The following is a 111,286-nucleotide window of genomic DNA, read 5'->3' as shown; positions in this document are numbered from 1 at the left end:
AGCGGGGCATGGGACTGCGGCGGGCGCTGCGCGATCAGCTGGCCCACCTGGCGCAGGGGCCGCATCGCGGCACGCAAGGCCAGCCAGACCACCAGCGCCAGCACCGGAAACAGCAGCAACAGCGCGATCAGCAGGGTCCGCACGCTGGCGATGGCAATTTCATTGCGCACCTCGGCGTCTTCGGCCACCATCACGCGCACCTTGTCCTCGCCTTCCGCGGTGTAGACGCGCCAGGCACGCTGGCCCGTCCTGGTATCCGAATAGCCCAGCTCACCACTGCCCAGCGGCTGGCGCGGCGCGTGCGTGGACTGGGCAAGCAGTGTCCCCTCCTTCCAGACCTGGTAAACCGTATGGACGTGGTACTTGCGTTCGCCGCGTCCACGGCCGCGACGCGGACGCAGGTCGCGCTCCTCCAGTTCGTCGGGGTCGATCTCGTCCAGCGGCTGGGCGGCCAGCATCAGCGCTGTCTGCTCCAGATGGGCATCGAGCAATTCGTTGACTTCGTGCCGCGTGAGGTACCAGGTGGTTCCGATCACCAGCATCCAGACCATGGCCAGGGTCGCCAGGATGATGGTCAGCAGTCGCAGGTAGATAGAGTAGCTGCGCGCGGGCGCTGCTGCGCCGGCCGCCGGGGATGAACTGCTTCCCTGCCCTGCCAGACCCATGATCACTCTCCGCTGTGCACCACTTCAGGCAGCAGATAGCCCACGCCGCGCACGGTTTCGATCAGCTGGCTGCCGAGCTTGCGGCGCAGGTGGTAAATGTGCACCTCGACGGCATTGCTGGCTACCTCGGTGCCCCAGGCGTAGATTTTTTCCTCCAGTTGCTCGCGGCTCATGACGCGGCCGGCATTGCGCATCAGGGCGTGCAGCAGGTCGTATTCGCGCTGGGCAAGGTCGACCGGCACACCGGCCAGCGTCACCTTGTGCGCCATGGGATCGAGCACCACATCGCCCGCGCGCAACACGTTGTGTGCCTGTCCGCTCGAGCGGCGCACCAGCGCACGCAGGCGCGCGGCGAGTTCATGCAGGTCGACCGGCTTGACGACATAGTCATCGGCGCCGGTGTCCAGGCCCTGGATGCGCGACTGCACGGCATCGCGCGCCGTCAGCACCAGCACGGGTGTGGAGCGCCCCTGCTGGCGCAGGGCCTGCAGCACGTCCATGCCATCCATGCGCGGCAGGCCGAGGTCGAGTACGGCAGCTTCGTAGTCCACCGCCTGCAGCTCGCGCAGGGCAGCGCTGCCGTCGCGGACCCAGTCCACATGAAAGCCCTGCTGCTGCAGCCCGGCGCGCAGCGCAGTGCCCAGCAAATCGTCGTCTTCAGCCAGCAGGATGCGCATGATGTTTCCTTGCTCCTCGCTCAATCAGTCGTCGTGGTCGCCATTGTGCAGGGCACCGGCCTGCAGGGTTGCCGTCGTGCCGCCCTCGTTGCCGAGCGTGCTGCGGGCATCCTGCCAGTACCATCCGGCAAAGGCTACCATAGCTGCGCTGAACAGCAGCGCCAGCCAGGCCCGATTGTGCGGCACCAGATCCGGGCCGGCGCCACTCTGGCGGCCACCGATCATGGGGCGCGCCAGGTTCTGGCTGCGCAGCAGGCTGGCGGCCAGCAGCACGCCCAGATGCAGCAGGACGGCGAACAGCGCGAGGTTGCCGAGCAGTTCGTGCAGCTCACCCATCCATTCGCCTGTCAGTTCCTGATAGGTAATATAGCCACTCAGGCCGAGCCAAGGCAAGGCGGCAATCAACAGCACGATGGACAGGCTGATGCCCTGCGTCATGGCCTGGCGCAGTTGCGCGCCGGGTTGCGAGGTCCAGCCCTGCAGGCCGCGGGCCGAGAATTGCTCGCGCAGCCAGCGCAGCGAGGCGCCCATGCGGCGGCCCCAGATGGACAGGCCGACCGACTTCGGACCGAGCAGACCCCAGACGATGCGGAAACCCAGCGCCAGCAGCATGCTGTAGCCGGCGATGACGTGCCAGAGGCGCCAGCTTTCGCTGTCACCGGTGATGTAGGCCACGAGAAAGCTGCCTGCGATCCACCAGTGGGCGGCGCGCGTGGGGGCATCCTTGACGCGACGCGAGGGCGTGGCCGTCGCAGCCCCGGCGGGAAGTGTGGAAGCGGTTTGGGTCATGATGTTCTCCGGAATCAGCGCGGAATGCGCACGCTGTCTTCGTCATAGTTGCCCTTGTCGGCGCCGGTATGGCAGGCCATGCAGTTGGCCGCGCTGCCGATCTTGGGTCGCTTGAAGGTGGATGCAGGAATTTCGTCGTGCTCGTGCAAGAACCAGCGGGTGCGCGTAATGCGGTCTTCCGGCGGCGTGCTGCCGAGGCGGTTGCTGCTGCCGGCATTGGCCTGCAACCAGGTGGAAATGGTTTTTGCGGTGGCAGCGTCGATCGAGGCATCGGTGCCGTAATGCTTGTCGAGCGTGTTCATCATGCGTTGCCACGAAGCTGCCGGCAGAAAGCGCGGCTCGTAGGCCATGTGGCAGGAAGCGCATTCTGACTGGTAGGCCTTGGGCATGCCGACGCGTACGCTATTGGCAATGGGACGACGCTCGGATTCGCGGCGCTCGCTGCGCGGCGTTTCGCGCTCTTCGTGATCGTCGTCAGCCAGCACCTGGCTGCTGAACAGGGGCAAGGTAATGGCAGCACCCAGTGCGGCGATGCCGGCAATCCACCAGCGTTTGCGGCTGGACGATGATTGGGAAGTCGGTTTCATGGCGGTCTCCTTGAGGGGATGGATCAGCGACGCAGGCTGATGAGGTAGGCCATGACGTCAGCCTTTTCCTGCGCCGAGCATTCGCGCTTGAAGACGTCGTTGCAGTTGCGCTTGAACCACTTGTCGACCTTGGCGGTTTCGGTGAAACGGTCCGGCTGCACGGCGGGGGCCAGCGGAGCGATGTTCTTGCCGGTACTGGCATGGCGGCCGGCGGTGGTGGGCGGCGCGTTGTGGCAGGAGGCGCAACTCCACTCGCCACCATGCTTGCTGTTGAACAGCTGCTGGCCGCGTGCGGCCTGGCCGGGGCCGGACTGCGACTGCCAGCGCTGCAGTTGCTGCTGGGCCGTGGTGTCACCGGCGTGCACGGGGGCAGCCAGGATCAGGCCGCACAGGCCCGCCAGGGGCAGCAGGCGTTGCAGAAAGGATGATCGGGACATGGGAGGGCTCCAGGGTGTGTGCTTGAATGGTTCCCATGGTGCCTGCGGCATCTGAAAGCCGGCTTAAGAGACGATCAGGAAGGGCTAAGCCTCTCGCCGCGGCGAAAAAAATGCACCCGGCTTGCGGCTCGGGTGCATCGGACAGGCGTACTGCCAGGGGCTTACTTGCGCAGCAGCACCTTCAGCGCCTGTTGCAGGCGGCGCGCGCGGCCCGCATCGTGGCTGTCGGCCAGCACCTGGGCCACATCGCCGATCCAGGTCTCGGCGGGAGCCGGATCGTGGCGGCGCGTCAGCAGCTGCAGTTGCAGCGCGCGGCGGGCCGTGAGCTGGTCAGCCGGGGTGGGCACTTCGGCAGCCATTTCCAGGCGCAGCAGTGCCGTGTCGGAAGCGCCAGCCTTGGCAGGGGCACCCAGTGCAGCCACCCAGGTATTGCGCTGCGCGCCCGGCACGGCCTTGCCCAGTTCACTGGCGCTGGGCACGGCATCGGGCTGGCGTTTTTCCCAGGCACCCAGCAGCTGGGTGATGGTTTCGCCGTGGGCCTGTTCGGCCAGTTTGCGCAGGGCCATCTGGGCGTGGTCCAGCGCATCGCGCTGGGCACGGAAGGCGGCATCGCCCAGGCGCGGCGCGCGCGGGCCACGCTCGAAACGGTCGTCGAAGCGGCCACGCGGGCCATCACGGCGGTCGCCCGGACGGCCATCGCGACGGTCACGGCCGTCACGGCGATCTTCCTGGGGCTTGCCTTGGGCGCCGATGCGGGCCTGCGGACGGTCATCGCCACGCACGGCAATGGCCGGGCGGTGTTGCATGGCGCTGGCGGCGGGCGGGCGCGGTGCACCCTCTTCCGCCGGAGCGGCGTCGGTCGGAGCTTCCGCTGCCGGGGCGGGGGCTTCTTCCGCCTGTGCAGCCATTTCGGCAGCGGCTTCGCGCTGGCCCTTGATGGCTTCTTCCAGCGCGCGCATGGCTGCGTGGATGGCTTGAGCATCGCCCTTGGCGTTGGCGGCTTCCAGGGCCTTGGCGGCCTGCACCACGACCTGGTCGCGTTCGCTCAGGGCGGCCTGGGCATGCTCGCGCTGCTGGTGCTTGCGCTGGAAGGCCTCGTCCAGCGGCTTGCGGAAGGCATCCCACAACTTCTGTTCGTGCTTGCGCTCCAGCGGCACGCTCTGGGCTTCCTGCTGCCAACGCTGTTGCAGCGCCTTGATGGCATCGATGCGCAGGCTGGCGGCAGCGCCGAGTTCGCGTGCCTCGTCGATCATGGCCTGGCGCACCTGCGCGCTGGCTTTCTGCGCCGCATACAGATGGGCGCCAGCTTCGGCCATGGCGGCCTTCCAGCGCGGCTGCAGCTCGGCAAACACCTTTTCGCTCAGGTGGCCGGCCTCTCGCCAGCGGCGGGAGAAGCCGAGCAGGTCGCGATGGGCGGCCTTCCAGTCGGCCACGCCCTGCTGCACCTGCTGGGCATGCTGCTCGCCCCAGGTTTTGAGTTCGTCCATCAGGTGCAGGCGTGCTGCCTTCTGTTCGGCGGCATGCTCCTTCATGGAGGCCAGCCAGGCCTCAACGATGCGGTAGGCCTCGTTGCAGGCGGCATCAAAGCGCTTCCAGAGCACGTGGTTGGGCACCCCGCCCTGGTCGGTCTGCTTCCACTGCTCGCGCAGGTGGCGCAGGGTTTCCTGCAGCTTGCGCGGGCTGAGCTTGCTGGTCGGCATGGGACGCGGACCGGCGGGCTGGGCCTTGGCTGCGGATTTGGCTTTCAGTGTCCTTGCGGGGACAGCAGATTCAGGCTTGGTGGTTTCTGCCTGTTCTGTCTGGCCATCGGCTTCAGCGGCCGGCTCGACTGCATCCGTCGCTTCGGCAGCGGGAGCAGCCGGCGCGCCGGCAGCCTCGGTGCTCTCGGCAGACGCTGCAGGTGCTTCGCCTTCTGCCTCCTGAACGGGAGCCTGTTCGCCGGTTGCGACTGCTTCTGCAGCGTCAACAGTTTCTGCAGACACCACAGCTGCCTCGGGGGCAGCCTCTGCCGATTCTTCAGTCACAGGTGCTTCGATGGCTTCTGCTTGTGCCGCTGCGGGCACTTCTGCAGGCGCTGCCGGCTCCACAGGCGCGGCACTCGCTTCCGGCTTGCCGGTTTCTTCCTGCTTCGGAGCTTCCGCAGCCTTGTCTGCAGCCGCCTTCTCCACCGTCACCGTGCGTTCCGGGCGGTCGATCAGCGCCTCGGCCTGCTGTACCAGCTCTTGGCGGATCTGGTCGGCGCGCCAGCGCTGCCAGCCTTCCAGTTCGCCGGCAGAAGCCAGCACTGCATGTGCCTTTCCTTCCAGCTCGGCGCCAACCTGCTTGCGATGCTCCTTGAGGGCATTGCGCAACGCCTGCGCCGCAGCGACGCTGGCCTTGCTGTGGCCGCTCACCAACTCCTGCTCCAGAGCGGCGACAGCGGCCTGTACGGCAGCTTCGGCATCGGCACGGCGCTGGGCCTGGGCCGGGTCCTTGAGTGCTGCCGGTTCGCCCGCCGGCTCCGCAGCCTCGGCAGGCGCCACGTCCTCGCCACGCAGCACGCGCAGTTCGTCGGCCCATACAGGTACCGGAGGCAGCGGACGGGAAGCATCCTCGACAGCGGCACGGGTCTGGCCCAGCGCATCCTCGAAGGCACGCACCACCAGCTGCAATTGTTCAATTGCGCTTTCCAGTTGCGTCACATGCTTGGGATCGACGCTCTGCCAGGCGGCATCCTGCTGCAGCGCCTGCGCCTGCTCGCGCCAGTGCGCCACATCGGCATTCAGGCTGGCTTCGGCGGCATCGGCCTCCTTCCAGCTCTTGGTGGACAGCACCTCGATGCGCTGCGCCAGCAACACGGCGGCTTCGCGGTGCACCTGCACGCGGGTCTGCAGGTCCTCGATGGTCTTGATGCGCTCAGCCAGCTGCAGCTTGAGACTGGCCAGCGGCTCCTTGCTCAGCGGTGCGCCGGCCTTGGCAGCATCCCGCTGCCACGCCATGGCATCGGCAATATTGAGCTTGGCCGTCTGCAACAGTTGCTCGGCCTTGGTGCCCCACTCGGCTGCCAGCAGTTCCTGGCCCTTGCTGCGCTTGATTTCGTCCAGCTTCTCGCGCAGCGCCTTGGCCGCGCCCTTGTCGCGCGCGCTCAGTTCCTTGAAGACTTCCTGCATGTTGGCCAGCTCGGGCTCGGTGGCGAGCCAGGCACGCACGCGGGCGGCGCGCTCGCCCGACGTGGCGGCGGAGAACACGCCCCCGGTCAGGGCATCGAGCGGATGCGCGGACTGGCGGCCGGAAGTGGAGGAGGAAGCGCTGGCTTCCGGGCCCCCTGCGGGGGTGGAATCATTGGATTCGGCTTCGGGGCCGGCTCCAAATAGTGGAAAGCGGATCATGTCAGTAGTCGTTTGTGTCGTTCCGGAAATGGAAAATGCCGCGCACGACGGCATCGGGACTATTTTGCCCGGTTTTTCATGGTGTTGTCATCCGCCAACGCTCCGGAGCCGAAAGACAGACGCAGAAACCGGCACCCCGGAACACGTTGCGCGATACCAAACATTACATTTCTTGCAAGTTTTGCCTGCGGAACGTCTCACCAGAGGCAAACCGCATGGAAACAGGGCCCGACAACTCCCGCAACTGCGGCCCGAAACATGGGGAAAACCCGGCCAATCATGGCCATCCAGAGCGCCAAATCATTCCTGAAAGTAATAATGTTTGTGTTGTTAATGCTTGACCGGTAATTAGCGGCCTTTCTAGAATTCGCTGATTCTGCGCATTGCCTATTTTTTCATCGGCTTGCGCCCGTGCAGGCGGACACCTTGCACTGAAGAACCCATGTGCCGCTGGCCAGCCACTTGAGATAGTGAAGCCCCGCAGCCCTGCTGCAGAACCGGCACCGCAGTCCGCCCGCAACCCGATCAGCATCCGCGTCCGTGGGTTGGACGATGGATTACCGAGGATCCGCGCTTGACCGCCGTCTCCACAACCCCTGATTCCACCCTGGCCTCCCGCTCGGATGCCGGTGACATGACTTCCTGGAAGCACCCGCTGCGCAAGCTGGGGCGCGCATTCTTCACGGTCACCCACAGCAGCATGGCTCTGGTGGGCATTGGCGCCGTGCTGTCTGCCGGCGTGCTGGCTGCCCAACCCGAGTTGCGCGACGACGCTGCCGCCCATGTGCTGGGCTGGCTGCAACCGGCCGAGAACGGACAGGCTTCCATCGACAGCCTGCCGGAGGATGCGGCCGCCACATTTGCCAGCGCAGCATCTGCGGTCGAATCCACGCCGGTGATGCAGGCCAATGCAGCCGAGGGCCGCTTCCCGGCGACCGATCCCGGCGACCTGCCACGCCAGCAGGCTGCCGTCACCTACTGGATCAGCAAGAAATACCGCGTGGCTCCCGAGCCGGTGGGCCTGCTGGTAAAGGAAGCCTTTGCCGTCGGCAGCCAGGAAAAGATCGACCCCTCGCTGATTCTGGCGATCATGGCGATCGAATCCAGCTTCAACCCCTTTGCCCAGAGCACCGTGGGCGCCCAGGGCCTGATGCAGGTGATGACCAAGATCCATTCGGACAAGTATGCCCATCTGGGCGGCAACCTGGCCGCGTTTGATCCGGTGAGCAACCTGCGCGTAGGCGTGAAGGTACTCAAGGAAACCATTGCGCGCGCCGGTTCGCTGCGCGGTGGCCTCAAATACTATGTGGGCGCGGCCAATCTGCCGTCCGACCAGGGGTATGGCGACAAGGTGCTGGCCGAATACGCACGCATCCAGGCTGTGGCCCAGGGCCGCACCGTGGCCGCCAACGCGCAGGTTCCGGTGAAAGAACCGCAGACGCCCGCAGCCAGCAGCGTGAAGACCGCAGCCGCCAAGCCCCAGGCCGACAATGCCGATGGCCGCAAGCGCGTGCAGATCGCCGCTGCGCCGATGCAGGCCAGCTTCAGCAAGCGCAGCACGCCGTCCGTGGATGGCAGCGCACCGCTGGTACAGCGTGCCCTGGCCTCCAGCAACCTGAAGGGCGAAGGCGCCCGTCGCCTGGAACTGGCGCGCAATGACAGCCGCGCCGACACCACCACGCAGGAACTGCAGGCGCAGTAAGAGCCCCTGGAGGGTCCTTTCACGGGCCGCCGGCACGCCACGCAATTGAAATAAATTCGTTGCAGACCGGCTTCGCATCCGGCCCTTCAGGGTTCAAGCGCAGGCCGGATTCCGCTACACTTGAGCCCGTGCACGACTGGCGATAGGCATCAGGCCCTGTCCTGATGCCGACGTGGATCCGGCCGCCATGCCACCCGCATGCGCAGCGCCATCACCACGGGGGAGTGCGCCATTGCCTGCAGCCGCGCTTGCGCCTGCACCGATGCTTTTGCCGTTCGCCTGGGCAGCCCTGACGCCGCATCCCGCGCAGGGGTCAATCTCCTTTTGACGAAAGACTGCCAATGTATCAGCGCAACATCCTGATTGAACAAACCGATCCCGAACTGTGGGCTGCCATCCAGGCCGAGAACCAGCGCCAGGAAGACCACATCGAGCTGATCGCCAGCGAGAACTACGCCTCCCCGGCCGTGATGGCCGCGCAGGGCACCCAGCTCACCAACAAGTACGCCGAAGGCTACCCGGGCAAGCGCTACTACGGTGGCTGCGAATATGTGGACGTGGCCGAGCAACTGGCCATCGACCGCGTGAAGCAACTGTTTGGCGCCGAAGCCGCCAACGTGCAGCCGCACTGCGGCGCCTCCGCCAACGAGGCCGTGTTCCTGGCCTTCCTCAAGCCCGGCGATACCATCATGGGCATGAGCCTGGCCGAAGGCGGCCACCTGACGCACGGCATGGCGCTGAACATGTCCGGCAAGTGGTTCAACGTGGTGAGCTACGGCCTGAACGACAAGGAAGAAATCGACTACGACGCCATGGAGCGCAAGGCCCATGAGTGCAAGCCCAAGCTGATCATCGCCGGTGCCTCCGCCTACAGCCTGCGCATCGACTTCGAGCGCTTCGCCAAGGTTGCCAAGGACGTCGGCGCCATCTTCATGGTGGACATGGCCCACTACGCCGGTCTGATCGCCGCAGGCGTGTACCCCAACCCGGTGCCGCACGCCGACGTGGTCACCTCCACCACGCACAAGAGCCTGCGCGGCCCGCGTGGCGGCATCATCCTGATGAAGGCCGAGCACGAGAAGGCGATCAACAGCGCCATCTTCCCGGGCCTGCAGGGTGGCCCGCTGATGCACGTCATCGCCGCCAAGGCCGTGGCCTTCAAGGAAGCGCTGAGCCCCGAGTTCAAGGCCTACCAGGAACAGGTCGCGAAAAACGCCGTGGTGATGGCCGAGACGCTGACCCAGCGCGGCCTGCGCATCATCAGCGGCCGTACCGAAAGCCACGTGATGCTGGTCGACCTGCGCAGCAAGGGCATTACCGGCAAGGAAGCCGAAGCCGTGCTGGGCGCCGCCCACATGACGATCAACAAGAACGCCATCCCGAACGACCCCGAAAAGCCGTTTGTGACCAGCGGCGTGCGTATCGGCACCCCGGCCCTGACCACGCGTGGCTTCAAGGAAGAAGAAACCCGCATCACGGCCAATCTGATCGCCGACGTGCTGGACAACCCGCGTGACGAAGCCAACCTGGAAGCCGTGCGCGCCAAGGTGGCCGAGCTGACCCGCCGCTTCCCGGTTTACGGCTAAGCTGGCGCATGCCAGGGCGCTTCGGCGCCGCCTGCTTCCTGTGGGGAGATGGCGGCACGAGGCGCTTTTTCTTTTCGGGAGACTGCCATGAAATGCCCTTTCTGCGGCCACAACGACACCCAGGTGGTGGAAACGCGCCTGTCCGAGGAAGGCGATACCATTCGCCGTCGCCGCAAGTGCGGCCAGTGCGAAAAGCGCTTCACCACCTATGAACGGGCCGAAGTGACCATGCCGGTGGTGGTGAAGAAGGACAGCCGTCGCGTGGAGTACGACAAGCGCAAGCTGCAGGCCTCGTTCGCGCTGGCGCTGCGCAAGCGCAGCGTGAGCACCGAGCAGGTCGATGGCGCCATCAGCCGCATCGAGGAAAAGCTGCGCACCCTGGGCGAGCGCGAAATCGCCAGCCACCAGCTGGGCGAGCTGGTGATGCGCGAACTGAAGAAGCTGGACAAGGTGGCCTATATCCGCTTTGCCAGCGTGTACCGCAGCTTCCAGGATATCGACGAGTTCACCGCGCTGGTGGATGAAGTCAGGAAATAAGGCGTACGGGCACCCGACGTGCGGTAGCCGGCGTGAGCCCTGTTCAAGGAAGAAACGCGCGGTTCCAGCAGGAAATCGGGCCCATTCAGAACACCAGCGTACGCCAGCGCAGATTGGCCGCACGCGCCATGAACTGCACCGCCCCGCCGTGCCCAGTGCATTCGGGGATCAGGCCATGCGGATCGATGGCGTGGGCACGCAGCGCGTCGGTGCATGCCAGGATGCGCGCACCCAGGGCCACTGCCTCGCGCATGGCGCTGGCGATATTCTTCTGGTGCATGGGCGCCTGCAGCGCTTCCGCCACGCCGGGCACCAGCAGGCGCACGCTGCCGGCCGTGCAGTAGATTTCTACCGGAACGTCCATGGCTGCGGCCGCAGCGGCAAAGAAGAATGGCGTGTGCAGCAGTTCCGGCTGCTCCGGACTGGCGGCCCAGAGCAGGATGGCGATGCCGTCGGCAGCATGATCCACATAGCCCATGTCAGAACTCCAGGCGGTGCAGCCAGGCATGGTGGCGCATGGCGGGCAACACGGCTTGGCCATGCAGCAGGTGCTGCTGGTCGTGCTCCCAATCCGTCAATCGCATGCGCACCAACCAACCATCGCCATAGGGCTGCCGGTGCACCAGTTCGGGCTGTTCTTCCAGCAGCGGATTGACTTCGATCACCTCACCCGTCACGGGCGAACGCACGGCAACGATGGATTTCGCCAGTTCGACCACGGCGATCGAATCCCCCTGCTTCACGAGGGAACCGGCGCGCTTGGGCCGGCACATGTAGATATCGCCGGCCAGGGCGATGCCGAGCGAGGTGATGCCGATCGTGGCCACGCCGCCGTCCGCAATACGCGCCCAGACCTGCTGCTCGATCAGATAGTGCAACTCCTCCGGGCAGTGCGCCATGGCTGCGACGGCTGCTGAGGGAAGCCCGGCCGCATCAGTCATCCCTGCGCCTCGGTTCGTCGTCATCGCCCGTGGCGCCGATGTTGCCCTGGGAGGTGGTGGCCTGCACCGTGGCCGATGCACCGTCGCCGACCGTAGCCTGAACCGTGGCATTGGCCTGTCCCGCGTTGCGCGAGAACCGGCCTGCCAGGGAGCCACCCTGCGCGGAAGGCAGTGTTTGCAGCGGCTGCGGTGCCACCTGCACCTGGGGTGCGACCGGTTGCACCGGCGTGGCCGAAGATCCGTGCGGCGGCACACCGCCTGCCAGATTGGCACCGGTTCCGGCAGCTGCAAAACTCAGCTCCATCGCCCGCCCGCCCTTGGCCTGCAGGCGTGCGGAGCGCCGTCCCACGGCCTCCAGCGTCCAGCCATCGGCAACCTCCTGCCCGGCGCGGAACGGCCGCCCGGGCTGGCCATCCACGGCAATCACGGCAATGCCGGTGCCGAACTGGTTGGCGACGGCGCCCTGCAGCACGAAGCGGCCGCTGCCGCCATCGGGGGTGGCTGCAGCTTCGGCAGATTCCGCAGGCGGGGGGGCATCCGAATATCCCAGCAGCCGTGCCAGCAAATGGTCATCCGCATGCAGCGCGGTATCTGCTACCAGGGCGCTCACCCCGCCGCCCTGACCACGCGAGCCGAGCAGCCAGAATGCCAGCGCACCCGCCACCAGCAACCAGACCAGCAGTGACAACAGGCGGACACCCCAGCGCTCGCGCAGGGACAGCCCTTGCAGCGCGGCGACAGGAAAGGAAGGCAGGGTCAAGGCAGACATTGCCGCATTATGCGGCAAGGTGATACGGCGACCTGTGCAGAAAAGCCACGTGTCACTGTTTTGCCCCAAAGTGCCGCTAGCATTGTCCGGTTGCGATCCCGATTGACTGAAAACACTTCCCATGTCTGACCGAATCTCCCGCTCCAGCCGCCAGCACCGCGCCCAACGCGGCTTTACCCTGATCGAACTGATGGTGGTGCTCGTCATCATCGGCGTGCTGGCCGCGCTGGTGGTGCCCAACGTGCTGGGCCGCGCCGACGATGCGCGCGTAACGGCCGCCAAGACCGATGTCAACAACCTGATGCAGGCGCTCAAGCTTTACAAGCTCGACAACCAGCGCTATCCCAGCGCCGAGCAGGGCCTGCAGGCGCTGGTGACCAAACCTGCTGCCGCCCCCGTGCCCGCCAACTGGAAGCCCTACCTGGACAAGCTGCCCACCGACCCCTGGGGCAAGGACTACCAGTACGCCAACCCCGGCATCAAGGGCGAAGTGGATGTGATGTCCTTCGGCGCTGACGGCCAGCCGGGCGGGGAAGGCAGCAACGCGGATATCGGCAGCTGGCAGTAAGCGACTGATGGCCGGCTGCTGCGCAGCGGCGCTCTTTCCGATGTCGCGTGCATTGAGCCCCATGCCTCGCAGGCGTTTATTGTCCGTATCGGCACAAGCTGCGCCGCGTAGGCGGCTGCGCGGCTTCACCCTGATCGAATTGCTGGTGGTGCTGGTCATCATGGCGATTGCCACGGCCGGAGCCACGCTGACATTGCGTGATTCCGACCACACCCGCATCGAACGCGAGGCAGACCGGCTGGCAGCGCTGCTGGAAGCGGCGCGGGCGCAATCGCGCGCGAGCGGCATTCCGGTGCGATGGCAACCGGCGGGGGATGGTTTTGTCTTTGCCGGACTGCCCGAAACCAGCACTCAGCCCCGCGAGTGGCTGGCTCCGACGCTGGTGCTATCCGGCGGCACGGCGCAGACGCTGCGCTCGGAAAACATCGAATTGGTGCTGGGCCCGGAGCCGGTATTGCCGGCGCAGACGCTCACCATCGCCATCGCCGGCAAGCCGCAGATGCGGCGCACGGTGGCCACCGATGGCATCCGGCCCTTCCGGCCGGTGGTGGAAGGGCCGGCACCATGAGTCCTTGCCGCATGCCTCCGTCGTCCCATCACAGCCGCCAAGGCGGGCCCACTGCTGCCAGTTCGGCGCAAGGCGGCTTTACGCTGATCGAGGTGCTGGTCGCGCTGGCCATCGTGGCGATTGCGCTGGTTGCCGGCGGCCAGGCCACGCAAGCGCTGGTGAGCCATGGCCAGCGCCAGAGCGACATGCTGCTGGCGCAGATCTGTGCCGAGAACCAGTTGGTGGCCATGCGGCTGTCGAGGGTGTTTCCGCCGGTGGGCGACAGCGAAGTGGCCTGTCCCCAAGCCGGCGAGGAGCTTACCGTGAAGATCACCGTGATGCCCACGCCCAACCCCAACTTCCGCCGCGTGGATGCGCATACGCACAAGGGTGCGCTGCCGCTGTACCGGCTGTCGACCATCATGGGGCGTTTGTGATGGTTGTTGATCGTCCGGCGCGTCTGCGGCACGTGCGGCCGGCCTTGCATCACTACCGGAGCCGAGCGGTATTGCGGACCAGCCCGGCCCGGCAGAGCGGTTTCACCCTGATCGAGCTGATGGTGGCCATCGGCATTCTGGCGCTAGTGGCCCTGCTGAGCTGGCGCGGGCTGGACGCCATGGTGCGGGCGCAGCAAGGCACGCAAAGCCGCAGCGACCAGATCGCGGTAGTGCAGACGGCGCTGGCGCAGTGGCGCGTGGATCTGGATGCCATGTTGCCCAGCGCCGGCAGCAGGCAACCGGTGCTGGACTGGGACGGGCAGACCCTGCGCGTCTTGCGGCTGGCCAGCCCCGAGACGCAGACGGCAGCAGAAACCGGCGCAGGACAGGCGCAACAATCCTTGTGGACGCCGGCGACCATCGTGGTGGCCTGGACGCTGCGCAGCGCTTGCCCGCGCAGCCCGGCGGAGACCTCCTCCGGGGAAGCTGCCAATGGTGCCGTTCCCGGCTCCTGCTGGATGCGCTGGCAATCTCCCCAGTTGCGCACCCATGGCGAACAGCAGCAGGCCTGGCAGCAGGCTGCCAGCTGGGGATCAGGCGCGCAAGGCGAGGCTGCAGGCTCGCAGGTGATGCTGCCCCTGCAGGCCTGGGAGGTGCTGGGCTATCGCGATGATGCCTGGGGGCCAGTCAAAGGCCTGCCCGTGGGCAGCGCACCAGCCGGTGGTGCTGACGGTGCTGACGGTGCTGACGGTGCTGACGGTGCTGACGGTGCTGACGGTGCTGGCGGTGCTGGCGGTGCTGGCGGTGCTGGCGGTGCTGGCGGTACTGGCGGTACTGGCGGTACTGGCGGTACTGGCGGCATTGGAGGCGCCGGTGGTGCGGGCAGCGGAACGCCGGGTGCTGCACCCAACCCTGTTCCGGACGGCCTGCGCCTGCAACTGACGCTGCCCGGCCAGGGCACCGGAATCGCCGGCAGCCTGACGGTGGACTGGCTGCAGCCTACCCTGACGCGGGAGCGCAGCTGACATGCGCAAACGCCTCCTTATCCGCCAGATCATGCGTCGCTCAGCGCGAGGCCCGCAGCGCCAGCGCGGCGCCGCCCTGCTGCTGGCCATGCTCACCGTCACGCTGGTTGCCGCCTTTGCCGCCGCGGCCGTCTGGCAGCAATGGCGCAGCACCGAAATCGAGACTGCCGAGCGCGCCCGCCTGCAGTCCGGCTGGATTCTGGCCGGCGCACTGGACTGGTCGCGCCTGATCCTGCAGGAAGACGCGCGCCAGGGCGGTCCCGATCACCTCTCGGAGCCCTGGGCTGTGCCGCTGATGGAAGCACGCCTGTCCACCTTCCTGGCCGCCGAACGCAACATCACGGTGGATGCCAGCAACCTGCCCGATGATGCCTTCCTCTCCGGCCAGATCGAGGACGCGCAGGGACGCTTCAACCTGCGCAACCTGCTGCGCAACGGCCAGCCGTCCGAGGTTGACAGGCAAACGCTGCAACGCCTGTTCGTGAACCTGCGGCTGCCGGGCACGCAGGCCGAGGCTCTGGCCACCCAGTGGCTGCGCGCCGCCCGGGCAGAACAGCAAGGCCCCGGCAGCGAGCCCGGTGCACCGCTGCTGCCGGCCCGGCTGCAGCAACTGGCCTGGCTGGGGGTGGCACCCGAACTGATCCGCCAGCTGGCACCACACGTCACCATCCTGCCCGAACGCACCAGCATCAATGCCAATACCGCCAGCGTTGAAGTGCTGAGCGCGGCGGCACCCAATGTGGCCCCGGGAGATGTCGCCCGCGCCGTGGCGCAGCGCGCCAGCAAGCCCTTCCTGGATACCGCCGCCCTGCAGGCCGCGATTCCGGCAGGCGAGGGGCAGGCCGAACTGGGTGTGAACAGCAAGTATTTCGTAATCCGCGGCAGTCTGCGCCTGGGCAGCATCCGCATCGACGAGCAAGCGCTGGTCGAGCGGCAGGGGCTGCAAAGCGTGATGCTGTGGCGTGAAAAAGGGAGTGTGTTCAGCCCCGAACAGTAAGACGCTTTTTCTCATCCACTTCCGCCATCCAGTTGGCAGGACGATCGTCCGCAGATGTCATCTGGGTTGTCGTTTTATGACATTTCGGTGTCATACTGCCCCACTAAAATCGCGCGGTCCATGGCCCAACTCCTTGTTCGCCTTCGCCTTCCCGGTGCTCCTGAAGCATCGTTTTCGCATGTCCTGAGTCCCGACGGCCAGGCGGTGGACAGGCACGCCCGCAGCGAGGCGGCGCTGCTGCCCTGGCAGGACGCGCACGAGGTCGTGGCACTGGTGCCGGCCCAGGCGCTGTCCTGGCACCGGGTGCAGTTACCCAAGGGCAGCACGGCCAATCCGGCCCGCCTGCGCACGGTGCTCGAAGGCCTGCTGGAAGAGCATGTGCTGGATGACATGGCCGAGTTGCACTGCGCGCTCCAACCGGATGCGGCCAAGGCGACCGGGCCTGTGTGGGTGGCGGTCTGTCATGCCGGCTGGCTGCGCGAGCAGCTGGATGAACTGGAAGCGGCGGGCTGTGTGGCCAGCCGCATCGTGCCCGAGTTTGCGCCGCAACCGTTCGGTGCGGCACCAGCCGCGTTCAGCGAACCCGGCCTGGATGCCCCCGCCCTGCCCGAGGACGCCCGCGTGCACGCCATTGCCGAGGACGACGGCAGTGCCTGGTGGGTACGCACCGGCAGCGACCTGGAAGCCGGCGACGATGCCCCCGGCGTGCTGCTCTGGCCCCTGCCCGATCCGGCCGAGGCCGATCTGGCACAGGCCGAGCCGCCCGAATCCGTCCGTCGACTGGCGCAACAGCATCCGAATGCGGTTCTGGCCGACGCCGGCATTGCGCAGTGGGCCGAACAGTCCTTGCGCCAGCCCGTCACCGTGCAGCATGCCGCGCAGCGCTGGCTGCAGGCCTCCGCCACCCCCTGGAACCTGGCGCAGCTGGCCTTCGCCAACCGCCAGTCCGACCGCATGCGCAAGCAGGCCGGCCAGCTCTGGCAGCGCTTTCTCCAGGCGCCGCAGTGGCAGGCGGTGCGCTGGGGCCTGGTTGCCCTGGTGCTGGTACAGCTGATCGGCCTGAACTGGGCCGCGCTGCAGGAGCGCCGCCTGCTGGCCGACAACAAGCAGGCCATTGCCAAAACGCTGACTGACACCTTTCCGCACGTGAAGCTGGTGGTGGATCCGCCCACGCAGATGCAGCGCGAGCTGGCCGTGCTGCGCCAGCGCAGCGGCGCACTCGCGCCCACCGAGATGGAAGGCATGCTCACGCTGATCAGCCGCGCCCTGCCCGACGCCCAGTTGCAGGCCCTGCAATGGGATGGCGCGCAGCTGCGCATCAAGGGCCTGGCTCTCTCGACCGAACAACAGGCCAGCCTGCAAGGCACGCTGCACCCTTCCCGACTCAAGCTGTCGCAGGACGGCAATGACTGGCTGATCCGACCTGCCCCATGAGTGCCAATGCCCCCGCTTCTTCGCGCCTGCAGGCCCTGCAACAGCGGTTGCAGCCGCTGCGCACCGCCTGGAAAGGACTTTCCGCACGCGAGCGCCGCATGGTGCTGGCTGCCAGCCTGGCGTTGCTGATTGCCGCAAGCTGGCTGATCGCCATCGCCCCCGCGCTGCGCACGCTGCGCGATGCACCCGCACAGCGCGCCATGCAAGAACAGCAACTCGCCCAGATGCGCCAGTGGCAGAGCGAGGCCCGCACGCTCAAGCAGCAGCCGCGCATCAGCCCCGAGGAAAGCCAGCGTGTACTGCAGGAACTGGGCGACCGTCTGCTCGGCCCGGGCAGCGTGACGCTGCAGGGCGCCCAGGTGCAGGCGCAGTTCAAGGGCGTCTCGCCCGAAGCCGTGGTGCAATGGCTGCAACAGGCACGCACACTGGGACGTGCGCTGCCGCAGCAGATGCAGCTGGAACGGACATCCGATGGCTGGCACGGCACCATGGTGCTGCGCCTGCCGTCCTGAGGAGCACCGGCCAGCATGGCGTTTCGTATGGCTCCTCCCGCGCGCCGCTGGCAGGCGCCCTCGCGCAAACGCGCGCCGACGCGCACGCCGATGGGTGCTCGCCGCCTGCATCCGTGGCGCTGGGCTGCCGCCGGCATGGTGCTGGGCCTGCTGCTGGTCAGCCTGGTCTGGGCACCGGCACGCTGGCTGGCCGGCGCCGTAGCTTGGGCGACACAGGACAAGGTGCAGCTCAGCGCGGTCGAGGGTACGGTCTGGAAGGGGTCGGCCTGGCTGGTTCTCTCCGGCGGCCGCCAGAGCCGCGACGCCACCACGCTGCCCAGCCGCCTGCACTGGAAGCTGCAACCGCGCTGGTTGGGTGCCGACATGGAACTCAACAGCAGCTGTTGCACCCCCAAACCCGTGCAGGCACGCCTGCGCTGGCAGCCCGGCGGCACGCGCGTGCATGTGGCTGACAGCACACTGCAACTGCCCAGCAGCCTGCTGGTCGGCCTCGGCACGCCCTGGAACACCCTGCAGCTCGACGGTACGCTCAGTGCCAGCACGCAGCAGGTGCAGATCTGGCTCGGCCAGCAGCGCGTGGACTATGCCGGCACCGTCACGGCCACGCTGCAGCAGGCATCCACCCGCCTCTCCACCATTCGCCCCATCGGCAGCTACCGCGTGCAGCTGCGCGGCGGCAAGCCGCCGGGCAGCGGCGAAACGCCGGCACAGGCCACACCGGCCGAACTCAGTCTGGAAACCCTGCCCGGCAGCAGCCTGCAACTCGAAGGCAGCGGCCAGTGGGTGGGGGGGCGCCTGCGTTTTTCCGGCCAAGCCTATGCCGCACCCGACAAGGCGGCGGCCCTCAACAATCTGCTGAACATCATCGGTCAGCGCAGCGGCGAGCGCTCGCTGATCACCCTGGGATAAGTCCATGTCTCTGTCTTCCTTTCCGCCCCGTCGCCTGCGCCAGCCGCTCGCCCGCCTGACGCTGGCTGCGCTGATGGCGCCCCCCCTGGCCGCCCCCGCCGTGCTGGCACAGGGCCTGGTCACGCTGAATTTCTCCAACGCCGAGATCGAATCGGTGGCGCGCACCATCTCCGCCATCACCGGCCGCAACGTGGTGCTCGATTCGCGCGCCAAGGGCACCATCAGCATCCAGTCCGAGCGTCCGGTAACGGCGGCGCAGGCGGTCAACCAGTTCGCAGCGGCGTTGCGCCTGCAGGGCTTTGCGCTGGTGGAAACCGGCGGCATCTACAAGGTGGTGCCCGAGGCCGATGCCAAGCTGCAGGCCCGCGTGGTGCCGCGCGGCAGTGCCGTCATGGGCAACCAGGTAGTAACGCGCGTGTTCAAGCTGCGCTACGAGAACGCCAACAACCTGGTGCCGGCGCTGCGCCCGTTGATCAGCCCCAACAACACCATCAACGCCAGCAATGCGCATACGCTGGTGGTGACGGATTACGCCGACAACATGCAGCGCATCGAGCGCATGATCGCCGGCATGGACCAACCCGTGGGCAGCGATGTGGAAGTGATTCCGCTGCGCTACGGCATCGCCACCGACATGGCGCCGCTGGTGCAGAAGCTGCTCGATGGCAGTGGCGCCGGGGCTGCCGCTGCGCCCGGCGGCGTGGGCGGCGGACGCACCACGGTGCTGCCCGAGGCACGCAGCAACGCGCTGATCGTGCGTGCGCCCACGCAGGCGCAGGCCACGCAGGCGCGCAGCCTGATCCTGCGGCTGGACCAGCCGGCCCTGAGCAACCACAGCACCAATGGCGAGGCCGGCAACATCTGGGTGGTGCACCTGAAGAACGCCGATGCCACCCGCATCGCCGCCACGCTGCGCGCGGCCATGGCAGCGAACCAGGTCAACAGCGGCTCCGGGTCGCCGGGCATGTCGGTCTCGGTCGGCGGCACGCAGCCGGGCGCCGCGCCTCAGGTGCAGGTCACGGCCACCTCGGCACTGCAGGGCAGCGGCTCGCCCTCCACCGGCGGTCCGATCCAGGCCGATCCGGCCACCAACTCGCTGATCATCACCGCCAGCGAGCCCGAATATCGCCAGCTGCGCGCCGTGATCGAGCGGCTGGATACGCGCCGCGCCCAGATCTATGTGGAAAGCCTGATCGCCGAAGTCAGCGCCGAGAAGGCGGCCGAGCTGGGCGTGCAGTGGCAGAGCCCGTTCTCGCAGGGCGGACGCGTGGGCATCCTCGGCTCCAACTTCGGCAAGGCGGGCAATATTCTGGACATGTCGGCCGAGCTGGCCAACAACAACCTGCCCAGCGCCAAGCCGGGCATCAACCTGGCGACGCTGGCCACGTTCCGCGGCACGCCCATCCTCGGGGTGGTGGCCAACTTCCTGCAGACCACGGGCGACGCCAACATTCTGTCCACGCCCAACCTGATCACGCTGGACAACGAGGAAGCGCGCATCATGATCGGCCAGAACGTGCCCTTCGTGACCGGCCAGTATACGAACAACAACAGCGCCAACGGCGCCGTCAACCCGTTCCAGACCATCGAGCGCAAGGACGTCGGCCTGACGCTGCGCGTGAAGCCGCAGATCAGCGAGAACGGCTCGGTAAAAATGCAGATCTACCACGAAACCAGCAACGTCGATCTGGCCACCATCGACTCGCCGCGCGGGCCGACCACACACAAGCGCTCCATCGAATCCAACGTCATCGCCGATGACGGGCAGATCATCGTGCTGGGCGGCCTGTTGTCGGACGAATATGCCAACCGCCAGGAAAAGGTGCCGGTACTGGGCGATATTCCGGTGCTGGGCCAGTTGTTCAAGAACGAAAACCGCAGCCGCGCCAAACGCAACCTGATGGTGTTCCTGCGCCCGGTGATCGTGCGCGATGCACGCGACAGCGAGAGCCTGACACTGGACCGATACGACATGATGCGCGTAAGCCAGCTCAACACACAGCCCGCTGGCAATATCGTCAAGCCCTACGAGGCACCGGTGCTGCCTCCGGTACGGCATCCGGAATCGGCCTGGACTCCCGTTAGCGAGCCGGGCCGCAGCGCGCCTGCACCGCTGATGCAGCAGACCCTGAGCGGCGACGCCATCGGCTGGCGCATGCAGCCAGCCAACACCGCCGCCACCACGGACACGCCCTACACCGGCGCCGACAACACCCCCTGACGCCCCGCCATGCGCTACCCCCTGCCCTACGCCTTCGCGCGCCGCCACCAGCTGCTGGTTGAACAGCAGGACGACGGCAATCTGTGGCTCTGGCACGGCCAGGGCGTGCTGCCCGGCCCGGCCTGGAGCGAAGTGCAGCGCAAGTACCGCATCGCCGCCGTGCAGGCGATCGAACCGCCGCAACTGGCGCAGCGCATCAGCGCAGCCTATGCCCAGGGCGAAGGCAGCGCCGCCAGCGTGGTGAGCGAGGTGCAGAGCGATGCCGACCTGAGCCGCATGATGCAGGAACTGCCGCCGGTGGAAGACCTGCTGGAAGCTGCCGACGACGCACCCATCATCCGCATGCTCAACGCCCTGCTCACCCAGGCCGCGCGCGATGGCGCCAGCGACATCCACATCGAGCCCTTCGAACACCACAGCGCGGTGCGCTTTCGTGTGGACGGCAGCCTGCGCGAGGTGGTGCAGCCCAACCGCGCCCTGCACGCCGCGCTGATCAGTCGCCTGAAAATCATGGCCGACCTGGACATCGCAGAAAAGCGCCTGCCGCAGGACGGCCGCATCAGCCTGCGCCTGGGAACGCGCGCCATCGACGTGCGCGTTTCCACCCTGCCCAGCGCCTTCGGCGAACGCGCCGTGCTGCGCCTGCTGGACAAATCCGGCAACCGCATCAGCCTGGAAGCGGTGGGCATGCAGGGCGAAACCCTGCGCCAGTTCACCCAGCTGATCCGCCAGCCGCACGGCATCATCCTGGTCACCGGCCCGACCGGCTCGGGCAAAACCACCACGCTGTATTCGGCGCTGAGCCGGCTGGATGCGCACAGCGGCAACATCATGACGGTGGAAGACCCGATCGAATACGAGCTGCCCGGCATCGGCCAGACGCAAGTGAACGCGCGCATCGACCTGACCTTTGCCAAGGCGCTGCGCGCCATTCTGCGCCAGGATCCGGACGTGATCATGATCGGCGAGATCCGCGATTTCGAGACGGCGCAGATCGCCATCCAGGCCTCTCTCACCGGCCACCTGGTGCTGGCCACGCTGCACACCAACGACGCCGCCAGCGCCGTCACGCGCCTGACGGATATGGGCGTGGAACCCTTTCTGCTGGCCAGCTCGCTGCTGGGCGTGCTGGCGCAGCGCCTGGTGCGCAAGCTGTGCACGCACTGCCACGGACAGGGCTGCGAGCACTGCGGCCAGAGCGGCTATGCCGGGCGCACCGGCATTTTCGAGTTGCTGCTGGTGGACGATGCCATCCGCGCGCAGATCCACCAGCGCGCCTCGGAGGCAGACATCCGCACCGCCGCGCTGGCCAACGGCATGACGCTGATGCGCGACGATGGCGAACGCCTGGTGGCCGCCGGCATTACCAGCGCCGAAGAACTGCTGCGCGTGACGCGCGACTGACGCCATGCCGGTCTACCAGTTCCAGGCACTCGACGTCCAGGGCCGCACGCGCAAGGGCACGCTCGAAGCCGACACCCTCAAGGCCGCCCGCGCCGCCCTGCGTGCGCAGCAACTGGTGCCCATGCAGGTGCAGGCGCTCAACGGCGAACAACTGGCGCGCGGCAGCGGGTTGAACCGGGCGCTGTTCGTTCCCAAGGCCTTCAACAGCACCGCGCTGGCGGTATGGACGCGGCAACTGGCCGGCCTGGTCAGCGCCGGCCTGCCGATCGAACGCGCGCTGCTGGCGCTGGCCGAAGAATCCGACAACCAACGCCAGCGCCAACTGGTGACTGCCCTGCGCTCGGAAGTGAACGCCGGCAGCAGCTTTGCCAAGGCGCTGCAGCAGCATCCGCGCGAATTCAGCCCCATCTACACCGCCGTGATTGCCGCGGGCGAACACAGCGGTGGTCTGGGCGCCGTGCTGCTAAGCCTGGCGGACGACCTGGAAGCGCAGCAGGAACTGCGCTCCAAGCTGATCGGCGCCTCGCTCTATCCGGGCATCGTCACGCTGGTGGCCATCGTGATCGTGGTGTTTCTGCTCACCTACGTGGTGCCGCAGGTGGCCAATGTGTTTGCCAGCAGCAAGCGCACCCTGCCGCTACTGACCACGCTGATGCTGGCACTGAGCGACTTTGTGCGGCACTGGGGCTGGCTGCTGGCACTGCTGCTGGCCGGTGGCGTGACGGCGCTGGTGCAACTGCGCAAGCGCGACAGCTTCCGGCAGCGGCTGGATGCGCTGTGGCTGCGGCTGCCGGTGGTGGGTGTGCTGGCGCGCAACTTCAATGCGGCGCGCTTTGCGGGAACGCTGGCGATGCTGGTGCAGGCGGGTGTGCCGATTCTGAAGGCACTGCAGGCCGCGAGCGAGACGCTGTCGAACCGGGCGATGCAGGTGGATGCGGAGGATGCGATCGTGCTGGTGCGCGAAGGGGCACCGCTGGCGAGTGCGCTGGCGCAGAAGAAGCGCTTTCCTACGCTGGTGAGCATGTTTGCGCGGTTGGGGGAGCAGACGGGGCAACTGCCGGCCATGCTGGGGCGGGCGGCGACGCAGTTGGGGAATGAGGTGCAGCGGCGGGCGATCCGGTTGGCGACTATACTGGAGCCGTTACTGATTGTAATGATGGGGTTGGTGGTGATGCTGATTGTGTTGGCGGTTTTGATGCCGATTATTCAGTTGAATCAACTAACCGGATAACCTCCCAATTAAATAATAAAATAAAAAATACATTCTTAAATATCAAAAAATGAACCTCAACACTCTTGAAGAAATTGACGCATTAACAGCCCAAGATTACATCTCTGCACTGCAGAAAATTAAACCGACAAAAAATGAGTGGGAGATGCTATACACCCATATGCGCACACCAAATCATACGATTTCAATGCGCGAACTAGCACAAAAAGTCGGATTTTCAAACTGGAATGCAGCCAACCTTCACTACGGAAAACTTGCGACCAAACTATGCATTGAGTTGAAAAAATTCCCTGAAACCAAACTTGCAATTTTAGCTGACTTCTCAAAACCCCGGGAATTTGAATGGCAACTTCAACTGAGACCAAATGCGCTCGCCGCACTCAAGCAGCTTGATGCTATGGCGCACCCAGCAGATCAAAACGAATGGGAAATGGATCATTTCATAGCATACCATAGCGTTAAGAAAATGGGCTATGAATTGAAGCCTTCTGGGACCCTGCAATTCTTCAGTAAAAAAGAGCCTCTCCTCCGAAGAGCTATTGGCAATACCGTTTGGGTAATACAGGGGTCTCCACGTGGAAATAAAACGGCATACTCGTTGGTTGGCGCATATATCGCCGAACATATCGAAATTGAAGATCCCTCATCTAAGCTGTACGCCATACTCGGGAAGAGTATTCACGAATTTTCACCCCCACTCCCTCTAAATCACTTGGACTGGCTACCCGTTCTTCTAAAACAACTTAGGTTTCAATCGCGTTAACGATCAAGCTGTCATTAACACCCTAAAAAAATTGCTACCCAAACCCTCTCAATCACCCCCACCTCCTTCCACTCTTTACGATCCCGACCTGCCTTTCTTTGCCACTGAAGGATCACAAAAGTTAGTATCTCATCTCACGCGTGAACGCGATAAAAAAATAGTCGATTTAAAAAAGCAAACAACCCTTGCTACCAAGGGTCACCTCTCGTGCGAAGTCTGCAACTTCAACTTCGCCAGAACTTATGGACACCTTGGTGATAACTTTTGCGAAGTCCATCATTTAGTACCCCTCTCCAGTCTAAAAGATGAAACCGTAGCGACAGCTCTCGACGATTTGGCTATCGTATGCTCAAACTGTCACAGAATCATTCATCGATCGACCCCGCCACTTGCTTTGCAAGACCTTATCAAGGCATTTAATAACAATCAATAATGACGCCTCGGTCGTCCGAGAATCTAGCCCCGAGTCATTGTTAGCGGAGCGAGTAAGTGTGTATCAAGTCAAACTCTACAGAGCTTGAGCTTTTACGCCAACATGCCTCGCGCAGCCTCCGTAATCGCCACCACACACCGATGCGTAATGCGCCGCTCAATCGACAGCGCATAAAACTCATCCCGCACCCCCTGCGCCAGCCCCACCGCCAGCATCCCATGCTGCGCGGTGATGGACGGGGCCAGAAATGCCGGCCCTACGAAAAAGCCGACGCCCTTCTTGCCAAATTCCTGCGCCAGCGCACTGTCGTCAAACTCCCCCACCACCACCGGCCGCACGCCGGCGCGCTCAAACCAGGCACGCAAGCGCTGGCTGATGGCCGCATCCGCCCCCGGCAGCAACACCGGCGCCCCGTTCAGGCAGGACGGAAACTCCCCCGGAAAGCGCTCGCGCAAGCTCCCCGCCGCATAGAAGGCCACGTCCGTCGCCCCCAGCCGGTGACTGTAGGCCCGCACGCTCACCGTGGAAGGCACCGGCGCGTCGGCCAGCACCAGGTCCAGCCGGTGCAGGCCCAGTTCTGACAGCAGACGCTCGGTGCGCCCCTCCTGGCAGATCAGCCGCACCGGATCGGGCAGTTCCAGCGCCGGCTCCACCAGATGAAAGGCCACCGCCTTGGACACGCTGTCGGCCACCCCCACGCGGAACTCCAGCGCCTTGCCACGGCCGCTGCGGTCGCGCAGCACGGCCTCCAGCTCGGCGCCGGTGGTGAAGATGTCGCGCGCGTATTGCAGCGTGAGGCGACCGGTTTCCGTCAGTTCGAGCGAGCGCCCGTTCTTGACGAACAGTTCCACGCCCAGCCGGTCTTCCAGTTCGGAAATCTGCGTGCTGATGGTTTGCGGGCTGACGTGCAGGCGCTCGCTGGCGCGCGAGACGCCGCCGGCCTCGGCCACCTGCTGGAAGTAGTGAAGATGCTTGTAGTTGAGCATGCGCGTCTCCTTGCGATGCTGCAATTATCAGTTTTTCTGGAAATTTCAGTGTGAAATTTCTAATTTACCGAAAGATTGGAAGTTTCTAGAATTACCCACTTTACAGGACAAGGCCGCCAGTTCGGGCGTGGCGGCTTGTACATGTCGTTTGCTGCCCTGCTCTCTTTGCATCATGGAATTTTTGCTGGATCCGAACGTCTGGATCGCCTTCGGCATGCTGACCGCACTCGAAATCGTGCTCGGCGTGGACAACATCATCTTCATCTCGGTGCTGGTCGGCCGTCTGCCGGTACAGTTCCGCAACCGCGCGCGCCAGCTCGGCCTGGGCTTTGCCATGGTCACGCGCCTGCTGCTGCTGTTTTCGCTGAGCTGGGTCATGGGCCTGAAGGCCGACCTGTTCCAGGTGTTCGGCCAGGGCATCAGCGGCCGCGATCTCGTGCTGCTGCTGGGTGGCCTGTTCCTGCTGTACAAGGCCTCGCACGAGATTTTCGTTGAAGTGGAAGCGCGCGAGGAAGACGCCCCGCCGCAGACTGACGGCGAGGCCATCAAGGCCGGCGGCAGCAAGCTGTTCTGGAGCATCATCGCCCAGATCGCCATCATCGACATCGTGTTCTCGCTGGATTCCGTCATCACCGCCGTGGGCATGGTGGACCAGATCTGGGTGATGGTGGCGGCCGTGGTCACCTCGGTGGGCGTGATGCTGTTCGCGGCCCGCCCGATCGGCGAGTTTGTGGACAAGCACCCGTCCGTCAAGGTGCTGGCGCTGGCCTTCCTGGTGATGGTGGGCATGGCGCTGACGGCCGAGGCGTTTGAAGTGCACATGCCCAAAGGCTATATCTACGCGGCGATGGCGTTCTCGCTGGCGGTGGAGGCGCTCAATATCCGCGCCCGTAGCAAGCGACAGAAGCTGGCTGCGATCAAGGCCGAGTAAACAGGGTTCACCTCAGGGCGTTTGCCCCTTCATAGCCTGTCCCGTTCCGGGGCAGGCTTTTTTTGTTGGCGGAAGGGCATGGGAGTCGAACCCACCCGGCAGCGCTTGGCGCCACCCACCGGGTTTGAAGCCCGGCCGACCCACCAGGATCGTTGCCCTTCCTTCTCGTCGCCTCAGGCATCTTCCCGAAACAGCGGACAATCCACGCGCAGCTTGTGCACGTCACCGACGCGGCGCAGCAGGCCGATGCGGTCGAAGTATTCCAGAATCTGGATCGCGCGTTTGCGGCCGAGGCCGGTGGCGTCGCGGAAGTCTGCGGCCTGCAGCTGCCCCTGCTGCGCAGCGGCCAGCCGGCGCACAGTATGCGCCAGATTGCGCATGATGTCGCCGGCATAGTACAAATCCTTGACGACCTGGTGCAATTCTCCACGCCGGGCCAGGCGCGCGAGCGTGGCACGCAGCAGCGGTTCTGGTTCGGCGGTGAGCTTGGCCAGATCGCGCGCCCAGGCGCCTTCGGCACCGACCTGCAGCAGATGCGGCAGCGCTTTCTGGGCGATGCGCTCTTCGGTGGCCGAGAGGCGCACACCGTGTTCGGGCAGGTGCACATAAGCACCCTGCTGCACAAGAACGCCCTGCTGCTGCGCATGGTCGAGCACCGCCAGCCACAACGCATCCGGCATGCGCGGGTAGGCCAATCGGCGCAGGCGCGAGTTGACGGGGCCGAGTTCGTCAGGGGATTGCTCATGGTAGGTGGCCAGCACACCCGCAATATGCGCCAGCGCCTGCTGCGTCATGGAGGGCGCCAGCACCCAATGGGCATGGCCATCCTGCTTTTCCAGCGCGCGTGCAGGGATTGCAGGATGACCGACGACACCTTGCATCCTGGTAAAATCCGACATATCAACCCCGTTCGGGTTTATTTCCAGAATACCTGATAGCCGATCCGCAATATGCTCGTGCTGCATCGCCTCAAGACAGGCAAGCCGCTGCGGCGTGCGCCGGTAACGCACCGGTGCACGCGGATCAAGCACCTGTCCGCCCGCGATCGTGCGCGTGGCGGAAGCATCGCGCAGCACCACCCGATCTCCATGCCAGGCGCCAATCGGCGTGCGGGTGATGATCTGCACCGTGGCAGTTCCGCCGGGAGGCAGTTGCTCGGCATCCAGCAAGGCCACGGTGCCCGCAACACTCACCGCACCCAGATGCACCTGCACGCGCGCGCCGGAGCGAAGCGGCCTGGCTTCGTCCTTCCACAACGTGAGCCTGGCATCGAAACGGTCGGTAGTCAGCGCAACGGCTGGATCGACCACCCAGTCGCCGCGATGGATGGCGTCCTTGTCGACGCCGGCCAGGGCGATGGCGCAACGCTGCCCGGCATGTGCCTGTTGTACCGGCTGGTTCTGCGCGTGCAGGCTGCGCACGCGCGCAGCTTGCATGGAAGGCACCAGCATCAGCGTGTCTCCCACGCGCACGCTGCCGTGGTGGATGGTGCCGGTCACGACGGTGCCGGTGCCGTCCAGGGTAAAGCTGCGGTCGATCGCGAGGCGGAAAGCCTGTGGCGGTTTTTTTGTCTGCTTTGACGAATGGCTGAGCGATGCGGGGGATTCGGAATCCCCTGCACTGCCTTGACCCGGAGCTTCACTGGGCAAGCCTGCCTCGCCTGAAACGCCCGCAGCCAGAGGGACAGCTACAGCGTCGTCATCCACACCCGGGGAATGCCTCCCCGCCTCCTGCCAAAGCAATTCGCGCAAGGCATCAACACCCTCCCCCGTCTGCGCCGAAACGCGCAGCACCGGGGCCTGCACCAGCGAAGTGCCCTGCAGCAACTGCCGCACCTGCTGCTCCACAGCCTGCAACTGCGCCTCGTCAGCCCGATCCGCCTTGGTCAGCACCACCGCTCCGCGCTGCTTGCCCAGCAGCGACAGTACGGCCAGATGCTCGCGCGTCTGCGGCATCACGCCATCGTCGGCCGCCACCAGCAGCAGCGCAAAGTCGATGCCGCTGGCCCCCGCCAGCATGGTGTGCACCAGCCGCTCATGGCCAGGCACGTCGACAAAACCGATGCGCTCCGCACCGCCCGGCACGTCCAGAAAGGCGTAACCCAGTTCGATGCTGATGCCGCGCTTCTTTTCTTCGGGCAGGCGGTCGGTATCCACGCCCGTCAGGGCGCGCACCAGCGTGCTCTTGCCATGGTCGATATGGCCGGCGGTGCCGACGATCATGCCAGCGCCTCCTGCAACAAGGGCAACTGGCGCAGCAGCTGGTCGGTATCTTCCAGGCAGCGCAAGTCCAGCAACAGCCGGTCTTCGGCAATACGGCCGATCACCGGCAATGGCAGGCGGCGCAAGGCGGTCGCCAGTTCATCCAGCGCGCGTCCGGCGCCCTTCTTCTCTATGGGCGCCAGCGCCAGGCCCGCAGACGGCAGCCGGTCCACCGGCAGCGAACCAGAACCGATCTGCCCCTGCAAGGCCACCACGCTCACCGCAAAGCGCGGTGCCACGGCCTGCGTCACCGGCGCCAGCAATTGCTGCGCCTGGGCACGGATCTGCGCTTCCGGCCGTGTCAGCATGCGCAGGGTGGGCAAGTCACGCGCCAGCCGTTCCGGGCGCTGGTAGAGCATCAGCGTGGCCTCCAGCGCCGCCAGCGGCAGCTTGCTCATGCGCAGCGCGCGCTTCATCGGAAACTTGCGGATACGGCCCACCATTTCGCGGCTGCCGACGATCAGGCCGGCCTGCGGCCCGCCCAGCAGCTTGTCGCCGCTGAAAGTCACCACATCACAGCCGGCCGCAATCATCTCCTGCGGCAGGGGCTCGCGCGGCAGGCCGTAAGACGCAAGATCGACCAGCGAGCCGCTGCCCAGATCGGTCGCCAGCGGCACGCCGCGCGCACGCGCCACGCCGGCCAGCTCGGCCTCGCTCACCGCCTTGGTAAAGCCCTGCACCGCGTAATTGCTGGTATGCACCTTCATCAGCAGCGCGGTGCGCTCGTTGATGGCGTTTTCGTAGTCGTGCAGATGGGTGCGGTTGGTGGTGCCTACCTCCACCAGACGCGCACCGGCGCTTTCCATCACGTCGGGCATGCGGAAGGCACCGCCGATTTCGACCAGTTCGCCCCGCGAGACGATCACTTCGCGCCCGCGCGCCAGCGCTGCCAGCGTGAGCAGCACGGCCGCGGCATTGTTGTTGACCACGGTAGCCGCTTCAGCACCCGTCAGCGTGCACAGCAGCTCCTCAATGATGGTGTCGCGATCGCCGCGCGCACCGCTGTCCAGGTCGTATTCCAGGTTGTTCGGGCCGGCCATCATGGCCAGCATGTGCTGCAGCGCGGGCTCGGCCAGCAGGCTGCGGCCCAGGTTGGTGTGGATCACCGTGCCGGTCAGGTTCAGCACCGCTCGCATGCGGGGCTGCAGGCGCTGCTGCAGACGCTGCTCCAGCGCGTCGGACAGGCGGGACACGGCCACGTCCGCCACCGGCACCGTGCCCTCGACCACGGCAGGCCGCAAGGCATCGAGCAAGGCACGCGCCTCACCGGCCACCAGCGTATGGCCATGCTCATCCAGCAAGGCCTGCACCACCGGCTCGCGCAGCAGGCGGTCTACGGCGGGAAGATCACGGGGCTGGGCCATCTGCCCGGCCCGGGAACCGTGTACCACGGATTCGTCGGGCCGCTGCATCACTGCATCTCCGGATCGGGAGCCGGCTCTTCGGATTCCCCGAACAGCAGCAGCATGTTCACACCATGGCGCTGCAGGCCGGTTTCGGCCACCAGCAGATCAAGCGTGAGCGTGGCCAGGTCATCGGCCACCGGCTCCACCATGGGATCGCGCTCGCCGTGCACGATTTTGAGATAGTGCCCGCACTCGCTGCAGGTTTCCGCCTGCACCACGGGCTCGCGGCCCTGATTGTCTTCCTCGGTGGCACCGGCCGGCGCCACCGCCTCGTAGGCCAGCCCCTTGGTCGATTCGCAGTGCGTGCACTTGATGCGCACCATGTGCCAGTGCGTGCTGCACAGCGAACAGTGCAGATAGCGCTGGCCGCCGCGCTCGGCACCCGCCTTGACGATGCTGGCCGTGGGCCGGCTGCCGCAGCAAGGGCAGACGGTGGCATCGTCGATGCGGCCGAACGGGGCCGCCAGGCCGGCCGGGGCGCCCTGCTCCTGCACGGCGCACACCAGATGCGTCCAGTACACCTGCAGCGCCGCCGCGATGATGGGCGCAGCGGCCATGTCCAGCCCCTGCATCACGCCGTGCAGCAAGCGCTCGGCCTGCTGCTCCAGCCAGTCGCCATCGGCCTGCGCCAGATCCTGCAGCACTTCGCGTCCGGCCTCGGGCGCCTTGGGCAGCACTTCAGCCGCCATGGTGCGCAGGGCCTGCTGCCAGGCCGGATCGCGCTGCCAGTGCGCCACCGGCAGCGGCGGCATGCCCAGGCGGGAGGCATTCATCAGCGCCTCGCCATCGGGCAGCGGCACCACGGGAAAGCCGAGCAGCGCACGCTGCTGCGCATCGGCCAGTTCCGCCATGAACTGCAGAAAATCGCCCATGGCATGCCCGCTGGCCAGCTGGCGCAAGCGCATGGCGCGCTCGGCAAACACCGTGCCGCGGGCGGGAAGTTGCAGGAAGCTGGCCTCGCTGGCCTGGCGCTGCGCCAGTTCTTCGGCGTCCATCAGACGCGCGGTGGAAGTGATCTTGTCCATAAGCCCCAAATGAAAAGCCCCGGCCGCACAAGGCGCCGGGGCCTGGTTACCGGCATTGCGGATCAGGTCCGGTCGGTGTTGCCCCCGGTGACCTTCTTGTACCACAGATAGTGGTGCTGCTTGGCCCAGCCGGCAGAGACGGTGCCCTGCGTCATGCCCCGTATCGTGCCCTTCACCCACAGCGCGGCGTAGATGTGGATCACCACCAGCAGCGAAATGACAAAGGCCGCCAGCGCGTGCAGCACCACGGCCAGACGCTGCAGCGGGATCGGCACCGAGTTGGCGAACCAGGCCTGCCAGAACAGCACGCCCGTCACCATCAGCACGATCAGGCACAGGAAAATGCCCCAGAACACGCCTTTCTGGCCGGCGTTGTACTTGCCCACCGGCGGCATGGCGGTCTGGTTGCCCTTGAGCATGTCGCCCGAGTGCCTGATCCACTCCGCATCATCCTTCGTGGGCAGGTTGTCGCGCCAGTAGCGCGCCAGCATGAACAGGAAGGCGATGAACACGCCGATGCCGAAGTAGGGATGCACGATGCGCGTCCACTGCGGTCCGCCAAAGATGCCGGTCAGCGGGAACAGGTTGGGATGGAACAGCGCCAGCCCCGAGAAACCCGCCATGCCGAACAGGATGACCATGATCCAGTGGTTGAAGCGCGTCACACTACTGTGTCGATGCAGATAGCGTTTCATCACGATTCTCCTTTCTCGGGCACACGCGCCGGCGTCACCTGCACCAGCCGGCCATCTTCAGTGCGCACGGGATCGGGCACATCGGCCTCGTCCTCGGGCTCCTCTTCCGGACCCACCTTCACATAGTGGAAGAAACCGGTCACGGCAGCGCCGACCATGGCAGCCAGCGCCAGCGGCTTGGCCAGCCCCTTCCACAGTCCGACCAGCGGGCTGATGGACGGGTCCTTGGGCAGGTCGTTGTACAGCTCCGGCTTGTCGGCATGCTGCAGCACGTACATCACGTGCGTGCCCTGCACCCCTTCCGGGTTGTACACGCCGGCGTTCGCGTAGCCACGCTCCTTCAGGTCCGCCACGCGGGTGGCACCGAAATCGAGCATGTCGTCCTTGGTACCGAAGCGGATGGCCCCGGTCGGGCAGGTTTTCACGCAGGCCGGCTCCAGGCCCACACCCACACGGTCGGAACAGAGCGAACACTTGTACGCCTTGTTGTCCTTAGTGGAAATGCGCGGCACGTCGAACGGGCAGCCCTTCACGCAGTAGCCGCAGCCAATGCAGTTCTCGCTGATGAAGTCGACGATGCCGTTGGCGTACTTGACGATGGCACCGGGGGCCGGGCAGGCCTTCAGACAGCCCGGATCCTCGCAGTGCATGCAACCGTCCTTGCGGATCAGCCACTCGAGCTTGTTCTCTTCCACCTCCACTTCGGAGAAGCGCATCACGGTCCAGGCCTCGGGGGCCAGATCAGCCGGGTTGTCGTACACCCCGACGTTGTTGCCCACTTCGGGGCGCAGGTCGTTCCACTGCATGCAGGCTACCTGGCAGGCCTTGCAGCCGATGCAGGCAGACACATCGATCAGCTTCGCCACTTCGGGCACCGCGGTGCGCACCTGCGGGGTGGGCGTGGTGGTGGCCGAACGCTTGACGACGTCGAGGGATTGCAAAGATGACATGTTTCGCTCCCCCTCAGATCTTTTCGATGTTCACGGTGAAGGACTTGTACTCGGGCGTCTGGGTGTTGGCGTCGCCCACGAAGGGGGTCAGCGTGTTCACCAGATAGCCGGGCTTGGTCAGCCCGACAAAGCCCCAGTGGTTGGGCAGACCCACGGTGTTGACCGTCTGGCCGTCCACAGTCAGCTGCGGAATGCGCTTGGTCACCACGGCCACGGCCTTGATGAAGCCGCGGTTGGAACTGACCTTGACGCGATCGCCCTGACGAATGCCCTTGGCCTTGGCGAGCTCCTCGCCGATCTCGACGAACTGCTCGGGCTGGAGAATGGCGTTGCTCAGCGCGTTCTTGGTCCAGTAGTGGAAGTGCTCCGTCAGACGGTAGCTGGTGGCCACGTACGGGAAGTCTTCGGGCTTGCCAAAGGCTTCCATGTCGCCCTTGTACACGCGGGCGGCCGGGTTGGACTTGGCCTGCGCGTTGTTCGGGTGCATGGGGTTGCGCTTGAGCGGCGTCTCGAACGGCTCGTAGTGCTCGGGCAAGGGCCCCTCGGCCATGCCGGACGGCGTGAACAGGCGTCCCACGCCCTCCCCGGTCATGATGAAGGGGTTCATGCGGTCGGCATCGGCCGGGTTGGCATCGGCCTTGAAGTCGGGCACGTCAGAACCGGTCCACTGCTTGCCATTCCAGAACACCAGCGGGCGCTTGGCATCCCAGGGCTTGCCGTCCGGCGCGGCGGAGGCGGCGTTGTACAGAATGCGGCGATTCACCGGCCAGGCCCAGGCCCAGTTCGGCGTCTGACCGTTGTCCCACGGATCGCGGTTGTCCCGGCGCGCCATCATGTTCCCCGCCTCGGTCCAGGAACCGGCGTAGATCCAGCACCCCGATGCGGTGCTGCCATCGTCGCGCAATTGCGCAAAGCTGGCGACCTGTTGGCCGGCTTTCAGGATCACGGTGCCCGTAGCGGGATCGACCAGATCGGCCAGGGCCTTGCCGTTCGACTCCATGGCCAACTCGGTGGCCGTGGGTGCATGCGGCACCTTGTACTTCCAGTCGAGGTTGAGGATTGGATCGGGGAAAGCGCCGCCTTCCTTGCGATAGGCATCGCGCAGGCGGATGAACAGCTCGGCCATGATTTCCATGTCCGGTTTGGCTTCTCCCGGCGGGTTGGCGCCTTTCCAGTGCCACTGCAGCCAGCGGCTGGAGTTGGTAATGGAACCATCCTCCTCGGCAAAGCAGCAGGTCGGCAGGCGGAACACCGTGGTCTGGATTTCTTCCGGCTTCACATCGTTGTGCTCGCCGTGGTTTTTCCAGAAATCGGCCGTCTCGGTATTGAGCGGATCCATCACCACCAGGTACTTGAGCTTGCTCAGGCCGGCGATGATCTTCTTCTTGTTCGGGAAGGAACCGACCGGGTTGAAGCCCTGGCAGAAGTAGCCATTGAGCTTGCCCTGGTTCATCAGCTCGAACGCGGTCAGGATGTCGTACAGCCTGTCGTACTTGGGCAGGTAGTGGAACGCCCACTGGTTCTCGGCCGTAGCTGCATCGCCCCACCAGGCCTTCTGCATGCTGACGAAGAACTTGGGATAGTTCTGCCAGTAGCTCATCTGGTTCGGACGCAGCGGCTTGACGGCGCGCGGTGCGTAGTAGGTTTCCAGATCCTGCTCGGTTTCGCGCGGCAGGCTCAGGTAGCCTGTCAGGCTGGTGGACAGCAGGCCCAGGTCCGTCAGACCCTGGATGTTGCTGTGGCCGCGCAGCGCGTTCACGCCGCCGCCCAGTTGGCCCACGTTGCCCAGCAACAGCTGCATGATGGCCGCAGAGCGGATCATCTCCGAACCGACGCTGTGCTGAGTCCAGCCCAGTGCGTACAGAATCGTCATGACGCGGTCGGTCGTGGCGGTGCTGCCGATCATCTCGGCCACCTTCAGGAACTTGTCCTTGGGTGTGCCGGTAATCTGCTCGACCACCTCGGGGGTGTAACGCGCATAGTGCTTCTTCATGATCTGCAGCACGCAGCGCGGGTGCTCCATGGTCATGTCGACCTTGGCGTAATCCCCCTCTTTTTCGTAACCCCAGCTCGCGTTGTCGTACTTGCGCGTGTTGGCGTCATATCCCGAGAAGATGCCGTCCTCGAACGTATAGCCTTCGCCCACGATGAAGGTGGCGTTGGTGTAGTTGCGGACGTACTCCGTCTGGATCTTGTTGTTGCTCAGCAGGTAGTTGATGACGCCGCCCAGGAAGGCGATGTCGCTACCGGCACGCAACGGCGCATAGTAATCGGCCACCGCCGCCGAGCGCGTGAAACGCGGATCGACCACGATGAGCTTGGCCTTGTTGCGTTGCTTGGCCTCGATCACCCACTTGAAACCCACGGGATGCGCCTCGGCTGCATTCCCGCCCATGATCAGCACGAGATCGGCGTTCTTGATGTCCTCCCAGTGGTTGGTCATCGCGCCGCGCCCAAACGTCGGAGCCAGACTGGCTACCGTCGGGGCGTGTCAGACACGTGCCTGGTTGTCGAATACCAGTGTGCCCAGGCTGCGCATCACCTTGTGCGTGATGTAGCCGGCCTCGTTGGACGAGGCGGACGCAGCCAGGAAGCCGGTCGTCGTCCAGCGGTTGACCACCTGCCCGGCGGCGTTGGTGGCCTGGAAGTTTGCGTCGCGGTCTTCCTTCATCAGCTTGGTCACGCGCGTGAGCGCCTCATCCCAGCTGATGCGTTTCCATTCCTTGCTGCCCGGCTCGCGCACCTCGGGATACCGGAGGCGGTTGGGGCTGTGCACGAAATCGAGCAGGCCGGCGCCCTTGGGGCACAGCGAGCCGCGGCTCACCGGGTGATCCGGATCGCCCTCGATATGGATGATGCTGCCGCGCACGTTCTTGGCGCCGTCACCCAGGGTATACATGATCAGGCCGCAACCCACCGAGCAGTAGGTGCAGGTGTTGCGGGTTTCGATGGTACGGGCCAGCTTGAAGTTGCGCGTTTCAGCCAGAGCGGCCGTGGGCGAAAAACCCAATGCCACCAGACTGGAGCCTACCAGCCCTGCGCCGCTGACCCGGAAGAATTGCCTCCGGTCCATATCCATTGTTGTAGCCCTCCTTTGCTTCTCGAGATACTTCTTGACGCACCTATCTTAGCCCTTGAAACCCCCTCAAATTCAAGGGTTAACCCATGTTCGCGCTCCCGCACGTGAACAGATTTCAATACGTTGATGAAACTTTTGAGTTTTCATCAAAAACGACAGGCAAGTCGGCGTTTCGGGCCAAAACGGCGGAGGAAGGCTTTGCGCTGGAGGAAGTTGGCGAGAGGATCGCCCGATGAGAACGCAGATGGGACGCAGACACGAAAAACGCCCCCGAAGGGGCGTTCTTGCTGTTCTTGGCGGAAACGGAGGGATTCGAACCCTCGATGGGGCTCTACACCCCATACTCCCTTAGCAGGGGAGCACCTTCGGCCTCTCGGTCACGTTTCCTGAGAAGGCTGAATTATAGCCTAAAACTCGCCACTCTTACGCCTGAGGCGCCTGATCCAGTTCAAATGCACGGTGCAGCGTGCGCACCGCCAGTTCCATGTACTTCTCGTCGATCACGACGGAGGTCTTGATCTCGGAGGTGGAGATCATCTGGATGTTGATGCCCTCGTCGGCCAGCGCCTTGAACATCTTGCTGGCAACGCCCACGTGGCTGCGCATGCCGATGCCGACGATGCTGACCTTGGCAATGCGCGGATCGCCCACCACTTCGGCAGCGCCCACTTCGGGCTGCACCTTGGTGCGCAGCAGCTCCAGCGCGCGCTCGAAGTCGCCGTGATTCACGGTGAAGCTGAAATCGGTCTTGCCATCCTTGCTGATGTTCTGGATGATCACGTCCACCTCGATGTTGGCGTCGGCAACCGCGCCCAGGATGCTGTAGGCAATGCCCGGCTTGTCCGGCACACCCAGCACGGAGATCTTGGCTTCGTCGCGGTTGAAGGCGATGCCGGAGACGATGGCTTTTTCCATATTCTTGTCTTCCTCAAAAGTAATCAGGGTACCGGATTTGGCTTCCTCGTTGATGTCGATGTCCCAGGGGGTGAAGCTGCTGAGCACGCGCATCGGCACCTTGTACTTGCCGGCGAACTCGACCGAGCGGATCTGCAGCACCTTGGAGCCCAGCGACGCCATTTCCAGCATCTCCTCGAAGCTCACGCTGCCCAGGCGGCGCGCCTCGGGCACGATGCGCGGATCGGTGGTGTACACGCCATCCACATCGGTGAAGATCAGGCATTCGTCCGCACCCAGTGCAGCAGCCACGGCCACGGCGGAAGTATCGCTGCCGCCACGGCCCAGCGTGGTGATGTTGTTGTGCTCATCGATGCCCTGGAAGCCGGTGATGATTACCACCTTGCCGGCGTTGAGTTCGGCCTTGACACGCTGGTCGTCGATGGAGTCGATGCGGGCCTTGGTGTAGGAATCGTTGGTCCTGACGGGCACCTGCCAGCCGGTGTAGCTGATGGCGGGCTGGCCTTCGGACTGCAGCGCCAGCGACAGCAGACCCACGGACACCTGCTCGCCCGTGGAGGCAATCATGTCCAGCTCGCGCAGCACTTCCCTGGTGGATTTCTCGGGCGACAGCTCGCGCGCCAGGCCCAGCAGGCGATTGGTTTCGCCGCTCATGGCGGAGGGAACCACCACCACCTGGTGGCCGGCGCGCGCCCATTTGGCGACGCGCTTGGCGACGTTGCGGATACGCTCGGTCGAGCCCATGGAGGTGCCGCCGTACTTTTGAACAATCAGTGCCATAGTGTTATCAGCAATTCATTGGTGCACAGGCCTTGGCCTGCGCGTGGGTAAGCCGTGTCAGCCTCGGCCGGATCAGGACGAGGACGGACAACCCTTTATTGTACCAAGATGTAGTGGCACCCAGTCGAGGCACGCATCCCTGCGTTGTACATAGCCCGCACCGACGCGGATATGGATGCGGTGCCCGCGCGTGGTGCAGGCCGCCAGCACATCCTGCAGGGCACGCATCTGCGCCTCGCTGCCGACCACGCCATGGCGCTGCTTCAGCCACCAGCGCAACACATTCGCCTGCCGCGCCCGGCCGAGCGCCTGCAACGGGCGGATTGACGGCGGATCGCCCACCGCTAGCAGGTCCAGCTGTGCCAGTTCACCCAGCAGCTGGTCGGCCTCGGCCGCCAGCCGGGCACTGCGCGCAAAGCTGGTGCGGAAAGCGGGCATGGCCTGCTCCAGCACCGGAAACAGCTGGTGGCGGAAGCGGTTGCGGGTAAAGCGCAAATCGGCGTTGCTGGGATCTTCCTGCCAGGGAATCTGCAGCTCGCGCAGCCAGTCACGCAGCAACTGGCCCGGCACTTCCAGCAGCGGGCGGGCAAAGGCAGACCCCTGCCGTGTGAAGGCAGTGCCCATGCCGGCCAGACCGGCCACCCCGGCGCCCCGGCTCAGCGCCAGCAGGACGCTTTCGGCCTGGTCGTCGGCATGCTGGCCGAGCAGCACCATGCCGGCGCCCTCCTCCTGCGCCATGCGGGCCAGCGCCGCATAGCGCTCTTCGCGGGCGCGGGCTTCGAGGCTGTCTCCGGCGACCAGCGCCACCGTCACGCGGGCGCTGCGCCAGACAAGACGCCCGTCCAGAGAAAAGCCGCTTGCTCCATGGCCTGCAAGGATTCCGCCGTCCGCAGTGCCTGCCGGATTGCCCAGCAAGGGAGCAGCAGTTGCAGACATGGCCGCCTCATGCACAAGGCGCTCGCAAAGCTGCGCCCCGGTCTGTTCGAAATCATCGGCCGCATCCTGCAGGCCATGATGCACGTGCAACGCCACCACCCGCCGCGGCAAGGCGCTGGCGTCCCGCTGCCAGGCCTGCAGCACCATGCGCCACACGGCCATCAGCAAGGCGGTCGAATCCGCGCCGCTGCTCAGGGCCACCGCCAGGGTGTAGGGCGGTGTGGCAAGCCCCTGCCACCAGCCGCATACGGCTGCGTCAACGGTCGAACGCGGCGCCAGCAGCCATTGCGGCTGCGGCTGCGGCTGCGGCTGCGGCTGCGGCTGCGGCTGCGGCTGCGGTTCAGTATCCGGCAAAGACGTCATGGCAGGCTCTCCCCGCCGCAGCGCCGGCGCTTATTCCTTGTCGGCGCGCGTATCGTTGAAACGGCCGTAGCTCTGCAGGCGCTCGTAGCGGCGGTCCAGCAGCTCCTTGGGCTTGAGATCGCTCACGCCACGCAGCGCATCGCCCAGCGCGCGCTTGAGCAGCGAGGCCATCTGCTTGTAGTTGGTGTGCGCACCGCCCACCGGCTCGCTCACGATCTTGTCCACCAGGCCCAGCGCCTTCAGACGGTGCGCGGTAATGCCCAGCGCCTCGGCGGCATCCTGCGCACGCTCGGAGGTCTTCCACAGGATGGAAGCACAGCCTTCCGGGCTGATCACCGAATACACCGAGTACTGCAGCATCAGCACCTGATCCGCCACGCTGATCGCCAGCGCGCCGCCCGAGCCACCCTCGCCGATGATGGTGGTGATGATCGGCACTTCCAGCTGCGCCATCTCGAAGATGTTGCGGCCAATGGCCTCGCTCTGGCCACGCTCTTCGGCGTCGATGCCCGGAAATGCGCCGGGCGTATCGACAAAGGTGAACACCGGCAGGCCGAACTTCTCGGCCGTCTTCATCAGGCGCAGCGCCTTGCGGTAGCCCTCGGGCTTGCTCATGCCGAAGTTGCGCAGGCCGCGCTCCTTGGTGTCACGCCCCTTCTGCTGGCCCAGCACCATGCAGGGCTGGCCGTTGAAGCGCGCCAGACCTCCGACGATGGACTGGTCATCCGCAAAGTGGCGGTCGCCGTGCATCTCGACGAAATCGGTGAAGATCTCGCGGATGTAGTCCAGCGTGTAGGGACGGTCGGCATGGCGCGCGATCTTGGTGATCTGCCAGGGCGTGAGGTTGCTGTAGATGTCCTTGGTGAGCTGCTGGCTCTTCTTGCTCAGTTGTTCGATTTCCGTCGAGATGTCGACGGCCGATTCGCTCTGCACATAGCGCAACTCCTCGATCTTGTTCTCGAGTTCGGCGATGGGCTGTTCAAAATCCAGAAAGGTCCGTTTGGCCACGGAATGACTCCTCGTTGATGCCGGCAACAGGCCGGCTGGGCCGGAAATGGCTATGGTACTTGGGTGCTATTGTAAATTTGGCCAGTGCCGCAAAACCGGCCGGCCTGCATTTTGGGCGTGCCGCCGGTCAATAGGCCACCGGAAGCGGCGTAAGCGAGCGCCACAGATACCAGGTCGCCACGCTGCAATACGGCTGCCAGGCCTGGGCCACTTCGCGCATGTCGCTGCGGCTGACCGGCTCGCCGGAAAAGTAGTTGTGGCTGATGCCCTTGATCAGCCCCACGTCATCCAGCGGCAGCACGTTCGGGCGCAGCAGGTGGAAGATCAGGAACATCTCGGCCGTCCAGCGGCCAATGCCGCGGATCGCCACCAGCTGGGCGATCACGGCCTCGTCGTCCATGCTCGTCCAGTCGGTCTCGTTCAGGTTTTTCTCGCTGAAATGCAGCGCCAGATCGACCAGGTACTCGACCTTGCGCGCACTCAGGCCGGCCGCGCGCATGTCGTCGATGCGCAGGCGCAGCACCTGTGCGGCATCCAGTTCGGGCGCCAGCGCGCTGAAGCGGTCCCACACGGATTGCGCCGCCTTCACCGAAATCTGCTGCCCCACGATGCTGCGCGCCAGCGTGGTAAAGGCATCGCCGCGCGATTCGAGGCAGGCGGTGCCGTGCTGGGGGATCAGGCGCTTCATCACGCGGTCGCGCCGCGACAGGAGCTTGCAGGCCTCGGCCCAGTAGGCAGGCGTGATCACGCAACTGCCGTCCGCAACAGCGGGGATGGGCGTGCGGGCCTCCGTCACCGGGGAGGCCGGCTCACTGGTACGTGCCTGCATTTACTGCGCCATTTCCCAGGTCGTGCCGGTGGGCGAGTCCTTCAGCACCACGCCCTGCTCCAGCAAGGCCTTGCGGATACGGTCGGCTTCGGCCCAGTCCTTGGCGGTCTTGGCGGCGGCACGGGCATCGATCTGCGCCTGGATGGCGTCGGCATCCAGCGCGGAGCCCGCCTGCAGAAAGCCTTGCGGATCATCCTGCAGCAGGCCGATGCAGCCCCCCAGTGCGCGCAGCAGACCGGCGCGCTCCGGCGACTGCGTGCGGTTGACTTCGCTCGCGAGCTCGAACAGCACGGCCACCGCCTCTGGCGTGCCGAAATCCTCGTCCATGGCGGCCTTGAAGCGTGCGGCGAAGGGATCATTCCAGTCGATCTGCGCCGGCACTTCGGCCTTGACCAGGCTCAGCGCGGTGTACAGGCGCTTGAGCGCCGCGCGGGCATCGTCCAGATGCGCGTTGCTGTAGTTGAGCTGGCTGCGGTAGTGGGCGCGCAGGATGAAGAAGCGCACCGTCTCGGCGTCGTAATCCTTCAGCACCTCGCGGATGGTGAAGAAGTTGCCCAGGCTCTTGGACATCTTCTCGTTGTCCACGCGCACGAAGCCGTTGTGCATCCAGAAACGCACCGGCGCCTTGCCGGTGGCGCCTTCGCTCTGCGCAATCTCGTTCTCGTGGTGCGGGAACTGCAGGTCGGCACCACCGCCGTGGATGTCGAACTGCTCGCCCAGCAGCGCGCAGCCCATGGCCGAGCACTCGATGTGCCAGCCGGGGCGGCCCACGCCATAGGGGCTGTCCCACTTGGCATCATCCGGCTCGCTCGCCTTGGCGGATTTCCACAGCACGAAGTCGAGCGGATCCTGCTTGCCGTCCTGCACCGCCACGCGCTCGCCGGCGCGCAGTTCGTCCACCGACTTGCCGGACAGGCGGCCGTAGTTGGGAAACTTGCGCACGGCATAGTTCACGTCGCCGTTCTCGGCCTGGTAGGCCAGACCCTTGCCCTGCAGCGTCTCGATCAGCTGCACCATCTGCGGCACGTACTCGGTGGCGCGCGGCTCGTGCGTGGGGCGCTCGATGCCGAGCGCGTCGGCATCCTCGTGCAGCGCGTCGATCATGCGGTCGGTCAGGCCGCGAATGGTCTCGCCGTTTTCCAGCGCGCGCTTGATGATCTTGTCGTCGATGTCGGTGATGTTGCGCACATAGGTGACGCGGTAGCCGCTCACCTTGAGCCAGCGCTGCACCACATCGAAAGCCACCATGGCGCGGGCATGGCCCAGGTGGCACAGATCGTACACGGTCATGCCGCACACATACATGCGCACATGGCCGGGTTCCAGGGGAGCAAAAGGCTGTACCTCACGCGCCAGCGTGTTGTAGATTTGCAGGGACATTGTTTCAATCGGTTCGTGGAAGCGGGGTCACCGTGATCATGCAGCACAGCACGCCAAGCCGCAACTGCCATGCGGCATACAGACGTGACCCGGAACGCGGCATGGGGCAGCCGCACACCCAGCATGGTACCGTATCCACGCCACCGCTTGTCCCCGATCACGTGCGACGCCCGGCGAACCTGCAATAATCAGCGCATCACGACCCCGGTCATCCCGGCGCAAGTCGCCGCCAGAATTCCCTTTGCCCATGCGTCTGCCGCCCCTGAACTGCCCCTCTGTTTTCCACCGCCGTGCCAGCTGGATCGCCGCCGCCCTGCTCGGCACCCTGCTCTGCCTGCAGCCCGCCATGGCCCAGGACGGGCCGGTGGGCGCCGACTACCGCAAGGTGCAGCAGATGATCGGCAGCGGCAACCTGAACGGTGCCAGCCAGGCGGCAGACGCCTATCTGGCCGGCAACCCGCGCGATCCGCAAATGCGCCTGCTCAAGAGCCGCATCCTCACGGCCCAGGGCCAGAAGGATCAGGCCCGCGCCATGCTGATCGCGCTCACGCAGGAATACCCCGAAATCCCCGAGCCCTTCAACAATCTGGCCGTGCTGTATGCTGAAAGCGGCGAGCTGGGCTTGGCGCGCGAGGCGCTCGAGGCAGCGCTGCGCAGCAATCCAAGCTACGCCACCGCGCTGGAAAATCTCGGCGACGTCTACCGCCGCATGGCGCACGACAGCTACAGCCGCGCCCTGGCGCTGCAGCCCGGCAATGGCGCCCTGCGCGCCAAGGTCCAGGCCGCGGGCTCCTGAAGCGCAGGCCGCAGCGGCCTGCCTCCACCGCCGATTGCCAGTCTTACCCTTGCACACATTGCGCTGGCGCAGGGCACTGGATAATCCGCATCAGTCTCCATCCCTTGCCCGAACGAAGAGGATTTCCCCCATGCCACTGACCCGTCGACAACTGCTTCCCTTGGGCCCGCTGGGCAGCCTGCTGATTGCCGGCTCGCTCGCTCTTGGCGCTGGCGCCGCCGTGGCTGCCCCCAAGGCCGCTGCCGCACCCCAGGTGCGCTTCAATACGTCCATGGGTGATTTCGTGATCGAGGTCTACCCCGACAAGGCCCCCAAGACCGTGGCCAACTTCCTGCAGTACGTGCGCAGCAAGCACTACGACGGCACGGTGTTCCACCGCGTCATCAACAACTTCATGATCCAGGGCGGCGGCTACGACACCCGCTACGTCGAGAAGGCCACGCGCGCACCGGTGCCGCATGAAGGCCGTCAGTCTGCCAAGGCCGGCCTGCGCAACACCGTGGGCACCGTGGCCATGGCACGCACCAACGACCCCAACTCCGGCGCTGCACAATTCTTCATCAACGTGAAGGACAACAGCTTCCTGGATCCGGTGCAAATTCCCGATGGGGATCCGGTGGCCAAATTCGAGTATCAGGGCCGCACTTACACCAACGTTCCGCGCTCCAGCCTGCTGCGCTCCAGCCAGCTCTACGGCTACACGGTTTTCGGCAAGGTGGTAAGCGGCATGGACGTGGTCAACCGCATCAAGGCGGTGCCGACCGGCGGCAATGCCCAGTTCCCGAGTGATGTTCCCAAGCAGGCCGTGGTCATCAACTCGGCCACGCAGATAAAATAAGCCATCCCCGCGGGCCGTCCGGCCCGCTTTCTTCATAACGAGATCCACAACGACCATGAGCACTGTAGAACTGCACATTGCCAACCTCGGCACCATCACCCTGGAACTGGACGCTGAAAAAGCCCCCATCACCGTCGCCAACTTCCTCGAGTACGTCCGCAACGGCCATTACGACGGCACCGTGTTCCACCGCGTGATTCCCGGCTTCATGGTGCAGGGTGGCGGCTTCGCCCCCGGCATGCAGCAAAAGCCCACCGCCAAGGAAATCCAGAACGAAGCCAACAACGGCCTGAAGAACGACAAGTACACCATCGCCATGGCCCGTACCTCGGCACCGCACTCGGCCAGCGCCCAGTTCTTCATCAACGTGGCCAACAACGACTTCCTGAACCACACCGCTCCCACGCCGCAGGGCTGGGGCTACGCCGTGTTCGGCAAGGTCACCGGCGGCACCGAGGTGGTGGACAAGATCGCCAAGGTCGCCACCGGCCGTCGCGGCTTCCACGATGACGTGCCGAAGGAAGACGTGGTGATCGAGAAGGCCGTGGCGCTGTAAGCGCCTGCCGCCAGCGCCACGCTGTTTCCAAGCCACGCAGGGCCTTGCTTGCGTGGCTTTTTCATGCCCTGCCCCGAGCCTCCATGTCTGACTCCCTCTCTCCCGCTACTCCGGATACTGCACTGGCCCACGTGATCGCGCCCGCCAGCTGGCGTTGCGTCGATTTCGTTTCCGACCTGCATCTGCAGCAGGACGACGCCACCTGGCAGGCCTTTGCCCGCTATCTGCAGCAGACGCCGGCCGATGCGGTGTTTCTGCTCGGAGATATCTTCGAGGTGTGGGTGGGGGATGACGTGACCGGGTCAGCCGAACATGGTTTCGAACGCGCAGTGGCCGCTGCCCTGCGCACCGCCGGCGCGACGCGTGCGCTGTATTTCATGCATGGCAACCGCGACTTTCTGGTCGGCCAGACCTTCTGTGCCGAAGCCGGCATGACGCTGCTGCAGGATCCCTGCGTACTGGAGTGGCCCCAGGCTGCCGGCGCCAGCGAGCGCATCCTGCTCAGCCATGGCGATGCACTCTGCATCGACGATACCCAATACATGCAGTTCCGCGCCCAGGTGCGGCAGCCGGCCTGGCAGCAGGCCCTGCTGCAGCAAGCGCTGGAACAGCGCCTGGCGCTGGCGCGCCAGTTGCGCGCGCAGAGCGAATCGCGCAAGAATGAATTGGGAGTCGAAGGCTATGCCGATGTGGACCACCCGCTGGCCTGCCGCTGGCTGGCGGAACATGGCTGCCACACCCTGCTGCATGGCCATACGCACAAGCCGGCGGAACATGTACTCGATGCCTCGCACCAGCCGCCCTTGCGCCGCCTGGTGCTGGGTGACTGGGAGATGGGCGGCCATCCTGTGCGGGGAGACGTGCTGCGCTGGTGTCCTGGCAAAGACCAGCCGTGGGACCGTGTGCCGGCAGTCAGCTACGCCACGGGTGATTGAGCCGCTCGTGCCGCTCTGCCGGAATGCAGACGCAAGAAAGCCACCCTAGGGTGGCTTTCTTGTTGCTTGCCACGGCGCGAGGCCGTGGCAAATATCCAATTACTTGGAAGCAGCAGCGGAAGCAGCGTCAGCAGCAGCGGTAGCGGCGGCGGAAGCAGCGTCACCAGCAGCAGCAGCGGCTTCGGAAGCAGCGCCAGCAGAAGCGGAAGCAGCGGAGTCAACTGCGGTAGCAGCAGCGGAAGCAGCGTCAGCAGCAGCGGAGGAAGCTTCCACAGCAGCGGAAGCAGCCACGTCAGCAGCGGAAGCGGCCTGCACAGCAGCTTCTTCTTTCTTGCCGCAAGCGACCAGAGCAGCAGCAGCGATCACGGAAGCGATGACGAGAGACTTGTTCATTGGATATCCTTGTATGTCAGGTGAATAAAAACAATTTCCGGAAATTGTTCTTACCGTTTCGGCAAAAACAGAGGCGGAACACCCGAGCTCCACCTCTGCGTTGAATTATAGGGAAAGCCCGGATATTTCTGACATTGCCTGACGCCTTTCCTGACAAAAACGTCAACTTCGTTGTATCGATGTGACAGAAATCCGTCAGTTTTCTGCGACCTGCTGCATGCCGAAGGTCAACGGAGCAGATTTTGTGGGGACGTTCGCCTTACTGGCCGTCGTGCAGCCAGCCAGCATCCACCCAGGACAGCATCAATTCGCGAGCCGACTCGCTGGCACGCTCCACCGCTTTGGGCTTGAGCATGCGCTCGTCGGCCAGCTTGCGCATCAGCCTCGCGTCCTTGCCGGCAGCGCGGTAGCTTTCGCCGTTGATGAAGATATGGTGCTCGTCATACAGCATGCGGCTGCGGCGGTCCAGCCGGACACCACCCGGCTGCAGTCCGGTTGGCTCCTGCTCGGGCGCATCGAACCAGACGTTGGCCTTGGGTTCGGTGAGGTATTCGCCCAGCGCGCACGCGATGTTTTCGCCATCGAGCATGGCAGCATGAACGGCGTCGAAGGCGAACTGCTGCATGGCCTGCGGGATTTCCGCGCCCTGCTCCACGGCCGGCTGGCCGGCATCCTTGTACAGCTTTTCCCCCAGGGCATCCTCGGCCGGTTCGGCCATGCGCAGCAATAGTTCACGCGCAAGATCGCCTTTCTGCGGCACGCGGAAGCCGATGGAGTACGTCATGCATTCGCCCACCGCTACCCCATCGTGCGCCCAGCCCGGCGGCAGGTAGAGCATGTCGCCCGGATCCAGCACGAATTCCTCCTCGGGCTGGAAATCGGCCAGGATTCGCACCGGCATGTCGGGTAGCAGCGTACGGTCCTTCTGGCGGCCGATGCGCCAGCGACGCTGGCCATGCGCCTGCAGCAGGAATACGTCGTAGCTGTCGAAATGCGGACCGACGCCGCCGCCATCGCTGGCGTAGCTGATCATCACGTCGTCCAGACGCGCATCGGGAATGAAGCGGAACTGCTGCATAAGCGCATGCACGCGCTCGTCGTGCAGGTCCACGCCCTGCACCAGCAGCGTCCATTGCCGCTGCTTCCAGGCGGGCAGCCTGGTCTTGGGGAACGGGCCCTTGGCAAAGGTCCAGCCTTTGGCGGTGCCCGAAGTGATCAGGCGCGATTCGACGTCATCGCGCTCGGCCAGCGCGGCCAGTTCGCGGCGATCGAGGAACGGCTGGAAGCCTGGGATGGCCTGGCGCACCAGCAGGGGCTTGCGCTGCCAGTGGCGGCGCATGAATTGCACGGGCGACAAATTGCCGAGCAGGGGAAGAGCTTGGTCGGTGTTCATGGGACAATTGTGCAATGGAAAATTCATCCGACAAGACTCTGGTAACCGATCAATCGGTCGTGGCGCTGACCTGGATCATGAAAGACATGCAGGGCGAGGTGCTGGACGAACTGCAGGAGCCGGTCGAGTTTCTGGTGGGCGGCGACGACCTGCTGGAGGCCATCGACAAAGGGCTGCTGGAGCACAAGGTGGGCGATACCGTCGAACTGCATCTGGAGCCGCACCACGCGTTTGGCGATTATGACGAAGAGAAGGTCTTTCTCGAGGCGCGCAAGTGGTTCCCGGCCGAACTGGAAGAAGGCATGGCCTTCGACGGGCACGCTTTGCCCGCGGGCTGCAATGCGGATATTCCCAAGGATGCGCTGTACATCGTCACCGACATCTATCCCGACCATGTGGTGCTGGACGGCAATCATCCGCTGGCCGGTATCGGGCTGGAACTGCGCATCAAGATCCACAGCGTGCGCGAGGCGACGGTGGACGAGGTGGGGCGTGGCTCGGCCGGCACCGGCTTCTTCAAGCTGGAATCGGGCAGCACGCTCATGCCGGGGAACGATACGCTGCACTGAGCAGTCGTCGACTGCAATGGCATGGCGACCGACCGGTCGCCATTTTTTCTCCTGTTGTTCGCTCTGGCAGGTGCTGCCCGGGCAGCATTGCGCCTGCCGGTGCCTTTATCAGGAACGATAATCTGCGTTGATGCTGACGTAATCGTGGCTCAGGTCGCAGGTCCAGACGGTATCGCTGGCGGCGCCGCGGCCCAGATCCACACGCACGGTGATTTCGGCCTGTTTCATCACGCGCTGGCCCTGTTCTTCCTGGTAAGCGGGATTGCGGCCGCCCTGCGTGACCACGTGCACGTCGTCCAGATAGAGTTCGATCTTGCCCTGGTCCAGATCGTCGATGCCGGCGTAGCCGACAGCGGCCAGGATGCGGCCCAGGTTCGGGTCGCTGGCGAAGAACGCCGTCTTGACCAGCGGCGAGTGGGCAATGGCGTAGGCGGCCAGACGGCATTCTTCCTGCGTCTTGCCGCCATCCACGCGCACGGTGATGAACTTGGTGGCGCCCTCGCCGTCACGCACGATGGCCTGGGCCAGCTGGCGCGAGACGTCCAGCATGGCTGCCTTCAGCGCCTGACCGGCGGCGCTGTCCAGACTGGTGATTTCGGCGTGCGCGGCCTTGTTGGTGGCGATGACGACGAAGGAATCGTTGGTGGAGGTGTCGCCGTCGATGGTGATGCGGTTGAAGGAGCCATCGGCCAGCTCGCGCGCCAGTTGCGCCATCACGCCCTGGCTGACGCGTGCGTCGGTGGCCAGAAAGCCCAGCATGGTCGCCATGTTGGGACGGATCATGCCGGCGCCCTTGCTGATGCCGGTGACGGTGACGGTCACGCCATCCACCTCGGCCTGGGCGCTGAAGGCCTTGGGCACGGTGTCGGTGGTCATGATGCCTTCGGCGGCCTGCGCCCAGTTGCCGGGCTGGGCATCGGCGATTGCGGCGGGCAGGCCGGCGACGATGCGGTCGACCGGCAGGTTTTCCATGATCACGCCGGTGGAGAACGGCAGGATCTGCCGAGGTTGCACGCCCAGCTCCTTCGCGAGCGCCACACAGGTGTCGCGCGCAGCCTGCAGGCCGGAAGCGCCCGTGCCGGCATTGGCATTGCCGGTGTTGATGACCATGGCGCGGATAGCCGCCTGACCGCCCTCCAGATGCTCGCGGCAGACCTGCACCGGAGCAGCGCAGTAGCGGTTGCGCGTGAACACGGCGCCGACAGAGGCACCCTCATCCAGCAGCAGCACGGTCAGATCCTTGCGGTTGGCCTTGCGCACGCCGGCTTCGGTCACGCCCAGGCGCAGGCCCTGAACGGGATGCAGGTCTTCGGCACGGGGGGCAGTCAGGTTCACGGGCATGGACAAATCTCCGGGAGACAAATCGTTGGTAACAGTGCGGGTCGCAATTTTTCAATTGTGCCGCCAAAAAAGCAGAAAACAGGCACGAGGCCTGTTTTCCGTGGGAAGGCAAGCGCCGATCAACTCAGCTTGCCATGGCACTGCTTGTACTTTTTGCCACTGCCGCAGGGGCAGGGATCGTTGCGGCCGACGCCGACGAAGGCTTCGGCCGGCATGTCGGCCAAGGCACCGGCCGCCAGCGCGGCGCCTGCCGCAGCCGGCGTGCTCTGCGGCTCGCCGCTTTCGTTCGGCGAGGTGTAGGTGATGTTAATGTAGCCGCCGCCATCGCTGGGCAGCGCGGCCTCGGCCGCCTCGTCCAGCTGCTCGGGCGATTCGATGCGCACGTTCATCAGGATGCGTGTGACGTCGTTCTTGATGGCGTCCAGCATCTGGCCGAACAGCTCGAAGGCCTCGCGCTTGTATTCCTGCTTGGGCTGCTTCTGCGCGTAGCCGCGCAGGTGGATGCCCTGGCGCAGGTGGTCCAGCGCGCTCAGGTGCTCGCGCCAGTGCGTGTCCATGCTCTGCAGCAGCACGGCACGCTCGAAGTTGACGAAGTGCTCCTCGCCCACCAGGTCGAACTTGGCCTTGAAGGCGGCATCGGTTTCCGCCAGCACTTTCTCGAGGACCTCTTCGTCGGTGATGCTGTTGGACGCCTCCACCATGCCGCGCAGGTTGATGTCCAGACCCCAGTCGTCGGCCAGCGCCTTTTCCAGGCCGGCCAGATCCCACTGTTCTTCCATGCTCTGCTGCGGCACGAAACTGTGCACCAGATCGGTGAAGCTGCTCTGGCGCAGGCCGTCGATCTGCTCCTGCAGGCCGATGGATTCGAGCACCTCGTTGCGCTGACGGTAGATCACCTTGCGCTGTTCGTTGGAGACGTCGTCGTATTCGAGCAACTGCTTGCGGATGTCGAAGTTGCGGGCTTCCACCTTGCGCTGGGCGCTTTCGATGGAGCGCGTGACCATACCGGCCTCGATCGCTTCGCCTTCGGGCATTTTCAGACGGTCCATGATGGCGCGCACGCGGTCGCCGGCGAAGATGCGCATGAGTTGGTCGTCGAGGCTCAGGTAGAAGCGGGACGAGCCCGGGTCGCCCTGGCGGCCGGAACGGCCACGCAGCTGGTTGTCGATGCGGCGCGATTCGTGGCGCTCGGTGGCGATGATGCGCAGGCCGCCCAGTTCCTTGACCTTTTCGTGGTCGGATTGCCAGTTGGCGCGCAGATCCTCGATGGTCTTCTGCTTGGCGGCATCGTCCAGGCTGGCGTCGTTCTCGACGGCAGCGATCATCTTCTCCAGGCTGCCACCCAGCACGATGTCGGTACCACGGCCGGCCATGTTGGTGGCGATGGTGATCATGTGCGGACGACCGGCCTGCACCACGATCTCGGCTTCGCGCTCGTGCTGCTTGGCGTTGAGTACCTGGTGCGGCAAGCCAGCTTCCTTCAGCAGGCCGGAGATGATCTCGGAGTTTTCGATCGAGGTGGTGCCCACCAGCACCGGCTGGCCGCGCTCGTAGCACTCGCGGATGTCGTCGATGGCCGCCTTGTATTTTTCGGGCGTGGTCTTGTAGACGCGGTCGAGCTGGTCGATGCGCTGGCTCGGTCGGTTGGGCGGAATCACCACAGTTTCCAGACCGTAGATTTCCTGGAACTCGTAGGCTTCGGTGTCGGCCGTGCCGGTCATGCCGGAGAGTTTGGCGTACAGGCGGAAGTAGTTCTGGAAGGTGATGGAGGCCAAGGTCTGGTTCTCGGCCTGGATCGGCACGCCCTCTTTGGCTTCGACGGCCTGGTGCAGGCCATCGCTCCAGCGGCGGCCGGCCATCAGGCGGCCGGTGAATTCGTCGACGATGACGATTTCGGGGCCGTTTTCGCCCTGCTGCACCACGTAGTGCTGGTCGCGGTGGTACAGGTGGTTGGCACGCAGCGCGGCGTACAGGTGGTGCATCAGGCTGATGTTGGCCGGGTCGTAGAGCGAGCTGCCTTCGGGCAGCAGGCCCAGCCTGGCCAGCACTTCCTCGGCGTGCTCGTGGCCCTGCTCGGTCAGGTAGACCTGGTGCGCCTTTTCATCGACGGTGAAGTCGCCGGGGGTGATGACGCCTTCGCCCGTGACCAGGTTCTCTTCGCCTTCCTGACGCGTGAGGTAGGGCACCACCTGGTTCATGGCGCGATACATCTCGGTCTGGTCTTCGGCCTGGCCGCTGATGATGAGCGGGGTGCGCGCCTCGTCGATCAGGATGGAATCCACTTCATCGACGATGGCGTAGTTGAGCGGGCGCTGCACGCGCTCGGCCACTTCGTACACCATGTTGTCGCGCAGGTAGTCGAAGCCGAATTCGTTGTTGGTGCCGTAGGTGATGTCGGCGGCGTAGGCTTCCTGCTTGAGGTTGCGCGGCATCTGCGGCAGGTTCACGCCCACCGTCAGGCCCAGGAAGTTGTACAGGCGGCCCATCCATTGCGCATCGCGGTTGGCCAGGTAATCGTTCACGGTGACCACATGCACGCCGTTGCCGGACAGGGCATTTAGGTAGACCGGCAGCGTTGCAGTGAGCGTCTTGCCCTCGCCGGTGCGCATTTCGGCGATCTTGCCTTCGTGCAGCGCCAGACCGCCAATCATCTGCACGTCGAAGTGGCGCATCTTCATGATGCGCTTGGAGGCTTCGCGCACCAGGGCAAAGGCTTCGGGCAGGATGGCGTCCAGCGTTTCGCCCTTGGCGACGCGCTCGCGGAATTCCGCGGTCTTGGCAGGGATCTGCTCGTCGGAGAGCTGCTCGAAGTCCTTTTCGAGCGCATTGATGCGCGCGACCGTCTTGCGGTACTTGCCCAGCAGGCGATCGTTGCGGCTGCCGAAGATTTTGGTCAGGATGGTGGCCATGCATTCACACTGCCGCCCGGGGGCCGCCGCCGGGGCGGGAGCTGCAGGACGGGCAGTGTCCTTGTAGTTTGTTGGGTGTTGAGGCGGATTCCGGTTCAACAGATAGGGGCGGTGCGGGCAATCTCAACTGCACGATGCTGCACCGCGTCAACCCGGGATCGGCAATCGCCCATTCTACTATCCGGCTTGGTTACAGATGCAGCAATGCCCCGTCGCAATCGATTGCATCTGTGCGCATTTGTGAAAAGCGGCCGCCCTGCCCTGCAGCGCAACGATAATGGCGCCATGCAACGCAGACACCAAGCCATCCGCCTGGAACAGGCCGCCGAAGAGGCGCCGGTGCTGGGCACGCTGATGCAGCGGCTGCGCCACGCGCAGGACTGCGGGCGCTGCATCACGCCCTTGATTCCGCCCATGCTGCGCGCGCATATCACTTTTGGCGTGGTGGAGGATGGGGAATGGTGCCTGATCGTCTCGGGCAATGCGGTGGCAGCCAAGGCACGGCAGTTGCTGCCGATCTGGCTCAAGCAGCTCAGGACGCAGGGATTCGAGGTGCAGCATATCCGCTTGCGGATGAAGGGCAGTTTGCAGAACTGATTGCGCTCCGGGGATGCATGGTCCCGGAGCACGAACGCAACGCCGACACGCAAAGCCGTAATCCCGCCATGCGCGACGCGCCGGCTCACCGCGCTGTCTAGTAGAGGAACTCGTCCGTAATCACCTGCCCCAGTTCGTGGATGCGCTCCAGGAAGCGCGTGAGGTAGCTGTGCAGGCCGGTTTCCAGGATGTCGTGGATCTCGCCGTATTGCAGCTCGGACTGGATGCGCCCAGCCAGGCGACGGGAGGGGCTGCTGAGGGTTTTCGCACCGATGCGGTCGAGGTTGGTCAGCACCTCGTCCATGCTGGCCAGCAGCGACCGCGGCATGTCCGGGCGCAGCATCAGCAGCTCGGCCACGCGGTCGGGACGGATCACGTCGCGGTAGACCTTGCGGTACACCTCGAAGGCCGAGACACTGCGCAGGATGGCGCTCCAGTGGTAGAAGTCCAGCTCTTCCTGGTCCACCAGATCACTGACGTGGAATTCCTTGTCGCGGGCGTGGAATTTCACGTCCAGCAGGCGTGCGGTGTTGTCGGCGCGCTCCAGAAAGGTACCGAGGCGCAGGAACCACAGCGACTGGTCCATCAGCATGGTGCCCAGCATCACGCCGCGGGCGAGATGCGAACGGTCCTTCACCCACTCGAAGAAACGGCTGGGGTCATCGGTGAGGATGTCGGTTTTCAGCATGGCCTGCGCCTCGATCCAGGTCTGGTTGTAGGTTTCCCAGACTTCGGTGGTAAGCTGGCCGCGCACGGCGCGGGCGTTCTCGCGCGAGGCCTGGATGCAGGCGATGATGGAGGACGGGTTGTCGGCATCGGCGGCCATGAAGGCAATGATGCTTTCGGGCCGGATATCGTCATGCCGGCGGCGGTAGGCCGGCAGCAGCTCGCAGATGGAGAGCAACCCCTCCCAGCCCTGCTCGGCCTGCGCGGCAGAAATCGGCAGCATGCCGGTCTGGCAGTTGACGTCCAGCATACGGGCGGTGTTTTCGGCGCGCTCGATGTAGCGGGCCATCCACAGGAGGTGATCGGCAGTGCGTGACAGCATGGCTTCCCTTTCTTGCTGTTGTGTGGCTCAGAGCACCCAGGTGTCCTTGGTGCCGCCGCCCTGGGAGGAGTTGACGACCAGCGAACCTTCCTTCAGTGCCACGCGCGTCAGGCCGCCGGCCACCATCTGCACTTCCTTGCCGCAGAGCACGAAGGGGCGCAGATCGATATGGCGCGGAGCCACGCCGCTGTCGACGAAGGTCGGGCAGGTGGAAAGGCTGAGCGTGGGCTGGGCGATGTAGCGCTCCGGGTGCTGCTGCAGCACGGCCCGGAATTCCTCGATTTCGGCCTTGCTGGCGGTGGGACCGATCAGCATGCCGTAGCCGCCGGCCCCATGCACTTCCTTGACGACCAGTTCATCGAGATGGTCCAGCACGTAGCGCAAGTCGTCCGGCTTGCGGCAAAGCCAGGTTGGCACGTTGGCCAGCAGCGGCTTTTCGCCGAGGTAGAACTCGATCATCTGCGGCACGTAGGGATAGATCGACTTGTCATCGGCAATGCCGGTGCCGATGGCGTTGCAGATGGCGACGTGGCCGGCGCGGTAGACGTCCATCAGGCCGGCGCAGCCCAGGGTGGATTCCTTGCGGAACACGCGCGGGTCCATGAAATCATCATCGATGCGGCGATAGATCACGTCCACGCGCTGCGGGCCCTGCGTGGTGCGCATGTAGCAGAAGCCGTCCTTGACGAACAGGTCCTGCCCCTCCACCAGTTCCACGCCCATCTGTTGCGCGAGGAAGGCGTGCTCGAAATAGGCGCTGTTGTACATGCCCGGGGTGAGCACCACGACCACCGGGTCGGAAACCGCGGCGGGAGCGCTCTGGCGCAGGGTTTCGAGCAGCAGGTCGGCGTAATGCGCCACCGGCGCCACCTTGTGCGACTGGAACAGTTCCGGACACAGCCGCATCATCATCTTGCGGTTTTCCAGCATGTAGCTCACGCCGCTGGGCACGCGCAGATTGTCTTCAAGCACGAAATACTGGCCCTCTTCCTCGCCGTGGGTGGCACGCACCACGTCGATGCCGCTGATGTGCGAGTAGACGCCATTGGGCACGCTGACGCCGATCATCTGCTGGCGGAACTGCGCGTTGCCGAGCACCTGTTCGGACGGGATGATGCCGGCCTTGAGGATGGCCTGCTCATGGTAGACGTCGTGCAGGAAGCGGTTGAGGGCGGTAACCCGCTGCGCCAGGCCGGCCTGTAGGCGGTCCCACTCGGCAACGGGGATGACGCGGGGAAGCAGGTCGAAGGGGATCAGGCGCTCGCCGCCGGTGCCGTCCTCGTCCTTGTCGCCATAGACGGCAAAGGTGATGCCGACGCGGCGAAAGATCAGTTCCGCCTCTTCGCGCAACGATTGCAGATCCTGCGGGGTCTGTTGCCGCAGCCATTGGGCATAGGCTGCGTAATGGTCCCGTACCGGCGCCAGGTCGTAGGGCACGAAACGGTACATCTCGTCGAAGGCAGGCATGCAGGATCTCCCCGGGCTTGTTGTTCTGTTGTACAGCATAGCAAGCTGCGGGGATTCCGTGTGTCGGAATGCATGCCGAGTGACGGGAGCGTCGTCCCAGCGCGTGCAGGCGGGCAACCGGTAGGTACACCATGCTTCGCCTCACGTATTCCCAGTGCCGCCTTGAGGAGCCTGCTGACGGACGGCGGGCAAGGGCACATCGTGCTGCCAGTAGCGGCGGTGCTGTTCACGCTCGCAGACGATCTGGTTGCTGCTGGAACGCCACCAGCCGGCGCCGCACTGGTCGGTCTGAACGATGGTGGTGCCCTGTGCCATCAGGCGTTGGAGCACGGAGGCGTGCGGGTGACCGTAGCTGTTGCGGTAACCATGCTGGATCAGCGTCCAGCGCGGCTGCACGGCCTGCAGCCATTCAAGACTGGTGGACGTGTCGCTGCCATGGTGGGCGGCCAGCAGCACATCGGATTGCAAGCGGCTTGCAGGCAGGATTTGTGCCAGCCGTAGCTCCTGCTCCACCTCGATATCCCCCGCCAGCAAGGCACTGCGTCGCCCGTTGCTGATGCGCAGCACGCAACTGCTGGCATTGGTGTTCGCTTCCGTGATGGCAGCGCCTGCAGCGGGATGCAGGACTTCGAAACGTACTCCCTCCCATTCCCACTGCTGGCCGGCCTGGCAGGTCGTGACGCCCGGGCTGGCATGCAGGGGATGCGCCGGAGGCAGCGAGCCCATGACCCGCGCCTGCGGCCGGGCCTGCAACACGGCAGGGGCGCCGCCAGCATGGTCGTTGTCGGCATGGCTGAGCACCAGTTGGTCGAGCCGCTCGTCCAGCGCCGCAAGCAGCGGCACCAGGATGCGCTGCCCCGCATCGCTGCGTTCGCTGTGCCGGGCTCCGGTGTCGTACAGCAGGCTATGGCCAGCCGTGCGCACCAGCACGGAGCTGCCCTGGCCGATATCCAGCATCAGCAGCTCGAACTCTCCGCTGGCCGGCCGTACCGATTGCCACAGCAGCACCGGCGCCAGCCAGAGCAGGCCCTGCCAGCGCCAGGCAAGCGGCAACCGCGCGGCCAGCAGTATGCCACCACCCAGTCCGGCCATGCCTGCCCATAGCGGCGCCAGCGCTGCCCCGTGCATTGCCCACGGCCAGCTGGCCATCCATTCGAGAATGGCGTTCATCATCTGCAGCAGGTCCGCCGCCAGCAGCCACAGAGGGGGCAGCAGCACGCCAAGCAACGCCAGCGGCGTGACCAGCAGGGTCACCAGCGGCACCGCCAGCATGTTGGCGGCAACGCCGGCGATGGAGAACTGGCCGAACATCAGCATCGCCAGCGGCGTTAGGGCCAGCACCACCACCCATTGCTGGTGCAGAAAGGCCCGCACCGTCTGCCAGACACGCCCGCGCCAGCCGGCTGCCGGTGCCTGCTGCGCCTCGCCGGTGATGAACAGCATGGCAACCGCGACGAAACTCAGCCAGAAGCCCGGCTGCAGCAATGCCCAGGGATCAAGCAGGGTCACGGCCAGCGCTGCCATGGCCCAGATCGCATGCCATGGCCACTGCCGCCCTCCTCCGCGCAGCACGGCCACCACCAGCAGCATGCAGACCGTGCGCTGGGCCGGCACGCCCCAGCCGCTGAACCAGGCATACAGCAGTGCAAACAGCACGCCACCCCACAAACCGGCCAGCGGCGCCGGCAGCCAGAGGCACAAGGGCCAGCCCCGGCGTGCGCTGCGTCGCCAGGCCCATCCGACCAGGCCTCCGGCCAGCCAGGCAAACATCGTCACGTGCAGCCCGGAAATGCTCATCAGGTGCGCCACGCCGGTGCGCCGGAAAATATCCCAGTCCTGACGCTCGATGGCTGCCTGATCGCCCATCACCAGCGCTGCCAGCACACCGGCGACACGCTGGCGCTCTCCGGCATCGGCTCTGTCCTTCTGCGCGGGTGCCACGTAGGCCAGCAGCCGCTCACGCACCTGCAGGCGCACGCCGTCCATGGCGAGGTCGATGCGGTACCACGGTGCCGCTGCCAGTCGCGTTACCGCAGCATCTTCCGGTCTGACCAGCACCTGCCCGTTGGCACCGACACCCTGCTGCCACATCCAGAGCTCCAGATCAAAGCCGAAAGGGTTGCGGTTGCCGTGCGGCTGGCGCAGACGCACGGGAAATTCCCAGCGTTCGCCGGGGCTGACGCAACTGGCGCATGCCCTGCCGGCGGCCAGGGTCGTATCCCGGTTGCGGGCGGCACCGTTGCTTGCAATGGCACCAGCGCCACCGTTGCCGTTGCCGTTGCCGTTGCCGTTGCCGTTGCCGTTGCCGTTGCCGTTGCCGTTGCCGTTGCGCCAGCTTAACGCGACCAAAGTCGGCACCTGCACAACCTGCCCGCGCCACGTGGCCTGCTCCACCTCCAGCTGAAACCGGGCCCCATCCGCCTGCCACTGCGGCAGGCCCGCGATTGTGCCACGCACCAGCAGCTCCTGCCCTTCCAGAGCCCCGGACAGACGGTTGTCCACCGACGCTGCCGCGCGCCAGCCTGTCGATGCAAACGCCAGCAGGCCAATCGCGCCATACAGCCACCACGGCGAACGCAACAGGCCCTTCATCTGTCCCACTGCCAGCATCAACCCGCCAACGACCAGCAGCCCGTACCAGCTTTGCGTCCACAGCGACGGCTGCTGCAGTTGCACCGCAATGCCAATCACCCAGGCCAGCCCCGCCAGCGTGATTGATCGCCGCCGTGCTTCTTCATCATGAAAAATATAATTCTTATGTATTAATTTTTGTACCATGTGCGCATGGTAACGCCTTGAGAGACATGTAGAGCCCCATTCGCCCGTAGACTTGCCCGCATGATTGGGACATCCGCGCCGCTCAACCCGCCCGCCCCGCCTACTGCCGGAGACTGCGGCAGCAGCCCCGTGCCCGTTACGCCCGCCGGCTTCGATCAGAGCGCCGCCGCACCAAGCCACTTCGACGAACTCCGGGGCTCGGCATCCTCCGATACCCCCTTGCCGCTCACGCCGGACTGGCAGCGCTTTTTCAGTGCCTTGCCCGATGCGAGCCCCGCAGCGCTGGACCTGCACCAGGCCCGTCTGCAGCGTCTGATCCGCGACAACGGCATCAGCTATACCGCCCAGGGCAACATGCCCGCCACCCTGCGACCCTGGGAACTGAACCTGTTCCCCCTGCTGCTGCGTCACGAAGAATGGCAGCACCTGGCCGCCGGCATCCGGCAGCGCATGCAGCTGCTGGAGAAGGTGATGGCCGATGTCTACGGCCCGCAGACCCTGATGCAGCAAGGCTGGCTGCCCCCGGCGCTGATCCAGGGCCACCCCGGCTATCTGCGCCCCATGCACGGCATCGTCCAGCAGCGCTATCTGCACATCGCCGCCTTCGACCTGATCCGCGACCACGCCGGCTTGTGGTGGCTGATGGCGCAGCGGACGCAGGCACCCTCCGGCTTGGGTTATCTGATTGAAAATCGCCATGTAATGCGCCAATTGTTCCCGGAAGGGTTCAATCAGCTCAAGGTAGCGACAATCACAGAAGCCTATCGCATCTTCCTCGACACCTTGCGGCAGCAGTGCCAGCCCCTGGTGGAAGACGGTGCAGCGCCTACCCTGGTCCTGCTTACTCCCGGCGCCCACAGCAAGACCTGGTTCGAGCAGGCCTATCTGGCCCGTTATCTGGGATTGACACTGGTGCAGGGTCACGACCTGACCGTGCGCGGCAACAAGCTCTACCTCAAGACCCTGCACGGACTGGTGCGCGTGCATGGCATGCTGCGTCGCGTGGACGACAGCTGGATGGACCCGCTGGAACTCCGTCCCGAATCACGCGAGGGCATCCCCGGCCTGCTGCAGGCCATGCGTGCCAGCCAGGTCATCGTGGCCAACAGCCCGGGCAGCAGCTTTCTGGAATCCCCCGCCCTGCAGGGCTTCCTGGCACCACTGGCGCGCCATGTGCTGGGCGAACCGCTTGCCATCCCCGCCCTGCCTACCTGGTGGTGTGGCGAGGCAGCCGTGCGCACCGGCGCTGAACAGCAGCTGCACGATTACGCCATCAAGCCAACCTATTCGGGCAGTGAGCTGCATGACAGTTTCCCCACGCGCCTGGGCCGCGAACTCGACGCCGAGGAACTTGAGCAACTCCGGAGCGACATGCGTAACCAGGGCGACGATTTCACCCTGCAACATTACGCCCCCCTGTCGCAGATGCCAGCCTGGGTCCACAGCGAGAATCGGCAAGAGGGATATCCGGCGATGCGCTCCCTGGTGCTGCGCCTGTTCGCCCTGAGCGACGGCGAGGGCTGGCGTGTGCTGCCGGGCGGCATGGCCCGGCTGGCGGCTGGCGATGATTCCATCATGTCGATGCAAAATGGCCGCAGCAGCGCCGACGTCTGGGTCACTGGAAGCATCAACCCCGCCATCGCGCAGCCACCCCGGGATCACGCAAGCGAACCGGAGCGCATCGTGAGCCGCACGGCCGAAAACCTGTTCTGGCTTGGCCGCTACACCGAACGCGCAGAAAACGCCGTACGCCTGCAACTGCTCACGCTCGACAGTCTGCAGCAACTCGACCGTCCCGGACCTGCCCTGCGCCATTGGCTGCGGCAGCTGCTGCTGGACCAGCAGCTCGTCAGCAGCGAAACTCCTGCGGATCTGCCGGACGAACAGCTGGCCCGCGAACTGATGCGCCAGTGGCAGGACCGGGGCTGCGCCGCACAAGGCAATATCGCGTCAATGGCACGCACCGCCGCCGAGCTGCGCGGGCAACTGCCCCACCAGCACTGGCATCTGGTGCAGGAAGCCGAAACGCACATGCGAGCCTTGCGCACCGACAACGGCGAACAGCCAGGCCACTCCCCCATGGATCTGGCCAGCCAGCTGCACCAGCTCAGCCACGCCATGGCGGCCGTCACCGGCGTACAGCTCGACCGCCTACAGCGCGATGCCGGCTGGCAACTGCTGATGCTGGGCCGCTGGATCGAGCGCCTGAGCTTCGTGGCCGGCGCACTGCTGCCAGCCAGCACCTCCGGCACCCCGCTGGACGGCCAGACGGCCGCCACCCTGACGGCGCTGTTCGACCAGCACCTGCAGCAGCCCCGCATGCAGTCGTTCGGCCCACCGGCGGCAGAAGCCTGGCACACCCTGACCGGCAGTACGCGCCATCCCCGCTCGCTGCGCTGGGTGCTGGAGCAGATCAGCATCACGCTGCAAGCCTTGCCGCCATTGCCTTTTTCACCGGCGGTGCCCGACAGTGTCCCGCTCGCGCAGCAGATCGACTCCCTGCAGGCCAGCCTGCAGCAAGCTGCCAGCGCCCCGTCCGAGTCGTCGCACCTCCTGCGCCAGTGCATCCAGCTGGCCATGATGCTCACGGACGACATCACACGCACCTATTTCCACCCGGCCGACCCCGCCACCCACAGCGTGGGCGCCTGACAATCCACACCCATGCTGCTCCGCATCACCCACCAGACCCGCTACGGCTACACCCCCGCCGTGCAGCACGCCCAGCACATGGCCTGGCTGCAACCGGTCAGCACGCCCTGGCAGCAATTGCTGGATTTCCAGCTGCAGGCCGATCCCGCCCCCGCCAGCATGGACACCAGCACCGACGTGTTCGGCAACCAGCGCTGCCACTTCTCCATCGAGCAGCCGCACGAGGCGCTCACAGTCACCGCGCGCAGCCTGGTACAGACGGCAGCGCCCCCCATCCGCTTCAGCCACGCCACCTGCGCGCAGGTGCGCGAGCAGTTCGCCTACCGCGCCGGCCAGCAATTCAGCCAGGCTGCAGAGTTTCTCTACCCCTCGCCCTACGTCGCCCGCGAGCCGGCCTTTGTCGACTATGCTGCCCCCTCGCTCAGCCCCGACCGTTGCCTGTTCGAGGCGTGCATTGAACTGACCGCACGCATCCATGCCGATTTCCGCTACGACCCGCACAGCACCGACCTGCACACCCCGGCCCTCACCGCGCTGGAGCAGCGCTGCGGCGTCTGCCAGGATTTTGCGCACATCATGCTCGCCTGCCTGCGCGGACTGGGCCTGCCGGCCCGCTACGTCAGCGGCTATCTGCTCACGCAACCGCCGCCCGGCCAGCCCCGTCTGATCGGCGCCGACGCCTCGCATGCCTGGGTCTCGGTCTTCCTGCCGGATGCCCATGGCGAACAGGCGCTGGATGCGGGCGGCATCCAGCAGCACGGCCTGTGGTGCGATTTCGACCCCACCAACAACCGCTTCGGCTGGGGCACGCCCGGAGAAGACTACGTCACCGTCGCGATCGGCCGCGACTTCGGCGATGTCACGCCCCTGCGCGGCGTGCTGCACGGCGGCGGTCATGGCCACACGCTGGACGTCGGCGTGACGGTAGAGCCCGTCTGAAGCCTCGCCACGCGCGCCTACAATCGCAGTCATCCCGCCAACCCCAGAGAAGGAAACCACCATGTCCGACGTCTACGCCCAGCTCACCGCCCTCGACATCACCCTGCCCCCGGTCGCCGTGCCGGCCGCCGCCTACGTGCCCTTCGTGCAGACCGGTAACCTGATCTTCCTGAGCGGCCATATCGCCAAGCGGGACGGCCAGGTCTGGACCGGCCAGCTCGGCAAGGACATGGACACCGCCACCGGCGCCCAGGCCGCGCGTGCCGTCGCGGTAGACCTGCTCGGCACCCTGCAGGCCGCCACCGGCGACCTCAACCGCATCAAGCGCGTCGTCAAGGTGATGAGCCTGGTCAATTCCACGCCCGAATACACCGAGCAGCACCTGGTCACCAATGGCTGCAGCGAACTGATCGGCCAGGTGTTCGGCAACACCATCGGCGCCCACGCGCGCAGCGCCTTCGGCGTGGCGCAGCTGCCGCTGGGAGCCTGCGTCGAGATCGAGATGATCGTCGAGGTGTAAGCCCTCCAGACGCAGCAAAGGGTGGCAGTTCACAGTGCCACCCTTTTTTTGTCCGCATGCCGGAACCGCTTATTCCACGCTCAGCACATACATCGCATAGAACGGCATGCCCGCCATGAAGGTGAATCCGGCGCTGCACATGGCATTGGCCCAGTCGTAGCCAGCCATGATGTCCATGCTGTCGATCAGGCAGAAGCGCTCGTGCGCCTGCTCCAGTTCGTCCGCGCGCTTGAGGCCCCACTTGATGCTGGCGCCCGTGTTGCGCAGCGAGGGATGCCAGAAGGCGCTGCCGGTCGCCAGCACGCTGAAGGCATCCAGCACCAGCAGCGAGCCGGCGGGCGCATAGGCACCGATGGTGTCCAGCACGCCGCGCATCTGTCCGGCGGACAGGTACATGCTCACGCCTTCCAGCAGCAGGAACAGCGGCTGGCCCTGGCGACGCGGCAGGCGCAACTGGCGCCACCAGTCCTCGGCCGTCAGGTCCACCGTGACGGTCTGCTGGCGTGCGTTGAGCGGAGGCAGCAAGCGGTCACGCAAGGCCACCACTTCGGGCAGGTCGGCATCCGTCATGCGCGTGCTGCCGTTGTCCAGCCACTGGAAATACTGGCTCAGCCCGCAACCGATGTTGACGAAGTGCGCTTTCGGATAGTCGCGCATGAAGCGCTGCGCCTGCTCGCGGATATAGCGCGTGCGGGCCAGCACGCCCCACATGCTGTAGCAATCGCCGACCCAGCGGCTGCCGTCATCGCCAATGGCAGCCAGCGTGGCGGCGGCGTAACGATCGTGCACGGCCATTTGCGGGAACATCCGGTCGCCCAGGGCGCGCCCGGCCAGTGGAATGCGCAAGGTGGAGGGAATGGCCTCTAGAGCATCGGCAGCCGCCACCAGCGGCTCGATCCGATGCGGCCGAATGGCTGTTGTATCCATGGCTCGCATGCTTGTGAGTGCAGACACGGCATCCGCACTTTGTCTCCTTGGTGACATAGTACCCGCGCTTGCCAGAAACGCACAAACCTTCTGGTGATAACGCAGGAAAAACATCAGCTATTTCAACACGTTACGAACGGGCGTGCGTTTTTTCGAGCTATTGCGAACACTGAAACGGAGTCATGCAGGAAGATTGCATTGTTCCATTTCTGTACGTCATTTTAATGACGTTCTCAGGTCTGTCCCATGGCACGCCAGGTCGGAATGCAGTGCGCCGCCAGCGCGGTAATCCACGGCGGACAGTCCGGATCGAAAGCCAGCCCGAAACGCGGGCTCACCACGAATCCGCCCCGCTCGAATGCCGCCGCATCGTGCCGGCGCACATGATCGGCCAGCCGGGCAAACGGGATCAGTTCATCACCCAGATAGAGCAGCGGCGAACGCCGGGTGATTTCCTCCAGCCGGCCGTTGTCCTGGAATCGCACGATCAGGTCCCCATAGTCCAGCTCGTTCAGCCCCACGTTGTTGCCCTGTGCGGCACGCGGACGGCCATAGTGCGCCAGCACCTGTTCGCGTGTGGCGGTGAAGGGAATGGCATCGGCCAGGAAATAGGGAATCAGGCGCATGGTGCTGCCAGCCTACCACCACCAGGTGTCAGGGCTTGTCATGACTGGTAACACCACGGTGCAACACCGGGATACAAAAAAGCGGAACAGACCCGCAAGCCTGCTCCGCTCCTGTTCGAATCCGGCAACCGGTTTCGGGATTACTTCAGCGCCTTGTAACGCACACGCTTGGGCTTGGCACCCTCTTCACCGAGACGCTTGATCTTGTCGGCTTCGTACTCCTGGTAGTTGCCGTCGAAGAATACCCACTGCGAATCGCCTTCTGCCGCCAGAATGTGCGTGCAGATGCGGTCCAGGAACCAGCGGTCGTGGCTGATTACCATCACGCTGCCGGCAAACTCCAGCAGCGCGTCTTCCAGCGCACGCAGGGTTTCCACGTCCAGGTCGTTGGAGGGCTCGTCCAGCAGCAGCACGTTGCCGCCCTGCATTAGCGTCTTGGCCAGGTGCAGGCGCCCACGCTCACCACCGGACAGCATGCCGACCTTCTTCTGCTGGTCGCCGCCGTTGAAGTTGAAGCGGCCGCAGTAGGCACGGCTTGGCATCTGGAACTTGCCCACGGTGATGATGTCCAGGCCGCCGGAGATGTCTTCCCACACGGTCTTGTCGTTGGCCAGGTCATCGCGGTGCTGGTCGACAAAGGCCATCTGCACGGTCTTGCCGATCTTCACCTCGCCGCTGTCCGGCTGCTCCAGGCCGGCCACCAGCTTGAACAGCGTGGACTTGCCCGCGCCGTTCGGGCCGATGATGCCGACGATGGCACCCGCCGGTACCTTGAAGCTCAGATTGTCGATCAGCAGGCGGTCGCCAAAGGACTTGCTCACATTGGTGAACTCGATCACCTCGGTGCCCAGACGCTCGGCCACCGGAATGAAGATTTCCTGCGTCTCGTTGCGCTTCTGGTATTCGTAGTCACTCAGTTCCTCGAAGCGGGCCAGACGCGCCTTGCTCTTGGCCTGACGGCCCTTCGGGTTCTGGCGCGCCCATTCCAGTTCCTTCTTCATGGCCTTGGTGCGGGCGTCTTCGGTGCGCTGCTCCTGTTCCAGACGCGCTTCCTTCTGCTCCAGCCAGGTGCTGTAGTTGCCCTTGTAGGGAATGCCGTGGCCACGGTCCAGTTCCAGGATCCACTCGGCGGCGTTGTCGAGGAAGTAGCGGTCGTGCGTGATGGCCACCACGGTGCCCGGGAAGCGCTGCAGAAAGATTTCCAGCCACTCCACCGATTCGGCGTCCAGGTGGTTGGTGGGCTCGTCCAGCAGCAGCATGTCGGGCTTGGAGAGCAGCAGCTTGCACAGCGCCACACGGCGTTTTTCACCACCGGAGAGTTTGCCGATCACGGCCTCCCAGGGCGGCAGGCGCAGTGCGTCGGCAGCGATCTCGAGCTGGTGTTCGCTGTCGGTGCCGGCCGCGGCAATGATGGCCTCCAGCTTGCCCTGTTCTTCACTCAGCGCGTCGAAGTCGGCGTCCGGCTCGGCATAGGCGGCGTAGATTTCTTCCAGGCGGGCGCGGGCGTCGTTGACTTCCTTCATCGCCTCTTCCACCGCCTCGCGCACGGTGTGCTCGGGGTTGAGTTGCGGCTCCTGCGGCAGGTAGCCGATGTCCAGCCCCGGCATCGGGGTGGCTTCGCCTTCGATTTCCTTGTCGATGCCGGCCATGATCTTGAGCAGCGTGGACTTGCCCGAGCCGTTCAGGCCCAGCACACCGATCTTGGCGCCGGGAAAGAAGCTGAGCGAAATGTCCTTCAGGATCTGGCGCTTGGGCGGCACGATCTTGCTGACGCGATTCATGGAATAGACGTACTGGGCCATGGATTTTCCTTGTAATACGGATGAGGTGGCAGCCGCCACACCCTGTGCGGGCGGGCTGTTTCGGGCTGCAATTGTCAAAAATTTACGCTTGCTGGCAAATTTCTTTGCCCTCCATTATCCCAGCATGCGACAATACTTGCTGTTGCCACCACCAGTGCATGGCAACACCAGCATTTTGCTGCATGCCGCGCCCACGGTTTTCACACCGGCCCGGCTTCTCTGGAAACTCCGTTGGCTTCTCACTGGTTCTGCGCCGCCTGCCTAGCAGCAGCCGCAAACAGCCAACGCCATTGCACCTTGCAAGGTGCTCCTCTCGCATGAATTTTGAAGACCTGCAACTGGCGCCAGCCATTGTTTCTGCTGTGCGCGATCTCGGCTACGAGACGCCGACCCCCATCCAGGTCGAGGCCATTCCCCTCGTCCTCGCCGGCAACGATCTGCTCGGCGGTGCCCAGACCGGCACCGGCAAGACCGCGGCCTTTACCCTGCCCATGCTGCAGCGCCTGAGCGAAGGCACCCCCGCCGCGCGCGGCCAGGTGCGTTCGCTGGTGCTCTGCCCCACGCGTGAACTCGCTGCCCAGGTGGAAGAATCCGTGCAGCAGTACGGCAAGAACCTCAAGATGACGTCTGCCGTGATCTTCGGCGGCGTCGGCATGAACCCGCAAATCCAGCGCCTGCAAAAAGGCGTGGACGTGCTGGTCGCCACCCCCGGCCGTCTGCTCGACCTGCATGGCCAGGGCGCGCTCGACCTGAGCCAGGTCGAAATCCTGGTGCTGGACGAAGCCGACCGCATGCTCGACATGGGCTTCATCCATGACGTGAAGAAGGTGCTGGCCCTGCTGCCGGCGCAAAAACAGAGCCTGCTGTTCTCCGCCACCTTCAGCGACGAGATCCGCGATCTGGCCAGCCGCCTGCTGCATGATCCAAAACAGGTGCAGGTGACGCCGCGCAACACCACGGTGCAGCGCATCACGCAGGTGATCCACCCGGTGGGCCGCGCCAAGAAGAAGGCGCTGCTGGCGCACATCATCCAGGAGCGCAACTGGAGTCAGGTGCTGGTGTTCACCCGCACCAAGTTCGGCGCCAACCACGTGGCCGAATACCTGAACAAGAACGGCATCACCGCCATGGCGCTGCACGGCAACAAGAGCCAGACGGCACGCACGCAGGCCCTGGCCGGCTTCAAGAGCGGCGACATCCGTGCGCTGGTGGCCACCGACATCGCCGCCCGCGGCATCGACATCGACGACCTGCCGCACGTGGTGAACTACGAGATCCCGAATATCTCCGAAGACTATGTGCACCGCATCGGCCGTACCGGTCGCGCCGGCGCCAGCGGCGAAGCCGTCAACCTGGTCTGCATGGACGAGGAAGGCTTCATGCACGCCATCGAGAAATTCACGCGCCAGCAGATTCCGGTGCAGTTCATCGAGGGCTTCGGCCCGGATGAAGGCGAAAAGGCCGAGCCGATCGCCATGGGTCGCCAGACCCTGTGGGGCGGTGCCGGCAAGCCGCCGGGCCGCGAGGTAATGGCTGCCGCCGCCAAGGCCGCGCGCCAGGAGATGATGCAGCGCATCCGCGAGAACAAGGCCGGCAAGCCGCAAGGCGGCCACCGCAAGCCGGTGGCCCAGGCCGCTTCCCGCGCTGCGGGGCATGATGCCGAAACCGATCCGGCCGATCTGACGGACCAGGACAATCGCCCCGCACAGGACGGCCAGCGTCCCGAAGGCCAGGAGCGCACGCGTCGCCGTCGCAACCGCTTCCGCAGCGGTGGTGGTGGCCAGCGCAGCGAGGGCCAGGGCGAAGGCAATGCGCCCTCCATGCAGGAGCGTGCACCGCGCGCGCCGCGCCAGAACCAGGGACAAGGCCAGGGTGGCAACCGCAACAACAACGGCCAGCGTCGTCAGGGCCCGCGCCATGGCGGTGGCGAAGCCCAGCCGCGCAGCCACGAGAGCGCGCCCTTCCGCCTGCACGACTTTGGCGTGCCGCGCAGCCAGGGCAACGGCGGCCAGCCCGATCCGCTGCGCACCAGCGTGGACAGCATCCGCCGCAGCAACCGTACTTCCGGCAACAAGCGCGGCGGCAACCGCGGAGGCGGTGGCAACTACGGCGGCTGGTAAGCCAGCCTGACAGCCTGCGCCGAGCTGGCGCAGGCGCAATCAATGCATCACGGCTGGAATTTCCGGCCGTTTTTGCTGTCTGCCTGCTGCAGCAGGCAAGGAAAATCGTGGCTCAGCAGCTGCAGTACATGCCGTACAGCGTCTCGAGCAGACGCTGTGCGCGCTCATCCACCACGCGGTAGATGATCTGCTTGCCCTCCCGGCGCGTCTGCACCAGACCTTCGTTGCGCAACACGCCCAGTTGCTGGGACAGGGTCGGCTGCCGGATCCCGAGCAGGGTTTCCAGTTCGCCTACGGATTTCTCGCCCTGGCTGAGCTGGCACAGCAGCAGCAGGCGGTTTTCATTGGCCAGCACGCGCAACATCTGGGTAGCCTCTTGAGCCGCCTGTTGCATATGGCCCATGTCAATGATGGGTGCAGTCATCGGATGGTAACTTTCTATCGAACCTGCAGATTATCCCCTGCCCACGGGGGTTCGCAAGAGGGGCAACCCCGATAGCCCTTGCCGCATATCAACTGCGTCAACATCCGTTTACACCTTTGCACCTTCGGTGACCCACGGTGCGCACCAATGGGCGAGAATGGTCAGAAAATTGTCAGCCCAATTCAAGGAGCCTGCCATGCCAGTCACCCATTCCCGTCCCCTGTTCCGCCTGCGCCAGCCCCTGCTCGCCGCCTTGCTCCTCGGCGGCCTGGCCGCAACCCAGCAGGCCAGCGCCGTCGGCAACACCATGGATGTGCAGGTGATCGACCGCAACACCGGCCAGGCGTTGCCCGTCTACACGCACCAAGGCGAATACTGGGTCGCCGGCCAGCCAGGGGCACGCTACGCCATCGGCGTGCGCAACCTGCAGGGACGGCGCGCGCTGGCCGTCATGTCGGTGGATGGCGTCAACATCGTCACCGGCCAGACTGCCAGCACGCTGCAGGACGGCTACGTGTTCGACCCGCACCAGTACAGCGAGATTGCCGGCTGGCGCAAGAACCTGAACGAAATCGCCGCTTTCCACTTCACTCAGCCGCGCCACTCCTACGCCAGCCGCACCGGGCGGCCCGATGACATCGGCGTGATTGGCGTGGCCGTGTTTCCCGAACGCCGGCCGGTCTATCCACCGATCCGCCCTTGGCCACGCGCCACGCCCGAGCGTGGCGAAGCCCCGGCCGGCTCGCTGCGCGGTCAGGACAGCGCTGCCGCAGAGGCCTCCCGCCCGGGTACCATGCCGCCGCTGCGGGACGAGGCGCGCACCCAGGCCTCTCCCGGCCTGGGCACCGGGCACGGCGAGCGTGAATCGTCAGAGGTGAGCACCACGCGCTTCGTGCGCGCCAGCACCACGCCGGCTGAAGTCATCCGCATCCGCTACGACAGCCTGGCCAACCTGCGCACCCGCGGCATCATCCGCCCGTGGGAACCGCCACGCCCCGCAACCCCGCAGCCCTTCCCGGCAGACAGCGGCTTTGTACCGGATCCGCCACGCTGAGGCATGCCGTGGATGTCAGTCAGGGATATGGCACACTTGACCGTGCGCGCTCCGGCGCACTTTCCCAATCCCTGACCTGACCTTCATCCCATGCGAATCCTCCACACCATGCTGCGTGTCGGCAATCTGCAGCGCTCCATCGATTTCTACACCCAGGTACTGGGCATGCAGTTGCTGCGCACTGCGGACAACCCCGAATACCAGTACACGCTGGCCTTTCTCGGCTTCGAAGCCAACCCGGCCCAGGCCGAGCTGGAACTGACCTACAACTACGGCACCGAAAGCTACGACATGGGCACCGCCTATGGCCATCTGGCCATTGGCGTGCCGGACGTATACGCCGCCGTCGAGAAAATCCGCGCAGCCGGCGGCACCATCACGCGTGAAGCCGGGCCGGTCAAGGGTGGCACCAGCGAAATAGCCTTCGTGCAGGATCCGGACGGCTACAAGGTGGAACTGATCCAGCGTGCCGGAACCGCGGGCATGGACAAGTTCTGATCCACCCAGTCCCACGGCGCCTACCTGCTGATCCAGCAAAAAGCGCCCCAAGGTTCTGCAACCTTGGGGCGCTTCGTTCATTTCAGCATCCCTGACCAGCACTGCGCAAGCCAGGGATCCAGATGAAAACCGATCAGTCGATCTTCACGTCCACGCGACGGGCTTCGGGATCGTTGCCCTTGCTGTCGGGCATGATTTCGGGCTTCTTCAGGTCGATGCTGCTTTCGGCAACGCCTTCGGCGACCAGGGCATCACGCACGGCAAAGGCACGCTGCTTGGCCAGCTCGGCATTCTTGGCCGGATCGCCCGTGCTGTCGTGGTAGCCGCTCAGCACCAGCTTCTTGCCGGCCTTGGCAGCAGCCACGGCATCCGCCAGGGCTTCCTTGGCACCGCCGGCCAGTTCGGCCTTGCCGCTGGCAAAGTAGAAGCGCACCACGCCGTCCACCACCTTCACGCTGGCTTCGTCGGCACCGGCCTGGGCGGCAGCGCCCTGATCAGCAGCGGACGCAGCGCTGCCGGAAGCAGCGGCAGAGCCGGAGGCGGCATCGGATGCTGCATCGGAAGCGGCCACGGCTGCGGAAGCGGCGTCAGCGGCTGCCACGGCGCTGGCACCCAGGGAGGCAGCGCCATCCTTCTTGCCAAACACGCCGGCACGCGACATGCCGAAACCGACAGCCAGCGCAATCGCCAGCAGCACAACGGCGCCGATCAGGAAACCGACGACCGTCTTCTGTTCGCGGTCGTCATCATTGATGTTGAAAGCCATGTTTGCTCCAGTAGGGGATGGTATGGAAAGAAAAAATCCTGCCCACAGGCAACGAAACCAGTCCGGCACCTGTGCTATCGCCGGCTATTGTAAAGTATCAGTGTCTTACGCCTCCTTACAACACCCCATGAACACCGGCCACCCCGATATCGCCCATCTGCGCAAAAGCTACGAACGCGCCGAACTCAACGAAAACGCCTCGCATGCAGATCCGATGCAGCAGTTTGCGCAATGGCTCGATGAAGCCTTCAAGGCCCAGGTGCCCGAACCCAATGCCATGACCCTGGCCACCGTCGGCAACGACCTGCGCCCCAGCACCCGCGTGGTACTGATCAAGGGCTACGACGAGCGCGGTATCACCTGGTTCACCAACTACCAGAGCCGCAAGGGCCGCCAGCTGGCCGGCAACCCGTTTGCCGCACTGCAGTTCCACTGGGTCGAACTCGAACGCGTGGTGCGTATCGAGGGCCGCGTGCACAAGGTGGCCGACGAGGAAAGCGATGCCTACTTCCAGTCGCGCCCGCTGGACCACCGCATCGGCGCCTGGGCCAGCCCGCAGAGCGAAGTCATCGAGGGCCGCACCGAACTGGTGACGGCGGCCGCGCGCTATGGCGCCCAGTTTCTGCTGCAGCCGCCACGCCCGCCGCACTGGGGTGGCTTCCGTCTGGTGCCGGACCAGTGGGAATTCTGGCAGGGCCGCAAAAGCCGCCTGCACGACCGCCTGCGCTACCGACAGCAGGCGGATGGCAGCTGGCTGCGCGAGCGCCTGGCGCCCTGAGTTCCCCCGATCGAACAGCGAGTTCCGGCCTTCCGCTTTTCGCTGGCTGTGCTGCAGCGCATGCAGACGGGCGCACGCGCCGGCCCGACTAGCGCTGCCAGCCGGCAAACACCTGCCGGAATTTTTCCACCTTGGGCGCCACCACCATGGCGCAATAGCCCTGGTGGGGATGCTGGTTGAAATAGTCCTGGTGATAGTCTTCCGCGCGCTGGTAATCCTGAACCAGCGCGAGTTCGGTCACGACCGGACGGTCGTAATGCCTGCGCGCCAGCTCCACCCAGGCCCGGACCTCGTTCAACTGTGCTTCGCTGGCGCAGTAGATACCGCTGCGGTATTGCGTACCGACGTCCGCACCCTGCCGGTTCAGGCTGGTGGGATCATGCACGGTGAAGAAGATCGCCAGGATCTGTTCCAGCGCAATCTCGCGCGGGTCGAACTCCAGCCGCACCACTTCGGCGTAGCCAGTGGTGCCGCTGCATACCGCCTCGTAGTCCACCGTTCGACCGTCGCCATTGGCGTAGCCGTTCTCCACGGACAACACGCCACGCACCTGCTGGAATACCGCTTCCATGCACCAGAAGCAGCCGCCAGCCAGCCAGATCACCGAGGTTTCCGGAACTTGTTGCGTTTGCTCTGCCATGGCGTTCATCTCCTCAGAATGCGTATCGGCCCATTACAAACGCGATATTGCCATAGCGCCGCCCATCGGTCCTGCCGCCAGGGATATAGGTCGCATACAGCGAGAAATCGCCATAGCCCAGCTCCACCACCGGAAGCACGCCGGGAAACGGCAGGTAGCGATGGAAGTGCCTGCGTGCGGTGACGAAGGCGGTGTAGCCTAGGCCGGCGAACAGCCCGCCAGACTGCATGCGCCAGGTCTGAAGATAGCCTGCGATGGGCTGCACATCGCCCTCGGAATCGCGGAAGGCCAGGGCATAGAAGCTGTAATGGCTGGAACCGTCCGGCGTCAGGGCGCTGCCACCCACGCCCAGGCCCAGCGGTCGTTCGCTCAGCAGCGCCCGCTCCTCCGGGCTGTACACGCTGCGGTTGTGCCAGGCGTAGAGCGGCAGGTACAGATCCACCTTGCCCCGCTCGCCGCCCGTTTCGGCCCAACGGCTGGATACGGCCCCGGCTGCGCGTTGCAGCAGGGAGTCGGCGTGCGCCGCAGCAGGCAGCATGCACAGCAGGCAGGTCAGGACAAATCGGTTCATGCGGGGCTTTGGGAAAGGACTGCCAATGCAGCAGCGTGGGTGCAAATGTTGCGAAACGCATATGACAGTTTCGAGACACCCTTTTTGGTGATGCCCCCGTGCTGCGGTGCGCTGCAGCATGCCAAGACGGATTCGACCGTATCCCACGTTAAAATAAGTAAATTCGTCTGTACAACCTGCGCCGCACAAGCGCACATGCCGGAGCAAGCATGAACATCGAACAAGCCCGTTTCAACATGATCCAGCAGCAAATCCGCCCCTGGAACGTGCTGGATGACCAGGTTCTGGAACTGATGGAAGAGGTCAAGCGGGAAGATTTCTGTCCGCCCGAACACCGTGACCTGGCCTTCATGGATCTGGAAGTGCCGATCGGCCACGGTCAGGTGATGCTGGCCCCGCGCGTGCAGGCGCGTCTGGTGCAGGATCTGCAACTCAAGCCCACCGACAAGGTGCTGCAGATCGGTACCGGCACCGGCTACATGACGGCTCTGCTGGCCCGTCGCAGCCAGCAGGTGCTGGCCTTCGAAACCCGTGCCGAACTGGTCAAGCAGACGGTGGACAACCTGCGCAATGCCGGCATCACCAACGTGGACGTGCGCCATGGCGATGGCCTGGCCGGTGCCTTGGCCAACGGCCCCTTCGATGCCATCGTGCTGTGCGGTTCCGTCCCTGCCATCCCGCATGAACTGCAGGACAAACTCAGCAACGGCGGCCGCCTGATCGCCGTGGTCGGCCACGAGCCGATGATGCACGTCAACCTCGTCACGCGCGTCAACTCCGGCACCTTCGACACCACCAAGCCTTGGGACGTGATCATTCCGCGTCTGGAAGGCTTCCCCGAAACGCCGCGTTTCCGCTTCTGATTCCGGCACCGTCATGGTTGCTGAACTGGCGCCGGCCCAGGTTGCTGACTGGGCCGAGCAGATGCGTGCCGACGGCCTGACGCCGTATGTGCTGGATGTGCGTGAAGACTGGGAACGCGAGGCCGCCCATGTCGAACAACAGGCGGCTGCCCAGGGATTCGTGCTGCTGACCGAGCCAATGTCGCGCCTGGGTGCTGCGCTCGACCGCCTGCCCGACGATCCGGACACCCCGCTGGCCTGCCTCTGCCACCATGGCGTGCGCAGCTACCATGTGGCACATTTCCTGCACCAGCAGGGGCATGATGCGATCTGGAACATCACGGGCGGGATTGATGCGTGGGCGACGGTGGATCCGGCAATTCCCCGCTACTGAAGGACGCACATCCCGGCCGGCACGTCTTCCGATGCGTGCTATCGCCTCGTGCTCAGCCAGCCGAGCGCATGGATATCCTGCACGATGCGCTGGGCCGCTCCCTGGTGCTGCTGGCTGAAAAGCAGCGCTGCGCTGCGCATGGCGGATAGCTTGTTGCCAGAGGCTGCTGCTTGATCCGCACCGATGGCTGAGGCTTCTGCGCCAACTGCGGGGACTTCCACACCATGCACTGAAGCTCCTGCCCCCACCAGCCCAAGTGCTGTCTGCACGGCATCCGCCATGTCCCCGCAGCGCAAGGCCGCACCGACTCCGATGGCCTGCTCGCTGGCCTCGGCAAAGTTGAAGGTATGCGGCCCCAACAACACAGGGCAGCCGCAGGCACAGGCCTCGATCAGGTTCTGGCCACCCAAAGGCTCGAAACTGCCACCCATCAGCGTGAGATCGGCCAGCGCGTAATAGAACACCATCTCGCCCATGCTGTCGCCGAGCCAGACGGCAGGAGCGCCTCCATCTTGAGCCGAAGCCACATGCAGTTCATTCGCTGCGCCCGCATGAATGCCCCACGCGCTGCGTCTGCTCACATTCCAGCCGGCTTGCTCCAGCATCGCCGCCACCTCATCGAAGCGTTGCGGGTGGCGTGGCACCAGCAGCCACTGCACGGCTGTCCGCTGCTGCTGCGGCAATCCCGCCAAGGCCTCGATCCAGAGCCTTTCCTCACCCTCCCGGCTGCTGGCCAGCATCACGACCGGCGTCGCGGCCTGCCCAGCAGACCGCAAGGCGTCGTCCCGCGCGGCACGCAGCTGGTGTCCCAGCTCCAGTTGCTGCGGATCAGGCCGGGCATCGAACTTGAGATTGCCAGTGACGCGAATGTCGCGCACCCCCAACTGCAGCAGGCGTTCCGCATCGTCGGCGGTTTGCGCATAGGCCACGCGCAACAGGCCGTAGATTTTCCGGGCGAGTGACTCGAAACGCAGCGACTGGCGCAAGGTCTTCTCGCTCATGCGGGCATTGGCCAGCACCACGGGAATGCCCGCCGCATCACAGGCTGCGAGCATTTCCGGCCAGATTTCCGTTTCCATCAGCAGGCCAAGGCGGGGACGGAAGGTTTCGACAAAGCGTCGCGTGGCGGCGCGGCTGTCCCACGGCAGCCACACATGCATGTCACCAGGCTGCAGCAGCTTCTCCCCTTCCTGCCAGCCGGTCGCCGTACCGTTGGTCAGCAGCAGGCGCATGCCCGGCATGGCGGCGCGCAGGGCCTCGATCAACACCGCAGAAGCCCGGGTTTCACCCAGCGACACGGCATGCAGCCAGACCCATTCGCCCGCATGTGCCCGCGCAGCCTGTACTTCCTCATCCGTGTACTCGGCAAAGCGCTGGTGCACGGCATGCAAATACAGGGGCTCCTGCTCTCCGCGCCGGCGCAGCTTGCGCAGCAGCAACGGACGGCCCAGGGCCATGGCGACGCGATAAAGAGAAAGCAGCATGCCGAACGATGAATATAGAGGCCCGCACTCAGTGCGCCGCAGCCCCCAGCACCGCATCCGGCTTCACGCGGCGCAGCAGTTCCAGCATGGCATGCTGGATACGCTCCAGCGCCTCGGGCGTATGGCCTTCGAAGCGCAGCACCAGCACCGGCGTGGTGTTGGAGGCACGAATCAGGCCGAAGCCGTCCTCCCAGTCCACCCGCACGCCATCAATGCCGTTGACCTGCGCCTGACCGGCAAATGCCTGCTGCGCCAGCGGCAACAGTTCGGCCGCCAGACGGTGCGGCTCGCCTTCGGCGCAGGCCACATTGATCTCGGGCGTGGAGTGGCTGGTAGGCAGCGCATTGAGCACGGCCGAAGGATCCGCTTGGCGGCTCAGGATTTCCAGCAGGCGCGCTCCCGCATAGGTGCCGTCGTCAAAGCCGAACCAGCGCTCCTTGAAGAAGATGTGGCCACTCATTTCGCCACCCAGCGGCGAATCGACTTCTTTCATCTTGGCCTTGACCAGCGAATGCCCGGTCTTGTACATCAGCGGCACGCCACCTGCCGCCGCAATGGCGGGTGCCAGGCGTTGCGAGCACTTCACGTCGAACACAATGGTGCCGCCGGGCACGCGCTGCAGCACGTCCTGTGCAAACAGCATCATCTGGCGGTCCGGGTAGATCACATTGCCATCTTTGGTGACGATGCCCAGACGGTCGCCATCGCCATCAAAGGCCAGGCCGAGCTCGACATCGGTGTCGCGCAGCGCGCGCTTCACGTCCTCGAGGTTTTCCAGCTTGCTGGGATCGGGATGGTGGTTCGGAAAATCGCCATCGACTTCGCTGTACAGCTCGCTCACCTCGCAGCCCAGCGCACGGAACACCGCAGGAGCCGTCGCGCCGGCGACGCCATTGCCGCTGTCCACCACGATCTTCATCGGGCGCGCCAGCTGCACGCTGCTCGTGATCTTGTCGCCGTAGGCGGGGAACACATCCTCCTGGCGCACGCTGCCACCTTCGGCCAGCACCCAGCTTTCCTGCTCGATGACCTCGCGCAGGCCCTGGATTTCCTCGCCATAGATGGCCTTGCCAGCCAGCACCATCTTGAAACCGTTGTGGTCCTTGGGGTTGTGGCTGCCCGTTACCTGGATGCCGCTGTCGCACAGGGTGTGCGCCGCGAAATACAGCATGGGCGTGGTCACCATGCCCACGTCGATCACCTGCACGCCCACATCCATCAGGCCGGCGATCAGCGCCTGTGCCAGTTCCGGCCCGCTCAGGCGGCCATCACGGCCCACGGCCACCGTCTGGCTGCCCTGGGCGCGCGCACGGGTACCGAAAGCCCGGCCAATAGCGCGCGCCACATCGGCAGTTACGGTAGTCGGCACCACGCCGCGAATGTCATAAGCCTTGAAGATCGAAGCGGCTACTTGCATGGGAGGAAAAGCCCGCGCGCGGACTGGTGTTGTTGGATCGACCCATTGTAAGGGGAGTACACTGGGCCGCAGCCGAGTGCACGGCATGCTTTGGTACGACATGGCGGGCGTGCAGCGCGCCTGCCGAGTCTTCCTGATGCTGGACTTCCCCGCTGCGCTGCGGGCGGGCGCCCCGGATTTTTCTTTACCAAACCCTGCGAGACCTGCCATGCCTGCCGTTCCCTACCGTCGCCTGCTGCAAGCGCGCAGTGTGTACTCTTCTCCCCTGGGTCCGCTCCACGTGGGCGCGACCGCGGAGGGGCTCGCCGGCGCCTGGTTCGAGCCGCAGAAATACTTCTCCGTGGACGAGCTGGACGGCGTCCCCGTCGCTCCGGAACATCCGGTACTCAAACAGGCCGCCCTGGCGCTGGACCGCTACTTCGCCGGCAAAGAATTGCAGAATCCACCGCTCACCTTCGTGGAAGGCAGCCCATTCCAGCAACGAGTGTGGCATGCCCTGGTCGGCATCCCGCAAGGCCACACGAGTACTTACGGCGCGCTGGCCAATGCCCTTGGCTGCCCTGGCGGCGCCCGGGCCATCGGCATGGCTGTGTCGCGCAACCCGGTCAGCCTGTTCGTGCCCTGCCACCGGGTGGTCGGTGCGGGGCAGCAGCTGACAGGCTACGCCGGCGGACTGGATCGCAAGATTGCCCTGCTGGAACTGGAGCATGCGCTGGTACCCGAGCCGGAGCAAGATTTGTTTCCGCAGTAAATTTTAGAACTTTTTAATTAAAATAGCGGGATGCATCTGCGCATCCCCGTTCACCGCCGTCATCCCCGTCATCCCCGTCATCATCGAGGCTTCAGCCTGATCGAAGTGCTGGTCACATTGGTGTTGCTCGGCGTCGGCCTGCTGGGTGCGCAGCAGATGCACGCCACTGCGCTGCGTCAGCATCGCGACACGCAGCAGCAGGCGCGTGCCGATCAGCTCGCCGCCGATCTGGCCGAACGCATCCGCGCCAATCCTGCCATCGCTCGCTTGCCGGGGAGCCCCTATCTGCTGGACATGCGCGCGGGCGCAGCGCCTTCGCTGCCCTCGCCGGACTGCATCACCGCACCCTGCGAAACGCCCGAGCAGGCGGCAGCCTACGACCTGGCCGACTGGCAGCAGCAGGTCGCGCAGGCCTTGCCAGGCGCACGGATCCAGGTCTGTGCCAATGCAAACCCAGTGGATGCACAAGGGGAAACCAACTGGGCCTGTACCAGCTCCAGCGCTCAACCCGCACGCACTCTGGTCATCAAGCTGGGCTGGAGCAAACGCCCAGGCGAAGAGCCCGTGCAACCACGCACCGTGCTGGTGGCAAGCACCGGGGCACCTTCGCCATGAAGTCGATGCGCCGACCGGCTCCCGGCTTTACCCTGATCGAGCTGCTGGTCGCCCTCGCACTCGGCCTTACCGTGATCGCGCTGGCCAGTTCCGGCCTGCTGCTCGCACGTCAGGGCATGCAGCTGGTGGATCAGTCCACCCAGCTTCAAGACCGCGAGCGGCTGGCTCGAGATGTCATCACGCGCACGCTGCGCCAGGCAAGCCGGGGAAGCGCCACCTCCGCGCAGGAGCGGGTCGTGTTCGGCTGGGACAATGCTGTTTACCGCAAGCCCGAACATCCGGACTTCGCCACGGTGGCCAACATCCGCAATGGCAACCGGCCCACCCGTTGCGGATCGGTGCGTGACAGCAGTTGCGTCAACGGCAGCGATATCGTGCTGGTACAGTCCGCGGGCGGAGCAGGCGCTGCGCATTGTGGCGGGGGAACGGCATCTACATCCTTCATCCAGATTCTGTATGTCGCCCGCGACAGCCACTCTGCGGAGCCTGGCCTGTCATGCGCTTACCGCAGCACCAACGACTGGGTGTCCGTACCCCTGATGGAAGGCGTGGAAAGCCTGCAATTTCTCTACGGCTTGCAGACCCAGGACGCGCGATTCAGCCATGTCACGCAGTGGCAGCATGCCGGGGAGCTGGAGGTGGCCGGCGATGCCGAGGCCACGCGGGCGAACTGGCAGCGCGTCCGGGCCGTGCGCATCGCTCTGGTACTGCGCAGCACGCAGGGCGTGGCCGCCCGCGGGCCAGCTTCCTTGCATCCCTTCGGATCTGCCTATGCAGAGCTTGCCTCCACCGACGCCGGAGCAACCCTCACTGTAGTGCCCGACAAGCGCCTGCGTCGCACGGTGCAGTGGACCGTGCATCTGCCTGCAACCGGGAGCCGCTGATGCACGACCAGACGGCACCCGGTATCCGTTCATCTGCTGCTAGGCGCACTTCCCGGCAAGATGTCGGCTTCACCCTGATTCCCACCCTGATCCTCCTGCTGGCAGTCGCACTGATAGGCAGCGCGACAACGCAATGGGTGCTGCTCTCGGCCCGCTCTCTCACCAGTGACCGCCAGCACCAGATCGCGTACCAGGCTGCCCGTGCCGCTCTCGACGACGCCATGCACGACATGCTGAATACCTCGACATCGCCTTCGGAACGCAGCGCGCTATTCCGCGGAACATCCTCTGCCTTGCTCTGGCCAGAGGAAGGATGTGGCAGTGGCCCCTTTCAGGGGCTGTGCGCGCCGGATGCTGCACAAGCCCTGCTCGCGGGTGCTGCCACCCTGACAGGAGCGTTTGCCGCTCCTGCCAGTGCACACGACTGGCAAGCCCCGGAAACCAGCGTCCCGTTCGGCCACTTCACCGGCGCCCGCTATCCCATGGGGCCGGGAATGCAATCGGCTGCACCGCCCCGCTACCGCATCGAGCGCCTGCAAGCCCCGGCTGCAGCACAAAGCACCGTCTCCACCACTCTTTACCGCGTGACGGCATTGGGTTTCGGCCCGTTGCCTGCACGCATCCCGGTCCTGCTGCAAGCGGAACTGACAGCCACGCCACCACCAGCAGAATCGCCGGCTTCGTCCATGCAGCTGCGAGAAATCGCCTTCCGCCAACTCCCTCCCCCACAACTCGATGCCAATGACTGACTCCTTGCGCGGCTTCACGCTGCTCGAAACCCTGCTGGTCCTGACACTGGTCGGCATTCTTGCCAGCCTCGCCTACCCCTCGTATGCCCGCCATCTGCGCCAGGGCGAACGCCAGACGATCCAGACCGCGCTGCAGGAACAGCTGCTGCAACAGGAGCAGTACCGCGCACAACACCAGCGCTATGCCACATTTACCGCGGGCGAACCGGGAGAGCTGCCATTTGCCGCCGACACCGGCCGCGCAGAAGGCCGTTACCTGCTGGGCGCCCGCGCCTGCAAGGACGAGGATGGCAATGCTGTGCCTCTTTCCGATTGTGTGGTGGCATTCGCCCAGCCAGTTGCAACTGGCTCGACACGGCCGTCCTATGGCATGGACGCTATGGGAAAACGATATTGTCCTGATGAGGAAAATTCCTCTAATTGCTGGAATCAACCATGAAAAACCAGCTCTCCCAGCCCACACAGCGCGGCTTTACCCTGACCGAACTGTTGGCCAGCCTCGGCATTCTGGCACTGGCCAGCACGCTGGCGGTCCCCGCCTACCAGGACTGGCAATCGAGGCTGGCCCTGCAGGAAGCCAGCGCCGGCTTCATCGCCGCTGCCCATGCCGCGCGCAGCCATGCGCTGGCGACAGGTCACAATACCATGGTGCAGGCGCCCGAAAGCAACTGGAACAACGGATGGCGCGTGTTTGCGGATGCCGATGGCAACGGTCAATGGGATCCCGACCGGGATACGCTGCTGCAGGAGCGCAACACCGGCTCGCAAGGCGTTGCAATTTCTGCCCCGGCCACGGCGACCGGAAATGCCAACACACTCAAGGACGGCTACCTGCTCTTCAATGGGCAGGGGTTTGCACGCAATCGGGAAGGCTCCCTCGCCAACGGCACGCTGGAATTTCGTCTGCGTGACCGGCTGCGTGCCGTGGTGTTCTACCGCACAGGCAGAATCCGCACCTGTGATGACGACGCGTGTCGCTGATCAGCACCTGGGACGTCCGGGCCCCTGCTCCTTGCGACAACGCTGTTCGCACCCTGCAGGTAGAACGGCCTCTTTATGGCATCGTGCAAAAGGTGTTTGCAGCTGAGCACGCAAGAAAAAACCGCCTGCTCACAAGAAACAGGCGGTTTGGAGGATGTGGCGGAGTGGACGGGACTCGAACCCGCGACCCCCGGCGTGACAGGCCGGTATTCTAACCAACTGAACTACCACTCCTGGTAGCTGGCAGACTGCCGAAGCAAGCTGCCTGCCAGATGCCTTTTATAGGCATTGTCTGGCGACCCTACGGGGATTCGAACCCCGGTACTCACCGTGAAAGGGTGATGTCCTAGGCCTCTAGACGATAGGGTCAAAACCTGGGAACTGACTAAAAAGCCTTGCACGGATGCAAGGCTTTCGATGTTGGCGGAGTGGACGGGACTCGAACCCGCGACCCCCGGCGTGACAGGCCGGTATTCTAACCAACTGAACTACCACTCCTGGTGGTTCGCATGCCGTTGCCAGCCTGCTTGCCAAGTCTGCTGTTGCCAGCAGATTGTTTGGCGACCCTACGGGGATTCGAACCCCGGTACCTACCGTGAAAGGGTAGTGTCCTAGGCCTCTAGACGATAGGGTCAAAACCTAGAATTTGGTGGAGGTAAGCGGGATCGAACCGCTGACCTCTTGCATGCCATGCAAGCGCTCTCCCAGCTGAGCTATACCCCCAAATTTTGCTTCGCTTTCAACGAACTTCGTTTGCTGCGAAGACTTGAATTATAGGCCAGTTTTCAGACTTTTTGCAAGTCCCGCAAAACTTTTTTGCGTTGTTGCAATGTCAGCACGGCGTCGAGGGAAGGCGTCTGGGGAGTCCCCATGACCAACACGCGCACCGGCATGGCCAAGTGCGGCATTTTAAGCCCAAAATCAGCCAGAATCTGCTTGATGGCTGCAGAAATTGCTTGCTGCGTCCATTCACAGCTTTCCAGCTGCGTCGCCAGTGCTGCAATGGCCGGACGAACAGCCTCCGTCAGGTGCTTGGCCTTGTCTTCTTCCGAGGCCTCCACGGAAACATGGAAACGCTCGATCCAGTCCGCCAGCGCCACCAGCGTATCGCAGCGGTCCTTGAGCAGACCGCACATGGCGGGAAGGCGGCCATCATCCAGCAGGTCCGCAGCAATGCCCTTCTGGATCAGAAAGGGACGCACCAGCTCGGCCAGACGCGCATCGTCCATGGCCTTGAGGTGCTGGGCGTTCACCCAGCGCAGCTTGGCTTCGTCGAACTGGCCGGCGCTGCGGCCCAGGTGGTCCAGGTCGAACCATTCCAGGAATTGCGCGCGCGAGAAGATCTCGTCATCGCCGTGGCTCCAGCCCAGGCGAGCCAGATAGTTGACCATGGCGTCGGGCAGGTAGCCTTCATCGCGGTACTGCGTCACGGCCTTGGCGCCGTTGCGCTTGCTCATCTTCTCGCCCTGCTCGTTCAGCACGGTAGGCAGGTGGGCAAACACCGGCACCTGGGCGCCCAGGGCCTCGAAGATGTGGATCTGGCGTGGCGTGTTATTCACGTGGTCGTCACCGCGGATCACGTGGGTGATCTGCATGTCCATGTCGTCCACGCAGACGCAGAAGTTGTAGGTGGGCGTGCCGTCCGGGCGCGCGATCACCAGGTCGTCGAGCTCGGCGTTCTGGAATTCGATGCGGCCCTTGCACTTGTCGTCCCAGCCGACCACGCCCTGTTTCGGCGTTTTGAAGCGCAACACCGGCTGCACGCCTTCGGGCACGGGCGGCAGCACCTTGCCCTCCTCGGGGCGCCAGGTGCCGTCGTAGCGGGGCTTTTCCTTGTTGGCTGTCTGGCGCTCGCGCAGAGCGTCCAGCTCTTCCATGCTCATGTAGCAGGGGTAGACATGGCCGGAAGCCTGCAGTTGCGCCAGTACTTCCTTGTAGCGGTCCATGCGCTGCATCTGGTAGAACGGGCCTTCGTCAGGCGTCAGGCCCAGCCACTCCATGCCTTCCAGAATCACGTCGACGGCCTCCTGCGTGGAGCGGGCCACGTCCGTGTCCTCGATGCGCAGGATGAAATCGCCCTGCTTGGCGCGGGCGAAAGCCCAGGGATAGAGGGCGGAGCGGATGTTGCCCAGGTGGATGAAACCGGTGGGCGAGGGAGCAAAACGGGTACGGACTTGACTCATGGTGACGGAGGGTAAACAGGAATAAGGGGCGATCAGGCCAGCGTGGACAGGCCGCGCATCAGGTCGGCCTTGAGGTCGTCCAGATGCTCCAGGCCCACGGCCACGCGGATTAACCCTTGTACCACACCGGCAGATTGGCGCTGCTCTTCGCTCAGGCGGCCATGCGAAGTGCTGGCCGGATGGGTGATGGTGGTTTTCACATCACCCAGGTTGGCGGTGATGCTGCACAGTTGCGTGCTGTCGATCACATGGAAGGCGCGCGCGCGGCCCTGCTCGGGCGATTCGGCCTTGACGGTGAACGACAGCACCGCGCCGCCCAGGCCATTTTGCTGGCGCATCGCCAATTCATGCTGCGGGTGCGACGCCAGGCCAGGATAGAACACACGGTCCACCTGCGGCTGCTGCTCCAGCCATTGCGCCAGTGCCAGCGCCTGGGCGCACTGCGCCTTCACGCGCAGCGACAGGGTTTCGAGGCCCTTGAGCACCACCCAGGCATTGAACGGAGACAGCACCATGCCGGCAGCGCGGATGATGGGGTTGAAACATTCGTCCACCAGCTTGCGGCTGGCGCAGATGGCGCCGGCCATCACCCTGCCCTGGCCATCCAGGAATTTGGTGCCGGAGTGGATCACGATATCGGCGCCCAGGCTGAGCGGGCGCTGCAGCACGGGTGTGGCGAAACAGTTGTCGACGGCCAGCAGCGCACCGGCTGCATGGGCGATCCCGGCCAATGCCGCAATGTCGCACAAATCGGTCAGCGGGTTGGTGGGGGTTTCGGCAAACAGCAGGCGCGTGTTGGGACGCACGGCCGCGCGCCAGGCCTCTGCGTCGGTCTGCGGCACAAAGGTGGTCTCGATGCCGAAGCGCGCCATGTCAGTGCCCATCAGCTTGATGGTGGAGCCGAACATGGATTGCGAGCAGATCACGTGATCGCCGGTCTTGAGCAGACCCATGGCCATCAGCAGCACAGCCGACATGCCGCTGGCCGTGGCGATGACAGCTTCGGCCCCCTCCAGCGCAGCCAGACGCTGCTCGAAGGACGTCACCGTCGGGTTGCCGGTGCGGGTGTAGGTATAGCCGTCGGCCGGGTGGGCAAAGTTGTGCGCCGAGGTTTCGCTGTCGGGCTGGACGAAGCTGCTGCTCAGGTACAGCGCTTCGGAATGCTCGCCGTACTGGCTGCGTGGCAGGGCCTGGCGCACGGCCAGAGTATCGACATGCCAGCCGGTTTCGGCTGGCGGTGTGGAATCGTGGGACATAGGAGATTTATGGAGGTAGCAGGTATCAGCCCTGGATTTCGGCATTGGGCAGGGTGAGGCGCGAGGTGGAGTCGCCGTCCTCGCCCGTCCTGGGACGTTCCTGCTGCATGCGCGCGATATCGCCGTCGCAGATGTCGCCGGTCACGTACACGCCATCAAAGCAGGAAGCGTCCATGTTCTCGATGGCCGGATTGAGTCCGTGCATGGCAGACTTGAGCGCTCCCAGATCCTGGTAGATCAGTGCATCGGCACCGATCAGCTGGCGCACTTCCTCGTCGGTGCGGTTGTACGCTACCAGCTCCTGCTGGGTCGGCATGTCGATGCCGTATACGTTGGGGTAGCGCACCGGCGGTGCGGCGCTGGCAAGATACACCTTCTTGGCGCCGGCGTCGCGTGCCATCTGCACGATTTCCTTCGAGGTGGTGCCGCGCACGATGGAATCGTCCACCAGCAGCACATTGCGGTCCTTGAACTCGCTGGCCACCACATTCAGTTTCTGGCGCACCGATTTCTTGCGCACCGCCTGACCCGGCATGATGAAGGTGCGGCCCACGTAGCGGTTCTTCACGAAGCCCTCGCGGTACGGCAGGCCCAGTACATGGGCCAGCTGCATGGCGCTGGGGCGGCTGGATTCGGGGATCGGGATCACGGCGTCGATCTCGGAGGGCGGCACCATGGAAATCACGCGCTTGGCCAGCGCCTCGCCCATCTTCAGGCGTGCGCGGTAGACGGAAACGCCATCCAGCTCGGAATCGGGGCGCGCCAGATAGACGTACTCGAACAGGCAGGGATTGAGCACCGGATTCTCGGCGCACTGCTGGGTGTGCACATTGCCGTCCAGGTCGACGAAGACTGCTTCGCCAGGAGCCACGTTGCGGTCGAACGGCACGCCGACGCCTTCCAGCGCCACCGATTCGCTCGCGACCATCACGGTGCCGTCCTCGCTCTTGCCCATGCACAGCGGGCGGATGCCGTGCGGATCACGGAAGGCCAGCATGCCACGGCCGGCGATCATGGCGATCACGGCGTAGGAGCCCTTGAGACGGCGGTGCGCGGCGCGCACGGCGTTGAACACGTCCTGTGCCTCCGGCGTGCGGCCCCCGCTGGATCGCTGCAGCTCGTGCGCCAGCACGTTGAGCAGCACTTCGGAGTCGCTCTCGGTGTTGGTGTGGCGATGGTCGGTAGAGCTCAGTTCCTCGCGCAGGCTGCGCGCGTTGGTGAGGTTGCCGTTGTGCACCATCACGATGCCGAACGGCGCGTTCACGTAGAACGGCTGCGCCTCTTCCTCGCTGTAGGCATTGCCCGCGGTGGGATAGCGTACCTGACCCAGGCCGCAATTGCCGGGCAGCGCGCGCATGTTGCGGGTGCGGAACACGTCGCGCACCATGCCCTTGGCCTTGTACATGAAAAACTTGCGGTCCATCTGCGTGGCAATGCCCGCCGCATCCTGGCCGCGGTGCTGCAGCAGCAGCAAGGCGTCATAAATCAACTGGTTCACCGCCGAGCGGCTGACCATGCCCACGATTCCACACATATCAGTACCCTTCCTTGCTGCAGAGGCTGTCCGGCTGCAGCACCCGATTCGATTACGCTTTCGTACCCAGGGCCGGCGGCAGCCAGCTCCGCACTTCAACCGGCAGCATGGGTGTCAACTGCTGCAGCGAGGCCGTCAGCCAGCCTGCCGCGGGAGACTGCACCCACCAGCTGCCCTGGTGCAGCGGCGTGGACCAAACGGCCACCGTCAGCAGCCACAGTAGCACCATGGCGCGCAACGCGCCAAAACCCGCACCCAAAAACCCGTCCACGGCGCCCAGTCCCAGGCCCTGCAGGCTGCGGCGCAGCGCCCCGGACACCAGACTGATCAGCAGCAGCACCAGCACGAACACCAGAGCAAAGGCCAGCACGTACTGTGCCTGCGCACTCCAGCCCCGCATGAACTCGCTCGCCGAAAACCAGATCTGCACTGCCGGCGCCGCCCAGCGCGCGGCAAAAAAGGCCGCCACCCAAGCCAGCAGCGACGCCAGCTCGGCCACAAAGCCACGCACCATGCCCAGCACAATGGACAACAGCAGCACCGCGATGCAAATGGCATCGAACAATCCCGCCGACTGCCACAGGCCCAGCACGCTCTCCGTCACGATTCAATCCTGCCGTCAGTAACTGTACATGGACACCGGCAGGCCGAGCGCCTTGACCTTGGCGGCCACGCGTTCCATTTCCTTGCGGCTGGTGAATGGCCCCATGCGCACGCGCGTGACTTCCTTGCCGCCGATCTTGACTTTCTGCGTGAAGTTGTTGATGCCGGCAGCAGACAGCTTGCGACGCGTTTCGGCCACACGAGCCTCCTCCACGAAGGCCCCCACCTGCACCACGAAACGGCCTTTTTCCGGGAAGTCATAGGTGACTGCCGGCTTCTCGGCGGTTTTCTGGGCGTCTTCACGGGCCTTCTGCTCGGCCAGCTTGCGCTGCTCGGCTTCCTTTGCCTTCTGTTCAGCCAGCTTGCGCTGCTCAGCCTCCCTGGCCTTCTGTTCGGCCAGGGCACGCTGCTTCTCGGCTTCGGCTTCGCGGGCAGCCCTCTGCTCCACGGCACGCTCCTCGGCCGCCTTCTGTTCAGCCAGACGGGCGGCTGCCGCCTTTTCCTCGGCAGCCTTCCTGTCGGCGGCGCGTTTCTCGGCCGCCTTCTGTTCGGCCAGGCGGCGCTCCTGCGCCTTCTTGTCGGCAGCCTTGCGCTCGTCTTCAGCCTGTCGGGCGGCGCGCTCTTCCTCGGCCTTGCGCCGGGCTTCGGCTTCCTTTTCGGCGGCGGCATCGCGCTCGGCGACCCGGGCGGCTTCTGCATCGCGCGCGGAATCGCCGGAGGCGGCAATCTCGCCCGCCTGGGCGTTGCCGGCATCGGCCACGATTTCCTCGTTGTCGGCCAGGCTCTTCTGCACGTCCACGCGCGCGGCTGGCGAACCGGTCGGCACCGTGTCGATCCTGTCGTCCATCACGATCGGGATGGTGGGTGACACCGTGCGCGGCTCGGAATCAAAAATCAGGGGAAACAGGATGACCGCAGCCACCACCAGCACGGCAGAGCCGATCAGGCGATGGCGGGCACGGCGGCGCAGGTCTTCCGCCGAGGGCACGAGGCCGGCTTGCGCACGGCCCTTGTCGGCAGCACCTTCGGCCGGAGCCGGATTTTGGGGGCTGGAATTTCGGTTTGTGAAAATTGCCATGCAACAACCAGGGTTCAGGATCTTGGACGCGCGGCCTTGTGGGCGATGCAAGCCGGCGTAGCGATGCGGCGATTGCCGCGCTCAGTCCGCCACATGTGGAGCCGACAGACGGGGCAAAGGTTCCCGCAATACTTCTCCAACGGTGAGGAACGATCCGAAAACCACAATTCTATCAGCCGGGTCTGCCGCAGCAATGGCTGCCTGCAGCGCCTGTTGCGGGCTGGAGAAGACCTGCGCCTCGGACTGCACCACACGGCCGCCCTGCCCGCTGCAGCATTGCTGCCACACCGCCATCAGCCCCTCGGCAGTTTCGGCACGCGCAGTGGGCAGATCGGTGAAATACCAGCGGTCGATCACCGGATGCATGCGGCGCAGCATGTCGCCCAGATCCTTGTCGGCCATGGCGCCGAAAACGCCGTGGGTGGTCGGGTAATACGGCATGGCATCGAGGTTGGCCACCAAGGCCGCTGCGGCGTGCGGATTGTGCGCCACATCGAGCACCAGCGTGGGCTGGCCGGGCACCATCTGGAAGCGGCCCGGCAGCTCGACCAGCGCCAGCCCCAGGCGCACGGCCTGCGCCGGCACCGGCAGACGGTCGCGCAAGGCAGTGAGCGCGGCCAGCACGCCGGCAGCGTTGACCAGCTGGTTGGCGCCACGCAGGCCCGGATAGGCCATGCCGCTGTAGCGGCGGCCGCGTCCGGCCCAGCTCCATTGCTGCTGGTCGCCCGCGGTGTTGAAATCACGCCCCACCAGCCAGAGGTCGGCTCCCAGCGCCTCGGCCTGCTGCACGATGCTCTGCGGCGGCACCGGATCGCTCACCACCGCCGGCTTGCCCGCACGCAGGATGCCGGCCTTCTCCAGACCGATGGTCTCGCGGTCATTGCCGAGGAACTGCACGTGGTCGATGTCGATGCTGGTGATGATGGCGCAGTCGGTGTCGATCAGGTTGACTGCATCCAGACGGCCGCCCATGCCAACTTCGAGGATGACGGCATCCAGCTTCGCACTGGCCAGTGCGTCGAGGATGGCCAGCGTGGTGAATTCGAAATAGGTCAGGCTGATGTCTCCGCGTGCGGCCTCCACGGCGGCGAAATGCTGGCACAGCACGGCATCGTCCACCGGCTCATTGTTGATGCGGCAGCGCTCGTTGAAATGCACCAGATGCGGCGAGGTGAACAGGCCGGTGCGGTAGCCGCCCTGACGCAGGATGCTCTCGAGCATGGCGCAGGTCGAGCCCTTGCCGTTGGTGCCGGCCACGGTAAAGACCGGGCATTCGAAGCGCACGCCGGCGCCATCATGCATGCGCGCAGCCACGCTGCGCAGGCGGTCCAGGCCCATGTCGATAGTGACGGGGTGCAGTTGCTCGCAGTGGGCCAGCCACTGCTCCAGGGTGGTGAAGGATTGCATGGGCCGTATTGTCCCAGACTATCCGCACCCATAATGGCAGCATGAACAACAGCAGCTCCCCCACCATCACCGTTTATGGCATCCCCAATTGCGACAGCGTGAAAAAGGCGCGCACCTGGCTCGACCAGCAGGGGCTGGCCTATGCGTTTCACGATTTCAAGAAGCTGGGAGTGCCGGATGCCCCGCTGCAGCAGTGGCTGGAACAGGCGGGCTGGGAGCGCGTGCTCAACCGCAAGGGCACGACCTGGCGCAAGCTGGAAGCTGCCACGCAGGCTGCAGTGGTGGACGCCGCTTCGGCTGCCGCCGTCATGCAGGCGCAGCCGAGTGTGATCAAGCGTCCGGTGATCGACTGGGGCGACGGCCGCATCACCGTGGGCTACACGCCCGACGAATGGCCGCCGGCCACCTGAGCGCTGGCGCCTGTGCCCGCATGGGCAGGCGCCATTCGGCGATCAGCGGTGGAACTGGCCCTGGGCTTCGGGCTGGGCGATGACTTCGAGGATGCGCAGTTCAAGTGTGCGGCCACCCGGCATCGGCCAGGCAATGGACTGGCCCACCGACAGGCCCAGCAGCGCGCTGCCGGCCGGAGCCAGCACCGAAATCGTGTCCGGCGCACCGGCGCCCTTGGGATAGACCAGGGTGAGCGCGTGCTGGCTGCCGGTCTTGACGTCCTCGAAGCGCACGGTGGAATTCATGGTGACAACGCCGGCAGGCATGTCCTGCGGCTCCACCACCGTGGCACGCCGCAACTCCTGCTCCAGAGCGTCCACGCCCGGCAGGCCGTGGGCCATGTCGGACTCCAGCAGTTGCTCGATGCGGTCGTAGTCCAGGCTGGACACGACAATGGGCGGGAAGGAAGAAGGTGCAGCTTGCATGTTGTTCTCGGTGTGCAGGGAGTTGCCAGAAGCAAAAGTTTCCTATGCTAGCCGCAATGGCACTGCTTTGGCAAACCGCAGGCAATCATCCGTGTGAGCCGGTGCGTCTTTCTGCGTACCCGGCGGCAGCGCCGGCATGGCCGCACGCTGCCCTGTTGCAAATTGCGCGACGCACTTCTCCCGCAGGCACGGACTCTGCTAATCTCGACGCATTCCCGCTGTCTCCCGTACTGCCTGTTTCCCTTCGATGCACGCCGCCCTGAATTTCCTGATGCTGCACTGGAAAAGCCTGCTTGGCTGGGTCTGGCTGCTGACGGGCATTTATCTGGCAATCCGCATCGTCTGGCAGCAACGCTCGCCGGCCGCAACGCTGGCGTGGATCCTGGCGCTGTGCCTGATTCCGCCGGTCGGTCTGGTGCTGTACCACTTTGTCGGGCCGCGACGCATCCAGCGGCAATCGCTGCGCCGCATGCGCAGCCGCGCCCTGCTGGCCTCGGAAACCGACCTGGAGGCCTTGCGCGCCAACAACCCCCATCCGCCCGTATGGGCCACACAGCACAGCCGGCTGATCGAGGCGAGTTCGGGCATTCCTGCGGCCAGCTGCTCGAAGGTGGAGCGGTTGCTGGGAGGTGCTGCCACGCTGCGCTCCATCCTGCAGGCGGTGCAGTGTGCCTGCCAGCATATCCACCTCGAGTACTACATCTTCGAGCCGGACCAGACCGGCCAGCGCCTGCTTGCGGCCCTGACGGAGCGCGCCCGCCAGGGCGTGAAGGTGCGGCTGCTGGTGGATGGCGTGGGCTCCTCCGCCCTGCTCGGCTGGCGCGGCCGCACCATGCTGCAAGCCTACCGGCAGGCGGGGGGCGAATTTGCCATATTCCATCCGGCGCGGCTGGACCGCTGGCGCCCGCTGGTGAATCTGCGCACCCACCGCAAGATCGTGGTGGTGGATGGCAGCATCGGCTTTACCGGAGGCATCAACATCACCGACGAGGAGAACGAGGAGCTGTTCCCTGACGTTGCCTACCGCGATACGCACCTGCGCATGGAAGGGGCCGGCGTGCGCTGGCTGCAGTACGTGTTCATGCAGGACTGGGTGTATGCCAGCGGCAAGCACCGCTTCGAGCCGGAAGTGCTGGCACCGCATGCACCGGGGCCCTATGCCGTGCATGTGGTGGCCTCCGGGCCGGACAGCGACGGCCAGTCCATCCACCAGAGCATGCTGCATGCCATCAGCATTGCCGAGCAGCGCATCCTGCTGACCACGCCCTACTTCGTGCCGACCGAGCCCACCTTCTTCGCGCTGATGAATGCCGCGCTGCGTGGCGTGAACGTGCAGATTCTGGTGCCGCGCCGCAGCGATTCCTGGCTGGTGACGGTGGCGGCGCGCTCCTATTTCGGCGTGCTGCGCGGGGCGGGCGTGAAGATCTTCGAATACCAGGGCAACATGCTGCACGCCAAGACGCTGGTGGTGGACGACAACTACAGCATGGTGGGCACGGCCAACTTCGACAACCGCAGCTTCCTGCTCAACTTCGAAATTGCCGTGGCGCTGTTCAGTCCCGAACTCAACCGGCAGCTCGCCGAAGACTTCGTGCACGATCTGGGCAAAGCCCGGCTGGTGACCTTCAACCCGCGCAGCATCCGCTGGTATAACCACCTGCCGGCCTCATTCGCGCGCCTGCTGTCGCCGCTGCTCTGAGGCTGCGCCGGTTTCGGCCGGCAGCAAAAAAAGGTAACATTCACACTTTGCCGCAATTGCGCCGGCATGTCTTCGCACGAGAACCGCATCCATGACTTCCCCCCTGAGCAACGTGGCCCTGGATCCCAAGGCCAATGTCTATTTCGACGGCAAGTGCGTCTCGCACAACTTCACCCTGGCTGATGGCACGAAAAAGTCGGCCGGCGTGATCCTGCCCGCCACGCTGACCTTCAATACCGGCGCACCCGAGATCATGGAATGCGTGGCCGGTTTCTGCGAATACAAGCTGGCCGGCAGCGATGCCTGGCAGCGCAGCAACGCCGGCGAGCGCTTCAGCATTCCCGGCAACAGCTCCTTCGAGATCCGCGTGACCGAGCCCTACCACTACATCTGCCACTTCGGCTGATCGGTCCTCCTGCATTTTCCTGACGACACACCATGTCCAACACCATCCTGCAATCCATTCCCTCCGGCCAGAAGGTCGGCATCGCCTTCTCCGGCGGCCTGGACACCTCCGCCGCCCTGCTGTGGATGCGCCAGAAAGGCGCCGTGCCCTACGCCTACACCGCCAATCTGGGCCAGCCTGACGAATCCGACTACGACGCCATCCCGAAGAAGGCCATGGAATACGGCGCCGAGCAGGCCCGCCTGATCGACTGCCGCACGCAACTGGCACACGAAGGCATTGCCGCCATCCAGTGCGGTGCCTTCCACATCAGCACCGGCGGCATCCACTACTTCAACACCACGCCGCTGGGCCGCGCCGTAACCGGCACCATGCTGGTGGCCGCCATGAAGGAAGACGACGTCAACATCTGGGGTGACGGTTCCACCTTCAAGGGCAACGACATCGAGCGCTTCTACCGCTACGGCCTGCTGACCAATCCGGCACTGAAGATCTACAAGCCCTGGCTGGACCAGCAGTTCATCGACGAACTGGGCGGCCGCGCCGAAATGAGCGCCTTCATGACCGCCAACGGTCATGGCTACAAGATGAGCGCCGAGAAGGCCTATTCCACCGACAGCAACATGCTGGGCGCCACGCATGAAGCCAAGGACCTGGAAGAACTGAGCAGCGGCATCCGCATCGTCAACCCGATCATGGGCGTGGCGTTCTGGAAGCCGGAAGTCGAAGTCAAGCCCGAGGAAGTGCGCGTGCGCTTCGAGGAAGGCGTGCCGGTCGCGCTGAACGGCAAGGAGATCCACGATCCGGTGGAACTGTTCCTGGAAGCCAACCGCATCGGCGGCCGCCATGGCCTGGGCATGAGCGACCAGATCGAGAACCGCATCATCGAGGCCAAGAGCCGCGGCATCTACGAAGCGCCCGGCATGGCGCTGCTGTGGACCGCCTACGAGCGCCTGGTGACCGGCATCCACAACGAGGACACCATCGAGCAGTACCGCATCAACGGCCTGAAGCTGGGCCGCCTGCTGTATCAGGGCCGCTGGTTCGATCCGCAGACCCTGATGCTGCGCGAAACCGCCCAGCGCTGGGTGGCGCGCGCCATCACCGGCGAAGTAACGCTGGAACTGCGCCGCGGCAACGACTACTCGATCCTGAACACCGAGTCGCCCAACCTGACCTACGCGCCCGAGCGCCTGAGCATGGAAAAGGTCGAGAACGCGCCCTTTTCTCCGGCCGACCGCATCGGCCAGCTGACCATGCGCAACCTCGACATCGTCGATACGCGCGACAAGCTGGGCATCTATGCCAACAGCGGCCTGCTGCAGCTCGGCGAAGGCGCTGCCATGCTGAAGCTGGAAGGCAAGAAGGACTGAGCCTTTCCGGCCTTTTCTGCACGAGCCGCCCGATGCGCAAGCCGGGCGGCTTTTTCGTGGCCATGCCGTGAAAACAGGAACGCCCGCAGGCGGATGCCATGCGGGCGTCGGTGCGAGACGCATCAGCGCAAGGGCTGATGCCGGATGCGCTTAGCGGCGGCCACCCAGGAAGGTCGCGCCCATCTTGAGCAGGTCGCCCAGTCCGACCTGACCGTCACCGTCCTGGTCCAGCACGGCGTTCATCAGGGTGCCGCCTAGGCCGCCCTGCTGCTGCACCTGGGCACGCTCCTGGCCCAGCATGCCGCCCAGGCTGCCGGAGTTCATGCCGCCAGCCATCACCTTCTTGGCCAGGAAGGCCATGACGATGGGCGCCAGGATCTTGAGCAACTGGGCCGACTTGTCGGAGCCGATACCGGTCGCCTGGCCCAGGCCTGCTTCGGCACGCGGCTGCGCGCCGCCGAAGATGTGGCCGAGAATGCCGCCACCGTCCATCTGGCGGGCCGGCGCCATGGCGGCACCGCCGCCCAGCAGCGAGCCCAGCAGGCCGCCCAGATCCACGCCACCCGCGGCAGGCACGTGGTCGCGCTGCAGCGCGCCGAACAGGTCATCCGCACCCTGCGGGGTCTGGGCGTTCCGGCCCAGTGCGCCCACGATCATGGGGATGGCGGCTGTGATGGCGTTCTGCGTCTGGGAATTGTCGGTGCCCAGCTGGCCGGCGATCTGGCCCAGCAGCGGCCCCTGCAGCTGGCCCAGTAGCTCGTCGACGATGGAGTTGTTCATGGTTGGCATCCTTCCTGAAATAAGGGATCACGTTTTCTGATCATACGATGCCGCCTGCTTCAAATTTTGCGCTCGGGCCCGAGACAAAGCCGAAATAGGTGAAAACCTTCACGCTACGCGAAGCGTTCGATCGCGCTCTCCAGGCGGCCCCTGATCAGGAGCCTGCGCCCCGGCAGGAATCAGGACCCCTCACACCACCACGGGCTCCGGCTCGAGACGGATGCCGAAGCGCTCGTACACGCTGGTCTGGATGGCACGCGCCAGCGTCATCACTTCGCCGCCGGTGGCGCGCACGCCGGTTTCGCCGAAGCGGTTCACCAGCACCAGCGCCTGCTTCTCGTACACGCCGGCATTGCCCATGCTCTTGCCGCGCCAGCCACAGGCGTCGATCAGCCAGCCGGCCGCCAGCTTGATGGTGCCGTCGGGCATCTCATAGTGCACGATATTGGGCTCGCGGTTGATGATGTCGCGGCACTGCTCGGCGCTGACTACCGGGTTCTTGAAGAAGCTGCCCGCGTTGCCGATCACGGCCGGGTCGGGCAGCTTGGCGCTGCGGATCGCCACCACCATGTCGAACACCTGCTGCGCCGTCGGCTGCGTGATCTGCAGTTCGGCCATCTTGCGCTGGATGTCGAGATAGCCGGTTTCGGCACGCCAATGTTTGGGCAGTGCAAAGCGCACCTGGGTGATGACAGCCTTGCCAGCCAGGCCATGGTCGCCCGGTTTGGCGGGCGCGTGCTTGAACACGGAATCGCGGTAGCCGAAACCGCATTGCGCCGCCGTCAGCGTGAAGCTGCGGCCGGTGTCGATGTCCACCGCATCCAGGCTGTGGAAACGGTCCTGCAGTTCGACACCGTAGGCGCCGATGTTCTGCACCGGCGACGAGCCCACTACGCCCGGAATCAGCGCCAGGTTTTCCAGGCCGGGATAGCCCTGCTGCAGCGTCCATTCGACAAAACCGTGCCAGTTCTCGCCGGCGCCGGCCTGCACGATCCAGTGCTTGTCATCTTCATCCACCAGGGCCTTGCCCATGATCTCGATCTTGAGCACCAGCTGGCGCACGTCGCCCGTCAGCACCAGATTGCTGCCGCCGCCCAGCGCCAGCCAGCCTTTGGACAGCAGTTCCGGCTGCTCGCTCAGTGCCTGCAGGTCGGCCGCCGAGCGCACGTGCAGCAGGTCGTGCGCACGCGCGGCGATGCCGAAGGTGTTGAAGGTATCCAGGGAAGCGTTGCGTTCGATGCGGAGAATAGTCATGGGGGATAATTGTCCCACCATTCCCAAGACACACACTACGAGCCAGGAGCCCTCATGCCCTCTTTTGATACCGTCTGCGAACCCAATCTGGTCGAAGTCAAAAACGCCGTCGAAAACACCTCCAAGGAAATCGGCACCCGCTTCGACTTCAAGGGCACCAGTGCCGCCATCGAGATCAAGGACAAGGAAATCACGCTGTTCGGCGATGCCGATTTCCAGTTGCAGCAGGTGGAAGACATCCTGCGCAACAAGATGACCAAGCGCAACGTCGACGTTCGCTTCCTCGAAATCGGCAAGGTCGAGAAGATCGGTGGCGACAAGGTCAAGCAGGTCGTGAAGGTGCGCAACGGCATCGAGAGCGAGCTGGCCAAGAAGATCCAGAAAATCATCAAGGACAGCAAGATGAAGGTGCAGGCCTCCATCCAGGGCGACTCGGTGCGCGTGACCGGCGCCAAGCGCGACGACCTGCAGGCCGCCATGGCGCTGATCAAGAAGGACGTGACCGACGTCCCCCTGAGCTTCAACAACTTCCGCGATTAAGCCGCGGCAGTTACCACCACTTCGATGCGCCAGGCCGGGTCGGCCAGCGCCGCCTGCACGGTGGCGCGGGGCGGGCTGTTGGCGCTGTCCACCCACTCGTCCCACACGCTGTTCATCACGCCGATGTCGGCGATGTCTGCCAGGAAGATCTGGCACATGAGGATGCGCGACTTGCTGCTGCCGGCTTCGTGCAGCAGGCGGTCGATGGTGGCCAGCACCTGGCGCGTCTGGCCGGCCATGTCGGCGTTGGCGTCGTCGGGCACCTGCCCGGCCAGATAGACCACGCCGTTGCAGATGGCCGCGTCGCTGTAGCGCGGCTCGACGTTCAGGCGGCAGATGGAATGACCCATGTGCTTTTTCTCTCCGATTTTTCAACCGCGACAGAAAGCTGCGCGGAAGGTTTGCTGACGAACAAGTCTGGCAACGCCCTATTTCTTGCTGCCAATACGGCCTTCTTCGCCGGCCAGCAGGCGGCGGATGTTCTCGCGGTGACGCCACAGCAGCAGCATGCTCATGAGGACCACCGCCATCAGCACCGGGCCCTCCACCTTCCACCAGCCGTTGATGCCCAGCATGTAGACCAGCGGCGCCGCCATGGCCGCCACCAGCGCCGCCAGGGACGAGTAACGGAACACGAAGGCCACCACCAGCCAGATCGCCAGCACCAGCAGGCCCAGCAAGGGACCGAAGCCGATCAGCACGCCGGCGGCAGTGGCCACGCCCTTGCCGCCCTTGAACCGGAAGAACACCGGATACAGGTGCCCCAGGAAAGCCGCCAGGCCCACCAGCGCCACATCGGTCGCGCCCAGGCCCCACTGGCCACCCCAGTGCTGCACCACGAACACCGGCAGCCAGCCCTTGAAGGCATCCAGCAGCAGCGTGAGGATGGCGGCTTTCTTGCTGCCGCTGCGCAGCACGTTGGTGGCGCCGGGATTGCCGCTGCCGTAGCTGCGCGGGTCGCTCAGGCCCATGGCCTTGCTGACGATGACGGCGAAACTGAGCGAGCCGATCAGGTAGGCCAGCACGAGGGCGATCAGGGAAGAGGTTTGCATGAATGAAGGAAGTTCGTTGCGAGGTCAGGCGCTATTCTGCCAGTGCACAGTCCACCGGCTGCGCCTGCAGCAGCTGGATGCACACCTGCGGATCGATACCTAGCAGATAGCCGCGGCGTCCGCCATTGAGGGCGATGCGCGGCAGCTCCAGGATGCTGCGCTCGATATAGACCGGCATGGCGCGCCGCGTGCCGAACGGTGAAGTGCCGCCAACCAGGTAACCGCTGTGGCGCTGCGCCACTTCCACCGCGCAAGGCTCGATATGCTTGCGTCCGGTCTGACGCGCCAGCTGCTTGGTGGAGACGCTGCGGTTGCCGTGCATCAGCACGACGAGCGGCTGCCGGTCCTGGTCCTGCATCACCAGCGTCTTGACCACGCTGAACGGATCCAGCCCCAGCACCTCGGCGCTGTGGCGCGCGCCGCCATGCGGCTCCCACTCGTAGGTATATTCCTCGAACGCGATCCCGTTCTTGCGCAGCAACTGCGTTGCGGGCGTTTCGCTCACATGCGGTTTTTTTGCCATAGGCACCATTATCAGGGCTCGGCACGTCTGCATTCGCGTCTTGCCAGCCTTGCTGTCAAGGGGAAGCAGCACATCGGCGCATGGGAAAACAACAGTCCGCTCCCCGTAGCCAGTGCGACTTGCAACCATTCGCAAGCATGGGCGCCGCAGCCTGCCAAATGCCTGCAGCTTTTCCCTAAGCGTTTGAAAACAATGGAGATTCCAATCCTTGTCACGCCTTCGTGCTGACAAACTCCTGACAGTTGCGTTTACGGGTTTTCGTGATGTTTTTCCCGTTTCACCCATGAATTCACAAGCATCATCCGGAAGACTTTCAAAGTCGGATACAAACAATTACCAACCGGATCAGCACCGTCCTACAAATTTGCCATGACGCGCTGCCTAGAATGTAACCGTTGCGAGCAAAAAACCGCTGCAAGCAATCATTTTCAAAGGAGATAGAACATGAAGAAGGCTTTCACTTCCCTGACTATTGCTGCTTCCGCTGCCGCCCTGCTGGCAGGTTGTGCCGCTGATGGCACCATGACCACCACCGGTCGCAACACCGCCATCGGCGCTGCCGTGGGTGCTGGTCTGGGTACCGTGGTGGGTAACCAGGTTGGCGACCGCGACAACCGCACCCGCGCCACCGGCGCTGCCGTTGGTGCCGCCCTGGGCGCTGCTGGTGGCTACCTGTGGTCCCAGCGCATGGAACAGCAGAAGCAGGCCATGCAGCAAGTGACCGCCGGCACCCCGGTTCAGGTCTCCCAGACTGCCGACAACCGCCTGAAGATCAACATCCCGTCTGACGCCGGCTTTGCCACCAACTCTGCCGTGCTGAACGCCAACATGTACCCGATCCTGCAGCGCCTGGCCCAGACGCTGAACCAGAACCCGGCTGCCACCGTGTCCATCGTGGGCCACACCGACAGCACCGGTACTGATGCCATCAACAACCCGCTGTCCCAGCGTCGCGCTGATGCCGCCAAGGCCTATCTGGTGAGCCAGGGCGTGGCAGGCAGCCGTATCGCCACTTCCGGCGCCGGCTCCACCCAGCCGATCGCCAGCAACGCCACCGTCGATGGCCGCGCACAGAACCGTCGCGTGGAAATCTTCGTGGCCGAGCCGGCCCGCTGATTCACGCGTCTGACCTCGCGTTGAATGCAAAGCCACCTTCGGGTGGCTTTTCTGCGTCCATAGCAGGCATACTTTGGGAATCTGATCTGTTTCATTTGTCAATTTTGCTGTACCCCATGGCTTCCGATACCACACTTCCCCCCTACCAGCCCCGCCGCGAAGCGCAATCGCATCGCCTGCCCATCCGCGACCTGCAGCACCATGTGCTGGAATGGGGCCAGCCGCGTGAAGGCCAGCCGCTGCTGGTGCTGTGCCATGGCTGGATGGATGTGGCGGCGTCGTACCAGTTCCTGGTCGATGCCCTGCAGCAGGATCGCCATGTCATCGCGCCGGACTGGCGCGGTTTTGGCAGCACCTCCGCCAGCCAGGCCGACCACTTCATCTTTGCCGACTACCTGCTGGACCTGGACTATCTGCTCGATCATTTCGCGGGCGACGCCCCGGTGGATCTGGTAGGGCACAGCATGGGCGGCAACGTCGTCACACAGTATGCCGGCGTGCGTCCGCAGCGCGTGCGCCGCCTGGTGAACCTGGAAGGTTTCGGCCTGCCGGCCACCCAGCCGGAAGATGCGCCCCAGCGCCTGGTGCAGTGGATGGACAACGTGCGCGCCCTGCGCGCCGGCACCCTGAAGCTGCGCCACTATCCGGATCTGCCGGCCGTGGCCCGGCGCCTGCAGCAGACCAACGCCCGCCTGCCGCTGGACAAGGCCCTGTGGCTGGCACGCCGCTGGGCCGAACAGGATGCCGACGGAAACTGGCATATCCAGGCGCATGCCGGCCACAAGATTCCCAACCACCAGCTCTACAACGCCGACGAGGCCATGGCCTGCCTCGCCTGCATCACCGCGCCCACGCTCTGCGTCGAGGCGCGCGAGGACAGCATCGGGCAGTTCTGGGGCGAACGCTACACGCAGGAGGAATACCGTGCCCGCATGGCGCGCATTCCCGATGTGCGCCACGCCATCGTGGACGATGCCGGCCACATGCTGCACCACGACCAGCCCGAAGTGCTGGCCCGCCTGATCGAGGATTTCCTGGGCGCCGAACAGCCCGCCTGACCGACATGATCCCTACCTTTCTCTGGCACGACTACGAAACCTTCGGCATCAACCCGCGCAGCGACCGCCCGGCGCAGTTTGCCGCCATCCGCACCGATGCCGACCTGAACGAAATCGGCGAGCCGATCAACATCCTGTGCCAGCCGGCGCCAGACTATCTGCCCAGCCCCGGCTCCTGCCTGATCACAGGTATTACGCCGCAGCAATGCCTGCAGCAGGGACTACCCGAGTGGCAGTTTGCGCGCACCATCCACGAGGCGATGGCGCAGCCGGGCACCATCGGCGTGGGCTACAACACCATCCGCTTCGACGACGAGTTCACCCGCTTCCTGTTCTGGCGCAACCTGATCGACCCCTATGGCCGCGAATGGCAGAACGAATGCGGGCGCTGGGACCTGCTGGACGTGGTGCGCATGACCTATGCGCTGCGCCCGCAGGGCATCGAATGGCCGGTAATCGATGGCAAGCCGAGCTTCAAGCTCGAGCATTTGAGCGCCGCCAACGGCCTGGTGCACGAGGCAGCGCACGACGCCCTGTCCGATGTGCGCGCCACCATCGCGCTGGCGCGTCTGCTGCGCGAGAAGCAGCCGCGCCTGTTCGAGTTTGCCCTGGGCCTGCGCCGCAAGGACCGCGTCGCCAGCGAACTCGGCCTGCCCGCCACGCAGCAGACGGCACAGCCCTTTCTGCATGTCTCCGGCATGGTGCCCGCCGAGCGCGGCTGTCTGGCGCTGATGTGGCCACTGGCCAGCCACCCGACCAACCGCAACGAGCTGCTGGCGTGGGACCTGCGCCACGACCCGTCCGAACTCGCCCTGCTGGATGCCGAAGCCATCCGCCAGCGCCTGTTCACGCGCAGCGATGCACTGCCCGCGGGCGTGCAGCGCCTGCCGATCAAGAGCATCCACCTGAACAAGTCGCCCATGGTGGTGCGCAACCTGCGCACGCTGAGTCCGGAGATGGCGGCACGCTGGCAGTTCGAGCTGGAGCCGCAATTGCAGCATGCGGTATTGGCGCGCGACCTGCCCGACATGAGCGCCATCTGGGCGCAGGTGTTCACGCGGCCGGCAGCGGGCACTGCAGTCGACGTCGATGGCGATCTGTATGGCGGTTTCCTGGGCAATGGCGATCGTCGCAAGCTGGACGAACTGCGCCAGCTCTCACCTGCGCAACTGGCGACCAGCCGCAGCAGCTTCGAGGACGAACGGCTGCCGGAACTGCTGTTCCGCTACCGTGCGCGCAACTTTCCGGACACCCTCACGCCGGAAGAAGCCGGGCAGTGGCAGGAGCACTGCACCGCACGCCTGCTCGACGGCGAAGGCGGCGCCCGCAGCGTCGACGCCTTGCTGGCCGAACTGGACGAACTGCAGCAGCAGGATCTGGCGCCGGAAAGCATGCAGGTGCTGGAGCAGCTGTACGAATATGCAGAGATGGTGGTGCCGCAGGATTGAACGGGATCGCCGGCAGCCCGTGTCTGCGAATACATGCACGACAAGCCGTAACGGCGCATAAATCCTGATCAGGAATTTACTTATCTCTGCCGAAAAGCACCAACTGGAAAAAGCGCAACAGTTCGGCATCCAACGCGGCCTTGATACCGGCGAAATCGGCCGCCCGCGGTTCGGCCGGACGTTCTGCCTCGGCCCGGTGCATGGCTTCCGCACGGCGGCGCGCATCGGCATCGTCGGAGTGTACGGCGTGGTCCGCCAGCACGCGCACATAGCCCGGCCCCACCTCCGCCAGACCGCCGATCACGTACACCGATTGCCCCTCGCCATGGCGCTGGTCGCGGTAGACCAGCGGGCCGGAGCGCAACAGCAGCAGCATCGGATCGTGGCCCGGCAGCACGCCCAGGCTGCCAGCCTCTCCGGGCAGCGTCACTTCCTGCACGTCGCCGTCGAACAGCAAGGCGTTGACGGTGCTGACCTGCAAGTGCAGCTTCTGCGGCAGCGCCTCGCGCCCGCCGGGATGGAAGCTGCCGATATTGGCACGCTCCGCCCGTGCACCGGAAGCCGGCAAACCGGATACGCCCTTGGGGGCTGCCTGGGGGGTGATCATCCTATCGTCCATCGATTGCCGCCGCTCCTGCCACGATTTCGATCAGTTCGCGCGTGATCGCTTCCTGCCGTGCCTTGTGGTACTGCAGGGTCAGTTCCTCCACGCGACGGTCCGCGTTCTCGGTGGCAGACTTCATCGCCGTCATGCGGGCGGCCTGCTCGCATGCGGCGTTTTCCGCCACCGCCTGGTAAATGATGGTTTCAACATAACGCCGCAGCAAGGCATCCACCGCCTCTGGCTCGCCAGGCTCGCACACATAATCCACCGGGGCGTAGGAAGCATGCCCGATGGCCGGCTGCAGGTATTCGGGCACGCCCACCAACTGGTCGTCCAGCGGCAGGAAGCGCGACACCACAGGTTCGTAGTTGAGCGTGTTGACAAAACGGTTGGTGGCCACGTACAACTCGTCGATCTCACCTTTCAGGAACTGCATGATCGGCACCGACATGGTACCCAGCAGTTCCTCGGAATGCTGGAACTCGCAGCCGCAGGGCACGTGCGCCACCACCTTGAAGCCGGCACGGCTCAGGGTGGAGAAGCCGCGCAGCCCCACCACGGTCAGCGACACATCGCGCCGCGCCTGTTCCCAGGACGACAGCTGCGCCACCACCTGCTGCAGCAGGCGGGTGTTGAGCGGGCCGCACAGCCCCTTGTCGGTAGTGACCACGATCACGCCGATGCGGTGCGCCGGCACGCGCCGGGCCATCAGCGCCGGCTGGTAATCCTGATCCACGCGCACCAGGCGCGCCATCATGCCGCGCAGAATGCGGCCATAGGGCCTGATTGCCTCGGCCCGCTTGCGCGCCTGCGCCAGCTTGGCAAAGGAGATTTGCTGCATGGCACTGGTGATCTTGCGCGTCTTGCTGATATTGGCAATCTGCGCACGGATATCGCGGGTATTGGTCAACTGCATTGCTTCTATTCTGCACCCATTGCCCGGCGTTGTGCCTGATCTGGCAGTCGCGTACCGGCGGCGCCACCTCATTATATTAATTCATTAAATGTAATGTTGTCACCGCTCATTGCCGCAGTAGAACACTGCGGCACCTGCAGGGCCTTTTCCCAATCGGGCATAAAAAATTGCTGGTGTCAAGCTCCGTGTGCAAATCGCCCACGGCTTGAAACTCTATACAGGACGCTAGGTTATCTCTGTTTTGGGCCGCTTGAAGTGACTGCGGCGTTGTGGGCTAGGTGCCACATAAGACCGACGAGAAAGAAAGCCGGGGCGCGTTGCATCGGGTGCGTTCCCCAACAGCAGGCCGACTTGTCTCTCCATATTAGCCCAACTGCACGACTACCAGAACGACAAAACGCAGCCTGTGGCTGCGCTTTGTCGTTGGAGTGATGTCAAGATCGTCAAGGCTGTTTTTGCACGGCAACTTTGGCTGTTGTTCCTTTCCTGAATCCCCGATCCCCGGCCATGAACACCTCCAGCATGTGCGGGATCAACTTCTCGGCATCTACAACCTCGCCATACGCCTGCGCGTGCAGCGCGGCGTATCGGTCGAGGTCGGCCTTCAAGCTGGCCGGACAAGCAAAGGTCAGCTTGACGCTCTCGGTCTTGGGCAGCGGCCCCAGCCGCAGTTTCTTGGTCGTACTCATCGCATCGCTCCCCTGTTGAAGAACAGCGGCTGGTACGGCCGCAGCACCAAATCGCGGTTGACGATGATGCGAACCGGCAGACGCAGGCCGGTCAAAGGCCGTTATGGCGGTAATTCAGGCTGAAAAGGCCGCCCAGCACGGGTTAACTGAGTGCTACGGGTGGTGCGAACAAACAGGCTCGCTCCCAGTTCCTCCTCCAGCTCTTTGATAGCGCGGGACAGAGGTGACTGATCAATGTGCAACCGTTCTGCCGCACGGGCGAAGTGGAGTTCTTCAGCAACGGCTAAGAAGTAACGGAGGTGACGTAATTCCATAGTTCTGAGCCCTCATGAAACTTCACTTTATGAAATAGGCGAAAAACGCATCAGTGTGCGCTCGCGTGCCCTGGCGTGATCGACGACAGGCTGCGGGTAGTCCACCCCCAGCCGCAGACCGCAGGCCGCGAGTTCGACCGGCTTCATGGCGGCGGGAAAGTGGATGTGCGCATCCGGCACTCGGGCCAGTTCGGGCAGGTAGCGGCGGATGAACTGCCCGTCCGGATCGAAGCGTTCGGACTGCGTGATGGGGTTGAAGATGCGGAAGTAGGGCTGCGCGTCGCAACCGGTAGACGCGGCCCACTGCCAGCCGCCGTTGTTGGCGGCCAGGTCGTAGTCGTTCAGGTGCTGGGCAAAAAAGCGCTCGCCGCGGCGCCAGTCAATGCCCAGATCCTTGGTCAGAAAGCTCGCCACCACCATGCGCAGGCGGTTGTGCATGTAGCCGGTGTGTAGCAATTGGCGCATGGCGGCATCGACCAGCGGGTAGCCGGTGCGTGCCTCGCACCAGGCCTGCCACAGTTCAGGGGCCTCGTCCCACTGCACGCGGTCGTATTCGGGCTTGAAGGACTGCGTGACCACCTGCGGGTGATGCCACAGGATCATGAAATAAAAGTCGCGCCAGGCCAGCTCGGACAGCCAGGTCTGCGCGCCCGCGCTGCCTTCGCATGCCTGCTGCGCCGCCAGCGCCGCCAGCTGACGGATGGACACGGTGCCGAAGCGCAGGTGCACCGACAGGTAGGACACGCCCTTGCGCCCGGGGTAGTCGCGCGCCTCGTGATACGCCGCCATGCGTGGCGCAAAGTCGTGCAGCAGCTGCTGCGCACCGCGCATCCCGGTGGGTAGAGGCAGCGCGTGCAGGTTGGTGGGGACAAAGCCCAGGTCTGCCAGCGTGGGCAGGCGCTCGCCGGCAGGTGGCGGCGCCAGATGTCGTGCGTAGCGCGCCACCGGGTAGGGTTTGAGCTGGAAGGCATCCAGCCGCTGCAGCCAGGCGCGCTTGTAGGGGGTAAACACGCTGTAGGGCCGGCCCTGTTGGGTCAGCACCTCGTCACGCTCCAGCAGCACCTGGTCTTTGTAGTCGCTAAAAGCGATGCCCAACTCGCCCAAGGCCTGGGCCACGCGCTGGTCACGTTCAAGGGCCTGGGGCTCGTAGTCGCGGTTGGCCAGCACCTCCTGCACGCCCAGCGCCTGCGCCAGTTGCACGATGCACGTCAGCGACGGGCCGTGGCGCACGATGAGCCCGCCGCCGGGCGCGCCGCTGCGTGCGGCCAGCTGCTGCAGGCCGTCGTGCAGCTCCAGCACGCTGGCGTGGATGAACTCCACGCGCCGGTCGCAGCGCGTGGGCAGCGCATCCAGGATGTCGGTGTCGAACACGAAGGCGCAGTACACGCGCTCATGGCGGCGCAGCGCGTGGTAGAGCGCGGCGTGGTCGTGGCAACGCAGGTCGCGGCGCAGCCACACCAGGGCGCTGGGGGCCGTAGCCGCCACGCCGTTGCTGCCCGCAGGTATTTTTTTTATCGTCATGGTCCGTTCACGAGGACATCAACACCGGCCCGCCCTTTTGCAGCGCACGCTGGTAGGCAGGCCGTGCCTGCAGGCGCTGGCGGTAGGCGGCCAGATGCGGCCAAGCCGCTTCGTTGCCGCCCCGGGCCAGGGCTGCCTCCACGGCAAAGCTCATCTGAAAGTCCGCCATGGTGAGGTGCTCGCCCGCAAACCAGGGGTGCTGCGCCAGGTGCGCCTCCATGAAGGCCAGCGCGGTCTGCACGTTCGGCGTGATGAGCTTTTGCTGCACCTTGGCACACAGGGCGCGGGCCACGGGCCGCACCAAGAACGGCATGGGCTGGCGCGGAATGGAGTCGAACACCAGCTTCATCACCAGCCAGTTCATCAGCGAGCCCTCGGCGTAGTGCATCCAAAAGCGGCACTGGCGATGCTCTGCGGTGCCGCGCGCGGGCTCCAGGTGGGCAAGCTCTGCCGGCGCCTGGGCGCCAAAGCGCTCGGCCAAGTATTCGATGATGGCGCCGGACTCGGCCACCACGGTGTCGCCATCGGTCACCACGGGCGATTTGCCCAGGGGGTGGATACGCTTGAGTTCGACAGGCGCCAACCGGCTTGCCGGGTCGCGCCGGTAGAGGCGGATGTCATAGGGCACGCCCAGCTCCTCCAGCAGCCAGAGGATGCGCTGGGAGCGCGACATTTCAAGATGGTGAACGGTGATCATGGTGCGGCCTTGTGGGTGGCGGAAGCTGCCTTGCGCAGCCAGCGCATCAGAGTGCCGAGCAGTGGCAGTTTTTCGTACAGCTCTTCGGCGGCATCCCAATAGTCGCGGTGCAGCGTTACGCGTCCCTGGGTGTCAAAGCGCACCAGGGTGGCGCCGCGGATGCATTGCGCCACCTGAGGCCGCCAGCGCCGCATGCGAAAGTGAAATTCCCAGCGCAAAAACGCCTGCTTGCCCTGCACGAGGTGCTGCGTGACGACGAAACGCGGCTGCTCCAGCGTGTCAAACATGTGCGCAAACACCTGCGCAATGGCGGGTACGCCGCGCACGTAGTTGAAGGGGTCTTTGAACTGCGCGTCGGGCGCGTAGTAGTCGCCCAGCCGCGCCAGGTGCGCGGGGCTAAGCTGCTCGTACAGCGCAATCAGTCTTTGCACGGCGGCGGGGGTGTCGGGGCACGAAGCGGCGGGAGAGGTCTGCATGGGTCAAAGGCCGGTGAAGCGGTGCACCAGCGGGAAATACCAGCGGTACGGCAGGCAGCGCATCAGGCGGAGCACGCCCGTGAAGCGCTTGGGGAAATGCGATTCAAACACCCCCCGCTCCCAGCCGCGCACGATGGCCAGCGCCGCCTGTTCGGGTGTGATGAGGGACGGCATGGTGAACTGGTTTTGTGCCGTGAGCGGCGTATCGACAAAGCCGGGGTTGACCAGGCTCACGCCCACGCCCTTGGGGCGCAGGTCGAGAAACAGGTTTTCCGCCAGGTTGATTAGCGCCGCCTTGGTGGGCCCATAGGCCAGGCTTTGCGGCAGGCCGCGCCAGCCGGCCACGCTGGCCACCAGGCTCAGGTGCGGCGCGCGCCCGGCGCTGGCGGACTGCAAGAGCGCGGGCACCACCGCGGCCAGCACATGCAGCGCGCCAGCGACGTTCACGCGCTGGTGCTGCAGCAGCTCGGGCAAGTCCAGCGCGTCGGCCGCCATGGGGCGGTAGTAGCCGGCGCAATAAAGAACCAGATCCAGCGGCCCGCCCTGCAGCAGCTGCTGCGCAGCGCTGGCCGTGGCCTGGGCGTCGGTCACGTCCAGCGCCAACGCCTGGCTGCCGGGGTGCTCGCGCACGAAGGCGTCCAGCAGGCCCTGCTGACGCGCCGACACGCACACCTGCGCCCCGCGTGCGTGCAGCAGCGCGGCCACGGCACGCCCAATGCCGGTGGACGCGCCCACCAGCCATACGCGCTTGCCGTGCCAGTCGGTGATGGGGGGGTTCAGAGGCATGGGCTCATTCCTTGCTGAAGGACAGCAGTACCTCGCCCAGCGTGATGCCGAACTTGCTCATGGTGGCGCGGTTGAGCATCACGCGCTCATCGACCAGGAACATCCAGTCGTCGAACTGCACCTCGTACTCCTTGCCGTCCACCGGCAGGCGCAGGGTGTAGTTCCAGCGGAAGGCGTTGCCGGACTCCTGCCCCGCGGCCTCGCCCACCACGTCGTCGGCGCGCCCGGTGTAGCGCCCGCCCTCGTGCTTGGTCAGGCGCCAGACGCGGCGGGAGGTGCTGCCGTCGGAATAGCTGAAGGCTTCGTCCAGCACGCCCTGGTTGCCCTCCCAATGGCAGTCCATGACCACGGTGAAGCGGCGTACCACCTCGCCGCCGCGCTTCTGGAAAATGCCGTGGGCACGGATGCGGCCATTGAAATAGCGATCGAGCTGCAGCGCGGGGCGCTGCTGGGCGTAGTCGCTGACCTGCGGCCCGGCGCAGCCCGCGAGGACGGCCGAGCCCGCAAGCATGGTCAACAAAACATGGCGGCGTGTGTTCATGGTGTCACTCCTGGGGGTGGTCTGGAGAATCGATCAGCAGCAAGTGCAGCAACGACGCGGCCACCAGCTTGAGCGCGCAGGGCAGCAGCGCGTAGACCCAAGCCAGGTGCTGCAGCGCATAAAAATCCTGGCTGCCGGGCGTGTAGCCCAGCCATTGCAAGAGCGGCAGCGTGGCGCCTGCGGCCAGCGCCAGGTTGAGCTTGGTGGCCAGGTTCCACCAGCCCAAGTAGGCGCCGTCGTGCACGCCCTGGGCACCGTGGCGCTCGATCAGCAGGGCCAGCAGCGCGCCGGGCACGGCCAGGTCGGCCCCCAGCGCCATGCCGGACAGCACGCAGATCACGCCAAAGGCAAGCACCTGGCCGCCTTCCAGGCCCGCAGCCCAGCCAAAGCAGACCACAGCCAGCAACATGCCGGCCAGCCACGCGCGCTCCAGCCCGAAGCGGCGCACCACGCGCAGCCAAGCCGGCATGGACAGCGCGCCACTGACGAAATACAGCACAAGAAACAGCGCGATCTGCGGCTGCGTGGCCAGCAGCCGGTCCTGGGCGAAGAACAGCATCAGCGCGGCCGGTATGGCGCTGGCGATGCCGTTGCACAAAAACACGGTCAACAGGCGGCGGAATGGTGATTCGGCCAGTGGCTGCCACAGCGCAGGACTGGGTTGATGCCCCCTATCGCGTAGCGCAACCGCCACCGGCGGGCGCGGCGCGCGCCACAGCACCAGCCAGCCGGCCAGCAGTGCCAACGCAAACACGGCCAACATACTGCCCGCGCCCCAGGCCACCGACAGCGCGCTGGCCGTGACCACGCCCAGCAGCCCCGCCCCCTCGCGCCAGGCCACGATGCGGCTGCGCTGCAAGGCGTCGCCCCCCAGGCGCACGCCCCAGGCCTGGTGCGCGATGACCAGCAGGCTGTGCGCCAGGCAGGTGAACAGCAGCCCCGCCACCATCCACACCGCCAGCGCCGCTTTACCCTGCACGCGGGGGAAGAACAGGCCCGCCAGGCCCAGCGCCAGCAGCAGCGCCGCAGCCCCGGCCACCCACAGCACGGCCTGCGAGGTGCGGCGGTACAGCCGATCACTCAGGCGGCCCAGCAGCGGCTCAGCCCCAGCATCCATCAGCCGCACCAGCATCAGCAGCGCGCCCACGGTGGCCAGCGGCAGGCCCAGGTCGCTGGCGTAGTAATGCGGCAGCACCACGTACAACGGCAGCGCGGCAAAGGCCAGTGGCAGGCCCAGCAGCCCGTAGGCCAGGCCGGCGCGCCAGGGCAGCACCTGCGCGGCAGTCCACGGAAGATGGGCGCGGGTCATGGCCCGCCTTCTGATCTGCGCGCCAGCAAGGCGCTGCGCAGGCCGGGCTCGGAGGTGCGCGGCGACAGCCAGATGGCGAAAAAGCGGCGCGCCAGCTCGGCATCGTCCGTGACGCCCAGCAACTGCTCGCCGCGCCAAAAACGCATGCCCCGGCCGGGTTGGTACAGGCCGGTCAGCCGGTCGCCAGACTGCACATCGGGCAGCAAGGCGGTCAAGACTTTCAGCCAGCGTTGCGCCTGCGCGGGCGGCAACTCACCCTGGCGCTCGATCTCGTCGATGGAGCGCTGCGCGATGGCCGCGCCCTTGAAGGCGCGGTGGTAACTCAGCTCCAGCGCCAGCGGGTAGTCACCAAAGTCGGCCGCCTTGAATTGCGGGCCCACCCACAGGCGGGCGTCGTAAATGCGCAGCCCCAGAAAGCGCATCTGCCCCTGGCCCAGCAGGGCTGCGGCGGGCAGCGCCTGCTGCACAAAGCTGGGCGGGGCGGCTGCGCCATCGGCCGCAGCGGTGGCGCTGGCGACCGCGGCCCCCAAGGCCACCGCCAGCACGCCCACGCGGGCCATTCGGTTTAGCGATGAAATGAGGCTGTAAGGCATATGCAGAAAGCGCGAGCAGCTATGGTTTTTAATCTTTCACCAAGGTGTACTGCACCACGTCGATGTTGCGGCTGTCGAAGGCCGCCTCGCAGTACGCCAGGTAAAACTCCCAGGTGCGCAGGAAGGCCGCATCAAAGCCCTGGGCCAGCACCTGGGCGCGCCGCTCGGTGAACTGGCGGTGCCAGCGGCGCAGGGTTTCGGCGTAGTCGGGGCCGAAGGCGAATTCCTCGATCACGCGCAGGCCGGCCTGCTGCGCGGCGGCGCGAAAGCGCGCCGGGCTGGGCAGGCAGCCGCCAGGGAAGACGTACCGCTGGATGAAGTCCGTGCCCTGCACGTAGCGGTCGAACAGCGCGTCGTCGATGACGATGCTTTGCACACAGGCCCGCCCGCCGGGCTTGAGCAGCCGCGCCAGCGCGCCAAAGTAGCTGGGCCAGTAGGCCTGGCCCACGGCTTCCACCATCTCGATGGAGCAAATGGCGTCGAATGGCCCGTCCTGTATGTCGCGGTAGTCCTGCAGGCGCAGATCAGCCTGCGGCGCCAGGCCCGCGGCCTGCAGGCGCACCTGGGCAAACGCCAGCTGCTCGGTGGACAGCGTCACGCCCGTCACATGGGCCTGACACTCGCCCGCCGCCATCTCGGCCAGTGCGCCCCAGCCGCAGCCAATTTCCAGCACGCGGCTGCCGGGCTGCACGCCGGCGCTGTGCAGGGCGCGGCGCACTTTGGCGTGCTGCGCAGCGGTCAGGTCGCCCGTCAAGTCACCCTGGAACCAGGCCGACGAGTAATTCATGCTCGGGTCCAGCCACAGCTGGTAGAAGGCGTTGCCCAAGTCGTAATGGGCGTGGATGTTGCGGCGGCTGCCCGCGCGGCTGTTGCGGTTGAGCAGGTGGCGCAGCCGGTAGGCCAGGCGCCCCCACCAGGCGCCGTAGACCAGGGATTCCAGCGCATCACGGTTGGCCATCAGCAGGCGCAGCAGGTCGGCCAGGTGGGGCGTGCTCCATTCCTGGGCGATATAGCCCTCGGCCAGGCCGATGTCGCCCGAGCGCAGCACTGCGCCAAACACGCGCCAGTGGTGCAGGTGCAGGCTGGCGTGCGGGTAGCCGCCCTGGCCCGCGCCCTGGCCCACTTGCAGCGTGCTGCCGTCGGGTAGCTCCAGGTGCAGCGTGCCGTGCTGCAAGCGCTGCAGCAGGCGCAGTCCGCTGCGCGCGCTGGCGGGCGCACTGGCGGGCAGGGGCAGCGAGAACGGGTTTGTCGTCGTGGTGGTGTTCATGGTCAGTGCTCGGATGAGGATGAACGGGAAACGGGCAGCACCGGCGCGGCGGGCTTGGCGTGGAATGGCACGTGTTTGAGCCACAGCAGCAAGGCGTTCCAGAGAATGCGGGCCATCACGCCCAGCGTCAGCAGGGGGTAGCGCCACAACGCGCGGCGGCGACTGGCGGCGGTAAGGGGTTCGAGCCGCCCGGCCATGCCGGTGAGCAGCACCGGGCCTTCGGCGTCGTGGTAATCGATACGCACCCGCGCTGAGCCCAGGCCTTCGGGCCCGCTGCGGCGGAACTCGAAGCGGTAGCCGCCCTCCACCGCGCAAAACGGCGACACATGAAAGGCCTTGCGCGCCTGCAGCTCCTGGCCGTAGCGCGGCTGATCGAGCAGATAGGCGTGGCGCTCGCCAAAGGTGTTGTTCACCTCGGCCACGATGGCGCGCAGGCTGCCGTCGCTGCGGTGGCAGTACCAAAAACTTACCGGCTTGAAGCTGTAGCCCAGCACGCGCGGGTAGCACTGCAGCCAGATCTCGCCCTGCGCGTCGGTAATGCCCTCGGCATGCAGCAGCGCCTCCAGCCAGGCCAGTGCGCCGCCGTGGCTCGCGTCGCTGCCGTCGCCGTGATCCGCATCGCGAAAGGCCAGCACCCCGGCGCGGTTCAGGGCCAGCACCCCCGCCGCCTGCGGCTGCGCGCGCAGCGTGCGCATGGGCAACATGAGGAAGAAGGTAGGCACGCTGAAGCGGTGCTGGCGCGGGCGCAGCCGCGTGTGCCACACATGGCCGAAGCCGATGTGCGGCACAGGGCCGGGTGCGGCAGCGGGGGTCATGCGGCCTTCCTGCGCTGCATCTGCGCCAGCAGCGCATCGGCGGCGCGCCAGCCCGACTGCAGGCCGTCTTCATGAAAACCGTAACCCGTCCAGGCACCGGCAAACCAGGTGTGCTGCGCGCCCTGCAGCTGCGGCACGCGCTTTTGTGCGGCCATGGCCCCCAGGTCGAACACCGGGTGGTCGTAGTCGAACTCACCCAGCACCTGTGCCGGGGCAATGTCGTGCAAGGGGTTCAGCGACACCAGCACCGGCTGGGCAAAGGGCAGCGGCTGCAGGCGGTTGAGCCAATAGTGCAGGCAGACGCGGGCCGATTCCTGTGCGCCGCTGGCCGCGCGCTCGTAGTTCCACGCGGCCCAGGCGGCACGGCGCTGGGGCATCACGCGGGTGTCGGTGTGCAGCACGGCGCGGTTGGGCTGGTAGCGGATGGCGCCCAGCA

108 protein-coding genes, 7 tRNA genes and 1 pseudogene (2 of these 116 cut by a window edge) are annotated in these 111,286 nt (G+C 65.2%); 46 read left to right on the top strand and 70 right to left on the bottom strand.

The window, feature by feature from the left end; all coding sequences use genetic code 11:
* The 6 genes from ACX36O_RS04275 to ACX36O_RS04250 form a co-directional block, all read right to left on the bottom strand.
* Nucleotides 1–665: the start of an ATP-binding protein gene (locus tag ACX36O_RS04275; RefSeq protein WP_213359910.1), read on the bottom strand. Its footprint begins 772 nt before the window's first position; 665 of the gene's 1,437 nt are visible here — the first part of the coding sequence; it begins with the start codon at nt 663–665; the stop codon falls past the left edge of the window.
* Nucleotides 666–667: 2 nt separating this feature from the next.
* Nucleotides 668–1,342, bottom strand: coding sequence for a response regulator (locus tag ACX36O_RS04270; protein WP_213359909.1), 675 nt, complete (start codon nt 1,340–1,342; stop codon nt 668–670).
* A 24-nt stretch (nt 1,343–1,366) separates the two neighbouring features.
* Nucleotides 1,367–2,131 carry a cytochrome b/b6 domain-containing protein gene (locus ACX36O_RS04265; protein WP_213359906.1) on the bottom strand — a complete coding sequence of 255 codons (765 nt, stop codon included), beginning with the start codon at nt 2,129–2,131 and terminating at the stop codon, nt 1,367–1,369.
* A gap of 14 nt (nt 2,132–2,145) precedes the next feature.
* Nucleotides 2,146–2,718 (bottom strand): diheme cytochrome c, encoded by a 573-nt coding sequence (locus ACX36O_RS04260; protein WP_250130974.1) that lies wholly within the window; start codon nt 2,716–2,718, stop codon nt 2,146–2,148.
* Between the two features lie 23 nt (nt 2,719–2,741).
* Nucleotides 2,742–3,155 (bottom strand): DUF1924 domain-containing protein, encoded by a 414-nt coding sequence (locus ACX36O_RS04255; protein WP_213359899.1) that lies wholly within the window; start codon nt 3,153–3,155, stop codon nt 2,742–2,744.
* Nucleotides 3,156–3,316: 161 nt separating this feature from the next.
* Nucleotides 3,317–6,523 carry a DUF349 domain-containing protein gene (locus ACX36O_RS04250; RefSeq protein WP_213359895.1) on the bottom strand — a complete coding sequence of 1,069 codons (3,207 nt, stop codon included), beginning with the start codon at nt 6,521–6,523 and terminating at the stop codon, nt 3,317–3,319.
* Between the two features lie 634 nt (nt 6,524–7,157).
* On the opposite strand from ACX36O_RS04250, the gene ACX36O_RS04245 reads away from it, so the two are divergent.
* The 3 genes from ACX36O_RS04245 to nrdR all read left to right on the top strand — a co-directional run bounded on the left by ACX36O_RS04245 (nt 7,158) and on the right by nrdR (nt 10,348).
* Complete coding sequence (locus ACX36O_RS04245; protein WP_213359893.1) at nt 7,158–8,225, top strand: lytic transglycosylase domain-containing protein; 1,068 nt, start codon at nt 7,158–7,160, stop codon at nt 8,223–8,225.
* 341 nt (nt 8,226–8,566) lie between these two features.
* A complete protein-coding gene (glyA, locus tag ACX36O_RS04240) occupies nt 8,567–9,811 on the top strand; it encodes a serine hydroxymethyltransferase (protein ID WP_213359889.1) in 1,245 nt (414 codons plus the stop codon).
* Nucleotides 9,812–9,898: 87 nt separating this feature from the next.
* Nucleotides 9,899–10,348, top strand: a complete 450-nt coding sequence (nrdR, locus tag ACX36O_RS04235) for a transcriptional regulator NrdR (RefSeq protein ID WP_213359886.1) — start codon at nt 9,899–9,901, stop codon at nt 10,346–10,348.
* Between the two features lie 85 nt (nt 10,349–10,433).
* On the opposite strand, the gene ACX36O_RS04230 is transcribed toward nrdR, so the two are convergent.
* The 3 genes from ACX36O_RS04230 to ACX36O_RS04220 are packed head-to-tail and all read right to left on the bottom strand — an operon-like array spanning nt 10,434 to nt 12,058.
* Nucleotides 10,434–10,826 carry a DsrE family protein gene (locus ACX36O_RS04230; protein ID WP_213359878.1) on the bottom strand — a complete coding sequence of 131 codons (393 nt, stop codon included), beginning with the start codon at nt 10,824–10,826 and terminating at the stop codon, nt 10,434–10,436.
* Nucleotide 10,827: 1 nt separating this feature from the next.
* Complete coding sequence (locus ACX36O_RS04225; protein WP_213359875.1) at nt 10,828–11,247, bottom strand: glycine cleavage system protein H; 420 nt, start codon at nt 11,245–11,247, stop codon at nt 10,828–10,830.
* Between the two features lie 34 nt (nt 11,248–11,281).
* Nucleotides 11,282–12,058: a type II secretion system protein N gene (locus ACX36O_RS04220; RefSeq protein ID WP_213359872.1), complete on the bottom strand. Its 777-nt coding sequence runs from the start codon at nt 12,056–12,058 to the stop codon at nt 11,282–11,284.
* Nucleotides 12,059–12,179: 121 nt separating this feature from the next.
* Between ACX36O_RS04220 and gspG the strand changes: the two genes are divergently transcribed.
* From gspG to ACX36O_RS04155, 13 genes are all read left to right on the top strand, one after another.
* Nucleotides 12,180–12,626: a type II secretion system major pseudopilin GspG gene (gspG, locus tag ACX36O_RS04215; RefSeq protein WP_213359871.1), complete on the top strand. Its 447-nt coding sequence runs from the start codon at nt 12,180–12,182 to the stop codon at nt 12,624–12,626.
* A 61-nt stretch (nt 12,627–12,687) separates the two neighbouring features.
* Entirely contained in the window at nt 12,688–13,194 is a 507-nt protein-coding gene (locus ACX36O_RS04210; protein WP_213359870.1) for a prepilin-type N-terminal cleavage/methylation domain-containing protein, read from the top strand.
* A gap of 11 nt (nt 13,195–13,205) precedes the next feature.
* Nucleotides 13,206–13,610 carry a type II secretion system minor pseudopilin GspI gene (gene gspI, locus ACX36O_RS04205; RefSeq protein WP_213359868.1) on the top strand — a complete coding sequence of 135 codons (405 nt, stop codon included), beginning with the start codon at nt 13,206–13,208 and terminating at the stop codon, nt 13,608–13,610.
* Between the two features lie 71 nt (nt 13,611–13,681).
* On the top strand, nt 13,682–14,635 hold the full coding sequence (locus ACX36O_RS04200) for a PulJ/GspJ family protein (protein ID WP_213359865.1): 954 nt from the start codon (nt 13,682–13,684) through the stop codon (nt 14,633–14,635).
* 1 nt (nt 14,636) lies between these two features.
* On the top strand, nt 14,637–15,632 hold the full coding sequence (gene gspK, locus ACX36O_RS04195) for a type II secretion system minor pseudopilin GspK (protein ID WP_250130973.1): 996 nt from the start codon (nt 14,637–14,639) through the stop codon (nt 15,630–15,632).
* A gap of 120 nt (nt 15,633–15,752) precedes the next feature.
* Nucleotides 15,753–17,066 carry a type II secretion system protein GspL gene (gene gspL / locus ACX36O_RS04190; protein ID WP_488360103.1) on the top strand — a complete coding sequence of 438 codons (1,314 nt, stop codon included), beginning with the start codon at nt 15,753–15,755 and terminating at the stop codon, nt 17,064–17,066.
* The gene (locus ACX36O_RS04185; protein ID WP_488360102.1) at nt 17,063–17,578 is read left to right on the top strand and encodes a type II secretion system protein M; all 516 of its coding nucleotides are present in this window, start codon (nt 17,063–17,065) and stop codon (nt 17,576–17,578) included. Before gspL ends, ACX36O_RS04185 begins: the two co-directional genes overlap by 4 nt.
* A 15-nt stretch (nt 17,579–17,593) precedes the next feature.
* On the top strand, nt 17,594–18,487 hold the full coding sequence (gene gspN, locus ACX36O_RS04180) for a type II secretion system protein N (protein ID WP_488360101.1): 894 nt from the start codon (nt 17,594–17,596) through the stop codon (nt 18,485–18,487).
* A 4-nt stretch (nt 18,488–18,491) separates the two neighbouring features.
* The gene (gspD, locus tag ACX36O_RS04175; RefSeq protein ID WP_488360100.1) at nt 18,492–20,708 is read left to right on the top strand and encodes a type II secretion system secretin GspD; all 2,217 of its coding nucleotides are present in this window, start codon (nt 18,492–18,494) and stop codon (nt 20,706–20,708) included.
* 9 nt (nt 20,709–20,717) lie between these two features.
* Nucleotides 20,718–22,112 carry a GspE/PulE family protein gene (locus ACX36O_RS04170; RefSeq protein WP_213359847.1) on the top strand — a complete coding sequence of 465 codons (1,395 nt, stop codon included), beginning with the start codon at nt 20,718–20,720 and terminating at the stop codon, nt 22,110–22,112.
* A gap of 4 nt (nt 22,113–22,116) precedes the next feature.
* Entirely contained in the window at nt 22,117–23,343 is a 1,227-nt protein-coding gene (gene gspF, locus ACX36O_RS04165; protein WP_213359831.1) for a type II secretion system inner membrane protein GspF, read from the top strand.
* A 49-nt stretch (nt 23,344–23,392) separates the two neighbouring features.
* Nucleotides 23,393–24,106: a hypothetical protein gene (locus tag ACX36O_RS04160; RefSeq protein ID WP_488360099.1), complete on the top strand. Its 714-nt coding sequence runs from the start codon at nt 23,393–23,395 to the stop codon at nt 24,104–24,106.
* Nucleotides 24,107–24,137: 31 nt separating this feature from the next.
* Nucleotides 24,138–24,539, top strand: a complete 402-nt coding sequence (locus ACX36O_RS04155; protein WP_488360098.1) for an HNH endonuclease — start codon at nt 24,138–24,140, stop codon at nt 24,537–24,539.
* Between the two features lie 92 nt (nt 24,540–24,631).
* Here ACX36O_RS04155 and nhaR read toward each other — a convergent pair whose 3' ends face one another.
* Entirely contained in the window at nt 24,632–25,525 is an 894-nt protein-coding gene (gene nhaR / locus ACX36O_RS04150) for a transcriptional activator NhaR (RefSeq protein ID WP_213359827.1), read from the bottom strand.
* Between the two features lie 172 nt (nt 25,526–25,697).
* On the opposite strand from nhaR, the gene ACX36O_RS04145 reads away from it, so the two are divergent.
* Entirely contained in the window at nt 25,698–26,456 is a 759-nt protein-coding gene (locus ACX36O_RS04145; protein ID WP_213359826.1) for a TerC family protein, read from the top strand.
* Nucleotides 26,457–26,522: 66 nt separating this feature from the next.
* On the opposite strand, the gene ACX36O_RS04140 is transcribed toward ACX36O_RS04145, so the two are convergent.
* From ACX36O_RS04140 to cysS, 13 genes are all read right to left on the bottom strand, one after another.
* Nucleotides 26,523–26,618, bottom strand: a tRNA-Sec gene (locus tag ACX36O_RS04140).
* A gap of 11 nt (nt 26,619–26,629) precedes the next feature.
* On the bottom strand, nt 26,630–28,678 hold the full coding sequence (selB, locus tag ACX36O_RS04135; protein ID WP_371699045.1) for a selenocysteine-specific translation elongation factor: 2,049 nt from the start codon (nt 28,676–28,678) through the stop codon (nt 26,630–26,632).
* Complete coding sequence (selA, locus tag ACX36O_RS04130) at nt 28,675–30,129, bottom strand: L-seryl-tRNA(Sec) selenium transferase (protein WP_488360097.1); 1,455 nt, start codon at nt 30,127–30,129, stop codon at nt 28,675–28,677. The genes selB and selA overlap by 4 nt, the downstream gene beginning before the upstream one ends.
* Nucleotides 30,129–31,148 (bottom strand): formate dehydrogenase accessory protein FdhE, encoded by a 1,020-nt coding sequence (gene fdhE / locus ACX36O_RS04125; RefSeq protein ID WP_488360096.1) that lies wholly within the window; start codon nt 31,146–31,148, stop codon nt 30,129–30,131. The genes selA and fdhE overlap by 1 nt, the downstream gene beginning before the upstream one ends.
* A gap of 62 nt (nt 31,149–31,210) precedes the next feature.
* A complete protein-coding gene (locus ACX36O_RS04120) occupies nt 31,211–31,843 on the bottom strand; it encodes a formate dehydrogenase subunit gamma (RefSeq protein ID WP_213359812.1) in 633 nt (210 codons plus the stop codon).
* Nucleotides 31,843–32,793 (bottom strand): formate dehydrogenase subunit beta, encoded by a 951-nt coding sequence (gene fdxH, locus ACX36O_RS04115; protein ID WP_213359810.1) that lies wholly within the window; start codon nt 32,791–32,793, stop codon nt 31,843–31,845. Before fdxH ends, ACX36O_RS04120 begins: the two co-directional genes overlap by 1 nt.
* Nucleotides 32,794–32,806: 13 nt before the next feature.
* Nucleotides 32,807–35,872, bottom strand: coding sequence for a formate dehydrogenase-N subunit alpha (fdnG, locus tag ACX36O_RS04110; protein ID WP_213359807.1), 3,066 nt, complete (start codon nt 35,870–35,872; stop codon nt 32,807–32,809).
* Nucleotides 35,873–36,166: 294 nt separating this feature from the next.
* Nucleotides 36,167–36,259: transfer RNA gene (locus ACX36O_RS04105), tRNA-Ser, on the bottom strand.
* 36 nt (nt 36,260–36,295) lie between these two features.
* On the bottom strand, nt 36,296–37,567 hold the full coding sequence (locus ACX36O_RS04100; RefSeq protein WP_371699259.1) for an aspartate kinase: 1,272 nt from the start codon (nt 37,565–37,567) through the stop codon (nt 36,296–36,298).
* 72 nt (nt 37,568–37,639) lie between these two features.
* Nucleotides 37,640–38,866, bottom strand: coding sequence for a tRNA lysidine(34) synthetase TilS (tilS, locus tag ACX36O_RS04095; protein ID WP_488360095.1), 1,227 nt, complete (start codon nt 38,864–38,866; stop codon nt 37,640–37,642).
* Nucleotides 38,867–38,896: 30 nt separating this feature from the next.
* Complete coding sequence (locus ACX36O_RS04090; RefSeq protein WP_213359794.1) at nt 38,897–39,874, bottom strand: acetyl-CoA carboxylase carboxyltransferase subunit alpha; 978 nt, start codon at nt 39,872–39,874, stop codon at nt 38,897–38,899.
* Between the two features lie 127 nt (nt 39,875–40,001).
* Nucleotides 40,002–40,703, bottom strand: coding sequence for a DNA-3-methyladenine glycosylase family protein (locus ACX36O_RS04085; protein ID WP_213359791.1), 702 nt, complete (start codon nt 40,701–40,703; stop codon nt 40,002–40,004).
* Nucleotides 40,704–42,083 (bottom strand): cysteine--tRNA ligase, encoded by a 1,380-nt coding sequence (gene cysS, locus ACX36O_RS04080; RefSeq protein WP_213359788.1) that lies wholly within the window; start codon nt 42,081–42,083, stop codon nt 40,704–40,706. It abuts the gene before it with no gap.
* Between the two features lie 247 nt (nt 42,084–42,330).
* Between cysS and ACX36O_RS04075 the strand changes: the two genes are divergently transcribed.
* The 4 genes from ACX36O_RS04075 to ACX36O_RS04060 all read left to right on the top strand — a co-directional run bounded on the left by ACX36O_RS04075 (nt 42,331) and on the right by ACX36O_RS04060 (nt 45,208).
* Entirely contained in the window at nt 42,331–42,879 is a 549-nt protein-coding gene (locus tag ACX36O_RS04075) for a tetratricopeptide repeat protein (protein WP_213359785.1), read from the top strand.
* 130 nt (nt 42,880–43,009) lie between these two features.
* Nucleotides 43,010–43,717: a peptidylprolyl isomerase gene (locus ACX36O_RS04070; RefSeq protein ID WP_213359783.1), complete on the top strand. Its 708-nt coding sequence runs from the start codon at nt 43,010–43,012 to the stop codon at nt 43,715–43,717.
* Between the two features lie 55 nt (nt 43,718–43,772).
* Nucleotides 43,773–44,273: a peptidylprolyl isomerase gene (locus ACX36O_RS04065; RefSeq protein WP_213359780.1), complete on the top strand. Its 501-nt coding sequence runs from the start codon at nt 43,773–43,775 to the stop codon at nt 44,271–44,273.
* 83 nt (nt 44,274–44,356) lie between these two features.
* Entirely contained in the window at nt 44,357–45,208 is an 852-nt protein-coding gene (locus ACX36O_RS04060) for a UDP-2,3-diacylglucosamine diphosphatase (RefSeq protein WP_213359778.1), read from the top strand.
* A 99-nt stretch (nt 45,209–45,307) separates the two neighbouring features.
* Here ACX36O_RS04060 and ACX36O_RS04055 read toward each other — a convergent pair whose 3' ends face one another.
* A complete protein-coding gene (locus ACX36O_RS04055) occupies nt 45,308–45,601 on the bottom strand; it encodes a hypothetical protein (RefSeq protein ID WP_213359776.1) in 294 nt (97 codons plus the stop codon).
* Nucleotides 45,602–45,860: 259 nt separating this feature from the next.
* Nucleotides 45,861–46,994, bottom strand: a complete 1,134-nt coding sequence (locus ACX36O_RS04050; protein ID WP_488360094.1) for a JmjC domain-containing protein — start codon at nt 46,992–46,994, stop codon at nt 45,861–45,863.
* A 14-nt stretch (nt 46,995–47,008) separates the two neighbouring features.
* On the opposite strand from ACX36O_RS04050, the gene ACX36O_RS04045 reads away from it, so the two are divergent.
* Complete coding sequence (locus tag ACX36O_RS04045) at nt 47,009–47,563, top strand: FKBP-type peptidyl-prolyl cis-trans isomerase (protein WP_488360093.1); 555 nt, start codon at nt 47,009–47,011, stop codon at nt 47,561–47,563.
* A gap of 108 nt (nt 47,564–47,671) precedes the next feature.
* Here ACX36O_RS04045 and argJ read toward each other — a convergent pair whose 3' ends face one another.
* Nucleotides 47,672–48,904 carry a bifunctional glutamate N-acetyltransferase/amino-acid acetyltransferase ArgJ gene (gene argJ / locus ACX36O_RS04040; RefSeq protein ID WP_488360092.1) on the bottom strand — a complete coding sequence of 411 codons (1,233 nt, stop codon included), beginning with the start codon at nt 48,902–48,904 and terminating at the stop codon, nt 47,672–47,674.
* A 119-nt stretch (nt 48,905–49,023) separates the two neighbouring features.
* Nucleotides 49,024–51,813, bottom strand: coding sequence for a preprotein translocase subunit SecA (gene secA, locus ACX36O_RS04035; RefSeq protein ID WP_488360091.1), 2,790 nt, complete (start codon nt 51,811–51,813; stop codon nt 49,024–49,026).
* Between the two features lie 285 nt (nt 51,814–52,098).
* On the opposite strand from secA, the gene ACX36O_RS04030 reads away from it, so the two are divergent.
* Nucleotides 52,099–52,410, top strand: coding sequence for a hypothetical protein (locus ACX36O_RS04030; protein WP_213359755.1), 312 nt, complete (start codon nt 52,099–52,101; stop codon nt 52,408–52,410).
* Between the two features lie 97 nt (nt 52,411–52,507).
* Here ACX36O_RS04030 and ACX36O_RS04025 read toward each other — a convergent pair whose 3' ends face one another.
* The 3 genes from ACX36O_RS04025 to ACX36O_RS04015 form a co-directional block, all read right to left on the bottom strand.
* A complete protein-coding gene (locus ACX36O_RS04025; protein WP_488360090.1) occupies nt 52,508–53,458 on the bottom strand; it encodes an alpha-E domain-containing protein in 951 nt (316 codons plus the stop codon).
* Between the two features lie 27 nt (nt 53,459–53,485).
* Nucleotides 53,486–54,925: a circularly permuted type 2 ATP-grasp protein gene (locus tag ACX36O_RS04020; RefSeq protein ID WP_488360089.1), complete on the bottom strand. Its 1,440-nt coding sequence runs from the start codon at nt 54,923–54,925 to the stop codon at nt 53,486–53,488.
* Between the two features lie 141 nt (nt 54,926–55,066).
* The gene (locus tag ACX36O_RS04015; RefSeq protein ID WP_488360088.1) at nt 55,067–57,616 is read right to left on the bottom strand and encodes a DNA internalization-related competence protein ComEC/Rec2; all 2,550 of its coding nucleotides are present in this window, start codon (nt 57,614–57,616) and stop codon (nt 55,067–55,069) included.
* 147 nt (nt 57,617–57,763) lie between these two features.
* On the opposite strand from ACX36O_RS04015, the gene ACX36O_RS04010 reads away from it, so the two are divergent.
* From ACX36O_RS04010 to ACX36O_RS04000, 3 genes are all read left to right on the top strand, one after another.
* Nucleotides 57,764–60,355, top strand: a complete 2,592-nt coding sequence (locus ACX36O_RS04010; protein ID WP_488360087.1) for a circularly permuted type 2 ATP-grasp protein — start codon at nt 57,764–57,766, stop codon at nt 60,353–60,355.
* A gap of 12 nt (nt 60,356–60,367) precedes the next feature.
* Nucleotides 60,368–61,294 carry a transglutaminase family protein gene (locus ACX36O_RS04005; RefSeq protein WP_213359744.1) on the top strand — a complete coding sequence of 309 codons (927 nt, stop codon included), beginning with the start codon at nt 60,368–60,370 and terminating at the stop codon, nt 61,292–61,294.
* Between the two features lie 61 nt (nt 61,295–61,355).
* On the top strand, nt 61,356–61,814 hold the full coding sequence (locus ACX36O_RS04000) for a RidA family protein (protein WP_213359741.1): 459 nt from the start codon (nt 61,356–61,358) through the stop codon (nt 61,812–61,814).
* Between the two features lie 69 nt (nt 61,815–61,883).
* On the opposite strand, the gene ACX36O_RS03995 is transcribed toward ACX36O_RS04000, so the two are convergent.
* The 3 genes from ACX36O_RS03995 to ettA form a co-directional block, all read right to left on the bottom strand.
* The gene (locus ACX36O_RS03995) at nt 61,884–62,741 is read right to left on the bottom strand and encodes a class I SAM-dependent methyltransferase (protein ID WP_250130970.1); all 858 of its coding nucleotides are present in this window, start codon (nt 62,739–62,741) and stop codon (nt 61,884–61,886) included.
* A 233-nt stretch (nt 62,742–62,974) separates the two neighbouring features.
* Nucleotides 62,975–63,367: a hypothetical protein gene (locus ACX36O_RS03990; RefSeq protein ID WP_213359739.1), complete on the bottom strand. Its 393-nt coding sequence runs from the start codon at nt 63,365–63,367 to the stop codon at nt 62,975–62,977.
* A 140-nt stretch (nt 63,368–63,507) separates the two neighbouring features.
* Entirely contained in the window at nt 63,508–65,169 is a 1,662-nt protein-coding gene (ettA, locus tag ACX36O_RS03985) for an energy-dependent translational throttle protein EttA (protein ID WP_213359737.1), read from the bottom strand.
* A gap of 317 nt (nt 65,170–65,486) precedes the next feature.
* Between ettA and ACX36O_RS03980 the strand changes: the two genes are divergently transcribed.
* On the top strand, nt 65,487–67,289 hold the full coding sequence (locus ACX36O_RS03980; protein ID WP_213359727.1) for a DEAD/DEAH box helicase: 1,803 nt from the start codon (nt 65,487–65,489) through the stop codon (nt 67,287–67,289).
* A gap of 112 nt (nt 67,290–67,401) precedes the next feature.
* On the opposite strand, the gene ACX36O_RS03975 is transcribed toward ACX36O_RS03980, so the two are convergent.
* Nucleotides 67,402–67,713 (bottom strand): ArsR/SmtB family transcription factor, encoded by a 312-nt coding sequence (locus tag ACX36O_RS03975; protein ID WP_213359725.1) that lies wholly within the window; start codon nt 67,711–67,713, stop codon nt 67,402–67,404.
* A 196-nt stretch (nt 67,714–67,909) separates the two neighbouring features.
* On the opposite strand from ACX36O_RS03975, the gene ACX36O_RS03970 reads away from it, so the two are divergent.
* Complete coding sequence (locus ACX36O_RS03970) at nt 67,910–68,767, top strand: hypothetical protein (RefSeq protein WP_250130969.1); 858 nt, start codon at nt 67,910–67,912, stop codon at nt 68,765–68,767.
* Between the two features lie 90 nt (nt 68,768–68,857).
* The gene (gene gloA, locus ACX36O_RS03965; RefSeq protein WP_213359723.1) at nt 68,858–69,265 is read left to right on the top strand and encodes a lactoylglutathione lyase; all 408 of its coding nucleotides are present in this window, start codon (nt 68,858–68,860) and stop codon (nt 69,263–69,265) included.
* Between the two features lie 133 nt (nt 69,266–69,398).
* Here the strand turns inward: gloA and ACX36O_RS03960 are convergent, their stop codons facing one another.
* Nucleotides 69,399–70,031: an OmpA family protein gene (locus ACX36O_RS03960; RefSeq protein ID WP_213359720.1), complete on the bottom strand. Its 633-nt coding sequence runs from the start codon at nt 70,029–70,031 to the stop codon at nt 69,399–69,401.
* 127 nt (nt 70,032–70,158) lie between these two features.
* Between ACX36O_RS03960 and pdxH the strand changes: the two genes are divergently transcribed.
* Nucleotides 70,159–70,809, top strand: coding sequence for a pyridoxamine 5'-phosphate oxidase (gene pdxH / locus ACX36O_RS03955; protein WP_213359716.1), 651 nt, complete (start codon nt 70,159–70,161; stop codon nt 70,807–70,809).
* 88 nt (nt 70,810–70,897) lie between these two features.
* Here the strand turns inward: pdxH and msrA are convergent, their stop codons facing one another.
* Nucleotides 70,898–71,449, bottom strand: coding sequence for a peptide-methionine (S)-S-oxide reductase MsrA (gene msrA, locus ACX36O_RS03950; RefSeq protein ID WP_213359715.1), 552 nt, complete (start codon nt 71,447–71,449; stop codon nt 70,898–70,900).
* 13 nt (nt 71,450–71,462) lie between these two features.
* Nucleotides 71,463–72,020 carry a phospholipid:lipid A palmitoyltransferase gene (locus tag ACX36O_RS03945; protein ID WP_213359713.1) on the bottom strand — a complete coding sequence of 186 codons (558 nt, stop codon included), beginning with the start codon at nt 72,018–72,020 and terminating at the stop codon, nt 71,463–71,465.
* 209 nt (nt 72,021–72,229) lie between these two features.
* Here ACX36O_RS03945 and ACX36O_RS03940 point away from each other — a divergent pair, with 209 nt between their 5' ends.
* Both ACX36O_RS03940 and ACX36O_RS03935 read left to right on the top strand, forming a co-directional pair.
* A complete protein-coding gene (locus ACX36O_RS03940; protein ID WP_213359711.1) occupies nt 72,230–72,883 on the top strand; it encodes a protein-L-isoaspartate O-methyltransferase family protein in 654 nt (217 codons plus the stop codon).
* Nucleotides 72,884–72,896: 13 nt separating this feature from the next.
* Nucleotides 72,897–73,256, top strand: a complete 360-nt coding sequence (locus ACX36O_RS03935) for a rhodanese-like domain-containing protein (protein ID WP_213359709.1) — start codon at nt 72,897–72,899, stop codon at nt 73,254–73,256.
* Nucleotides 73,257–73,294: 38 nt separating this feature from the next.
* On the opposite strand, the gene ACX36O_RS03930 is transcribed toward ACX36O_RS03935, so the two are convergent.
* Nucleotides 73,295–74,740, bottom strand: a complete 1,446-nt coding sequence (locus tag ACX36O_RS03930; RefSeq protein ID WP_250130968.1) for a 3-deoxy-D-manno-octulosonic acid transferase — start codon at nt 74,738–74,740, stop codon at nt 73,295–73,297.
* 28 nt (nt 74,741–74,768) lie between these two features.
* Nucleotides 74,769–76,157: a phosphomannomutase/phosphoglucomutase gene (locus ACX36O_RS03925; RefSeq protein WP_213359708.1), complete on the bottom strand. Its 1,389-nt coding sequence runs from the start codon at nt 76,155–76,157 to the stop codon at nt 74,769–74,771.
* Between the two features lie 208 nt (nt 76,158–76,365).
* Here ACX36O_RS03925 and ACX36O_RS03920 point away from each other — a divergent pair, with 208 nt between their 5' ends.
* Genes ACX36O_RS03920 through ACX36O_RS03895 form a run of 6 tightly spaced genes read left to right on the top strand, consistent with a single transcriptional unit; the run spans nt 76,366 to nt 80,137 of the window.
* A complete protein-coding gene (locus tag ACX36O_RS03920; RefSeq protein WP_213359705.1) occupies nt 76,366–76,908 on the top strand; it encodes a methylated-DNA--[protein]-cysteine S-methyltransferase in 543 nt (180 codons plus the stop codon).
* A gap of 30 nt (nt 76,909–76,938) precedes the next feature.
* Nucleotides 76,939–77,523: a type IV pilus modification protein PilV gene (gene pilV / locus ACX36O_RS03915; protein WP_213359697.1), complete on the top strand. Its 585-nt coding sequence runs from the start codon at nt 76,939–76,941 to the stop codon at nt 77,521–77,523.
* Entirely contained in the window at nt 77,520–78,407 is an 888-nt protein-coding gene (locus ACX36O_RS03910; RefSeq protein ID WP_213362631.1) for a PilW family protein, read from the top strand. The genes pilV and ACX36O_RS03910 overlap by 4 nt, the downstream gene beginning before the upstream one ends.
* Nucleotides 78,407–79,156, top strand: coding sequence for a PilX N-terminal domain-containing pilus assembly protein (locus ACX36O_RS03905; protein WP_213359695.1), 750 nt, complete (start codon nt 78,407–78,409; stop codon nt 79,154–79,156). The genes ACX36O_RS03910 and ACX36O_RS03905 overlap by 1 nt, the downstream gene beginning before the upstream one ends.
* The gene (locus ACX36O_RS03900; protein ID WP_488360086.1) at nt 79,149–79,595 is read left to right on the top strand and encodes a type IV pilin protein; all 447 of its coding nucleotides are present in this window, start codon (nt 79,149–79,151) and stop codon (nt 79,593–79,595) included. Before ACX36O_RS03905 ends, ACX36O_RS03900 begins: the two co-directional genes overlap by 8 nt.
* Entirely contained in the window at nt 79,592–80,137 is a 546-nt protein-coding gene (locus tag ACX36O_RS03895) for a GspH/FimT family protein (RefSeq protein WP_213362630.1), read from the top strand. Before ACX36O_RS03900 ends, ACX36O_RS03895 begins: the two co-directional genes overlap by 4 nt.
* Before the next feature lie 157 nt (nt 80,138–80,294).
* On the opposite strand, the gene ACX36O_RS03890 is transcribed toward ACX36O_RS03895, so the two are convergent.
* From ACX36O_RS03890 to folC, 11 genes are all read right to left on the bottom strand, one after another.
* Nucleotides 80,295–80,371, bottom strand: a tRNA-Asp gene (locus ACX36O_RS03890).
* 59 nt (nt 80,372–80,430) lie between these two features.
* Nucleotides 80,431–80,506 (bottom strand) — tRNA-Glu (locus tag ACX36O_RS03885).
* A gap of 52 nt (nt 80,507–80,558) precedes the next feature.
* A tRNA-Asp gene (locus ACX36O_RS03880) sits at nt 80,559–80,635 on the bottom strand.
* Nucleotides 80,636–80,695: 60 nt separating this feature from the next.
* Nucleotides 80,696–80,771, bottom strand: a tRNA-Glu gene (locus tag ACX36O_RS03875).
* A gap of 13 nt (nt 80,772–80,784) precedes the next feature.
* Nucleotides 80,785–80,860: transfer RNA gene (locus ACX36O_RS03870), tRNA-Ala, on the bottom strand.
* 62 nt (nt 80,861–80,922) lie between these two features.
* A complete protein-coding gene (gltX, locus tag ACX36O_RS03865; protein ID WP_213359690.1) occupies nt 80,923–82,320 on the bottom strand; it encodes a glutamate--tRNA ligase in 1,398 nt (465 codons plus the stop codon).
* 32 nt (nt 82,321–82,352) lie between these two features.
* Complete coding sequence (locus ACX36O_RS03860) at nt 82,353–83,576, bottom strand: O-succinylhomoserine sulfhydrylase (RefSeq protein ID WP_371686906.1); 1,224 nt, start codon at nt 83,574–83,576, stop codon at nt 82,353–82,355.
* A 25-nt stretch (nt 83,577–83,601) separates the two neighbouring features.
* Complete coding sequence (gene purF / locus ACX36O_RS03855) at nt 83,602–85,110, bottom strand: amidophosphoribosyltransferase (protein ID WP_213359684.1); 1,509 nt, start codon at nt 85,108–85,110, stop codon at nt 83,602–83,604.
* A 52-nt stretch (nt 85,111–85,162) separates the two neighbouring features.
* Entirely contained in the window at nt 85,163–85,714 is a 552-nt protein-coding gene (locus tag ACX36O_RS03850) for a CvpA family protein (protein ID WP_213359676.1), read from the bottom strand.
* Nucleotides 85,715–85,729: 15 nt separating this feature from the next.
* Complete coding sequence (locus tag ACX36O_RS03845; RefSeq protein ID WP_371686907.1) at nt 85,730–86,791, bottom strand: SPOR domain-containing protein; 1,062 nt, start codon at nt 86,789–86,791, stop codon at nt 85,730–85,732.
* Between the two features lie 81 nt (nt 86,792–86,872).
* Nucleotides 86,873–88,198, bottom strand: a complete 1,326-nt coding sequence (gene folC / locus ACX36O_RS03840; protein ID WP_213359670.1) for a bifunctional tetrahydrofolate synthase/dihydrofolate synthase — start codon at nt 88,196–88,198, stop codon at nt 86,873–86,875.
* Nucleotides 88,199–88,239: 41 nt separating this feature from the next.
* Between folC and ACX36O_RS03835 the strand changes: the two genes are divergently transcribed.
* Nucleotides 88,240–88,608, top strand: a complete 369-nt coding sequence (locus ACX36O_RS03835; RefSeq protein WP_213359668.1) for an ArsC family reductase — start codon at nt 88,240–88,242, stop codon at nt 88,606–88,608.
* 42 nt (nt 88,609–88,650) lie between these two features.
* On the opposite strand, the gene rnk is transcribed toward ACX36O_RS03835, so the two are convergent.
* Nucleotides 88,651–89,073, bottom strand: a complete 423-nt coding sequence (rnk, locus tag ACX36O_RS03830) for a nucleoside diphosphate kinase regulator (protein WP_213359665.1) — start codon at nt 89,071–89,073, stop codon at nt 88,651–88,653.
* Nucleotides 89,074–89,344: 271 nt separating this feature from the next.
* On the opposite strand from rnk, the gene cls reads away from it, so the two are divergent.
* The 3 genes from cls to argG all read left to right on the top strand — a co-directional run bounded on the left by cls (nt 89,345) and on the right by argG (nt 92,551).
* Nucleotides 89,345–90,772: a cardiolipin synthase gene (gene cls / locus ACX36O_RS03825; protein WP_488360085.1), complete on the top strand. Its 1,428-nt coding sequence runs from the start codon at nt 89,345–89,347 to the stop codon at nt 90,770–90,772.
* Nucleotides 90,773–90,863: 91 nt separating this feature from the next.
* Nucleotides 90,864–91,178 (top strand): pyrimidine/purine nucleoside phosphorylase, encoded by a 315-nt coding sequence (gene ppnP, locus ACX36O_RS03820; RefSeq protein ID WP_371698354.1) that lies wholly within the window; start codon nt 90,864–90,866, stop codon nt 91,176–91,178.
* Nucleotides 91,179–91,210: 32 nt separating this feature from the next.
* Nucleotides 91,211–92,551 (top strand): argininosuccinate synthase, encoded by a 1,341-nt coding sequence (argG, locus tag ACX36O_RS03815; protein ID WP_213359657.1) that lies wholly within the window; start codon nt 91,211–91,213, stop codon nt 92,549–92,551.
* A gap of 150 nt (nt 92,552–92,701) precedes the next feature.
* On the opposite strand, the gene ACX36O_RS03810 is transcribed toward argG, so the two are convergent.
* The gene (locus ACX36O_RS03810; protein WP_213359647.1) at nt 92,702–93,331 is read right to left on the bottom strand and encodes a DUF937 domain-containing protein; all 630 of its coding nucleotides are present in this window, start codon (nt 93,329–93,331) and stop codon (nt 92,702–92,704) included.
* A 189-nt stretch (nt 93,332–93,520) separates the two neighbouring features.
* Complete coding sequence (gene murB, locus ACX36O_RS03805) at nt 93,521–94,585, bottom strand: UDP-N-acetylmuramate dehydrogenase (protein WP_488360084.1); 1,065 nt, start codon at nt 94,583–94,585, stop codon at nt 93,521–93,523.
* Between the two features lie 54 nt (nt 94,586–94,639).
* Between murB and ACX36O_RS03800 the strand changes: the two genes are divergently transcribed.
* Nucleotides 94,640–95,125: a YajQ family cyclic di-GMP-binding protein gene (locus tag ACX36O_RS03800; protein WP_371686910.1), complete on the top strand. Its 486-nt coding sequence runs from the start codon at nt 94,640–94,642 to the stop codon at nt 95,123–95,125.
* On the opposite strand, the gene ACX36O_RS03795 is transcribed toward ACX36O_RS03800, so the two are convergent.
* From ACX36O_RS03795 to ybaK, 3 genes are all read right to left on the bottom strand, one after another.
* A complete protein-coding gene (locus tag ACX36O_RS03795; protein ID WP_371686911.1) occupies nt 95,122–95,475 on the bottom strand; it encodes a RidA family protein in 354 nt (117 codons plus the stop codon). The two genes, ACX36O_RS03800 and ACX36O_RS03795, sit on opposite strands and share 4 nt — an antisense overlap.
* A 78-nt stretch (nt 95,476–95,553) precedes the next feature.
* Nucleotides 95,554–96,177 (bottom strand): glycerol-3-phosphate 1-O-acyltransferase PlsY, encoded by a 624-nt coding sequence (plsY, locus tag ACX36O_RS03790; RefSeq protein ID WP_213359635.1) that lies wholly within the window; start codon nt 96,175–96,177, stop codon nt 95,554–95,556.
* A gap of 31 nt (nt 96,178–96,208) precedes the next feature.
* Nucleotides 96,209–96,700: a Cys-tRNA(Pro) deacylase gene (ybaK, locus tag ACX36O_RS03785; RefSeq protein ID WP_213359632.1), complete on the bottom strand. Its 492-nt coding sequence runs from the start codon at nt 96,698–96,700 to the stop codon at nt 96,209–96,211.
* A gap of 444 nt (nt 96,701–97,144) precedes the next feature.
* On the opposite strand from ybaK, the gene ACX36O_RS03780 reads away from it, so the two are divergent.
* The 3 genes from ACX36O_RS03780 (at nt 97,145) to sbcB (ending at nt 100,322) form a co-directional block, all read left to right on the top strand.
* The gene (locus ACX36O_RS03780) at nt 97,145–97,816 is read left to right on the top strand and encodes a YiaD family glycine zipper/OmpA-like lipoprotein (protein WP_213359629.1); all 672 of its coding nucleotides are present in this window, start codon (nt 97,145–97,147) and stop codon (nt 97,814–97,816) included.
* Between the two features lie 116 nt (nt 97,817–97,932).
* Entirely contained in the window at nt 97,933–98,874 is a 942-nt protein-coding gene (locus tag ACX36O_RS03775) for an alpha/beta fold hydrolase (RefSeq protein WP_213359625.1), read from the top strand.
* Between the two features lie 5 nt (nt 98,875–98,879).
* Entirely contained in the window at nt 98,880–100,322 is a 1,443-nt protein-coding gene (sbcB, locus tag ACX36O_RS03770; protein WP_213359619.1) for an exodeoxyribonuclease I, read from the top strand.
* Nucleotides 100,323–100,398: 76 nt separating this feature from the next.
* Here sbcB and atpC read toward each other — a convergent pair whose 3' ends face one another.
* The 14 genes and pseudogenes from atpC to ACX36O_RS03700 form a co-directional block, all read right to left on the bottom strand.
* Nucleotides 100,399–100,929 (bottom strand): ATP synthase F1 subunit epsilon, encoded by a 531-nt coding sequence (gene atpC, locus ACX36O_RS03765; RefSeq protein ID WP_213359617.1) that lies wholly within the window; start codon nt 100,927–100,929, stop codon nt 100,399–100,401.
* A gap of 1 nt (nt 100,930) precedes the next feature.
* Nucleotides 100,931–101,842 (bottom strand): ATP synthase F1 subunit gamma, encoded by a 912-nt coding sequence (gene atpG / locus ACX36O_RS03760; protein WP_371686915.1) that lies wholly within the window; start codon nt 101,840–101,842, stop codon nt 100,931–100,933.
* Nucleotides 101,843–102,285: 443 nt separating this feature from the next.
* Nucleotides 102,286–102,531 carry a DUF2274 domain-containing protein gene (locus ACX36O_RS03755; protein WP_371698359.1) on the bottom strand — a complete coding sequence of 82 codons (246 nt, stop codon included), beginning with the start codon at nt 102,529–102,531 and terminating at the stop codon, nt 102,286–102,288.
* A gap of 107 nt (nt 102,532–102,638) precedes the next feature.
* Nucleotides 102,639–102,845 (bottom strand): annotated as a pseudogene (locus ACX36O_RS03750) (LysR family transcriptional regulator); the annotation flags it as partial.
* A gap of 27 nt (nt 102,846–102,872) precedes the next feature.
* Complete coding sequence (locus tag ACX36O_RS03745) at nt 102,873–104,366, bottom strand: cryptochrome/photolyase family protein (RefSeq protein ID WP_213359611.1); 1,494 nt, start codon at nt 104,364–104,366, stop codon at nt 102,873–102,875.
* A gap of 7 nt (nt 104,367–104,373) precedes the next feature.
* Nucleotides 104,374–105,063 carry a glutathione S-transferase family protein gene (locus ACX36O_RS03740; protein ID WP_213359608.1) on the bottom strand — a complete coding sequence of 230 codons (690 nt, stop codon included), beginning with the start codon at nt 105,061–105,063 and terminating at the stop codon, nt 104,374–104,376.
* Nucleotides 105,060–105,539: a nuclear transport factor 2 family protein gene (locus tag ACX36O_RS03735; RefSeq protein ID WP_488360083.1), complete on the bottom strand. Its 480-nt coding sequence runs from the start codon at nt 105,537–105,539 to the stop codon at nt 105,060–105,062. The genes ACX36O_RS03740 and ACX36O_RS03735 overlap by 4 nt, the downstream gene beginning before the upstream one ends.
* A gap of 3 nt (nt 105,540–105,542) precedes the next feature.
* On the bottom strand, nt 105,543–106,325 hold the full coding sequence (locus ACX36O_RS03730) for an SDR family NAD(P)-dependent oxidoreductase (protein WP_488360082.1): 783 nt from the start codon (nt 106,323–106,325) through the stop codon (nt 105,543–105,545).
* Nucleotides 106,326–106,329: 4 nt separating this feature from the next.
* Nucleotides 106,330–106,866 (bottom strand): DUF3833 domain-containing protein, encoded by a 537-nt coding sequence (locus ACX36O_RS03725; RefSeq protein WP_488360081.1) that lies wholly within the window; start codon nt 106,864–106,866, stop codon nt 106,330–106,332.
* Nucleotides 106,867–106,870: 4 nt separating this feature from the next.
* Nucleotides 106,871–108,175, bottom strand: coding sequence for an MFS transporter (locus ACX36O_RS03720; RefSeq protein ID WP_213359586.1), 1,305 nt, complete (start codon nt 108,173–108,175; stop codon nt 106,871–106,873).
* Entirely contained in the window at nt 108,172–108,735 is a 564-nt protein-coding gene (locus ACX36O_RS03715; RefSeq protein ID WP_250130966.1) for a chalcone isomerase family protein, read from the bottom strand. The genes ACX36O_RS03720 and ACX36O_RS03715 overlap by 4 nt, the downstream gene beginning before the upstream one ends.
* Nucleotides 108,736–108,796: 61 nt before the next feature.
* Nucleotides 108,797–110,035: a class I SAM-dependent methyltransferase gene (locus ACX36O_RS03710; RefSeq protein WP_371698366.1), complete on the bottom strand. Its 1,239-nt coding sequence runs from the start codon at nt 110,033–110,035 to the stop codon at nt 108,797–108,799.
* A gap of 2 nt (nt 110,036–110,037) precedes the next feature.
* Nucleotides 110,038–110,850, bottom strand: coding sequence for a DUF1365 domain-containing protein (locus ACX36O_RS03705; protein WP_213359565.1), 813 nt, complete (start codon nt 110,848–110,850; stop codon nt 110,038–110,040).
* Nucleotides 110,847–111,286, bottom strand: partial view of an NAD(P)/FAD-dependent oxidoreductase gene (locus ACX36O_RS03700; RefSeq protein WP_371698367.1) — the end only. Its footprint extends 865 nt past the window's final position; 440 of the gene's 1,305 nt are visible here — the last part of the coding sequence; its start codon lies beyond the right edge, outside the window; its stop codon occupies nt 110,847–110,849. The genes ACX36O_RS03705 and ACX36O_RS03700 overlap by 4 nt, the downstream gene beginning before the upstream one ends.

It is taken from the genome of Brachymonas sp. KE5, assembly GCF_057773645.1.
Note: the sequence above shows the minus strand (reverse complement) of the source record. Positions and strands in the feature narration are given on the sequence as shown.

Coding starts and splice junctions, on each gene's coding strand:
- ACX36O_RS04245 (WP_213359893.1), top strand. CDS start 7,158: ATGACTTCCTGGAAGCACCCGCTGCGCAAGCTGGGGCGCGCATTCTTC.
- ACX36O_RS04270 (WP_213359909.1), bottom strand. CDS start 1,342: ATGCGCATCCTGCTGGCTGAAGACGACGATTTGCTGGGCACTGCGCTG.
- selB (WP_371699045.1), bottom strand. CDS start 28,678: ATGATCGTCGGCACCGCCGGCCATATCGACCATGGCAAGAGCACGCTG.
- gspK (WP_250130973.1), top strand. CDS start 14,637: ATGCGCAAACGCCTCCTTATCCGCCAGATCATGCGTCGCTCAGCGCGA.
- ACX36O_RS03720 (WP_213359586.1), bottom strand. CDS start 108,175: ATGACCCGCGCCCATCTTCCGTGGACTGCCGCGCAGGTGCTGCCCTGG.
- ACX36O_RS03795 (WP_371686911.1), bottom strand. CDS start 95,475: ATGGGTCATTCCATCTGCCGCCTGAACGTCGAGCCGCGCTACAGCGAC.
- ACX36O_RS03845 (WP_371686907.1), bottom strand. CDS start 86,791: ATGGCAATTTTCACAAACCGAAATTCCAGCCCCCAAAATCCGGCTCCG.
- ACX36O_RS04255 (WP_213359899.1), bottom strand. CDS start 3,155: ATGTCCCGATCATCCTTTCTGCAACGCCTGCTGCCCCTGGCGGGCCTG.
- ACX36O_RS04025 (WP_488360090.1), bottom strand. CDS start 53,458: ATGCTGTCACGCACTGCCGATCACCTCCTGTGGATGGCCCGCTACATC.
- ACX36O_RS03710 (WP_371698366.1), bottom strand. CDS start 110,035: ATGAACACCACCACGACGACAAACCCGTTCTCGCTGCCCCTGCCCGCC.
- ACX36O_RS03755 (WP_371698359.1), bottom strand. CDS start 102,531: ATGAGTACGACCAAGAAACTGCGGCTGGGGCCGCTGCCCAAGACCGAG.
- murB (WP_488360084.1), bottom strand. CDS start 94,585: ATGACTATTCTCCGCATCGAACGCAACGCTTCCCTGGATACCTTCAAC.
- ACX36O_RS04220 (WP_213359872.1), bottom strand. CDS start 12,058: ATGTCTGCCTTGACCCTGCCTTCCTTTCCTGTCGCCGCGCTGCAAGGG.
- ACX36O_RS04225 (WP_213359875.1), bottom strand. CDS start 11,247: ATGGCGCACTGCCCGGAGGAGTTGCACTATCTGATCGAGCAGCAGGTC.
- ACX36O_RS04020 (WP_488360089.1), bottom strand. CDS start 54,925: ATGCCTGCCTTCGACGAGATGTACCGTTTCGTGCCCTACGACCTGGCG.
- ACX36O_RS04065 (WP_213359780.1), top strand. CDS start 43,773: ATGAGCACTGTAGAACTGCACATTGCCAACCTCGGCACCATCACCCTG.
- ACX36O_RS04260 (WP_250130974.1), bottom strand. CDS start 2,718: ATGAAACCGACTTCCCAATCATCGTCCAGCCGCAAACGCTGGTGGATT.
- plsY (WP_213359635.1), bottom strand. CDS start 96,177: ATGCAAACCTCTTCCCTGATCGCCCTCGTGCTGGCCTACCTGATCGGC.
- ACX36O_RS04070 (WP_213359783.1), top strand. CDS start 43,010: ATGCCACTGACCCGTCGACAACTGCTTCCCTTGGGCCCGCTGGGCAGC.
- ACX36O_RS04185 (WP_488360102.1), top strand. CDS start 17,063: ATGAGTGCCAATGCCCCCGCTTCTTCGCGCCTGCAGGCCCTGCAACAG.
- ybaK (WP_213359632.1), bottom strand. CDS start 96,700: ATGGCAAAAAAACCGCATGTGAGCGAAACGCCCGCAACGCAGTTGCTG.
- cysS (WP_213359788.1), bottom strand. CDS start 42,083: ATGTCCCTGCAAATCTACAACACGCTGGCGCGTGAGGTACAGCCTTTT.
- ACX36O_RS03775 (WP_213359625.1), top strand. CDS start 97,933: ATGGCTTCCGATACCACACTTCCCCCCTACCAGCCCCGCCGCGAAGCG.
- selA (WP_488360097.1), bottom strand. CDS start 30,129: ATGCAGCGGCCCGACGAATCCGTGGTACACGGTTCCCGGGCCGGGCAG.
- gloA (WP_213359723.1), top strand. CDS start 68,858: ATGCGAATCCTCCACACCATGCTGCGTGTCGGCAATCTGCAGCGCTCC.
- ACX36O_RS03925 (WP_213359708.1), bottom strand. CDS start 76,157: ATGCAAGTAGCCGCTTCGATCTTCAAGGCTTATGACATTCGCGGCGTG.
- nrdR (WP_213359886.1), top strand. CDS start 9,899: ATGAAATGCCCTTTCTGCGGCCACAACGACACCCAGGTGGTGGAAACG.
- ACX36O_RS03960 (WP_213359720.1), bottom strand. CDS start 70,031: ATGGCTTTCAACATCAATGATGACGACCGCGAACAGAAGACGGTCGTC.
- ACX36O_RS03715 (WP_250130966.1), bottom strand. CDS start 108,735: ATGGCCCGCGTGGGCGTGCTGGCGGTGGCCTTGGGGGCCGCGGTCGCC.
- gltX (WP_213359690.1), bottom strand. CDS start 82,320: ATGAGTCAAGTCCGTACCCGTTTTGCTCCCTCGCCCACCGGTTTCATC.
- ACX36O_RS03860 (WP_371686906.1), bottom strand. CDS start 83,576: ATGTCCCACGATTCCACACCGCCAGCCGAAACCGGCTGGCATGTCGAT.
- ACX36O_RS03945 (WP_213359713.1), bottom strand. CDS start 72,020: ATGAACCGATTTGTCCTGACCTGCCTGCTGTGCATGCTGCCTGCTGCG.
- ACX36O_RS04075 (WP_213359785.1), top strand. CDS start 42,331: ATGCGTCTGCCGCCCCTGAACTGCCCCTCTGTTTTCCACCGCCGTGCC.
- ACX36O_RS04250 (WP_213359895.1), bottom strand. CDS start 6,523: ATGATCCGCTTTCCACTATTTGGAGCCGGCCCCGAAGCCGAATCCAAT.
- ACX36O_RS03780 (WP_213359629.1), top strand. CDS start 97,145: ATGAAGAAGGCTTTCACTTCCCTGACTATTGCTGCTTCCGCTGCCGCC.
- ACX36O_RS04170 (WP_213359847.1), top strand. CDS start 20,718: ATGCGCTACCCCCTGCCCTACGCCTTCGCGCGCCGCCACCAGCTGCTG.
- glyA (WP_213359889.1), top strand. CDS start 8,567: ATGTATCAGCGCAACATCCTGATTGAACAAACCGATCCCGAACTGTGG.
- ACX36O_RS04145 (WP_213359826.1), top strand. CDS start 25,698: ATGGAATTTTTGCTGGATCCGAACGTCTGGATCGCCTTCGGCATGCTG.
- ACX36O_RS04060 (WP_213359778.1), top strand. CDS start 44,357: ATGTCTGACTCCCTCTCTCCCGCTACTCCGGATACTGCACTGGCCCAC.
- gspL (WP_488360103.1), top strand. CDS start 15,753: ATGGCCCAACTCCTTGTTCGCCTTCGCCTTCCCGGTGCTCCTGAAGCA.
- fdxH (WP_213359810.1), bottom strand. CDS start 32,793: ATGTCATCTTTGCAATCCCTCGACGTCGTCAAGCGTTCGGCCACCACC.
- gspD (WP_488360100.1), top strand. CDS start 18,492: ATGTCTCTGTCTTCCTTTCCGCCCCGTCGCCTGCGCCAGCCGCTCGCC.
- ACX36O_RS03740 (WP_213359608.1), bottom strand. CDS start 105,063: ATGATCACCGTTCACCATCTTGAAATGTCGCGCTCCCAGCGCATCCTC.
- ACX36O_RS04005 (WP_213359744.1), top strand. CDS start 60,368: ATGCTGCTCCGCATCACCCACCAGACCCGCTACGGCTACACCCCCGCC.
- secA (WP_488360091.1), bottom strand. CDS start 51,813: ATGGCCACCATCCTGACCAAAATCTTCGGCAGCCGCAACGATCGCCTG.
- pdxH (WP_213359716.1), top strand. CDS start 70,159: ATGAACACCGGCCACCCCGATATCGCCCATCTGCGCAAAAGCTACGAA.
- atpC (WP_213359617.1), bottom strand. CDS start 100,929: ATGATCACCCCCCAGGCAGCCCCCAAGGGCGTATCCGGTTTGCCGGCT.
- nhaR (WP_213359827.1), bottom strand. CDS start 25,525: ATGCTCAACTACAAGCATCTTCACTACTTCCAGCAGGTGGCCGAGGCC.
- ACX36O_RS04030 (WP_213359755.1), top strand. CDS start 52,099: ATGCAACGCAGACACCAAGCCATCCGCCTGGAACAGGCCGCCGAAGAG.
- ACX36O_RS04055 (WP_213359776.1), bottom strand. CDS start 45,601: ATGAACAAGTCTCTCGTCATCGCTTCCGTGATCGCTGCTGCTGCTCTG.
- ACX36O_RS03735 (WP_488360083.1), bottom strand. CDS start 105,539: ATGCAGACCTCTCCCGCCGCTTCGTGCCCCGACACCCCCGCCGCCGTG.
- ACX36O_RS04265 (WP_213359906.1), bottom strand. CDS start 2,131: ATGACCCAAACCGCTTCCACACTTCCCGCCGGGGCTGCGACGGCCACG.
- ppnP (WP_371698354.1), top strand. CDS start 90,864: ATGACTTCCCCCCTGAGCAACGTGGCCCTGGATCCCAAGGCCAATGTC.
- ACX36O_RS03940 (WP_213359711.1), top strand. CDS start 72,230: ATGAACATCGAACAAGCCCGTTTCAACATGATCCAGCAGCAAATCCGC.
- ACX36O_RS04010 (WP_488360087.1), top strand. CDS start 57,764: ATGATTGGGACATCCGCGCCGCTCAACCCGCCCGCCCCGCCTACTGCC.
- gspF (WP_213359831.1), top strand. CDS start 22,117: ATGCCGGTCTACCAGTTCCAGGCACTCGACGTCCAGGGCCGCACGCGC.
- ACX36O_RS04230 (WP_213359878.1), bottom strand. CDS start 10,826: ATGGGCTATGTGGATCATGCTGCCGACGGCATCGCCATCCTGCTCTGG.
- ACX36O_RS03745 (WP_213359611.1), bottom strand. CDS start 104,366: ATGACGATAAAAAAAATACCTGCGGGCAGCAACGGCGTGGCGGCTACG.
- ACX36O_RS03975 (WP_213359725.1), bottom strand. CDS start 67,713: ATGACTGCACCCATCATTGACATGGGCCATATGCAACAGGCGGCTCAA.
- argG (WP_213359657.1), top strand. CDS start 91,211: ATGTCCAACACCATCCTGCAATCCATTCCCTCCGGCCAGAAGGTCGGC.
- ACX36O_RS03800 (WP_371686910.1), top strand. CDS start 94,640: ATGCCCTCTTTTGATACCGTCTGCGAACCCAATCTGGTCGAAGTCAAA.
- folC (WP_213359670.1), bottom strand. CDS start 88,198: ATGCAATCCTTCACCACCCTGGAGCAGTGGCTGGCCCACTGCGAGCAA.
- ACX36O_RS03900 (WP_488360086.1), top strand. CDS start 79,149: ATGACTGACTCCTTGCGCGGCTTCACGCTGCTCGAAACCCTGCTGGTC.
- ACX36O_RS04045 (WP_488360093.1), top strand. CDS start 47,009: ATGGAAAATTCATCCGACAAGACTCTGGTAACCGATCAATCGGTCGTG.
- pilV (WP_213359697.1), top strand. CDS start 76,939: ATGCATCTGCGCATCCCCGTTCACCGCCGTCATCCCCGTCATCCCCGT.
- gspN (WP_488360101.1), top strand. CDS start 17,594: ATGGCGTTTCGTATGGCTCCTCCCGCGCGCCGCTGGCAGGCGCCCTCG.
- purF (WP_213359684.1), bottom strand. CDS start 85,110: ATGTGTGGAATCGTGGGCATGGTCAGCCGCTCGGCGGTGAACCAGTTG.
- ettA (WP_213359737.1), bottom strand. CDS start 65,169: ATGGCCCAGTACGTCTATTCCATGAATCGCGTCAGCAAGATCGTGCCG.
- rnk (WP_213359665.1), bottom strand. CDS start 89,073: ATGCAAGCTGCACCTTCTTCCTTCCCGCCCATTGTCGTGTCCAGCCTG.
- atpG (WP_371686915.1), bottom strand. CDS start 101,842: ATGCAGTTGACCAATACCCGCGATATCCGTGCGCAGATTGCCAATATC.
- ACX36O_RS03725 (WP_488360081.1), bottom strand. CDS start 106,866: ATGAACACACGCCGCCATGTTTTGTTGACCATGCTTGCGGGCTCGGCC.
- gspG (WP_213359871.1), top strand. CDS start 12,180: ATGTCTGACCGAATCTCCCGCTCCAGCCGCCAGCACCGCGCCCAACGC.
- ACX36O_RS03810 (WP_213359647.1), bottom strand. CDS start 93,331: ATGAACAACTCCATCGTCGACGAGCTACTGGGCCAGCTGCAGGGGCCG.
- ACX36O_RS03910 (WP_213362631.1), top strand. CDS start 77,520: ATGAAGTCGATGCGCCGACCGGCTCCCGGCTTTACCCTGATCGAGCTG.
- ACX36O_RS04000 (WP_213359741.1), top strand. CDS start 61,356: ATGTCCGACGTCTACGCCCAGCTCACCGCCCTCGACATCACCCTGCCC.
- ACX36O_RS04210 (WP_213359870.1), top strand. CDS start 12,688: ATGCCTCGCAGGCGTTTATTGTCCGTATCGGCACAAGCTGCGCCGCGT.
- ACX36O_RS03980 (WP_213359727.1), top strand. CDS start 65,487: ATGAATTTTGAAGACCTGCAACTGGCGCCAGCCATTGTTTCTGCTGTG.
- tilS (WP_488360095.1), bottom strand. CDS start 38,866: ATGACGTCTTTGCCGGATACTGAACCGCAGCCGCAGCCGCAGCCGCAG.
- ACX36O_RS04100 (WP_371699259.1), bottom strand. CDS start 37,567: ATGGCACTGATTGTTCAAAAGTACGGCGGCACCTCCATGGGCTCGACC.
- ACX36O_RS03990 (WP_213359739.1), bottom strand. CDS start 63,367: ATGCGCCTGATTCCCTATTTCCTGGCCGATGCCATTCCCTTCACCGCC.
- msrA (WP_213359715.1), bottom strand. CDS start 71,449: ATGGCAGAGCAAACGCAACAAGTTCCGGAAACCTCGGTGATCTGGCTG.
- ACX36O_RS03730 (WP_488360082.1), bottom strand. CDS start 106,325: ATGCCTCTGAACCCCCCCATCACCGACTGGCACGGCAAGCGCGTATGG.
- ACX36O_RS04085 (WP_213359791.1), bottom strand. CDS start 40,703: ATGCAGGCACGTACCAGTGAGCCGGCCTCCCCGGTGACGGAGGCCCGC.
- ACX36O_RS03920 (WP_213359705.1), top strand. CDS start 76,366: ATGCCTGCCGTTCCCTACCGTCGCCTGCTGCAAGCGCGCAGTGTGTAC.
- ACX36O_RS03705 (WP_213359565.1), bottom strand. CDS start 110,850: ATGACCCCCGCTGCCGCACCCGGCCCTGTGCCGCACATCGGCTTCGGC.
- ACX36O_RS03895 (WP_213362630.1), top strand. CDS start 79,592: ATGAAAAACCAGCTCTCCCAGCCCACACAGCGCGGCTTTACCCTGACC.
- ACX36O_RS03995 (WP_250130970.1), bottom strand. CDS start 62,741: ATGGATACAACAGCCATTCGGCCGCATCGGATCGAGCCGCTGGTGGCG.
- ACX36O_RS03905 (WP_213359695.1), top strand. CDS start 78,407: ATGCACGACCAGACGGCACCCGGTATCCGTTCATCTGCTGCTAGGCGC.
- ACX36O_RS04050 (WP_488360094.1), bottom strand. CDS start 46,994: ATGAACACCGACCAAGCTCTTCCCCTGCTCGGCAATTTGTCGCCCGTG.
- gspI (WP_213359868.1), top strand. CDS start 13,206: ATGCCTCCGTCGTCCCATCACAGCCGCCAAGGCGGGCCCACTGCTGCC.
- ACX36O_RS03835 (WP_213359668.1), top strand. CDS start 88,240: ATGAACAACAGCAGCTCCCCCACCATCACCGTTTATGGCATCCCCAAT.
- fdhE (WP_488360096.1), bottom strand. CDS start 31,148: ATGGACAAGATCACTTCCACCGCGCGTCTGATGGACGCCGAAGAACTG.
- ACX36O_RS04120 (WP_213359812.1), bottom strand. CDS start 31,843: ATGAAACGCTATCTGCATCGACACAGTAGTGTGACGCGCTTCAACCAC.
- ACX36O_RS03935 (WP_213359709.1), top strand. CDS start 72,897: ATGGTTGCTGAACTGGCGCCGGCCCAGGTTGCTGACTGGGCCGAGCAG.
- argJ (WP_488360092.1), bottom strand. CDS start 48,904: ATGCCCGTGAACCTGACTGCCCCCCGTGCCGAAGACCTGCATCCCGTT.
- ACX36O_RS03930 (WP_250130968.1), bottom strand. CDS start 74,740: ATGCTGCTTTCTCTTTATCGCGTCGCCATGGCCCTGGGCCGTCCGTTG.
- cls (WP_488360085.1), top strand. CDS start 89,345: ATGCTGCACTGGAAAAGCCTGCTTGGCTGGGTCTGGCTGCTGACGGGC.
- ACX36O_RS04160 (WP_488360099.1), top strand. CDS start 23,393: ATGAACCTCAACACTCTTGAAGAAATTGACGCATTAACAGCCCAAGAT.
- sbcB (WP_213359619.1), top strand. CDS start 98,880: ATGATCCCTACCTTTCTCTGGCACGACTACGAAACCTTCGGCATCAAC.
- ACX36O_RS03970 (WP_250130969.1), top strand. CDS start 67,910: ATGCCAGTCACCCATTCCCGTCCCCTGTTCCGCCTGCGCCAGCCCCTG.